Origin of the sequence: Polaromonas sp. YR568, from assembly GCF_943371715.1 — a bacterium.
Taxonomy (GTDB): domain Bacteria; phylum Pseudomonadota; class Gammaproteobacteria; order Burkholderiales; family Burkholderiaceae_C; genus Polaromonas.
In genome coordinates this window covers 1-110,165 of sequence record NZ_CALRVW010000001.1, presented here as the reverse complement: position 1 = coordinate 110,165, position 110,165 = coordinate 1, and the positions used below count along the sequence as shown (strand labels likewise).

Annotated in this window: 108 protein-coding genes and 1 pseudogene (1 of these 109 running past the window's edge); 62 read left to right on the top strand and 47 right to left on the bottom strand. The window is 64.9% G+C overall.

The features are described from left to right. Positions 1-392, bottom strand: the 5' portion of a protein-coding gene (locus AAG813_RS00545) for a TetR/AcrR family transcriptional regulator (RefSeq protein WP_341910704.1). 301 nt of this gene lie to the left of the window's left edge; 392 of the gene's 693 nt are visible here — the first part of the coding sequence; its start codon is at positions 390-392; its stop codon lies beyond the left edge, outside the window. 112 nt (positions 393-504) lie between these two features. Further along, positions 505-1,275 carry a YdcF family protein gene (locus AAG813_RS00540; protein ID WP_341910701.1) on the bottom strand — a complete coding sequence of 257 codons (771 nt, stop codon included), beginning with the start codon at positions 1,273-1,275 and terminating at the stop codon, positions 505-507. Between the two features lie 218 nt (positions 1,276-1,493). Between AAG813_RS00540 and msrA the strand changes: the two genes are divergently transcribed. The 17 genes from msrA to AAG813_RS00455 all read left to right on the top strand — a co-directional run bounded on the left by msrA (position 1,494) and on the right by AAG813_RS00455 (position 18,120). Then, positions 1,494-2,054: a peptide-methionine (S)-S-oxide reductase MsrA gene (gene msrA, locus AAG813_RS00535; RefSeq protein WP_341910698.1), complete on the top strand. Its 561-nt coding sequence runs from the start codon at positions 1,494-1,496 to the stop codon at positions 2,052-2,054. Positions 2,055-2,270: 216 nt separating this feature from the next. Then, positions 2,271-3,068, top strand: coding sequence for a GntR family transcriptional regulator (locus AAG813_RS00530; protein WP_341910696.1), 798 nt, complete (start codon positions 2,271-2,273; stop codon positions 3,066-3,068). Positions 3,069-3,087: 19 nt separating this feature from the next. Continuing rightward, positions 3,088-4,290 (top strand): ABC transporter substrate-binding protein, encoded by a 1,203-nt coding sequence (locus AAG813_RS00525; protein ID WP_341910694.1) that lies wholly within the window; start codon positions 3,088-3,090, stop codon positions 4,288-4,290. 91 nt (positions 4,291-4,381) lie between these two features. Continuing rightward, positions 4,382-5,254 carry a branched-chain amino acid ABC transporter permease gene (locus AAG813_RS00520; RefSeq protein ID WP_341910692.1) on the top strand — a complete coding sequence of 291 codons (873 nt, stop codon included), beginning with the start codon at positions 4,382-4,384 and terminating at the stop codon, positions 5,252-5,254. Next, a complete protein-coding gene (locus tag AAG813_RS00515; protein ID WP_341910690.1) occupies positions 5,251-6,243 on the top strand; it encodes a branched-chain amino acid ABC transporter permease in 993 nt (330 codons plus the stop codon). The genes AAG813_RS00520 and AAG813_RS00515 overlap by 4 nt, the downstream gene beginning before the upstream one ends. Then, positions 6,236-7,000 carry an ABC transporter ATP-binding protein gene (locus tag AAG813_RS00510; RefSeq protein WP_341910687.1) on the top strand — a complete coding sequence of 255 codons (765 nt, stop codon included), beginning with the start codon at positions 6,236-6,238 and terminating at the stop codon, positions 6,998-7,000. The genes AAG813_RS00515 and AAG813_RS00510 overlap by 8 nt, the downstream gene beginning before the upstream one ends. Beyond that, complete coding sequence (locus AAG813_RS00505; protein WP_341910686.1) at positions 6,997-7,707, top strand: ABC transporter ATP-binding protein; 711 nt, start codon at positions 6,997-6,999, stop codon at positions 7,705-7,707. Before AAG813_RS00510 ends, AAG813_RS00505 begins: the two co-directional genes overlap by 4 nt. A gap of 35 nt (positions 7,708-7,742) precedes the next feature. Further along, a complete protein-coding gene (locus tag AAG813_RS00500) occupies positions 7,743-8,690 on the top strand; it encodes a tripartite tricarboxylate transporter substrate binding protein (RefSeq protein WP_341910683.1) in 948 nt (315 codons plus the stop codon). Then, entirely contained in the window at positions 8,687-9,973 is a 1,287-nt protein-coding gene (locus AAG813_RS00495; protein ID WP_341910682.1) for a 3-isopropylmalate dehydratase large subunit, read from the top strand. The genes AAG813_RS00500 and AAG813_RS00495 overlap by 4 nt, the downstream gene beginning before the upstream one ends. Further along, entirely contained in the window at positions 9,970-10,479 is a 510-nt protein-coding gene (locus tag AAG813_RS00490; protein ID WP_341910679.1) for a 3-isopropylmalate dehydratase, read from the top strand. Before AAG813_RS00495 ends, AAG813_RS00490 begins: the two co-directional genes overlap by 4 nt. After that, complete coding sequence (locus tag AAG813_RS00485; RefSeq protein ID WP_341910677.1) at positions 10,472-12,190, top strand: hydantoinase B/oxoprolinase family protein; 1,719 nt, start codon at positions 10,472-10,474, stop codon at positions 12,188-12,190. Before AAG813_RS00490 ends, AAG813_RS00485 begins: the two co-directional genes overlap by 8 nt. After that, a complete protein-coding gene (locus AAG813_RS00480) occupies positions 12,187-14,238 on the top strand; it encodes a hydantoinase/oxoprolinase family protein (RefSeq protein ID WP_341910674.1) in 2,052 nt (683 codons plus the stop codon). Before AAG813_RS00485 ends, AAG813_RS00480 begins: the two co-directional genes overlap by 4 nt. Before the next feature lie 4 nt (positions 14,239-14,242). After that, positions 14,243-14,845: an isochorismatase family cysteine hydrolase gene (locus tag AAG813_RS00475; protein ID WP_341910672.1), complete on the top strand. Its 603-nt coding sequence runs from the start codon at positions 14,243-14,245 to the stop codon at positions 14,843-14,845. Then, positions 14,842-16,236, top strand: coding sequence for an FAD-dependent oxidoreductase (locus AAG813_RS00470; RefSeq protein WP_341910670.1), 1,395 nt, complete (start codon positions 14,842-14,844; stop codon positions 16,234-16,236). Before AAG813_RS00475 ends, AAG813_RS00470 begins: the two co-directional genes overlap by 4 nt. Beyond that, positions 16,233-17,099 carry an isocitrate lyase/PEP mutase family protein gene (locus AAG813_RS00465; protein WP_341910668.1) on the top strand — a complete coding sequence of 289 codons (867 nt, stop codon included), beginning with the start codon at positions 16,233-16,235 and terminating at the stop codon, positions 17,097-17,099. The genes AAG813_RS00470 and AAG813_RS00465 overlap by 4 nt, the downstream gene beginning before the upstream one ends. A 31-nt stretch (positions 17,100-17,130) precedes the next feature. Then, the gene (locus AAG813_RS00460) at positions 17,131-17,631 is read left to right on the top strand and encodes a DUF2127 domain-containing protein (protein WP_341910666.1); all 501 of its coding nucleotides are present in this window, start codon (positions 17,131-17,133) and stop codon (positions 17,629-17,631) included. Between the two features lie 69 nt (positions 17,632-17,700). Further along, positions 17,701-18,120, top strand: coding sequence for a DUF2267 domain-containing protein (locus tag AAG813_RS00455; RefSeq protein WP_341910664.1), 420 nt, complete (start codon positions 17,701-17,703; stop codon positions 18,118-18,120). A 290-nt stretch (positions 18,121-18,410) separates the two neighbouring features. Here the strand turns inward: AAG813_RS00455 and AAG813_RS00450 are convergent, their stop codons facing one another. Next, positions 18,411-19,415, bottom strand: a complete 1,005-nt coding sequence (locus tag AAG813_RS00450; RefSeq protein ID WP_341910662.1) for a succinylglutamate desuccinylase/aspartoacylase family protein — start codon at positions 19,413-19,415, stop codon at positions 18,411-18,413. 480 nt (positions 19,416-19,895) lie between these two features. Here AAG813_RS00450 and AAG813_RS00445 point away from each other — a divergent pair, with 480 nt between their 5' ends. The 6 genes from AAG813_RS00445 (at position 19,896) to AAG813_RS00420 (ending at position 25,064) form a co-directional block, all read left to right on the top strand. After that, positions 19,896-21,611, top strand: a complete 1,716-nt coding sequence (locus AAG813_RS00445) for a methyl-accepting chemotaxis protein (RefSeq protein ID WP_341910660.1) — start codon at positions 19,896-19,898, stop codon at positions 21,609-21,611. A gap of 178 nt (positions 21,612-21,789) precedes the next feature. Further along, positions 21,790-22,326 (top strand): Fur family transcriptional regulator, encoded by a 537-nt coding sequence (locus AAG813_RS00440; RefSeq protein ID WP_341910658.1) that lies wholly within the window; start codon positions 21,790-21,792, stop codon positions 22,324-22,326. Continuing rightward, positions 22,323-22,979 (top strand): ATP-binding cassette domain-containing protein, encoded by a 657-nt coding sequence (locus tag AAG813_RS00435; protein WP_341910656.1) that lies wholly within the window; start codon positions 22,323-22,325, stop codon positions 22,977-22,979. The genes AAG813_RS00440 and AAG813_RS00435 overlap by 4 nt, the downstream gene beginning before the upstream one ends. Further along, positions 22,976-24,178: an FtsX-like permease family protein gene (locus AAG813_RS00430; RefSeq protein ID WP_341910653.1), complete on the top strand. Its 1,203-nt coding sequence runs from the start codon at positions 22,976-22,978 to the stop codon at positions 24,176-24,178. The genes AAG813_RS00435 and AAG813_RS00430 overlap by 4 nt, the downstream gene beginning before the upstream one ends. Before the next feature lie 20 nt (positions 24,179-24,198). Beyond that, a complete protein-coding gene (locus tag AAG813_RS00425) occupies positions 24,199-24,447 on the top strand; it encodes a hypothetical protein (protein ID WP_341911081.1) in 249 nt (82 codons plus the stop codon). Positions 24,448-24,479: 32 nt separating this feature from the next. Beyond that, the gene (locus AAG813_RS00420; protein ID WP_341910650.1) at positions 24,480-25,064 is read left to right on the top strand and encodes a DUF3299 domain-containing protein; all 585 of its coding nucleotides are present in this window, start codon (positions 24,480-24,482) and stop codon (positions 25,062-25,064) included. Here AAG813_RS00420 and AAG813_RS00415 read toward each other — a convergent pair. Then, positions 25,031-25,483 carry a hypothetical protein gene (locus tag AAG813_RS00415; RefSeq protein WP_341910648.1) on the bottom strand — a complete coding sequence of 151 codons (453 nt, stop codon included), beginning with the start codon at positions 25,481-25,483 and terminating at the stop codon, positions 25,031-25,033. The genes AAG813_RS00420 and AAG813_RS00415 overlap by 34 nt on opposite strands. A 66-nt stretch (positions 25,484-25,549) precedes the next feature. Between AAG813_RS00415 and AAG813_RS00410 the strand changes: the two genes are divergently transcribed. The 6 genes from AAG813_RS00410 (at position 25,550) to AAG813_RS00385 (ending at position 33,138) form a co-directional block, all read left to right on the top strand. Next, entirely contained in the window at positions 25,550-27,649 is a 2,100-nt protein-coding gene (locus AAG813_RS00410) for a TonB-dependent receptor (RefSeq protein ID WP_341910645.1), read from the top strand. A gap of 632 nt (positions 27,650-28,281) precedes the next feature. Further along, positions 28,282-30,195 carry a DUF294 nucleotidyltransferase-like domain-containing protein gene (locus AAG813_RS00405; RefSeq protein ID WP_341910643.1) on the top strand — a complete coding sequence of 638 codons (1,914 nt, stop codon included), beginning with the start codon at positions 28,282-28,284 and terminating at the stop codon, positions 30,193-30,195. Further along, the gene (locus AAG813_RS00400) at positions 30,192-30,845 is read left to right on the top strand and encodes a 3'-5' exonuclease (RefSeq protein ID WP_341910641.1); all 654 of its coding nucleotides are present in this window, start codon (positions 30,192-30,194) and stop codon (positions 30,843-30,845) included. The genes AAG813_RS00405 and AAG813_RS00400 overlap by 4 nt, the downstream gene beginning before the upstream one ends. Before the next feature lie 77 nt (positions 30,846-30,922). Continuing rightward, on the top strand, positions 30,923-31,285 hold the full coding sequence (locus AAG813_RS00395) for a DMT family protein (RefSeq protein WP_096698060.1): 363 nt from the start codon (positions 30,923-30,925) through the stop codon (positions 31,283-31,285). A gap of 192 nt (positions 31,286-31,477) precedes the next feature. After that, the gene (locus AAG813_RS00390) at positions 31,478-32,125 is read left to right on the top strand and encodes a DUF47 domain-containing protein (RefSeq protein WP_341910638.1); all 648 of its coding nucleotides are present in this window, start codon (positions 31,478-31,480) and stop codon (positions 32,123-32,125) included. Between the two features lie 2 nt (positions 32,126-32,127). After that, positions 32,128-33,138: an inorganic phosphate transporter gene (locus AAG813_RS00385; RefSeq protein ID WP_341910636.1), complete on the top strand. Its 1,011-nt coding sequence runs from the start codon at positions 32,128-32,130 to the stop codon at positions 33,136-33,138. 137 nt (positions 33,139-33,275) lie between these two features. On the opposite strand, the gene AAG813_RS00380 is transcribed toward AAG813_RS00385, so the two are convergent. Next, positions 33,276-33,734: a hypothetical protein gene (locus AAG813_RS00380; protein ID WP_341910634.1), complete on the bottom strand. Its 459-nt coding sequence runs from the start codon at positions 33,732-33,734 to the stop codon at positions 33,276-33,278. Positions 33,735-33,742: 8 nt separating this feature from the next. Continuing rightward, a complete protein-coding gene (locus AAG813_RS00375; RefSeq protein ID WP_341910632.1) occupies positions 33,743-34,306 on the bottom strand; it encodes an N-acetyltransferase family protein in 564 nt (187 codons plus the stop codon). A gap of 182 nt (positions 34,307-34,488) precedes the next feature. Between AAG813_RS00375 and rpsP the strand changes: the two genes are divergently transcribed. The 7 genes from rpsP (at position 34,489) to hisC (ending at position 39,770) form a co-directional block, all read left to right on the top strand. Continuing rightward, complete coding sequence (gene rpsP, locus AAG813_RS00370) at positions 34,489-34,749, top strand: 30S ribosomal protein S16 (RefSeq protein ID WP_096668573.1); 261 nt, start codon at positions 34,489-34,491, stop codon at positions 34,747-34,749. Positions 34,750-34,764: 15 nt separating this feature from the next. Further along, positions 34,765-35,340, top strand: a complete 576-nt coding sequence (gene rimM / locus AAG813_RS00365) for a ribosome maturation factor RimM (RefSeq protein WP_341910629.1) — start codon at positions 34,765-34,767, stop codon at positions 35,338-35,340. A 168-nt stretch (positions 35,341-35,508) separates the two neighbouring features. Next, the gene (trmD, locus tag AAG813_RS00360) at positions 35,509-36,288 is read left to right on the top strand and encodes a tRNA (guanosine(37)-N1)-methyltransferase TrmD (protein ID WP_341910627.1); all 780 of its coding nucleotides are present in this window, start codon (positions 35,509-35,511) and stop codon (positions 36,286-36,288) included. A 131-nt stretch (positions 36,289-36,419) separates the two neighbouring features. Then, positions 36,420-36,785, top strand: a complete 366-nt coding sequence (gene rplS / locus AAG813_RS00355) for a 50S ribosomal protein L19 (protein ID WP_096668567.1) — start codon at positions 36,420-36,422, stop codon at positions 36,783-36,785. A 70-nt stretch (positions 36,786-36,855) separates the two neighbouring features. Then, positions 36,856-37,560: a CoA pyrophosphatase gene (locus tag AAG813_RS00350; protein ID WP_341910624.1), complete on the top strand. Its 705-nt coding sequence runs from the start codon at positions 36,856-36,858 to the stop codon at positions 37,558-37,560. A 102-nt stretch (positions 37,561-37,662) separates the two neighbouring features. Then, the gene (locus AAG813_RS00345) at positions 37,663-38,670 is read left to right on the top strand and encodes a CobD/CbiB family protein (RefSeq protein WP_341910622.1); all 1,008 of its coding nucleotides are present in this window, start codon (positions 37,663-37,665) and stop codon (positions 38,668-38,670) included. A gap of 26 nt (positions 38,671-38,696) precedes the next feature. Next, positions 38,697-39,770 (top strand): histidinol-phosphate transaminase, encoded by a 1,074-nt coding sequence (gene hisC / locus AAG813_RS00340; protein WP_341910620.1) that lies wholly within the window; start codon positions 38,697-38,699, stop codon positions 39,768-39,770. Here hisC and rsgA read toward each other — a convergent pair. The 3 genes from rsgA to AAG813_RS00325 are packed head-to-tail and all read right to left on the bottom strand — an operon-like array spanning position 39,764 to position 42,311. Next, positions 39,764-40,711 carry a ribosome small subunit-dependent GTPase A gene (gene rsgA, locus AAG813_RS00335; RefSeq protein ID WP_341910618.1) on the bottom strand — a complete coding sequence of 316 codons (948 nt, stop codon included), beginning with the start codon at positions 40,709-40,711 and terminating at the stop codon, positions 39,764-39,766. The two genes, hisC and rsgA, sit on opposite strands and share 7 nt — an antisense overlap. Beyond that, on the bottom strand, positions 40,708-41,028 hold the full coding sequence (locus AAG813_RS00330; protein ID WP_293592532.1) for a 4a-hydroxytetrahydrobiopterin dehydratase: 321 nt from the start codon (positions 41,026-41,028) through the stop codon (positions 40,708-40,710). Before AAG813_RS00330 ends, rsgA begins: the two co-directional genes overlap by 4 nt. Beyond that, positions 41,025-42,311, bottom strand: a complete 1,287-nt coding sequence (locus tag AAG813_RS00325; protein ID WP_341910613.1) for a M48 family metallopeptidase — start codon at positions 42,309-42,311, stop codon at positions 41,025-41,027. Before AAG813_RS00325 ends, AAG813_RS00330 begins: the two co-directional genes overlap by 4 nt. A gap of 35 nt (positions 42,312-42,346) precedes the next feature. Between AAG813_RS00325 and orn the strand changes: the two genes are divergently transcribed. Next, entirely contained in the window at positions 42,347-42,910 is a 564-nt protein-coding gene (gene orn, locus AAG813_RS00320; RefSeq protein WP_341910611.1) for an oligoribonuclease, read from the top strand. Between the two features lie 390 nt (positions 42,911-43,300). After that, positions 43,301-45,262 carry a DEAD/DEAH box helicase gene (locus tag AAG813_RS00315; protein WP_341910609.1) on the top strand — a complete coding sequence of 654 codons (1,962 nt, stop codon included), beginning with the start codon at positions 43,301-43,303 and terminating at the stop codon, positions 45,260-45,262. A gap of 66 nt (positions 45,263-45,328) precedes the next feature. Here AAG813_RS00315 and AAG813_RS00310 read toward each other — a convergent pair whose 3' ends face one another. The 4 genes from AAG813_RS00310 to AAG813_RS00295 form a co-directional block, all read right to left on the bottom strand. Next, complete coding sequence (locus AAG813_RS00310; protein WP_341910607.1) at positions 45,329-46,225, bottom strand: NAD(P)-dependent oxidoreductase; 897 nt, start codon at positions 46,223-46,225, stop codon at positions 45,329-45,331. Positions 46,226-46,282: 57 nt separating this feature from the next. Beyond that, positions 46,283-47,641 carry a Gfo/Idh/MocA family oxidoreductase gene (locus tag AAG813_RS00305; RefSeq protein ID WP_341910605.1) on the bottom strand — a complete coding sequence of 453 codons (1,359 nt, stop codon included), beginning with the start codon at positions 47,639-47,641 and terminating at the stop codon, positions 46,283-46,285. 90 nt (positions 47,642-47,731) lie between these two features. Next, a complete protein-coding gene (locus tag AAG813_RS00300; protein WP_341910603.1) occupies positions 47,732-48,613 on the bottom strand; it encodes a phytanoyl-CoA dioxygenase family protein in 882 nt (293 codons plus the stop codon). A gap of 36 nt (positions 48,614-48,649) precedes the next feature. Then, entirely contained in the window at positions 48,650-49,342 is a 693-nt protein-coding gene (locus AAG813_RS00295) for a GntR family transcriptional regulator (RefSeq protein ID WP_341910601.1), read from the bottom strand. A 136-nt stretch (positions 49,343-49,478) separates the two neighbouring features. On the opposite strand from AAG813_RS00295, the gene AAG813_RS00290 reads away from it, so the two are divergent. Continuing rightward, on the top strand, positions 49,479-50,351 hold the full coding sequence (locus tag AAG813_RS00290) for an alpha/beta hydrolase (RefSeq protein WP_341910599.1): 873 nt from the start codon (positions 49,479-49,481) through the stop codon (positions 50,349-50,351). On the opposite strand, the gene AAG813_RS00285 is transcribed toward AAG813_RS00290, so the two are convergent. From AAG813_RS00285 to AAG813_RS00275, 3 genes are all read right to left on the bottom strand, one after another. Beyond that, positions 50,348-50,677 (bottom strand): tautomerase family protein, encoded by a 330-nt coding sequence (locus tag AAG813_RS00285; protein WP_341910597.1) that lies wholly within the window; start codon positions 50,675-50,677, stop codon positions 50,348-50,350. The two genes, AAG813_RS00290 and AAG813_RS00285, sit on opposite strands and share 4 nt — an antisense overlap. Positions 50,678-50,794: 117 nt before the next feature. Beyond that, positions 50,795-51,772, bottom strand: a complete 978-nt coding sequence (locus AAG813_RS00280) for a GMP reductase (RefSeq protein ID WP_341910595.1) — start codon at positions 51,770-51,772, stop codon at positions 50,795-50,797. Positions 51,773-51,986: 214 nt separating this feature from the next. Further along, positions 51,987-52,673, bottom strand: coding sequence for a hypothetical protein (locus AAG813_RS00275; RefSeq protein ID WP_341910593.1), 687 nt, complete (start codon positions 52,671-52,673; stop codon positions 51,987-51,989). A gap of 53 nt (positions 52,674-52,726) precedes the next feature. Here AAG813_RS00275 and AAG813_RS00270 point away from each other — a divergent pair, with 53 nt between their 5' ends. After that, positions 52,727-55,162, top strand: a complete 2,436-nt coding sequence (locus AAG813_RS00270; RefSeq protein ID WP_341910591.1) for a UvrD-helicase domain-containing protein — start codon at positions 52,727-52,729, stop codon at positions 55,160-55,162. Positions 55,163-55,168: 6 nt separating this feature from the next. On the opposite strand, the gene AAG813_RS00265 is transcribed toward AAG813_RS00270, so the two are convergent. Continuing rightward, positions 55,169-56,317: an ABC transporter substrate-binding protein gene (locus AAG813_RS00265; protein ID WP_341910589.1), complete on the bottom strand. Its 1,149-nt coding sequence runs from the start codon at positions 56,315-56,317 to the stop codon at positions 55,169-55,171. 198 nt (positions 56,318-56,515) lie between these two features. Between AAG813_RS00265 and AAG813_RS00260 the strand changes: the two genes are divergently transcribed. Then, on the top strand, positions 56,516-57,352 hold the full coding sequence (locus AAG813_RS00260; protein ID WP_341910586.1) for an IclR family transcriptional regulator: 837 nt from the start codon (positions 56,516-56,518) through the stop codon (positions 57,350-57,352). Positions 57,353-57,376: 24 nt separating this feature from the next. On the opposite strand, the gene AAG813_RS00255 is transcribed toward AAG813_RS00260, so the two are convergent. The 4 genes from AAG813_RS00255 to AAG813_RS00240 form a co-directional block, all read right to left on the bottom strand. Further along, positions 57,377-58,096 carry an iron dicitrate transport regulator FecR gene (locus AAG813_RS00255; RefSeq protein WP_341910584.1) on the bottom strand — a complete coding sequence of 240 codons (720 nt, stop codon included), beginning with the start codon at positions 58,094-58,096 and terminating at the stop codon, positions 57,377-57,379. Further along, positions 58,093-58,881: a BPSS1780 family membrane protein gene (locus AAG813_RS00250; protein WP_341910583.1), complete on the bottom strand. Its 789-nt coding sequence runs from the start codon at positions 58,879-58,881 to the stop codon at positions 58,093-58,095. Before AAG813_RS00250 ends, AAG813_RS00255 begins: the two co-directional genes overlap by 4 nt. A 140-nt stretch (positions 58,882-59,021) precedes the next feature. Beyond that, the gene (locus AAG813_RS00245) at positions 59,022-60,011 is read right to left on the bottom strand and encodes a homoserine kinase (protein WP_341910581.1); all 990 of its coding nucleotides are present in this window, start codon (positions 60,009-60,011) and stop codon (positions 59,022-59,024) included. Positions 60,012-60,038: 27 nt separating this feature from the next. After that, a complete protein-coding gene (locus tag AAG813_RS00240; protein WP_341910579.1) occupies positions 60,039-60,404 on the bottom strand; it encodes a hypothetical protein in 366 nt (121 codons plus the stop codon). 64 nt (positions 60,405-60,468) lie between these two features. Here AAG813_RS00240 and polA point away from each other — a divergent pair, with 64 nt between their 5' ends. From polA to AAG813_RS00215, 5 genes are all read left to right on the top strand, one after another. Then, on the top strand, positions 60,469-63,294 hold the full coding sequence (polA, locus tag AAG813_RS00235; RefSeq protein ID WP_341910577.1) for a DNA polymerase I: 2,826 nt from the start codon (positions 60,469-60,471) through the stop codon (positions 63,292-63,294). Between the two features lie 138 nt (positions 63,295-63,432). Beyond that, on the top strand, positions 63,433-64,332 hold the full coding sequence (locus AAG813_RS00230; protein ID WP_341910575.1) for a dienelactone hydrolase family protein: 900 nt from the start codon (positions 63,433-63,435) through the stop codon (positions 64,330-64,332). Between the two features lie 119 nt (positions 64,333-64,451). Beyond that, a complete protein-coding gene (locus AAG813_RS00225; RefSeq protein WP_341910573.1) occupies positions 64,452-65,333 on the top strand; it encodes a ZIP family metal transporter in 882 nt (293 codons plus the stop codon). A gap of 125 nt (positions 65,334-65,458) precedes the next feature. Continuing rightward, on the top strand, positions 65,459-65,602 hold the full coding sequence (locus AAG813_RS00220) for a hypothetical protein (protein WP_341910571.1): 144 nt from the start codon (positions 65,459-65,461) through the stop codon (positions 65,600-65,602). A 1-nt stretch (position 65,603) separates the two neighbouring features. After that, entirely contained in the window at positions 65,604-65,909 is a 306-nt protein-coding gene (locus AAG813_RS00215; RefSeq protein ID WP_341910569.1) for a hypothetical protein, read from the top strand. Positions 65,910-66,232: 323 nt separating this feature from the next. Here the strand turns inward: AAG813_RS00215 and AAG813_RS00210 are convergent, their stop codons facing one another. The 10 genes and pseudogenes from AAG813_RS00210 to AAG813_RS00165 form a co-directional block, all read right to left on the bottom strand. Continuing rightward, the gene (locus AAG813_RS00210) at positions 66,233-67,216 is read right to left on the bottom strand and encodes a D-glycerate dehydrogenase (protein WP_341910567.1); all 984 of its coding nucleotides are present in this window, start codon (positions 67,214-67,216) and stop codon (positions 66,233-66,235) included. Positions 67,217-67,230: 14 nt separating this feature from the next. Continuing rightward, positions 67,231-68,199 (bottom strand): sugar kinase, encoded by a 969-nt coding sequence (locus tag AAG813_RS00205; protein ID WP_341910566.1) that lies wholly within the window; start codon positions 68,197-68,199, stop codon positions 67,231-67,233. Further along, positions 68,189-68,980, bottom strand: a complete 792-nt coding sequence (locus AAG813_RS00200; RefSeq protein ID WP_341910564.1) for an amino acid ABC transporter ATP-binding protein — start codon at positions 68,978-68,980, stop codon at positions 68,189-68,191. Before AAG813_RS00200 ends, AAG813_RS00205 begins: the two co-directional genes overlap by 11 nt. A gap of 19 nt (positions 68,981-68,999) precedes the next feature. Then, positions 69,000-69,806 (bottom strand): transporter substrate-binding domain-containing protein, encoded by an 807-nt coding sequence (locus AAG813_RS00195; RefSeq protein ID WP_341910562.1) that lies wholly within the window; start codon positions 69,804-69,806, stop codon positions 69,000-69,002. 59 nt (positions 69,807-69,865) lie between these two features. Next, positions 69,866-70,519: an amino acid ABC transporter permease gene (locus AAG813_RS00190; RefSeq protein WP_341910560.1), complete on the bottom strand. Its 654-nt coding sequence runs from the start codon at positions 70,517-70,519 to the stop codon at positions 69,866-69,868. Further along, complete coding sequence (locus AAG813_RS00185; protein WP_341910557.1) at positions 70,519-71,190, bottom strand: amino acid ABC transporter permease; 672 nt, start codon at positions 71,188-71,190, stop codon at positions 70,519-70,521. The genes AAG813_RS00190 and AAG813_RS00185 overlap by 1 nt, the downstream gene beginning before the upstream one ends. 164 nt (positions 71,191-71,354) lie before the next feature. Next, positions 71,355-72,452 (bottom strand): LacI family DNA-binding transcriptional regulator, encoded by a 1,098-nt coding sequence (locus AAG813_RS00180; protein ID WP_341910555.1) that lies wholly within the window; start codon positions 72,450-72,452, stop codon positions 71,355-71,357. A gap of 53 nt (positions 72,453-72,505) precedes the next feature. Further along, positions 72,506-72,682, bottom strand: a pseudogene (locus tag AAG813_RS00175) (sugar kinase); the annotation flags it as partial. Between the two features lie 131 nt (positions 72,683-72,813). Beyond that, complete coding sequence (locus AAG813_RS00170) at positions 72,814-73,809, bottom strand: SDR family oxidoreductase (RefSeq protein ID WP_341910553.1); 996 nt, start codon at positions 73,807-73,809, stop codon at positions 72,814-72,816. After that, positions 73,806-73,994 (bottom strand): hypothetical protein, encoded by a 189-nt coding sequence (locus AAG813_RS00165; protein WP_341910551.1) that lies wholly within the window; start codon positions 73,992-73,994, stop codon positions 73,806-73,808. The genes AAG813_RS00170 and AAG813_RS00165 overlap by 4 nt, the downstream gene beginning before the upstream one ends. A 261-nt stretch (positions 73,995-74,255) precedes the next feature. On the opposite strand from AAG813_RS00165, the gene AAG813_RS00160 reads away from it, so the two are divergent. Beyond that, positions 74,256-74,738 (top strand): hemerythrin domain-containing protein, encoded by a 483-nt coding sequence (locus AAG813_RS00160; RefSeq protein WP_341910549.1) that lies wholly within the window; start codon positions 74,256-74,258, stop codon positions 74,736-74,738. A gap of 56 nt (positions 74,739-74,794) precedes the next feature. Here the strand turns inward: AAG813_RS00160 and AAG813_RS00155 are convergent, their stop codons facing one another. The 4 genes from AAG813_RS00155 to AAG813_RS00140 form a co-directional block, all read right to left on the bottom strand. Next, positions 74,795-77,371 carry a PAS domain S-box protein gene (locus AAG813_RS00155; protein ID WP_341910547.1) on the bottom strand — a complete coding sequence of 859 codons (2,577 nt, stop codon included), beginning with the start codon at positions 77,369-77,371 and terminating at the stop codon, positions 74,795-74,797. Between the two features lie 51 nt (positions 77,372-77,422). Next, the gene (locus AAG813_RS00150; RefSeq protein WP_341910546.1) at positions 77,423-78,340 is read right to left on the bottom strand and encodes a sulfurtransferase; all 918 of its coding nucleotides are present in this window, start codon (positions 78,338-78,340) and stop codon (positions 77,423-77,425) included. Between the two features lie 37 nt (positions 78,341-78,377). Next, positions 78,378-79,421, bottom strand: a complete 1,044-nt coding sequence (locus AAG813_RS00145) for an EamA/RhaT family transporter (RefSeq protein ID WP_341910544.1) — start codon at positions 79,419-79,421, stop codon at positions 78,378-78,380. Positions 79,422-79,522: 101 nt separating this feature from the next. Then, a complete protein-coding gene (locus AAG813_RS00140) occupies positions 79,523-80,641 on the bottom strand; it encodes an aromatic ring-hydroxylating dioxygenase subunit alpha (protein ID WP_341910542.1) in 1,119 nt (372 codons plus the stop codon). 240 nt (positions 80,642-80,881) lie between these two features. Between AAG813_RS00140 and AAG813_RS00135 the strand changes: the two genes are divergently transcribed. From AAG813_RS00135 to AAG813_RS00110, 6 genes are all read left to right on the top strand, one after another. Then, positions 80,882-81,121, top strand: a complete 240-nt coding sequence (locus tag AAG813_RS00135; protein WP_096668483.1) for an exodeoxyribonuclease VII small subunit — start codon at positions 80,882-80,884, stop codon at positions 81,119-81,121. Positions 81,122-81,126: 5 nt separating this feature from the next. Then, complete coding sequence (locus AAG813_RS00130; RefSeq protein ID WP_341910538.1) at positions 81,127-82,038, top strand: polyprenyl synthetase family protein; 912 nt, start codon at positions 81,127-81,129, stop codon at positions 82,036-82,038. A gap of 67 nt (positions 82,039-82,105) precedes the next feature. Further along, positions 82,106-84,001 carry a 1-deoxy-D-xylulose-5-phosphate synthase gene (dxs, locus tag AAG813_RS00125; RefSeq protein WP_341910536.1) on the top strand — a complete coding sequence of 632 codons (1,896 nt, stop codon included), beginning with the start codon at positions 82,106-82,108 and terminating at the stop codon, positions 83,999-84,001. Continuing rightward, the gene (gene folE2, locus AAG813_RS00120) at positions 83,998-84,816 is read left to right on the top strand and encodes a GTP cyclohydrolase FolE2 (RefSeq protein WP_341910534.1); all 819 of its coding nucleotides are present in this window, start codon (positions 83,998-84,000) and stop codon (positions 84,814-84,816) included. The genes dxs and folE2 overlap by 4 nt, the downstream gene beginning before the upstream one ends. Positions 84,817-85,015: 199 nt before the next feature. Continuing rightward, positions 85,016-86,095 (top strand): TRAP transporter substrate-binding protein, encoded by a 1,080-nt coding sequence (locus AAG813_RS00115; RefSeq protein ID WP_341910532.1) that lies wholly within the window; start codon positions 85,016-85,018, stop codon positions 86,093-86,095. 180 nt (positions 86,096-86,275) lie between these two features. Further along, a complete protein-coding gene (locus tag AAG813_RS00110; protein WP_341910530.1) occupies positions 86,276-87,358 on the top strand; it encodes a TRAP transporter substrate-binding protein in 1,083 nt (360 codons plus the stop codon). A gap of 295 nt (positions 87,359-87,653) precedes the next feature. Here AAG813_RS00110 and AAG813_RS00105 read toward each other — a convergent pair whose 3' ends face one another. The 5 genes from AAG813_RS00105 to AAG813_RS00085 form a co-directional block, all read right to left on the bottom strand. Further along, the gene (locus AAG813_RS00105) at positions 87,654-89,414 is read right to left on the bottom strand and encodes a TRAP transporter large permease subunit (protein WP_341910528.1); all 1,761 of its coding nucleotides are present in this window, start codon (positions 89,412-89,414) and stop codon (positions 87,654-87,656) included. A gap of 14 nt (positions 89,415-89,428) precedes the next feature. After that, positions 89,429-90,025 carry a TRAP transporter small permease subunit gene (locus AAG813_RS00100; protein WP_341910526.1) on the bottom strand — a complete coding sequence of 199 codons (597 nt, stop codon included), beginning with the start codon at positions 90,023-90,025 and terminating at the stop codon, positions 89,429-89,431. Between the two features lie 215 nt (positions 90,026-90,240). After that, positions 90,241-91,314, bottom strand: coding sequence for a selenide, water dikinase SelD (gene selD / locus AAG813_RS00095; RefSeq protein ID WP_341910523.1), 1,074 nt, complete (start codon positions 91,312-91,314; stop codon positions 90,241-90,243). Next, a complete protein-coding gene (gene senB, locus AAG813_RS00090) occupies positions 91,311-92,333 on the bottom strand; it encodes a selenoneine biosynthesis selenosugar synthase SenB (RefSeq protein ID WP_341910521.1) in 1,023 nt (340 codons plus the stop codon). Before senB ends, selD begins: the two co-directional genes overlap by 4 nt. 60 nt (positions 92,334-92,393) lie before the next feature. Continuing rightward, positions 92,394-94,178, bottom strand: a complete 1,785-nt coding sequence (locus tag AAG813_RS00085; protein ID WP_341910519.1) for a hypothetical protein — start codon at positions 94,176-94,178, stop codon at positions 92,394-92,396. Positions 94,179-94,574: 396 nt separating this feature from the next. Here AAG813_RS00085 and senA point away from each other — a divergent pair, with 396 nt between their 5' ends. Continuing rightward, positions 94,575-95,795: a selenoneine synthase SenA gene (gene senA / locus AAG813_RS00080; RefSeq protein WP_341910517.1), complete on the top strand. Its 1,221-nt coding sequence runs from the start codon at positions 94,575-94,577 to the stop codon at positions 95,793-95,795. A gap of 642 nt (positions 95,796-96,437) precedes the next feature. On the opposite strand, the gene AAG813_RS00075 is transcribed toward senA, so the two are convergent. Next, positions 96,438-97,547: a substrate-binding domain-containing protein gene (locus AAG813_RS00075; protein ID WP_341910515.1), complete on the bottom strand. Its 1,110-nt coding sequence runs from the start codon at positions 97,545-97,547 to the stop codon at positions 96,438-96,440. 137 nt (positions 97,548-97,684) lie between these two features. Between AAG813_RS00075 and AAG813_RS00070 the strand changes: the two genes are divergently transcribed. From AAG813_RS00070 to AAG813_RS00060, 3 genes are read left to right on the top strand one after another with little or no spacing between them, the layout of a single operon-like run. Beyond that, the gene (locus tag AAG813_RS00070; protein ID WP_341910512.1) at positions 97,685-98,443 is read left to right on the top strand and encodes an ABC transporter permease; all 759 of its coding nucleotides are present in this window, start codon (positions 97,685-97,687) and stop codon (positions 98,441-98,443) included. Continuing rightward, a complete protein-coding gene (locus AAG813_RS00065; RefSeq protein WP_341910509.1) occupies positions 98,440-99,129 on the top strand; it encodes a phosphate ABC transporter ATP-binding protein in 690 nt (229 codons plus the stop codon). Before AAG813_RS00070 ends, AAG813_RS00065 begins: the two co-directional genes overlap by 4 nt. A gap of 23 nt (positions 99,130-99,152) precedes the next feature. Beyond that, positions 99,153-99,965: a substrate-binding domain-containing protein gene (locus tag AAG813_RS00060; protein WP_341911079.1), complete on the top strand. Its 813-nt coding sequence runs from the start codon at positions 99,153-99,155 to the stop codon at positions 99,963-99,965. Between the two features lie 108 nt (positions 99,966-100,073). On the opposite strand, the gene AAG813_RS00055 is transcribed toward AAG813_RS00060, so the two are convergent. After that, positions 100,074-100,979, bottom strand: coding sequence for an AEC family transporter (locus AAG813_RS00055; protein WP_341910507.1), 906 nt, complete (start codon positions 100,977-100,979; stop codon positions 100,074-100,076). Between the two features lie 127 nt (positions 100,980-101,106). On the opposite strand from AAG813_RS00055, the gene AAG813_RS00050 reads away from it, so the two are divergent. The 3 genes from AAG813_RS00050 to AAG813_RS00040 all read left to right on the top strand — a co-directional run bounded on the left by AAG813_RS00050 (position 101,107) and on the right by AAG813_RS00040 (position 104,161). Then, the gene (locus AAG813_RS00050) at positions 101,107-102,081 is read left to right on the top strand and encodes a tripartite tricarboxylate transporter substrate binding protein BugE (protein WP_341910505.1); all 975 of its coding nucleotides are present in this window, start codon (positions 101,107-101,109) and stop codon (positions 102,079-102,081) included. Between the two features lie 119 nt (positions 102,082-102,200). Next, positions 102,201-103,103: a site-specific tyrosine recombinase XerD gene (gene xerD / locus AAG813_RS00045; protein WP_341910503.1), complete on the top strand. Its 903-nt coding sequence runs from the start codon at positions 102,201-102,203 to the stop codon at positions 103,101-103,103. A gap of 131 nt (positions 103,104-103,234) precedes the next feature. After that, complete coding sequence (locus AAG813_RS00040; RefSeq protein ID WP_341911077.1) at positions 103,235-104,161, top strand: tripartite tricarboxylate transporter substrate binding protein; 927 nt, start codon at positions 103,235-103,237, stop codon at positions 104,159-104,161. 99 nt (positions 104,162-104,260) lie between these two features. On the opposite strand, the gene AAG813_RS00035 is transcribed toward AAG813_RS00040, so the two are convergent. Together AAG813_RS00035 and AAG813_RS00030 are read right to left on the bottom strand one after the other, a co-directional pair. Continuing rightward, complete coding sequence (locus AAG813_RS00035; protein ID WP_341910501.1) at positions 104,261-105,556, bottom strand: class I SAM-dependent methyltransferase; 1,296 nt, start codon at positions 105,554-105,556, stop codon at positions 104,261-104,263. Between the two features lie 219 nt (positions 105,557-105,775). Next, on the bottom strand, positions 105,776-106,591 hold the full coding sequence (locus AAG813_RS00030) for a ferritin-like domain-containing protein (protein WP_341910499.1): 816 nt from the start codon (positions 106,589-106,591) through the stop codon (positions 105,776-105,778). A 127-nt stretch (positions 106,592-106,718) separates the two neighbouring features. On the opposite strand from AAG813_RS00030, the gene AAG813_RS00025 reads away from it, so the two are divergent. Both AAG813_RS00025 and AAG813_RS00020 read left to right on the top strand, forming a co-directional pair. Further along, positions 106,719-107,243, top strand: coding sequence for a gamma carbonic anhydrase family protein (locus tag AAG813_RS00025; protein WP_341910497.1), 525 nt, complete (start codon positions 106,719-106,721; stop codon positions 107,241-107,243). A 99-nt stretch (positions 107,244-107,342) separates the two neighbouring features. Next, the gene (locus AAG813_RS00020; RefSeq protein ID WP_341910495.1) at positions 107,343-108,305 is read left to right on the top strand and encodes an Hsp33 family molecular chaperone HslO; all 963 of its coding nucleotides are present in this window, start codon (positions 107,343-107,345) and stop codon (positions 108,303-108,305) included. A 27-nt stretch (positions 108,306-108,332) separates the two neighbouring features. On the opposite strand, the gene AAG813_RS00015 is transcribed toward AAG813_RS00020, so the two are convergent. The 3 genes from AAG813_RS00015 to eno form a co-directional block, all read right to left on the bottom strand. Next, positions 108,333-108,854, bottom strand: coding sequence for a hypothetical protein (locus AAG813_RS00015; RefSeq protein WP_341910493.1), 522 nt, complete (start codon positions 108,852-108,854; stop codon positions 108,333-108,335). A gap of 79 nt (positions 108,855-108,933) precedes the next feature. Continuing rightward, complete coding sequence (locus AAG813_RS00010) at positions 108,934-109,209, bottom strand: septum formation initiator family protein (RefSeq protein WP_341910491.1); 276 nt, start codon at positions 109,207-109,209, stop codon at positions 108,934-108,936. 15 nt (positions 109,210-109,224) lie between these two features. Further along, on the bottom strand, positions 109,225-110,165 hold a 941-nt coding region (gene eno / locus AAG813_RS00005; RefSeq protein WP_341910489.1), incomplete at its 5' end, for a phosphopyruvate hydratase.

Here is a 110,165-nt window from a genome sequence, read left to right as displayed (position 1 = left end):
TTGCCGGCTTCGCTCATCATCAGTTTGGTGATGCCCGAGGCCCGGGTGGCGCCCACGCGCTCCCACCACACCGTCATGCAGTAGGCCAGCATCTCGGCAGCCGTGCCTTCAAAACGCTCGAACTCGTCGTTCCACTCCTTGAAGCGCCCCGAGATGTTTTCGCGCACCACGGCCTTGAGTAGTTCTTCCTTGCTCTGGAAGTAAAGAAACAGCGTGCCCTTGGACACGCCGGCGCGAGCCGCCACTTCCTCGGCGCGGGTCGCGGCAAAACCTTTTTCGACAAACAGGTCGAGCGCAGCGTCCAGCAGTTCGCCGGGACGCGCTTCCTTGCGCCGCTCGCGTTTGGCCGAGAGTGTGGCGGTGGTATCGCTGAGGAATTTGGAGATGGACATTAGTTACTGACTGACTGGTTAGTAATGTAGTGCCTTGCTCCCGGTCCGTCAAGGGACCCATCCACTTTATCCGGGCTCAGCCAAGTGAAGGTGGGGTAAAGCTTGCGGCAGATCAAGGCCGGGCAATGCGCAGGGCCAGCCATTCCTTGAGTACCAGCCGCGAAGCATCCAGGCCATCGCCGGACGGCAGCCATTCCAGCACACCGTTGCGGCGGGGCAGCATGAAACCCATGGGCGCGGCGGTCACGGTGAAACCGGCGCGCTCGAACGCCATCACCGAACGCGGCATGTGCCAGGCGTGGGTGACCAGCGCGATCCGCTGCACGCCGTCCTTTTGCAGCAACGGCCTGAGCAGGCTGGCGTTTTCCGCCGTGTCGCGCGAGCGGTCGTCGATCCAGCGCAGCTTCATGCCGTAGTCCCGCTCGGCCATGCGGCGGGCGACTTCGCCTTCCGACAGGAGTTGTGCGTCGGCCGCGCCCCAGCCCATGCCGCCGGCAAACGCCACCGGCAGGCCGGTCTGGCGTGCCAGCCAGGCGCCGTAACGCAGGCGCATGGCCGCGGCGGGGGAGGACTGCGCCTCGCCGTACTCGGGTGCGACGGGGTGAACGCCGCCGCCCAGCACCACGATGGCCTGCACACCACCGCTTTTCAGCGCGGCGGCCGTCACCGGCGTGTACTGCGGCACGAGTGTGTGCGCCAGCCACACGGCGACCGCATGGCAACTCAGGAACCAGAGCAGGGCAAGGCCGGCAAAGGCCAGCAGCAGGCCAGGCGTCTTTTTTCGGGTAGCCAGCAGCAGGCCCAGCAGGGCGAGCAGCAGGGGCGCCGCGGGCGGCAACACCAGCGTGGCGAGAATCGGCTTGAGTTCACCCAGGGACATCATTCAAAATGCTCTCAAATAGATAGCTGCTTGCGCAAGTGCGGAAAGGGCTGGAGGCCAATTTGATCCTTGAACTTCAGAAACAGGTTGCCGGATGGGCGGCAGGACGGTCAAAGGGTTTTCCGGTTTGCCGGATGATCGATGCCTGAATTCAATACCATTCGGCCTGGCCCGCAAAAACAAGCCGGAACCGACCGATCGTAACCAAACAAGGATCACCCATGACACAAGACCCATCGAACGGCACCAGCCTGCAGACCATCACGCTGGGCGGCGGCTGCTTCTGGTGCACCGAAGCGGTGTTTGTGCAGGTGCGCGGCATCGTGGACGTCGAGTCGGGCTACAGCAACGGCCATGTCAACAACCCGACCTACGAGCAGGTGTGTACCGGCACCACCGGGCACAACGAGGTCGTCAAGCTGGTCTATGACCCGGCACAGATCAGCCTGCGCGCGATTCTTGAAATTTTCTTTGTGATTCACGACCCGACCACGCTGAACCGACAGGGCAACGACAGCGGCACGCAATACCGCAGCGGCATTTATTACTCGACACCGGAGCAGAAGCAGGTGGCCGAAGACATGGTCCATGGGTTGAACGCGCAAAAGCTGTTTGGCAAGCCGGTGGTCACCGAGGTAGTGCCGGTCAGTAATTACTCGCCGGCCGAGGAATACCACCAGGACTTCTTCGAGAAAAACCCGAACCAGGGCTACTGCATGGCGGTGGCAGGGCCCAAGGTCGCCAAGTTCCGCAAGACGTTTTCGGAATACGCCAAAAGCTGAAGGGGGGCCGTCGGTGCGGCCCGCGGTCGTCGCACGCTTGACACGGGCGCAAGGCACCAGGTGTTGCACCAAGCAGGCTGGTTCCTTGCTGTTTCTGGTGCACACAGCCCTTGTCTGGTGCAAATTCATGTTGCTTGACGCGGGGAAACCCTCGGTTTGGTTGATGAGTCAAATGTCCTATTGACAGAACAATAGGACTGTTTCTACCATCGGCGCATGTCACCCGCATTGCCCATGACGAAGTACCACCAGATTTATCTGGTGCTCCGCGAGCAGTTGCATGAAGGCCGATTCTCCGACGGGTTTCCCGGCGAGCTGGCGCTGATGCAGCAGTTCGGCGTGGCGCGCGTCACGGTGCGTCGTGCGCTGGAGCAACTGGCGTCCGAGGGCTTGATCGCGCGCGAGCCGGGTCGTGGCACGCGGGCGCTGGACGTCGGTGCTTCTCCGGCCGCAGCGCGCGGCCAGGCGGGGCAGCAGCGGGCCCAGCTCACCGGCCTGCTGGAAAACCTGGTCAGCATGGGGCTGAAAACCTCGGTCAACGTGCTCGAGGTGGAACTGGTGACCGCGTCTGCCAGTGTTGCCAGTGCCCTGCAACTCAAGCCGGGCAACCCGGTGCAGAAAGCGATCCGGGTGCGCAGTACACGGGAAGGCCCGGTCTCCCACATCACGACGTATGTTCCGGCAGACATCGCCCGCAAGTTCGGGCGGCGCGAGCTGGCCAGAAAACCGATTCTCGTGCTGCTCGAAGAGTCCGGAGTCAAGGTCGGCCGTGCCCACCAGACCATTTCCGCGCGACTGGCGGATGTCATGGTGGCCAGACATCTGGACGTCGCTGTCGGCTCGGCCTTGCTGGCCGTACGCCGTCTGGTCTACGACGACCAGGACCGCCCGATTCAATGGCTGCATGGCTTGTACCGCCCGGACAGGTATGAGTATGAAATGCAGTTGTCGCGCGTTGGCAGCATCGATGCCAAGGTGTGGGTCAGCAAAGAGTTGTCCGCCAAGTTTCATTAACCCACTTTAGGAAAATGCCATGAGTACACGTCGCCATTTCATGTCCCAATCTGCTGCGGCCGCTTCGGCTCTGGCATTTCCCCTGGTCGGGGGCGCGCAGCCCAAGTCCATCAAGGTCGGTGTGCTGCATCCCGTCACCGGGGCGCTGGCCTATTCGGGCCAGCAGTGCCGCCTGGGCGCGCTCATGGCCATCGAGGACATCAACAAGGCCGGAGGCATCAAATCCATGGGCGGCGCCAAGCTCGAGGCGCTGCTCGGTGACGCGCAGTCCCAGCCGCAGGCCGGTGTTGCCGAGGTTGAAAAGATGAATGAAGCGGGCGTGTCCGCCGTCGTCGGCGCCTTCGCCTCGGCGATCTGCCTGGCCACCACCCAGGCGGCCGCCAAATACAACCTGCCGCACGTGGTCGATGTCGGCGTGGCCGACCAGATCGTCGAGCGTGGCCTGAAGAACACCTTCCGCTTCGGCCCCGGCTACCGCAAATGCGCCGAGACCGCCGTGGCCAACCTGCATGTGCTCAACACCGCTGCCGGCAAGCCTGCGAAAACCGTGATGATTGTTCACGAAGAGTCGCTGTTCGGCACCGGCACGGCCAACCTGCTGGCGCGCGAGCTGCCCGGCTACGGCTACGAAGTCAAGGAAGTGATCAAACACGCGAACCCGACGCGCGACTTCAACAACATCGTGCTGCGCATGAAGGCGGTCAATCCCGACATCGTGATCCCGGCCAACTACTACAACGAGTACGCGCTGCTGGTGCGCACCATGCAGCAGCAGAAGGTCACCCCCAAGGCGATTTATTCGGTACTGGGTGGTGCGGCTTCGAGCTACAAGTTCGTCAAGGAGTTTCCGGACGCGGCCAACGGCATCATCGACTGCAACCACTGGTTCAACCCCAAGGACAAGCGCTCGGCCGAACTCAAGAAGCGGGTCGAGGCCCAGGGCCTGTTCTTCAGCTACGAGGTGTTCATGACCTACACCTCGATGCGTCTGCTGGCCGATGCCATCGACAAGGCCAAGTCAGCCGACCGTGCGGCCATCATCAACGCGCTGCAGAACAGCACCTTCTCCGATCACATCATGCCCTACGGTGCGACCAAATTCGTCAACGGACAGAACACGGGTGCCCAGCCGTTGATGACGCAGGTTCTCAAGAACGACATCAAGGTCATCATCCCGCGCGACTACCGCGAAGCCGATCCCCTGTTCCCGCTGCGGGCCTGAAAAAGCACCGTTCGCACCGTGCCTGCGCCAGCGCCTTCATGCGCCTGGCCGGGCCCGGCGCCAGCGGCTGTGCCACTTTCCTGTGTGACCCATGTTTGACCTCAGCATCCTCTTTCCCTCCCTGCTCAATGGCGTGACCACGGGCGCGGTCTATGCGCTGATCGCGCTGGGCCTGACCCTGATCTACGGCGTGCTGCACATCATCAACTTTGCCCATGGGGCGGCCCTGATGATCGCGCTGTATGCCGTCTACATGCTCAAGCAGCACCTGGGCATCGACCCCTACCTGGCGCTGCCGCTGGTCGTGCCCGGCATGTTTGTGCTTGGTTATGCGCTGCAGCGCCTGATCATCAACCGTGCCAGCCATGGCAAGGACGAAAACATCCTGCTCGTGACGCTGGGCCTGTCCATCATCCTGGAGAACGCGGCCCTGCTGTTCTTCAAGTCCGACACCCGCACCATCGACACGGCCTACACGCTGACCACCGTGGCCATCGGCCCGGCCATGATTGCGCTGCCCAAGCTGGTGGCCTTCGCCGGTGCGCTGGCGGTGTCCGGCCTGCTGCTGTGGGTGGTGGGCAGGACCGACCTGGGCCGTGCGATCCGCGCGGTCGCCAAGGAAAAACACGGCGCCAAGCTGATGGGCATTGATGTTGATCATGTCTATGCCATGAGTTTTGGCATCGGCCTGGCCTGCCTGGGCGCTGCCGCCTGCTTCCTCTTGCCGGCCTATTACGTGAACCCGCAGGTCGGCAGCGGCTTTGTGCTGGTGTCCTTCACCATCGTGGTGCTGGGCGGCATGGGCAGCTTTGGCGGCGCCTTGCTGGGCGGCCTGCTGATCGGCGTGGTCGAGTCGCTCGGCGGTTTGTACCTCGGTGAGTCGCTCGGACAGATCGGCATTTTTGCCATCTTCATTGCGGTGCTGCTGTTTCGCCCGCAGGGCCTGTTTGGAGCCAAGGCATGAGCAGCAGCATGAAAGATTTGACCGGCATTGTGCTGTTTGTGGCGCTGGTCGCCAGCATTCCGCTGGTGACCGATTCCGGCGTGATCCTGAACTTCGTGATGATGGCGCTGTACGCGGCCCTGCTGGCCCAGGCCTGGAACATTCTGGGCGGCTTTGGCGGGCAGTTCTCGTTTGGCCACGCGCTGTTCTTCGGCACCGGCGCCTACATCCAGGCCATCGCCCAGCTGCAGGGCGGGCTCAACGCCTGGCTGGCGCTGGTCCTGGCGGTGGCCGGCAGCGCCGGGGTTGGTGTTTTTGTCGGCGCGCTGTCGTTTCGCTACGGCCTCAAGGGTTCGTATTTCGCGCTGGTGACGCTGGCCTTTGCCGAGGTGTTCCGCATCCTGGCCCTGTCCGTGCCCTTCACTGGCGCCGGCGTGGGTCTGATGCTGCCGCTGCAGGAGTCCTTTGCCAACATGCAGTTCGGTTCGCGCAAGGGCTACATCTACGTCGTGCTCGGCTTTGTTGCGGCCGCACTGCTGGTGAGCTGGTGGCTCAAGAACTCGCGCTTTGGCGCCTACCTGCAGGCGGTGCGCGACAACGAGGACGCGGCGCGCGCGATTGGCGTCAGCCCGTTTGGCATCAAGCTCGGCGCGATTGCGCTGTCGGGTGGCTTCATGGGGGCGGGCGGCGCTTTTTATCTGCAGGTGTTCCAGTACATCGACCCCGGCATTGCCTACGGCGCCCACACCTCGGTCGAGGCGCTGGTCGCCGCCATTGTCGGTGGCCTGGGCACGCTCTGGGGTCCGGTGCTGGGCGCGCTGGTGCTGCATGTGCTGGCCGACATCACGCGCAACCTGTTCGGCGAATTGCCCGGCATCAACATGGTAATTTATGGCGTGGTGCTGGTGGCGATCGTGATGTTCATGCCGCGCGGCATCGGCGGACTCGGCGCGACGGCCCGATCGCTGTGGCGCGGGCGTGCACGCCAGAAAGGAGGCCGCGGTGGCTGATTCCCTGCTCTCCATCCAGGGCCTGTCTCGATCCTTTGGCGGCCTGCAGGCCGTGCAGAACGTGAGCCTGGACGTTCCGCGAGGCAGCCTGACCGCCCTGATCGGCCCCAACGGCGCAGGCAAGACCACGCTGTTTGCGCTGATGTCCGGCTTCCTGAAGCCCGACAGCGGCAGCGTGGTGTTCGACGGCCAGGACATCACCGGCCGTGCGCCGCACCTCAATGCGCGCCAGGGCATGACGCGCACTTTCCAGATCGTGCAGCCGTTTGCCACGCAGACCGTGCGCGAGAACATCGCCGTCGGTGCGCACCTGCATCTCAAGGACAGACGCAGCGCCCTGAGCCAGGCCGAGGAGGTCGCCGCCCGCGTCGGCTTGACGGCCCTGCTCGACAAGCCCGCGTCCGATCTCACCGTGGCCGGCCGCAAGCGGCTCGAGCTCGCACGGGCGCTCGCGACGCGGCCGCGCCTGCTCTTGCTCGACGAGGTGCTGGCTGGCCTGAACCCGCAGGAAATCGCCGAGATGATCCCGGTGGTGCGCGGCATCGCGCAGAGCGGCGTGACCGTGCTCATGATCGAACATGTGATGCAGGCCGTGATGAACCTGGCAGAACATGTCTGGGTGCTGGCCCAGGGCCAGCTGATTGCGCAGGGCACGCCGGCCGTTGTCACCGCCGACGAGAAAGTGGTCGAGGCCTATCTCGGCCATGGCACGGCAGCGCGCCTGCGTGCGGCCGCATTGGCAGGAGCCGGGACATGAGCGCTTTATTGGAAATCCGGGGCCTGCGCGGTGGTTACGGTCAGGTGGAAGTGCTGCGCGGCGTGGACCTGGGGGTGCAACCCGGCGAAATGGTCGCGCTGCTGGGCAGCAACGGCGCCGGCAAGTCCACGCTGAACAACGTGATCTGCGGTATCTACCCGGCTTGGGCCGGCAGCGTGGTTTTCGACGGTCAGGACCTGAGCCGCGCGCACTACCGCGATGTGGTGAAGGCCGGCCTGATCCAGGTGCCGGAAGGGCGCAAGGTGTTTCCCAACCTCACGGTGCTGGAAAACCTCGAACTCGGCTCCTTCACGCGTGCGCGTGAACGCCGTGCCATCAACCTCGAGAAGGTCTTCGGCATTTTCCCCCGCCTCAAGGAGCGCCTGCCGCAATTGGCCGGCACCATGAGCGGCGGCGAGCAGCAGATGCTGGCGATCGGCCGCGGCCTGATGGCCGAACCGCGCCTCTTGATCCTCGACGAACCGTCGCTGGGTTTGTCGCCGCTGCTGGTCGACGAGATGTTCGGCCTGATCCGCAAGCTGCGGGACGGCGGCTTGGCCATATTGCTGGTCGAGCAGAACGTCGGCCAGTCGCTGGAGATCGCCGACCGGGCCTATGTCATGGAAAACGGCGGCATCCGGTTTTCGGGCAAGCCGGCGGAGCTGCTCGGCAGCGACGAGTTGCGCCGCGCCTACCTGGGCCTTTGATTTCTGATGCCGGATGCCGCTTCTGGAGACTGAACATGAAACGTCGTGATATTTTGCTTTCGTCCGCCGCGCTGCTGGCGGCAGGGGCCCATGCGCAAGCCGCGCCCACACGCATCCTGGTCGGTGCGCCGGCGGGCGGTTCCACCGACACGCTGGCGCGAACGCTGGCCACCGAACTGGGGCGCCTGCTCGGAAAAACCGTGATTGTTGAAAACCGGCCCGGTGCCGGCGGCAATATTGCGGCTGAAGCGGTGGCCAAGGCCGCGCCCGATGGCAACACCTTGTTGATGAGTTTCACCAGCCACGCCATCAATGCCTCGCTGTACCCCTCACTGCCGTTTGACCCGATCCGCGACTTCACGCCGCTGACCTGCGTGGCGACCTCGCCCTCGGTGCTGGTGGCCCACCCCTCGGTGCCGGCGAAAGACGTGCGCGAGCTGATTGCCCTGGCCAAGGCCAAACCGGGGCAGCTCAACTTCGCCATCGGTGCGGTGGGCTCTTCGCTGCATCTGGCGGGTGATCTTTTCAAGATGCAGTCGGGTGCCTTCATCGTGAACATTCCCTACCGCGGTACCGCGCCGGCGATTCAGGACGTGATCGCCGGTCAGGTCGAGCTGATGTTTGCCGCGATCGGTAACGCCCAGGCGCAGGTGAAGGCCGGCAAACTCAAGGCGCTGGGCGTGACCAGCGCCAGGCGCCTGCCAGCCTTCCCGGACGTGCCCGCGATTGCCGAGGTTCTGCCTGGCTACGAGTCGAGCGCCTGGTTCGGCCTGTTCGGCCCCGCGCGCATGGCCCCCGAGCTGTCCAAACGCATCAGCGATGCTGCGCGCCAAGCGATCGCCGCGCCGGAGGTGCGCCGCCGGCTCGATGCAGAAGGGGCCGTGCCTGTCGGCAATTCGCCGGAGGAATTTTCGAAGTTCGTGCAGGGAGAAATCCAGCGCTGGGCCAGGGTGGTGAAGTTTTCGGGAGCCAAGCCGGAATGACCACGCCAGCACCTGCGCCGCAGACCCTCGCCCAAAAGCTGATTGCCCGGGCGGCCGGACGTCCATCGGTCTCGCCCGGCGACATCGTGACCTGCAAGGTGGATCTGGCCATGTTCCACGACTCGTCCGGCCCGCGCCGGCTCAAGCCCATGCTGGACGAACTCGGCGCGCAGATCTGGGACAAGTCGCGTGTGGTGCTGGTGATGGACCACTACGTGCCGGAGCGTGACGACGAGTCGCGCCGGATCGTGCGCATTGCGCGCGACTGGGCGCGTGAACAGGACCTGCCCCATGTCTACGACAGCCAGGGCATCTGCCATGTGGTGGTGGCCCAGCACGGCCATATCCGGCCCGGCATGTTCTGTGTGGGTGGTGACTCGCATTCGCCCACCGGCGGAGCGTTCGGCGCCTACATGTTCGGCATCGGCAGCACCGAGATGCTGGGCGTGGTGGTCACCGGCGAGATCTGGCTGCGCGTGCCGCAGACCCTGCAGATGCACTGGAGCGGCCGCCTGCAAAAAGGCGTGACCGCCAAGGACATGATGCTGCACATGATCGGCCGCTTCGGCATGAACGGCGGGCAGTACCAGGCGGTGGAGTTTGCCGGCCCCGCCGTCAAGGCGCTGACCATGCAGGAGCGCATGACGCTGTCCAACATGAGCGCCGAACTCGGTGCGCAGGTCGGCCTGATTGCGCCCGACGAGGTCACCGCAGCGTGGCTGCAGGCCGCCGGCGCGCCGCCCAGCGAGCTGGCCGACTTGGACCGCTGGCAGAGCGACGCAGGCGCCGCCCTGACGCGCCATGAGTTCGATGCCGGGACGCTGGCGCCGTTTGTGGCCGCGCCGCACAGCCCGGCCAATGCCGATGTGGTGGGCCGCTACAGCGGCACGCCGGTGGACGTGGCCTACATCGGCGCCTGCACCGGCGCCAAGCTCGACGACTTGCGCGCAGCCGCCGAGGTGCTGCGCGGCCAGCGCGTGGCATCCGGCGTGCGACTGATGGTGGCGCCGGCCAGCCAGAAGGACCAGAATGCCGCGCGTGAAGAGGGCGTGCTGCAGGTTCTGCTCGATGCCGGCGCCGAGCTGTTTCCCACGGCCTGCGGCGCCTGCGCCGGTTATGGCGAGACCATGGGCGACAACACCACGGTGATCTCCAGCACGGCGCGCAACTTCAAGGGTCGCATGGGCTCGGCCACGGCTCAGGTCTACCTGGCATCGCCTTACACCGTTGCCGCCTCGGCCTTGCGCGGCGTGATCACCGATCCGCGTGAGGTGCTGGCATGACGCAGGCGGCGGCCACCCACCGTGTCTGGAAGCTCGGTGCCGATGTTGACACCGATGTGCTGGCGCCCGGCCATGCCATGAAACACGGCATCGACAAGATCGCCACCTACTGCCTCGAATCCGTGCGTCCCGAATTCGCCAGCCAGGTGCGGCCGGGCGATGTGATCGTGGCCGGCCCCAACTTCGGCATCGGTTCGTCGCGCGAGCAGGCCGCCGCCGTGCTGGTCAAGCTCGGTGTGGCGGCGGTGATTGCCCCTTCGTTCAGCGGTCTGTATTTCCGCAACGCCTTCAATGTCGGCCTGCTGCTGCTGACCTGCCCCGATGCTGAGCGTTTGCAGGAAGCCGAGCAGGTCGTACTCGATACCAAACATCTCGCGGTGATTTCAGGTGCTGGCGAGCGCCTGGCCTGCGAGCCCATCCCCGACTTCCTGCTGGACATGGCACGCAGCGGCGGATTGATGAACCAACTACGAATCCGATTTGGCAAGGAGCCTGAACATGTCTGAGATTTCCCCGGGGCCGGCGATGGACCCTGTCACCCTGGCCGTCCTGCGGGGCCGCCTCGAGCAGGTCGCCGACGAGATGGACGCCACGCTGTACCGAAGCGCCTTCAACCCCATCATTGCCGAGGCGCACGACGCCTGCCACGGCCTGTACGACGCCGTCTCCGGTGACACGCTGGTGCAGGGCAAGTCAGGCCTGCCGGTGTTTGTAGGCGCGATGGCCTTTGCGGTGCGCGCGGCGGCCAGGGTTGCGCGCGAACGCAGCGCACCCAGCGATCCGGCCGCCGGCATGGCCGACGGCGACACCTGGCTGTTCAACGACCCTTACGAGGGCGGCACCCATGCCAACGACTTCAAGCTGGTGCGGCCCTTCTTCCGCGGCGGCAAGCTGTTCTGCTACCTGGCCTCGGCCGCGCACTGGCATGACGTGGGCGGCGCGGTGCCCGGCAACTACAACCCGGCGGCCACCGAGTGCTGGCAGGAAGCGGTGCAGATTCCGCCGGTGCGCATCGTGCGCGCCGGTGACCTTGACGCCGATGTGCTGGCCATCCTGCAGGCCAACACCCGTTTGCCCGACAGTCTCTGGGGTGACCTCAACGGCCAGCTGGCCGCGCTCGAGTTGGGCGTGCGCCGCCTGCATGGCTTGCTCGACGAGTATGGCGACGCGCTGGTGCTGCAGGCCATGGGCGAGCTGCGCGCACGCGCCGTCCGGCTGATGCGCTCGCATATTACCTCGCTGCCTGATGGCCGTTATTCCTTCAGCGACATCCTGGACAACGACGGCGTTAAGGACGAGCCGCTGACGATTGCGCTGGACATGACGGTGCAGGGCGAACGTTTGACGCTGGATTTTTCACGTACCTCGGCGCAATGCGCCGGCCCGGTCAACATCTCGCGCGCCACCGCGATTGCCGCCTGTTATGTGGCGCTCAAGCACCTGTTCCCGGACGTGCCGGCCAATGCCGGTGTGCTCGATGCGGTCGACTTCGTGCTGCCCGACGGCCTGGTCATCAGCGCGGCGCGGCCGCGGCCCGTGGGCGGCTACACCGAAACCATCCTGCGCATGATCGATGTGATCTTCAGCGCGGCCGCGCAGGCCGACCCGACACGCGCCGTGGCCCAGGCCTACGGCACCATCAATGCGCTGTCGATCGCCGGTCACCGCACCGACGCTGCCCGCAAGGGCCAGCGCTGGGTGATGTTCAGCTTCTTCGGCGGCGGCCACGGCGGCCATTCGGGCGGTGACGGCCTGAGTCACGGCAACGCGCCTATCTCCACCGCCACGATTCCACCGCTGGAGATTCTGGAAGCCGCCTACCCGGTGCGTTTCACCGAGTGGTCGCTGCGCGCCGACTCCGGCGGCGACGGCCAGTTCCGCGGCGGCCTGGGTGCGAACTACGAGATCGAACTGCTGGAGCAGGACGCCGAGGTCTTCATCTTCGGCGAACGCGGCAAGTCCGCGCCCAAGGGCATTGCGGGCGGCGGCGAGGCCGCGGTCAATGTCTTCAGCTACGAAAACAACAATGAATGGAAAACACCGCCTATGGTCTCCAAGATGGTTGGCATCAAACTGAAAAAAGGCGAACGCGTGCGCTTGCAGACGCCGGGCGGCGGCGGTTACGGCGCGCCTGCGGATCGTTTGCAGAGTTCGCGTGAACGCGATCTGGCGCTGGGCTACGTGACGGCAGGCGCCGCGAAGAAGGAGGGCGCATGAGCACCGCCGGGCAATTGGTCGTCGGCGTTGATGTCGGCGGCACCTTCACCGATTTGTTCGTGCTGGACGAAGCCAGCGGCAGCGCGCGCATCGTCAAGGTGCCTTCCACACGCGGTGAGGAAGCGCGCGGCTTCATGAATGGTGTGGCGCGCGTCGCCGACTCGGCGGCCGGCATTGCCACCATCGTGCACGGCACGACGGTGGGCACCAATGCGCTGCTCGAGCGCAAGGTGGCGCGCACCGGCATCATCACCACACGCGGCTTTCGTGACGTGCTGGAGATGCGCCGGCGCGACCGGCCGCAAACCTGGGGGCTGCGCGGCAGCTTCGAGCCCATCGTGCCGCGCGACCTGCGGCTCGAGGTCGATGAACGCGTGCTGGCCGACGGCAGCATCCACACCGCCGTGGACCTGGACCAGGTTCGCGCCCAGGCGAGCGCCCTGCTGGCCGCGGGCTGCGAGGCGGTCTGCGTCTTCTTCATCAACACCTATGCGAACCCGGCCAATGAACGCGCCGCCGTTGCCGCCGTGCGCGAGCTCTGGCCCAATGCCCATGTGACCGCCGCCGGCGAAGTGCTGCCGGAAATCCGCGAGTTCGAACGCTGCTCCACCGCCACGCTGAATGCGGCGCTGCAGCCGGTGGTCGGCAGCTACCTCACGCGTCTGGAGTCAGACCTGCGCGGCCAGGGTTTTGCCGGCGAGCTGCTGATTGTGCAGAGCAATGGCGGCGTGATGTCACGGCAGACGGCCTGCGACGTGCCGGTGCGCACCGCGCTGTCGGGCCCGGCGGCCGGCGTAATCGCCTGTGCGGCGATTGCCCGCTCGGCCGGTTTCCCCAACGCCATCACCGGTGACATGGGCGGCACCTCGTTCGACGTGTCGCTGGTCGCGAAGGGCGAAGCGGCGCTGTCGGCGCAGACCTCGATCGAATTCGGCATGGTGGTGCGCTCACCCATGATCCAAATCGAGACCATAGGCGCCGGTGGCGGCTCCATCGCCTCGGTCGATGCCAGCGGCATGCTGCAGATCGGCCCCGAGTCGGCTGGCAGCAACCCGGGCCCGGCCTGTTACGGCCGCGGCAACACGCGCCCGACGGTGACCGATGCCAACGTGCTGCTGGGCCGGATCGCCGCCGACCGCCCGCTGGGTGGCGGTCTGCTCGCGGCCATGGACGCCGGCAAGGCGCGCGCCGCCATCGAGCAACATGTGGCGCAGCCCCTGGGGCTGGACGTGATGGCGGCGGCCGAAGCGATTTTGACGGTGGCCAACGCCAAGATGGCCGGCGCGATCCGCGTGGTGTCCATCGAACGCGGGCACGATCCGCGCAACTTTGCCTACATGCCGTTTGGCGGCGGCGGCGCGCTGCATGTGTGCGCCATGATGCGCGAAGTCGGCGTGACCACCGGCATCGTCCCGCGTTACCCCGGCGTCACTTCGGCTCTGGGCTGCGTGATGGCAGACATGCGGCACGACGCGGTGCAGACCCTGAACAAGGGCCTGGCCGAGCTGGACATCGCCGACCTGCGCCAGCGCATCACCACCGTCGCGGCGGCCTGCCAGCAACGGCTGGACTCGGCCGGCGTGCGTTTCTCCGAGGTGCAGGAAGTCATTGCGCTGGACATGCTGTATGCGGGCCAGACCCACACGGTGCAGGTTCCCTTGCCTGTGACCCAGGTCGAGCTGATCACGCCGGCTGTGATTCAAGGCGCTTTTGAGGCGGCCTACCTGGCGGCCTTTGGCCGCGTGCTGGGCGGCATCGCGATCCGCGTCATGAACCTGCGCTACGCCCGCATCGGCGTGCGGCCCAAGTTCGACCTCGCGGTGCTGGCCCCGACAGGCGCCGGCTCCACGGCGTCCAGCGGCGAACAGCAGGTGTTCCACGCCGGGCGCTGGTGGGCGGCGGTGCGTTACCCGCGCCTCGACCTGCCGGTGGGTGCGCGCATAGATGGCCCGGCGATTCTCGAGCAGCCCGACACCACGGTCTGGCTGGAGCCCGGCTTTCATGCCACGGTCGACAGCTTCGGCAACCTGCTGGTCCAACCCTCCTGACACCATGAACGCCTCACCGAAAAAAATCGCACTGATCATTGTTGATCTGCAAAACGATTTCCTCGCTCCCGAGGGCGCGTATGCGCGCGGTGGCGCGGCCAGCGCGGCCGCGCGTGAACTGCCCGGCCGCGTGGCCGGCGTGGCGCGTGCGCTCAAGGCGGGCGGCGGCCTGGTGGCGGCGAGCCAGTTCACGCTCTGGCCCGATGCCCAGGACGAGCCCATGATCTCGCCGCACCTCAAAGCCCTGCGCCCCTTCCTGCGCCGGGGCGACTTCGCACCGGGCAGCACGGGCCAGGCCAATGTGGCCGAGCTGCAGCCGCTGATCGACGTCTCGGTCTGCAAGGTTGCCTACTCGGCGTTTTTCAACACCCAGCTCGACTGGGTGCTGCGCCATGCGGGCATAGACACCGTGGCCGTCTGCGGCATTGTCACCAACGGCGGCGTCGCCAGTACCGTGCGTGATGCCCATATGCGCGAGTACCACACCATCGTTCTGAGCGACGGCTGCGCGGCCTTCAAACCCGACGTCCATGCGACGGCGCTGACCGACATGGGCACGATTGCGCAGGTCATGCGCTGTGAAGAATTCATCCAGTCCTTGTCATGACATTGCCCGTGATCCGCCGCGCCGAGCGCATGGACGCACCCATCCATGTGCCGGTGGCGATTGTGGGCGCCGGCGCCTGCGGCCTGACCGCGGCGCTGATGCTGCGCGATGCCGGCATCGAGTGTGTGGTGCTCGAGCGCGACGCCGTGCCCAGCGGCTCGACCGCACTGTCCTCGGGTTTTGTGCCCGCGCCGGGCACGCGCGTGCAGAAGTCCAAAAACATTGAAGACAGCCCGCAGCGCTTCGCGGCCGACATCCAGGCCAAGGCCCATGGCACGGCGGCCCCGCAGCTGGCCACGGCTTACGCCGAGGCGATCGGCCCGGCGATCGACGCCTTGCAGGCGCGCCACGGGCTGGACTTTGTGCTGCTCGATGATTTCCTTTACCCCGGCCACAGCCGGCACCGCATGCACGCCGTGCCCGAAAAAACCGGCGCCGCCCTGATGGCGCGCCTGCAGCAGGCTGCCGAAACGGCCGACGTGCCCATCGTGACCCGCGCGCTGGTGCGCGAGCTCTGGCTCAATGCCCGCGATGAAGTTCTGGGCGTCGCCTACGAGCGGCCCGACGGCACGCTGGAGCAGCTGTCCTGCGACGCGCTGATCCTGGCCTGCAACGGCTTTGGCGGCAACGCGGACATGGTGCAGCAGCTCTTGCCCGAGATGAAGGACGCCACATTTGCCGGCCACACCGGCAACGACGGCAGCGCCATCGCCTGGGGCCGCGCGCTGGGCGCACGCCTGGCCGACCTCGGCGGCTACCAGGGCCACGGCTCCTGGGCCGTGCCGCAGGGCGCGCTGGTGTCCTGGGCGCTGATGATGGAGGGCGCGGTGCAGATCAATGCCCTGGGCCGGCGTTTCCACGACGAAACCGGCGGTTATTCGGAAGCCGCCGTGCAGGTGCTGGCCCAGCCCGGCAGCGTGGCCTGGAATGTGTTCGACGAGGCCTTGCTCACGTTCGCGCGCAGCTTTCCCGATTTTCGCGAGGCCGAGGCCGCCGGCGCCCTCAAGCGTTGCGATAACGAGGCGTCGCTGGCCGCGCTGATTGGCTGCGATGTTGGCGCCTTACACGCCACGCTGGCGGCTGTGGCCCCTGGCGCCGCGGCGCCAGACGGCCGCGTCTTCAAACGCGCATTGCAAGCACCTTTCTACGCCGTCAAGGTGACAGGCGCACTGTTCCACACCCAGGGCGGGCTCGACATCGACGCCCAGTGCCATGTGCTGCACGAAGACGCCAGCCCTTTCACCAACCTGCTGGCCGCCGGCGGCGCCGCGCGCGGTGTCTCGGGCAACGCGGTCTGGGGTTACCTCTCGGGCAACGGCCTGCTCAGCGCGATTGCGGGCGGCTACATCGCGGCGCGCAGCGCGGCCACGTTACTGGAAACCAAGCCATGAACCCCACGCTTTCATTGAAGCAGCGCCTGGCGCAAGCCCGGCCCGTGCTGACCCCCGGTGTCTACGACGCGCTCAGCGCGCTAGTGGCCGAGCAGGCCGGCTTCGAGGCGCTTTACCTGTCGGGCGCATCGATTGCCTACACGCGGCTTGGCCGCTCTGACGTGGGCTTGACGACCTTCACCGAAGTGGCCGACACGCTGGCGCGCATCACCGAGCGCGTGCGCCTGCCGGTCATCGTCGACGCCGACACCGGCTTTGGCAATGCGCTCAATGTCATGCGCACGGTCCGGGGTTTCGAGCGCGCCGGTGCGGCCATGATCCAGCTCGAAGACCAGACCTTTCCCAAACGCTGCGGCCACCTCGACGGCAAGGCCGTGGTGCCGGTGCAGGAGATGGTCGGCAAGCTCAAGGCCGCGCTCGACGCCCGCACCAGCGCCGAGACGCTGATCCTGGCGCGTACCGATGCCATCGCCGTCGAGGGCCTGGACGCGGCGCTGGAGCGCGCCGAGCGGTATTTTGAATGCGGCGTGGACGCCCTGTTCATCGAGGCCCTGCGCACACCCGGGCAGATGGACACGGCCTGTGGCCGTTTTGCTCAGCGCATTCCGATGCTGGCCAACATGGTTGAAGGCGGCAAGACGCCGGTGCAAAGCGCCACCGAACTCGGCGCGCGCGGTTTCCGCATCGTCATCTTTCCGGGCGGCACGGTGCGTGCCGTGACGCACACGCTGCAGGGTTATTACGCGAGCCTGCACCAGCACCAGACCACCGCGCCGTGGCAAAAGCAGATGCTGGACTTTGACGGGCTCAATCAGGTCATCGGCACGGACGAGCTGATGGCCGCGGGCAAACGCTACGAGTAGGCCGCTCAGGCGCTGCACAGGCTGAAGCACCATGGACGCTCCCGAACTAGCCCCGCCAGCTTCCGCCCGGGCCCGTTCTGCGGCGATCAGGACGGTTGCGCTGTTCGAGGCCTTCAAGGGTGCGGTCGTGCTGTTGGCCGGCAGCGGCCTGCTGCTGCTGATCCACACCGACGCGCACGCTGCGGCGGCCAGGCTCATTGAACATTGGCACCTGAACCCTGCCTCGCGTTACCCACAGATTTTTCTCGAGGCCGCGCCCAACCTGCACGACAGCCGGCTGATGCTGCTGGCCGCTGGTGCGGCGCTGTATGCGCTGGTGCGTTTCGTCGAAGCCTGGGGTCTGTACGGCGAGAAGGCCTGGGCCGAAGTTCTGGCGGCGGTCAGCGGTGGCATCTACGTGCCGTTTGAAGTGGTCGAGCTGCTGCGCCGGTCGAGCTGGCATGGCGCCTTGCTGCTCATGGTCAACCTGGTCATTGTGGCGCTCATGGTCGGGGCGTTGCTGCAACGCCGCAAGCGAGCCAGATCGCCATAATGGCGAGAGACCGCAAGCCCCGGCACTGCACCCCCTGTGCCGCCCGGTCTTCACCAGGAGTCCGCACACATGACCATCCCCGCCGAATACCAGCGCGCCTCCGTCGAGTTCGAGAGGTTCATGGTTGACGCGCGTGACCTTTCCGGGCTGGCCACGACCAACATGGCTTACAACATGGTGGTCGGCGTGCTGCATGTGTTTCGCCGCCGGCTCAGCGTGCAGGAGGCGCTTCGGTTTGCAGGTGTTCTTCCGGCAGTGCTGCGCGCCATTTTTGTGTCCGACTGGGACACCGAACAGCCCCAGCTGGCCTTCGGCGATCGCGCGTCCATGACCGGGGAAGTCAAGCAACTGCGTAAGGCGCACAACTTCTCGCCCGACACGGCCATCCACGACGTGGCCCTGGCCCTGCGCCGCCATGTGGACCCGCAGGAACTGGAGCATGTGCTTGCATCGCTCCCGCCGCAAGCGCAGGCGTATTGGCGTGTTTAGTGCAGTGTTTCACGCTATTCGGAACATAAAAGCGCGTCTTTTGCGCCATGGCTGCGTTGCAAATCCGCGCGATACCCTTGGTATCGCTGTGGTTTGCGCCTTGCCCTGACCCAAAATCCATCGCTTTTATTTGTTCCATCAAGCATGAATCGCTGCACCAGCGCCGTGGTACACCGCGACCCGCCGGCCTGACGAAGAGCCGGTACTGCGCTTGACAGCGTGCTGATGCTCCTGATCTGATAGCTGTTGGCGCCCGTATTTATTGGGCTGGGGGCATTTTTTGCTTGGAATCAGCCTCGGCGCCGCGCCATGTAAAACCACTCCTGCCCCGGCTCGGCGCGCGGGTTGGGAAACACCACAAAACCGTCGTGCGGCGCCTTCACCTCGGCGCCGCTGTGGCGCACGCCGATCAGTTCGCCGGCCTGCACCGCGTCAAAACTGCGCCACTCGCGCGTGAAGCTGTCGCCTGCGTGTTCGCGGTCCGTCACATTGACCAGACGCAAAATCTCGCGCTCGGCAGGCGAGGGTTCCAGCGGCAGGGATGCCATGCCCAGCAGCGCCAGTGTCTGCAAAATTGCTTGGCGCGCCACCTGCACGCCCTGCGGGTCGTCGTGCTGGCCGCATTCCAGCGTCACGCCGTAGCCGCCGCGGGACCGCATGTACTCGGTGGTGCCCACACCGTAGTTCGGGTTGGTCACCAGCGTCTGGGCGCGGGCCGAACCTGCAGGTATCGGCGCTGCCGCACGGCGCTGAACGCCGCGCGCATAGGTGTCCAGCCAGCCTTCGACAATGCGCGGCGCGCCGGTGCACAGGGCGAGCTGCATTTCCGCTTCGGCCTGGCTGAAAGGCTCCAGCGTGCCCGTGTTGTTCTGCGGGCCGATCATCACAAACGGAGCGCCGCCGGTGTGGAAGGAATGCAGGTCCAACAGCACCTCGTGCGCGTCCAGCAGTGGGCACAGCACATTGGCAATCCGGTCCTCGAAGTCCTGCGGAATCGCACTCGGCGCCATGTTGCGGTTCAGGTTGCGGTCGCCGGTGCGCTGTTTGAGCTGATAGGCCAGCGGGTTGGTGACAGGTACCAAGGTCACCGTGCCGCGTTCGATGGCGAGCTGGCCGTTGTCGATTTCATGCAGCAGTTGTGTGATGGCTTTGGCGCCGCAGACTTCATTGCCGTGGACGGCGCCCAGTACCAGCAGCTTCGGGCCGGGGGCCAGGCCGTGGAAGGTGTGCGTGTGCAGGTGGGTCGGGCGGGGTTTGGAGGGGGAGGGGGCGTTGCTCTGGAGCTTGTCGGTCATGGTGACTTGTTTATACAGTGATTGACGTGCTTCGGGCTGGCCATTGCGCCTTGTGCATCTGGTGGATGCCATCCGCTCCTTCTCGGAAGCTGCGAGAGGAATACTTGCAGCATCGCACTGGCCACACGGTCCGTCGTGGAACTGGCCATGGTCATGAACCACCGCCAACCCCCTCGCAGATGCACATTTTTCCAGGTAAAGATCAGGGTTTCCCCTAAAGTTTTGGCTCCTTTGGTCGTTAAGCCTGATAAGTACGGACGTGATCACCCTGTTCGGAGATGTTCAAACCTGCGCCGGAGATGGTCCTGTTCTGGACGCCGAGCATTTGAACGGGGTGGGACACGCTCGATGACCGCCTGCTGATCCCGCGCGAGACCTGGAAAAGCGCATGACCAGCGACGACACGGGCTTGGTGGAAAAAAGCAGCGGCATCACTGTTCTCTGTGCAAGCTGAAATTAACTGAATGAACGAGCAAGACAATGAATATCGCAAATCTGAAAATCGGCACCCGGCTGGGCGCGGGCTTCGCACTGGTGCTGGTGTTGATGGTGTCCCTGATTGCAGTCGCGCTCCTGAGCTTGGCCCACGTTGGTCAGGCCAGTAGCCAGATGATAGAGAAGGACCTGATCAAGATGGAGGCGGCGAACACGATCAATGCAACCATCCGCGCCAATGCGCGCCGCACCATGGAGCTGTTCCTGGCAAAGGATGCAGCCCAGATGAACACGATTAACCAGCGAATCGAGGCCAACAAAAAACTCATCGGCGACGCTCTTGGCGTGCTCGACACCTTGGTATACACAGAGCAGGGGAAGGCCATGCTCGCCAAGTTGAAGGAAAAACGTGGCCAATATGTCGCGATCATGGGAAAAATCGGAAAACTGGTTGCAGAAGGCAAGCGGGAGGAAGCAAGCCAGATGCTGACGGGTGAGATGCTGCCGGCGCTTGATGTGCTGCAAGACGCCGCCATGGAGATTGTGGCCTTGCAGAAAAAACTCACCGAAGCCAGCGGTGCCCAGGTGCAAGGGGAAATCGTATCGACGCGCATGCTGATGATCGGCCTGGGCCTGTTCGCCGTGTTGCTGGGGAGCACTTTCGCATACTGGATCACGCGATCGATCACACGACCCTTGAATCAGGCGGTGACCGTGGCTCAGACTGTCGCAGCGGGCGACTTGAGCAGCCATATTGATGTGACGACAACCGACGAGACCGGACAGCTGCTGCAGGCCTTGAAAGACATGAACGGCAACCTGCAGAACATCGTCGGCCGGGTTCGCCAGGGGACCGATACCATCGCCACGGCCTCAGGCCAGATTGCAGCGGGCAACCAGGATCTGTCATCCCGCACCGAAGAGCAAGCCAGCTCCCTGGAAGAAACTGCAGCTTCGATGGAAGAGCTGACGTCCACCGTCAAACAAAACGCCGACAACGCCCGCCAAGCCAACCAGCTGGCCGTCTCGGCTTCCAGCGTCGCTGTTCGCGGTGGCAGCTCGGTCGCCGAAGTCATGGGCACCATGAGCGCCATCAACGACTCGTCCCGCAAGATCGTCGACATCATCGGGGTGATCGACGGCATCGCCTTCCAGACCAACATCCTGGCCCTGAACGCCGCCGTCGAAGCGGCCCGAGCCGGGGAACAGGGCCGCGGTTTTGCCGTGGTGGCCGCCGAGGTGCGCAACCTGGCCCAGCGCAGTGCGACCGCTGCCAAGGAGATCAAGGGCTTGATTGACGACTCCGTGGGCAAGGTCGAACAAGGCAGCAAGCAGGTGGCCGAGGCCGGCAAGACCATGGACGAGATCGTGGACAGCGTCAAACGCGTGACCGACATCATGGCCGAGATCACGGCGGCCAGCCAGGAGCAGACCGCCGGTATCGAGCAGATCAACCAGGCGATCACGCAGATGGACCAGGTGACGCAGCAAAACGCCGCGCTGGTGGAAGAGGCCGCAGCCGCTGCGTCCTCGCTGCAGGAGCAGGCCAGCGGGCTCAGTCAGGTGGTCAGTGTGTTCAGGCTGGACAACCAGCAGGTTCACTACGTGGCGCCACCGCAGCGTACGGCACCGGCCCATCAACACAGGTCTGCGCAGCCGCCACCGGTCAAACGCGCCATTGCAGCGCCACAGCGCAAACCGGCGCAGCATCCCGGGCCGCTTGCCGTGGCTGGTGCTGGGGACCATTGGGAAGAGTTTTAAGCGGGCATGCCAGCTACGGCCGCCTGATCGCCAGAGCGGAAGCGGGGTTGTCGGTTCAGCAGCAGACCGGGTCATTTAAAAAAGGTGACGGGGTCAAGCGTGCTTCGGGTTTGAGTAATAATGCAACCAAATTGCGTTATGGTGCGGGACCTTCGGTCATGCCCCAAGCTCCAAGCACATGTCCTCCACTCTTCCTCACGACGAACTCAACGCCGACCCCATCGATGCTCTGCTGTCGGCCCACGGCCTGCGCCGCACGATTGCTGCGCGCCGGGTGCTGGGCTGGCTACTGGCGCATCCGGACACGAGTTACACGCATGCGCAGTTGCAGGTGGCGCTGGCGGGTGGGGGCGACGCGGCCGACAGCGCAGCCTTGGACCGCGTCACGCTCTACCGCCTGATCGACCGCCTCACACAAGTCGGCCTGTTGCTGTGCCGCGTGGACGCCAGCCGGGTGCGGCGTTACCAGGCGATGCCGGCGGGTGTACACGCGATGCCGCACTTTGAATGCCAGAGCTGCCACCGCGACAGCCCGCTGGAAAACGCGCTGCAAGCCAGCGCCGGCGATCTCGATCGTGCGGCGCAATCGGCGCTCGAAGCCTTGAAGGCGCTGGGCTACCAGGGTATGAGCCTGGATTTTGCGGTGCGTGGTGTGTGCTCCGATTGCGCCACGGGCAGTGCCGGCGGTCATCGCCAACGGGGTGCGGCTGCGTGATCCGTACGCGGCAACTGGCCTACCAGTACCCCGGCGGGCCGGCGCTTCGCTTTGACGACGTCGATGTTCCGCAGGGCGGGGTGTTGCTGCTGCGCGGCACATCGGGTTCCGGCAAGTCCACCTGGCTGGCGCTGGCGGCGGGGCTGCTGACGCCGACTGCGGGCGACATCACGGTGGCAGGGCAGTCGCTGAGCGCGCTGGGCAAGGTGGCGAGTGATGCCTGGCGTGCGCGGACGATTGGTTTTCTGCCGCAGAAACTGCATTTGAGCAGCGCGCTGACGGTGCACGCCAACCTGGCGATGGCGCAGTGGGCGGCCGGTCAGGCGCAGGACGATGTGCGTATCCGCGAAGCGCTGACGGCCCTCGGCGTGGATGAGCTCGCTGCGCGCAAACCGGCGCAGCTCTCGGGCGGGCAGGCGCAGCGTGTGGCGCTGGCGCGGGCGGTGCTGCTGCAGCCCAAAGTCATCCTGGCGGACGAACCGACGGCCAGCCTGGACGACGAGGCGGCGGCGCAGGCAGTGCAATTGCTGCAGGCGACGGCGAAGCGCTACGGCGCGACGCTGGTGATTGCCACACACGATACCCGGGTTGCGACGGCTCTTGATGGTCAAATCGGCTTCCAGCCCTTGTTACTGTTGCGCCAGAAGCTATGAAAACCATAGCATTCGCCTGGCGTTTTCTCTGGTCCCGGCCGCTCGCCGCCGGGCTCAATGTGCTGCTGCTGAGCCTCGGGCTGGCGTCGCTGAGCTTTGTACTGCTGGTCAGCCATCAGATCGACCAGGCGTTTGAGCGCGACCTGGCCGGCATCGACGTGGTGGTGGGCGCCAAGGGCAGCCCGATGCAGCTGATTCTCTCGGGCGTGTTCCACATCGACGCGCCGACCGGCAATGTGCCGCTGGCGGCGGTGAAAGAACTCGAGAAACACCCGCAGGTGGCCAAGCTGATCCCGCTGAGCCTGGGCGACAGCTTGCGCGGCTTTCGCATCGTCGGCAGCACGCCGGACTACATCACGCACTACAACGCTGAGTTCGCGCAGGGCGGCGTCTGGGCGGCGCCCATGCAGGCGGTGCTTGGTGCGCAGGTGGCAGAACAAACCGGCCTGAAAGTCGGCGACCGCTTCGCCGGCAGCCATGGCCTGGCCGGCGGCGGTGACAGCCATGCCCAGACGCCTTATGTGGTCAGCGGCGTGCTGGCGCCCGGCGGCTCGGTGCTGGACCGGCTGGTGCTGACGGCGCTGGATTCCGTCTGGCAGGTCCATGAAGACCACACGGCACTCGATGCCGAAGACCGCCAACTGCTGGAAGAAGAGCGCGAAGTCACACTGGCGCTGATCCAGTACCGCACGCCGCTGGCGGCGGTGACCTTTCCGCGCTTTGTGAATAGCAGCACCGAGATGCAGGCGGCTGCGCCGGCGCTGGAAATCACGCGGCTGCTGGGCATGATTGGTGTCGGCACCGACGTCATGCGCGCGCTGGCCGGTGTGCTGCTGCTGACGGCGGGCCTCAGTGTGTTCATCGCGCTGTGGAGCGCGGTGCGTGAGCGCCGCGCCGACCTGGCGCTGCTGCGTTTGCTGGGCGCGCCGCCGCGCAAGGTGGCGGCCCTGCTGTTGTGCGAGGCTCTGTGGCTGGCGCTGCTGGCGACCATGATCGGTGTGCTGGCGGGGCAGGGGCTGATGGCGCTGCTCGCCTGGCTGCTGCAGCTGGATAAATCGGTTCTGGTCGGTGCGCTGTCGTGGCCGGTCGGGTTGCTGAGTGTGCCGGTGCTGGCCGCGGGGGTGGCGCTGCTGTCAGCGCTGCTGCCCGCGTACGAGGCCTACCGGGTCCCCGTGTTTGAACTTTTACAGTCGAGGTGAACCCCATGATCAAGACATATATGAAAAAAATGCTTCCTGACCTTGCCACACTTGCGCTTACAGCTACGTTTTCGATAGCACATGCGCAACACAAGGACGCTGAAACGAAGGAAGACATCCAGCGCCACCGCGCCATGGCCGCTGCGCACGAGGCCGCGGCCAAATGCCTGGAGTCGGGCAAGAAGGAAGACGTCTGCATGAAAGACCTGCAGGCTTCCTGCAAGGGGCTGGCGGTGGGAAAATACTGCGGCATGAAACACGCGCATTGATACGCGGCCACCGCAATGTTTCTGGAGAACCCATGAGCCCCTCTGCTTCCACCGCTTTGAAGACTGCGCCGCTGCTGCTGGCCCTGCTGCTCGCCACGGGCGCTGCACACGCGCAGTTGAGTTCACCCCTGCCTGCCGGCAGCGCCAAGCCCGCGGCGGCCAAGACGGCGCCTGCAGCACCGGACGGCCTGGCGCTACCGGCCGGGCAGGGCGCGGGGGTACACGGGGCGAACAGCCCGTTTGCGCCGCTGGCCCCGCGCGGTGACGTGGTGCCCTGGTCGGTGCTGACCGATGTGAAAACCAAAAACGAGAAGAACCGCATCCTGCCGGTGTTCAACGAAGGCCAGCTCGGCATGAACGGCAAGACCCAGCGCATCCAGGGCTTCATGATGCCGCTGGAGCCGGGTGAAAAGCAGCGCCACTTTCTGCTGTCGTCGGTGCCGCTGACCTGCTCCTTCTGCCTGCCGGGTGGGCCGGAAAGCATGGTCGAGGTCAAGACCAAAACCCCGGTGAAATACAGCATGGAAGCGGTGGTGGTGGAAGGCCGCCTGCAGGTGTTGCACGACGACCCCTACGGCCTGTATTACCGCATCAACGATGCGGTGACGGTGAAGTAGCCACCATGGTGTTGCGGCGCATGGTCTGGCGGGCGACCTGGGGCTATCTGTCCCTGGTGCTCCTGCTTGCGCCCCTGCTCGGACAGATGCACGGCCTGGTTCACGGCGCTGGTGGCGACCGTCCGGCTGCGCAACAACTCCTCGAGGTCGATGCTCATGCGCTCGACCACGCGCACGCGCATGCGCATGAACGTGCGGACGGAAGTGGCTGGCTCGCGGATCTTTTCTCCGTCCATCTTGACGATTCGGATTGCCGCGTTTTCGATCAGCTGTGCCACAGCGATGGGCTGCCGGCCGCGCCGCCCTTGGCGCTGCCCATGGCGCTTTCTTCGTTTGTTTTTCAGTTTCTGGAAGGCGAAGTACTCGCCCGCCGGGCCGCACTTTTCGAAGCGCGCGGCCCACCCCGGGCTCCTTGACATCCTCAAAGTTCTCCAGGCACGGCCAAGCCTTGCCTGGGGTTTCCTTTCCCGATTCAACGAGCCCTCATGAAAAAACCATTCCCTCGCCCTGCCATCGGCACGGCCACCTTGTCCCTGCTCGCGCTCGGCTGTTCGCTGGCCCACGCCCAGACAACGGCGCCCACGCTGAAAGAAATCACCGTCACCGGCAACCCGCTGGGTGCGACGGACCTGATCGCTCCCGCCACGCAGTATTCGGGCGCCGGCCTGCTGCTGCGCTCCAAAACCACGCTGGGTGAAACGCTGGACGGCACGCCCGGCGTCAGCAGCACCTATTTCGGCCCCAACGCGAGCCGGCCCGTGATTCGCGGGCTGGACGGCGACCGCATCCGCATCCTGGCCAACGGCGGCGGCTCGCTCGATGCGTCCAGCCTGAGTTATGACCATGCGGTCACGGCCGACCCCATCAGCATCGAACGCATCGAGGTGCTACGCGGCCCCGGCGCCCTGCTGTACGGCGGCAGCGCCGTCGGCGGTGTGGTCAACGTGATCGACAACCGCATTCCGCGCGAGCCGCAGTTCGACGAAAAAGGCGGCATCAGCGGCAAGGCCGACCTGAGCCTGGCCAGCGGCAACTCGGAGCGCGGCAAGGGCATGTTGCTCGAGGCCGGCAACAACCGCTACAGCCTGCACGTCGATGCCTTCGACCGCGCGACCAGCGACGTGCGCGCACCGCGTGAGCTGAACTGCACCAAGGCCGGAGTGACCACCACCTCGCGCCGCATTTGCAACTCGGCCAGTGATGTCCACGGCGGCGCCGTCGGCGGTTCGGTGTTTTTTGACAACGGCTACCTGGGCGCGTCGGTCAGCAATTACCGCAACACCTACGGCACGGTAGCCGAAGACGAAGTCACCATTGGCATGAAGTCGGACCGTTATGCGATCGAAGGCGAAGTGCGCAACCTGGGCGGGCCCTTCCAGAGCATCAAGGGCCAGTACAGCCAGACGGACTACGGCCACACCGAGTTTGAGGGCGCGACCGCAGGCACCGTGTTCAAGAACAAGGGCAGCGACTTCCGGCTGGAAGCGCGTCACGCGAAACTCGGCAAACTCGACGGCGTGCTGGGTTTTCAGACCGAGTCCAACCGTTTTTCCGCGGACGGCACGGAAGCCTTTGCGCCGTACAGCAAGACGGCGCAGTCGGCGGTGTTTGCCTATGAAGAGCTGGGCACGGACTGGGGCAAGCTGAGCCTGGGCGGTCGGCTGGAGTCTGTCAAGGTCGAGTCCTTTGGCAACCCGCTGGTGACGCGCTTCACGCCGGCAACGCGGGACTTCAAGCCCGGCAGTTATGCCCTGGGCGCGCTGTGGAATGCCGCACCGGGCTGGCAGCTGACCAGCAACATCGCCTACACCGAACGTGCACCCAAGGACTACGAGATGTTCGCCGACGGCCCGCACATTGCCACGGCCGCCTATGAGGTGGGCAATGCCAACCTGACAAAAGAACAGTCGGGCAACCTCGACGTGGGTGCGGCCTGGAAGTCGGGTGGCCACAGCTTCAAGGTCAACAGCTATGTCAGCCGCTTCAGGAACTACATCGCGTTGAGCCAGACGGCGGGGGTCAGACGCAATGCGGAAGACGGTACGGTCAATCCGGTGGAAGACGCCGGCAACCCGGGCTTCACCGCCACGGGTGCCGAGTTCAAGCCGCTGGCCGAATTCCGCTACGAGCAGGTGCGGGCCCGTTTCACCGGCATCGAGGCCAGCGGCAACATCCGCCTGCTGGAAGGCGCGTCGCAGGTGGACCTGGCGCTGCGCGGCGACATGGTGCGCGCCACCAACCTCAGCAACGGCCAGCCACTCCCGCGCATTGCACCTTGGCGCGTGGGCGCCTCGCTGCTGTGGGCCAGCGGGCCCTGGGGCACCAGCTTGGGCTTTGACCACAACGCTGCCCAGAAGCGCGTGCCCGCACCGCCGGTTGGCGCCACGGGCGCCTACACGCTGTGGAACGCCGCCGCGTCGTATCGCGTCAAGGCCGGCGCCGCGACGCTGCTCTGGTATGCACGGCTGGACAACCTCACCGACAGGCTGGCTTACAGCGCGAGTTCGGTGCTGACGAGCACGGCGTTTCCGAAAGCACCGCTGCCAGGGCGTAGTTTGAAGGTGGGGTTGCAGGCGAGTTTCTAAGGTCAGTTTTTTCTATCAAGCTTCACGCTGCGTCTACGGTTCGCCCTGGACAGTAGGACGGACTCCCCACTCCCTCCCCCCGCCCCTCCCTCGCCCCGCTGGGCGATGGCGGGGAGCTTCATTTGGCCGCGTGTGCTGCAAGCGCGTGCAAACATGACGGCCGCGTGCCCCGACATGACGCGCTTTGCGCGTCATGTCTCTCCGCACCCGCACCCGAATTTATTTCCCCACCCGTCGGGCTGGGCCGAGGAGCACAGCCGAAAGCGGATCAGGACGAGCGATTGTCTGAGCGAAGCGAGTTCGAGCTCGGCCCCGCTTTCGGTGAGCACCGCAGGTTGCCCGCAGCGAAGCGGAGGGACCCAGACCATCGGGTCGCCTTTTCTTTTGCTTACTTTTCTTTTGGCGACGCAAAAGAAAAGTGAGTTGCCGCCGGGCAACCCCCGGCTTGTTGGAAGCGCCAACACTGTTCAAGCTTGCACAGGCTTCGCCCTTCGACAAGTTCAGGACAAGCCAGACTCAGCCCGAACGGGCGGGGGTGGGATTGGGTGCACACCGGTAACCCTGTTTGCGCTGAATCAGCACAACAGCAAGTCCTTCCCGGATAATGGTTTTGAAAATATCAGGAGACGCCCGTGACGGATGCCGAACAGCCTCTTTCCCTGCTCAACGCCGACTTGAGTCCGTCCAGCAGCCTGCTGGCCAACTTGCGCCAGGAGCTGATGCGGCATCCGCCGTTTGCGCAGATGCAGGCCGGCGACGTGGACTTCTTCCTGAAGCATGCCCGGCAAAACTACTTTGCACCCGAAGAAATTTTGATCGAACCCGAGAGCGGCCCGGTCACGGAGCTGTTCTTCATCCGCCAGGGCGCGGTGATCGGCGAGCGCGGTCTGGCCGAGCTGTCGGGCGGCGCTTTCCACTACGAACCGGGCGAGCTGTTTCCCGTCAGTGCGGCGCTGGCGCAGCGCGCGGTGACCGCGACTTACCGCGCCGTGGCCGACACCTTTGTGCTGGCCCTGCCGCTGGCTTCCATGCATGCGCTGGCCGTGATGAGTCCGCCGTTTGCTGACTTCCTAAACCGGCGCATCCTCAAGTTCCTCGACCTCTCGCGGCGTGCCCTGCAGGTGGCCTATGCCTCGCAGGCGCTGGCCGAACAGTCGCTGGAGACACCGCTGGGTGATGTCGCGCGCCAGGCGCCGGTGACCTGTCCGCCCGACACCCCGCTGCGCGAGGCGCTGGGCCGCATGTACCAGCAACGCATCGGCTCCATGCTGGTGACCGACGAAGCCGGCCGGCCGCTGGGCATTCTCACGCGGTATGACATCCTGGGCCGGGTCACGCTGGCAGCGCTGCCGCTTGACACGCCGATCGCGCAGGCCATGGTGCAGCCAGTGCTGACCCTGAGCCACGAACACACGGCGCTGGACGCGGCCCTCCTGATGAGCAAACACGGCATTCGCCATGTGCCGGTCACGCGCGACGGGGTCGCCGTGGGCGTGGTGTCGGAGCGTGACCTGTTTGCCATGCAGCGCCTGAGCCTCAAGCAGGTCAGCACCTCGATCCGTTCTGCCGCCGATGTGGAGATGCTCAAGATCGTGGCGCAGGACATCCGGCGTTTTGCGCACAGCCTGCTGGGCCAGGGGGTGCATGCGCGCCAGCTCACCGCGCTGATCAGCCACCTCAACGACGTGCTCACCTTGCGCCTGCTGGAGATTCAGGCCCAGGCGCACGGTATCGACCTGAGCCGCCTGTGCTGGCTGGCGCTGGGCTCGGAAGGGCGCAGCGAGCAGACCATTGCGACCGACCAGGACAACGCGCTGATCTTGCCCGACGACACGACGCCGGCCCAGCGCGAGGCCGCGCTGCGTTTTGCCCGTGATGTCAACGTGGCGCTCGACGCCTGCGGCTACCCGCTGTGCCGCGGCGGCATCATGGCCAGCGAGCCGGCCTGCTGCCTGACCCTGCACCAGTGGCGCGAGCGTTTTGCGCACTGGATAGAACACGGGGCGCCTGCGGATTTGCTCAATGCGAGTATTTACTTCGACTTCCGGCCGCTGGCCGGTGATGCACGCCTGGCAGACAGCCTGCGCCAGGAGGTCAGCGAGTCGGCGCGGCGCGCGCCGCGTTTCATCAAGCAGCTGGCGGCCAACGCGCTGATTCACAGCCCGCCGCTGAACTGGACCGGCTCCATTGCGGTGGACGACGGCGGCATGATCGACCTCAAGCTGCAGGGCGCCGCGATTTTTGTCGATGTCGCCCGCATTTATTCGCTCAGCCGCGGCGTGACGGCCACCAACACCCGGGAGCGGCTGGACGCCGTCGGGCCGCTGCTGGGGCTGGCCCCGTCCGAGTACCAGGCCTGGGTCAGCGGCTTCGAGTTCCTGCAGACCCTGCGGCTGCGCGTGCAGCTCGAAGGCACGGCCTCGCCGCAGCAGCCGAACCACCTGAAAGTGGATCGTCTGAACGATATCGACAGGCGCATTCTGCGCGAGTCATTTCGCGTGGCGCGCTCACTGCAGCAGCGCCTGCAGCTGGACTACGAACGATGAGCTGGGCGGACTGGCTGAAAAGGCCCTTCGCCGCGCTGGCCCGTGCGGACGAGGCGCGCTGGGTGGTGCTGGATGTGGAGACCAGCGGGCTGGATCCGCAGCGGGACCAGTTGCTGGCGATCGCCGCCATTGCCGTGCAGGTGAACTGGGCGGCCAAACGCCTGAGCATTCTGCCGGGGGACAGCTTTGAGGTGGTGCTGCGCCAGTCGTCGGTCGCCTCAGCGAAAGACAACATCCTGCTGCACGGCATCGGGCTGCAGCGCCAGAGTGAAGGGGTGCCGCCCGAGCAGGCCCTGCGCGCCTTCGCGGAATTTATCGGCGACTCGCCGCTGCTGGCCTTTCACGCCCCGTTCGACCAGGCCATGATTGGCCGGCATGTCCTGCAGCACCTGGGCGCGGGGCTGCCGAACCGCTGGGTGGACATTGAGCAGTTGTGCGCCGTGACCCATGAGAAGGTCAAGGCGCGTGCACTGGACGAATGGCTGGCCCATTTCGGCATCATCTGCGCGCCCCGGCATCAGGCGGCGGCCGATACGCTGGCCGAGTGCGAACTGCTGCTGCGCATCTGGCCGCGCATGGCCGGGCAGTGCCAGTCCTGGCGCGATGTGGAGAAACTCGCTGCCCACCAGCGCTGGATTGCCCGAGCTTGAGTCCGCGCCGGGGCGGCGCGTGGCGGCTAAGATCGTCGGTTGAATTCGCTGGTTTGCTCCCCCGAGCACGGAGTTTTATGCAATTTCTACAATCCCTCCCGGTTTCGGCGCAAGCCATTGGGCTGCTGCTGCTGTCCAACGTCTTCATGACTTTTGCCTGGTACGGCCACCTGAAGAACCTGGCGACCTCGCCCTGGTACATCGCGGCGCTGGCCAGCTGGGGCATTGCGCTGTTCGAATACCTGCTGCAGGTGCCGGGCAACCGGATCGGCTTCACGATGTACAACATCGGTCAGCTCAAGATCATGCAGGAGGTCATCACCCTGACCGTGTTTGTGCCTTTCGCGGTGTTTTACCTCAACGAACCGCTCAAGCTCGACTACCTGTGGGCGGCGCTGTGCATGGTGGGCGCGGTGTATTTCATCTTCCGTTCGGCCTGACCCGGGCCTTGCGATTGCCATGAGCCGCTTTCAGGCAGGCAGGGGCCGCGGAACCGGCTCCGCCGGGCCGCAGGCGCAGCGGCCCCCACGGGAGGCAGGAAGCGACACCCAGTGCGCAACCGTGGGGGCGTTAAACTCCCGGAAGTCATGAATTTGTCATATATCTGACATGTACCGCTTTAGGAGTTGAAGATGCTGTTTGGCAAGCTGTTGCCGCGTGAAGGCAATTTTTTCGAGTTGTTCAACCAGCATGCGGACCGCATCGTGGAGGCCGCCCACGCGTTCTCCAACCTGGTGGCCAACTACAGCGATGTGCAGAAGCGCGAGGCCTACAACCGGGAAGTCGACACCGCCGAGCGCGCGGCCGACCGGATCACGCAGGAGGTCAACCGCATGCTGCACAAGACCTTCATCACGCCCATCGACCGTGAGCAGATCCATTCGCTGATCAACACCATGGACGATGTCTGCGACCTGATCCAGGATTCCGCCGAAACCATGGCGCTGTATGACGTGCACCACATGACCGAGGAGATCGTTCGCCTGACGGACCTCAGCGTCAAATGCTGCGAGCGCCTGAAAGACGCGGTCGCCCTGATCGACAAGCTCAGCGACGCCGCCACGGCCGAAGCCGCCCTGAAGACCTGCGAGGAAATCGACAAGCTCGAGTCCGATGCCGACCGCGTCATGCGCTCGGCCATGAGCAAGCTGTTTCGCGAAGAGCCTGACGTGCGCGAAGTCATCAAGCTCAAGGCGATTTACGAGCTGCTGGAAACCATCACGGACAAATGCGAGGACGTGGCCAATTTGATCGAGGGCATCGTCCTCGAAAACTCCTGAACATGGAGACCGTACAGACGGCCCTGTGGGTGGTGGTCATGCTGGTTATTCTGGCCGTGGCCTTTGACTTCATGAATGGTTTTCATGATGCAGCCAACTCGATTGCCACCGTGGTCTCGACCGGTGTGCTCAGACCCGGGCAGGCGGTGCTGTTTGCCGCGACCTTCAATTTTGTCGCCATCTTTGTTTTTCACCTCAGCGTGGCCGCCACGGTGGGCAAGGGCATTGTGCAACCTGGGATCGTCGATACCCACGTGGTATTTGGCGCGCTGATAGGCGCCATCAGCTGGAACCTGGTGACCTGGTACTACGGCATTCCGAGCAGTTCTTCCCATGCTCTGATTGGCGGCATCGTCGGCGCGGTGATGGCCAAGTCGGGCGCCGGGGCGCTGATAGGCGGCGGCATCCTGAAAACCGTGGCCTTCATTTTTGTCTCGCCGCTGCTGGGCTTTCTGCTCGGTTCGCTGATGATGGTGCTGGTGGCCTGGGTCTGCCGGCGCGCCACACCGTCGCGCGTGGACCGCTGGTTCCGGCGCCTGCAGCTGGTCTCGGCCGGTGCCTACAGCCTGGGCCATGGCGGCAACGATGCGCAGAAAACCATCGGCATCATCTGGATGCTGCTGATTGCCACCGGCTACACCTCGGCCAGCGACAGCGCCCCGCCCACGTGGGCGATTGTCAGCTGTTACGTCGCGATTGCCGCGGGCACCATGTTCGGTGGCTGGCGCATCGTGAAAACCATGGGCCAGAAAATCACCAAGCTCAAGCCTGTGGGCGGCTTCTGCGCGGAAACCGGCGGTGCCATCACGCTGTTCCTGGCCACCGGCCTGGGCATTCCGGTGTCGACCACCCACACCATCACCGGCGCCATCGTCGGCGTGGGCTCCACCCAGCGTGCCTCGGCCGTGCGCTGGGGCGTGGCCGGCAACATTGTCTGGGCCTGGGTTTTCACGATCCCGGCCTCGGCCTTTGTGGCCGCCATTGCTTACTGGGTCAGCCTGTTCCTGTTCTGACCGCCGGACTTCGGTAGGAGCAGGTGGGGACTCTCTCTCTTTCAAGCAGGGGCCGCGGGACTGGCTTTGCCAGACCGCAGGCGCGGCGGCGCCCTCGGGGGGCAGGGCGCTACACGCAGTGAGCAACCGTGGGGGCTCTACCTCTGTTGGCTGATCTTGCGCGCTTCTTCGACCTGGTATTCAAAGTAGCGCTGGAAGCTGAACACGATGCTGGACATCAGCGCAATCGTTCCGAACAGCAGGGCCAGGATCACGGCCGCCATGGTGATCCAGTTGGTTTTTCCGGAAGCACTGTCTGGCGCGGCCGCCGGGTTGTGATTGGCATTCCATTTTTCGGGTGCCATCAGGCCGTAATAAATCGCCGTCAGCGCTGTGGCCGCCAGGGTAAAACCCAGCAGAGGCACCAGCACCCACGCCAGCTGGTCGTCCTGGCCATACTGCCGCACGCGCTGAACGCCCCACCAGCCCACGGCGGCGGCCAGGGGGTGCAGCCAGGCCAGCAGGTCGCGCCAGCCGTACAGGTAGAGGCGATGGATGCCCAACTGGCCCCCGGCAAAAGCCAGCCAGGCGGCCAGGGTCTTGTTCTTGTTTTTCATGAATGCGTTCAGAGGTGGGAGGGGGAGGAAGAGGAAGAGGGAGGTGCGGCGTCGAGGGGCGGCGTGGTGTCGCCGGCGCCCAGTGTTTTTTGCATGATGACAATATCACGCCAGGCACCCATCTTCCAGCCACAGGACTCGACGACGCCTACCAGCGTGAAGCCGAGCGCGCGGTGCAGGCCGACCGACCCCGCATTGGCCGAGTCGCCGATGATGGCCATGATTTTGCGGATGCCGACGGCCTCGCAGCGCGCCAGCAGTTCGCTCAGCAGGGCGCGGCCCAGGCCTTTGCCTTGCTGGCCGGGTGCCAGGTAAATCGAATCCTCCACCGAGTAGCGGTAGGCCGGCCGTGGCTTGAACCAGTTGCCATAGGCAAAACCGACCACCTCGCCGCCGTCTTCAGCGACCAGGTAGGGCAGACCCTTGGACAACACGTCGGCACGGCGCGTGGCCATGTCCGTCACGCTGGGCGGTTCGGTCTCAAAGGTGCCGGTGCCATGGAGCACATGGTGGGCGTAAATGGCGGTGATGGCCGGCAAATCGGTATCAAGGCTGGCTCTCAGGAGGGTCATGGCGTGCCAAAAATGGGTTGAAAGGGTGTTGGAGGAGCGCAGCGGGTGGGACGGTGGCATGCCGCGGGTTATAATCTGCGGCTTTGCAGCATTTCGCTGGCCGGGTGCCATGTCGTGTGTCTCAAGCGCTGCAGGAACATTTTGGGGTGATTTTTTTCACCTCACCACCCGAAGGATAAATCATGGTCGTCATCCGACTCTCGCGCGGCGGTTCTAAACACCGTCCATTTTTCAATATTGTTGTGGCTGACAAACGCGTCCGCCGCGATGGCCGTTTCATCGAACGCATCGGTTTTTACAACCCGATTGCCAAAGGTGGCGAAGAAGGCCTGCGCATCGAGCAGGACCGCCTGACTCACTGGCTCGGCGTGGGCGCACAAGCGTCCCCCACCGTGCTGCGCCTGGTCAAGCAGGGCGCTGCTGCAGCTCCCAAGGCTGCCTGATTGTCGGGTTCCTGAATGTTGCCCGGCCTTGAGCCGTCTGGCCTGCCAGACGATGCGGTTGAAGTCGGGCGCATTCTTGACGCCTGGGGCGTCAAGGGCTGGGTGAAAATCCTGGCTCACAGCGCCTCCTCCGAGGCGCTTTTTTCATCCGGCCGCTGGTTTCTGCAGCCGCCGGATACCAAACACCGTCCCGGTTTTGACGCTTTCTCCGGCACAGTGGTGCTGACGGTCAGTGAATCCAAAACCCATTCCGACTCCGTGGTGGCCAAGTTCGAGGGCATCGACGACCGCACGCCGGCCGAGGCCCTGCGAGGCGCGCGCATTTTTGTGCCGCGCAGCAGCTTCCCCAAAGCCGGCAAGGACGAGTATTACTGGGTCGACCTGCTGGGCCTGAACGTCGTCAATCGCGAAGGCGTGGCCCTGGGCAAGGTGCGCGACCTGATGGCCACCGGCCCGCATTCGGTGCTGTGTGTCGAATACGCCGAGGGCGAGCAGACCCTGGAACGCATGATTCCCTTTGTGGCGGCTTATGTGGACGCCGTCGACCTGCCGGGCAAGACCATCACGGTGGACTGGCAGCCGGATTACTAGAGCCCCCACGCTCCCCACTTCGTGTGGTTCGCTGCCCCCCGAGGGGGCGCTGCGCCTGCGGTCTGGCAAAGCCAGGCCCGCGGCCCCTGCTTGAAAGGGGAAAGCCCGGATGGCGCGCGAATTCTGTTGGTTGAGGCTCGTCTATTGGGCCATGCAAAATACATAGCCATGCGTTTTGACGTCATCACACTTTTTCCCGAGCTGTTTGCGCCGTTTCTGACCAGCGGCGTGACGCGCCGCGCCTATGAATCCGGTCTGGTCGAGGTGAAGTTGTGGAACCCGCGCGATTTTGCCGAAGGCAACTACCGACGGGTGGATGACCGCTCCTTCGGCGGCGGCCCCGGCATGGTGATGCTGGCCGAGCCGCTGGCGCGCTGTCTTGAAAAAATCCGCGAGGAGCGCGCCGAGCCGGCCGGCCAGCAGGCGCCGGTGGTCCTGTTTTCGCCGATTGGCCGCCCGCTGGACCACACGGGCGTGCAGGCCTGGTCGGCCGGCTCCGGGGCGGTGCTGGTCTGCGGCCGCTACGAGGGCCTGGACCAGCGTTTTATCGATACCTATGTGGACCAGCAGATCAGTCTGGGCGACTTTGTGCTGTCCGGCGGTGAAATTGCCGCGATGGCCCTGCTGGACGCGGTGGCGCGCCTGCAGCCGGGCGTGCTCCATGACGAGGGCAGCCACCAGTTCGACAGTTTCAACCCGGCGCTGGACGGCCTGCTCGACTGCCCGCATTACACCCGGCCCGAGACCTGGCGCGGCCAGACGGCCCCCGAGACGCTGTTGTCGGGCAACCACGGCCACATCGAACGCTGGCGCCGCGAGCAGCGGCTGGCCTTGACCCGGCAGCACCGCCCCGAACTGCTGGACAAGGCCCGTGCAGCCGGCAGCCTGACGGCCGCCGACGAGGCATTTCTGGGCGATCTGCCGTCCCAAAAGGCCTCAAAGCCATAAATGGCTATAATCAAAGGCTTTTCAGTCCTCTGGCGGCCACTGCAACCATCTTGACCATCCCTGATGTGTCCATGGATTTGCGGTCTTTAGCGTAGCGCGTGTATGAACGAAAAAGTTAGATGGAATAAATCATGAATCTGATCCAGACCCTAGAGCAGGAAGAAATTGCCCGCCTGAACAAGACCATCCCCGTGTATGCCCCCGGCGACACCGTGATTGTCAGCGTCAATGTGGTTGAAGGTACCCGCAAGCGTATGCAGGCTTTTGAAGGCGTTGTGATTGCCAAGCGCAACCGCGGCCTGAACTCCAGCTTCATCGTGCGCAAGATCTCCAATGGTGAAGGCGTCGAGCGGACCTTCCAGGTCTACAGCCCGCTGATCGCCAAGATCGAAGTCAAGCGTCGTGGTGACGTGCGTCGTGCCAAGCTGTACTACCTGCGCAGCCGCAGCGGCAAGTCGGCGCGTATCAAGGAAAAGCTGGGCGCCAAAGCTGCCTAAAAACAGCCGGCCCGCAAAAAAGCCGCTCTCCGGAGCGGCTTTTTTTATGCCCTGTTAATCTTGCGTTCTCATGACGACGCCCCGGTTCACCACCCCTTTGCCCACCTTCGATCCCCGCAGCATACCGGTGATCGGGGTGGACACGCACCTGTCGGGCGTGCCGGCGCAGGAACTGACGCCGCAGGCCCTGCGCCAGCGCTTCCGGCACCCACCGGTCTGGACGCCCGAGCACAGCGTCGAGAAAAGATTTTCCAACCGCGAGCCGGCACTGGCGGCCGTGCTGCTGCCGCTGGTCATGCGCGATGAACTGACGCTGCTGCTGACGGAGCGGGCGGGCAACATGTCCACCCATTCCGGCCAGATTGCGCTGCCCGGTGGCAAGACCGACGACACCGACCACGATGCAGTGGACACGGCGCTGCGCGAGGCGCACGAAGAAATCGGCCTGACGCGCGAGCATGTGGAGGTGCTGGGCATCCTGCCCACCTATGTCACCGGCACGGCCTTCATCATCACGCCGGTCGTCGCGCTGGTGCGGCCGGGTTTTGCGCTGCAGCCCAGCCCGTCCGAGGTGGCCGATATTTTTGAAGTGCCACTGCGTTACCTGATGGACCCGTCCAACCACCAGCGCCACGAGTTTGAGTTCGACGGTGTACTCCGCCAGTGGCTCTCCATGCCCTACACGGGGGATGAGGGCATGGACGCGAAAGAGCGTTACATCTGGGGCGCGACGGCCGGAATGCTGCGCAACCTCTACCGCTTTCTGAGCGCATAGATAAGCCACCTCCGTCCGGGCTCACTTCGTGTAGCCCGTTCCCCCCTCGGGGGGGCAGAGATCGACACGCAGTGCGCGAACGTGGGGGCGGTATCATCCAGCATGAGTTTTTTTGCTGTTTTGTTTGCACTCATCATCGAACAGGCGCGGCCGCTGGCGCGCGGCAACCCGATTCATGCCGGTTTGCGCCGCTGGGCGCGCTGGGCCAGCCGCAGCCTGGACGCCGGCAAGCCGCAACACGGCTGGATCGCCTGGGCCACGGCGGTGCTGGGGCCCGCCCTGCTGACCCTGGCCGTGCACTGGCTGCTGTGGAGCGTCAACGGTGTGCTGGCTTTTGCCTGGAACGTGGCCGTGCTTTACGTGACGCTCGGTTTTCGCCAGTTCAGCCACTATTTCACCGACATACGCGATGCGCTGGATGACGGCGACGAAGCGACCGCGCGCGAGCTGCTGGCACAGTGGCGTCAGGTCGATGCCAGCGAGTTGCCGCGCAGCGAAATCGTGCGGCATGTGATCGAGTTTTCGGTGCTCGCCGCGCACCGCCACGTGTTTGGTGTGCTGGCCTGGTTCTCGGTGCTGGCGGCGCTGGGCCTGGGGCCGGCCGGCGCCGTGTTGTACCGCATGGCCGAGTTTGTCTCGCGTTACTGGGCCTACAAGTCCAAATCCACCGGCGAGGGCGCAAGCCCGGCCCTGCAGCAGGCGGCAGCGCGGGCCTGGGGCTTGGTCGACTATGTGCCGGCGCGCCTGACCTCGCTGGGGTTCGCGGTCGTCGGCAGTTTCGAGGACGCGATCGACGGCTGGCGCAACTACATGCAGCGTGCGCCCGCGGGCCCGGAAAACCGCAACGACGGCGTAATCCTGGCCGCGACCTCGGGAGCGGTCAACGTGCGCCTGGGCGGCGAAGCGCTGAAAGCCACGTTTTCCCCCGACGCCACCCAGGGCTTCCAGGCCGACGGCATCGATGCGGGCGACCTGCAGGCCACCGAGAGCACGCCGGGGCGCGAGCCGGAGGTCGGGCACCTGCGCAGCATCGTGGGCCTGGTCTGGCGCTCGGTGGTGCTCTGGATGATGCTGCTGGCGCTGCTGACGCTGGCGCGCCTGCTGGGCTGACCGTTTGCCACTGACGTTGCCTGCGCATGTCTGACGCGACATCGTTCTGGAGTCCGGCGCTTCGGGGGCTGGTGCCCTACATCCCGGGCGAGCAGCCCCTGATCGAGGGGCTGGTCAAACTCAACACCAATGAAAATCCCTACCCGCCCTCGCCGCGGGTGGTTGCTGCCATCCGTGCTGCAGCGCAGGAGGGGCTGCAGCTTTACCCCGACCCGCAGGCGGCCGGGCTGCGCCAGGCGATCGCGGACTTCCACGGCATCGCTGCCGGCCAGGTGTTCGCTGGCAACGGCTCGGACGAAGTGCTGGCGCATGCCTTTTTCGCCTTCTTCCGCCAGGGCAAGCCGGTGCTGATGCCGGACATCAGCTACAGCTTCTACAAAGTGTATTGCGGGCTGTACGGCATCGACGCCGGGATCGTTCCATTGGACGCCGCCCTGCGTATCGACGTGGCGCAGTACCGGGCGCCCTGCGGCGGCGTGGTCATCGCCAACCCGAATGCGCCGACCGGCACCGGCCTGCCGCTGGCAGACATCGAGCAGTTGCTGCAGCAGCACAGCCGGTCGGTGGTGCTGGTCGATGAGGCCTATGTGGACTTCGGCGGCGAAAGCGCCATCGGCCTGGTCAACCGTTACCCGAACCTGCTGGTGGTGCAGACCCTGTCCAAGTCGCGTTCGCTGGCGGGCTTGCGTGTGGGTTTTGCCGCCGGCCAGCGGCACCTGATCGAAGCGCTCGAAGTGGTGAAAGACAGCTTCAACTCCTACCCGCTGGACCGCCTGGCGCTGGCCGGCGCCACCGCGGCCTACGAAGACCGCGCCTACTTCGAGCGCACCCGCGCGGCCGTGATGCAAAGCCGCGAGGGCTTGCGCTGCGACCTGCAGGAGCTGGGCTTCGAGGTGTTGCCCTCGCAGGCGAACTTCCTGATGGTTCGCCACCCCGCACATGACGCCGCGGCCCTGGCCGCGGGCTTGCGTGAGCAGCGCATCCTGGTGCGCCATTTCAGGCTGCCGCGTATCGAGCAGTACCTGCGCATCAGTGTGGGAACGCCCGCGCAGTGCGCGGCGCTGGTGGCTGCCTGCCGCGCGCTGGTGAGCGATCAGTAACGCGGGGGCTGCGACAGCTCGGCGAACAGTTCGCTATACAAACGATAGCGGTTGGCGCTTATTCCACTTGGGCCAGAGGCCGATTTGACCTCTGAAATCACGCCGCAGCCGGGTTCATGCAGATGCGTGCAGTTGTAGAACTTGCAGTCCTGCGCATGGGCCTTGAGGTCGGGCATGTAGTTGGCCAGCTGCATCGGCCCGATGTGGTGCAGGCCGAATTCCTGAAAGCCCGGCGAATCGATCAGCGCGCTGGTTCTCGCGTCGTCGAGCCAGTACAGCGTGGTGCTGGTGGTTGTGTGTTTGCCTGAATTGAGTGCCTGCGATATTTCCGCGGTCAGCACCTGCGCGCCCGGAATCAGCAGGTTGGTCAGGCTGCTTTTGCCGGCGCCGGAAGGTCCCAGCACCAGCGTTTTTTTGCCGCGCAGCAGCTCGCGCAGCTGGGCGGTTTGCGCGTCGTTGGCAACGGGCGTGTCGGTTTTGGGCTTGACCGCCAGCGGCACCACCTGGTAACCCATGGCGCGGTAGGGCGCCAGCTTGGCCCAGGCGCGGGCAAAGGGTTCGGCCAGGTCGCTTTTGTTCAGCGCGATGATGGGCGTGATACGTTCGGCCTCGGCCGCGATCAGCGCGCGGGTCAGCTGGCTCTCCGAAAACTCGGGTTCGGCCGCGATCAGGATCAGCACCTGGTCGAGGTTGGCCGCGAACGACTTGGTGCGCATGTCGTCCTGCCGGTAGAACAGGTTGCTGCGTTTTTCCACCTTCTCTATCGTGCCTTCGTCCTGCGAGGGCAGCCACAACACGCGGTCGCCGACGACGGCCTGGCTTTTCTTGCCGCGCGGGTGGCAGATCAGGCGCTGGCCGTCGGGCGTTTCCACCAGGCAATGCCGGCCGAAACCGGCCACCACCAGGCCGGGCAGGGTCCCGGCGGACGAAACAGTGGTCAAGCCAGCAGCGCGTCGACCTTCGACGCGCAGAAAAAGTCGCTGACCGAAATGCCGTTCACGTCGTGCGTGTTGAAACGCACCGTGCATTTGCCGTAACTCAGGGCCAGGTCCGGGTGGTGGTCCTCGGCGTTGGCGATGAAGGCCACGGCATTGGCAAAGCCCATGGTTTCGTGGAAGTTCCTGAAGCTGAAGGTCTTCTCCAGCGAACCGTCGATCAGACGCCAGCCTTGCGGCTGCTCGCCGTTGAGCTGGCTCAGCTGCGTGACGATCTCGGTGGCGCTCAGCGCGCGGCGGTTCTGGTGGATGGGGTTGCTCATGCGGGTGTTCCGGTGGGTGCACCCATGCGGGACAGCCGTTCAGAGGCCGGCGGGTGCGAATAATAAAACTTCACATACACCGGGTCGGGTGTCAGCGTGCTGGCGTTGTCCTGGTAGAGCTTGAGCAGGGCGCTTTGCAGATCCCGGCCGTCGGTCTGCGCGATGGCGTAGGCGTCGGCTTCAAATTCGTGCTTGCGCGAGAGCAGGGCAAACAGTGGCGAGATGAAAAAACTGAACAGCGGCACCACCAGCAAAAACAGCAGCAGGGCCAGCGCGTCGTTGCTGCCGGTCATGTTCGGCCGCACGCCCAGGCCGGTGTAAAACCAGACCTGGGTGGACAGCCAGCCCAGCAGCGCAAAGCCGGCCAGGCTCATGGCAAACATGGCGGCGATGCGTTTGATGATGTGTTTGTGCTTGAAGTGGCCGAGTTCGTGGGCCAGCACCGCGTCGACCTCGGCGGGGCTCAGCTGTTTGAGCAGGGTGTCGAAAAACACCACGCGTTTGGACGCGCCAAAACCGGTGAAGTAGGCGTTGGCATGGGCCGAACGTTTGCTGCCGTCCATGACGAACAGGCCCTTGGCGGCAAAGCCGCAGCGCTGCATCAGGGCGGTGACGCGCGCCTTCAGGCTTTCATCTTCGAGCGGCTGGAACTTGTTGAACAGCGGCGCGATGACGGTCGGGTAGAGCACCAGCACCAGCAGGTTGAACCCCATCCACACGCCCCAGGCCCAGAGCCACCACCAGGCACCGGTGCTGCCCATGATCCAGAGGATCAGCGCGACGATCGGCAGGCCGATCACCAGGCCGACCAGCAGGGATTTCACGAGGTCGCCCAGCCACAGCCTGAATGTCGTCTTGTTGAAGCCGAAACGCTCCTCGATGCGGAAGGTGCTGTAAAGCGTGAAGGGAAGGTCCAGCAGTCCGTTGACCAAGGCAAAGGCGGCCAGTAGCGCCAGTTGCGGCGCCAGGGGGCCGTAGGCGGGCAGGCCCGAGTTCACCAGGGCCTGGTTCAGCTGGTCGATGCCGCCGAGCAGCGTCCAGCCGACCAGCACCGCGGTGCCAAAAGCCAGTTCGAGCAGGCCGAAGCGCGCCTTGGTGATGGTGTAGTCAGCCGCTTTCTGGTGCGAGGCCAGCGAAATCGTGGCGGCGAAGGCGGCCGGTACCTGGTCGCGGTGCCGCGCCACATGGCGGATCTGGCGCGAGGCGAGGTAGAACTTCGTGAGCAGCACCAGCACCAGCGCGGCAGAGAACAGCAGGGTGAAGGCGTAGGAATAGTCAGGCATGAAGGCAAGTTTAGGCGATCAGCGAGAATCGCAAGATGGCTGAAAACGAAACCCTGCTGAAAAAATCCGATCTCAACCTGGTCTGGATCGACTGTGAAATGACCGGGCTCGACCCGGAAAAGGAGCGGCTGATCGAAATCGCCGTGGTGGTCACCGGCCCGCAACTGACGCCGCGCATCGAGGGTCCGGTGCTGGTGATCAAGCAGTCCGACGAACTGCTCGGACAGATGGACAACTGGAACAAGGGCACCCACGGCCGCAGCGGCCTGATCGACAAGGTCAAGGCCAGCACCGTGACGGAAGCCGATGCCGAAAAACAGCTGCTGGCCTTTCTGGCGCAGTACCTGCCCAAGGGCACCTCGCCGATGTGCGGCAACACCATCAGCCAGGACCGGCGCTTCCTGGTCAAGTACATGCCCAAACTCGAGGCGTTTTTCCACTACCGCAATGTCGATGTCAGCACCTTCAAGGAGCTGGCCAAACGCTGGCGGCCCGAGGTCTACAGCGCGTTCAAGAAGCAGCAAAGCCACACGGCGCTGGCCGATGTGCATGAATCGATCGACGAGCTGGAGCATTACCGGACCCACTTCCTGAAGTGATGCAGGCTTCCAGCCCTTTCTGGACTTGCGCTGTTTGCTATTTAAAAGAGAGCAAATAGCCGGCCTCCCCGTCGGTTGCTGGCAGGTTTGAAGGTCTTTCGGCGACGGGGGACTGGTGTAAACCCGTAAACCATGCCATAATCAACGGCTTGACGGATGCACAGGGGTGCGCCGCATTTGTACATCTACCTCACACCTTTGGGCTCTACCAACAGAGCCATCGCTTCAGGCACCGGTTTACCGGAAGTCGCCCGAACCGAAATATTCGTTTGATGGTTGATGTTTTATTAACCACAAACGAAGCCTTCCGCAACGCGGCAGGTGGTCGTTTCTTGTTCGCCTGCTCAAACCACAAGTGGAGCAGCGCGCAAGTGATTTGTGAGAAAAAACATGACTGATTCTTTTGAAGCTCGCGGCGACTTTCTGGCCGAAGCAAACACCGATACCGATATCCACGTGATTCCGGATTTTTCTGACGCGCCTGTCGCAGCAGAAACGTCGCTGGACGCCGTTGTTGCGGAGCCGAACGGCTTCGTGAAGCTGGGCCTGGCCAAGGAACTGCTGCAGGCCGTGGCCGACATGGGTTTCACCCAGCCGACCGCCGTGCAGATGGCCACCATCCCGAAAGCCATGCAGGCACTGGATGCTGACGTCAAGGCAGACCCGAAGGCCAAATTCACCGACCTGCTGGTCTCCAGCCAGACCGGCAGCGGCAAGACCGCCGCTTTCCTGCTGCCCGTGCTGCACACCCTGCTCAAGCAGCAGGAAGAGGCCGAGCGCAACGAACGCGCCGAATTTGAGCGCCTGAGCGCCGAAGCGGTCGCCCGCGGCGAAGCCCCGCTGAAAAAGCCCAAGCGCAAGGACCCGACCAACATGCGCAATTTCAAGGCCGCCACCCCCGGCGCCCTGATCCTGTGCCCGACGCGCGAGCTGGCCCAGCAGGTCTGCGCCGACGCGATCGACCTGGTGCGCCATTGCCGCGGCCTGCGTATTGCCAACGTGGTGGGCGGCATTCCTTACCAGCTGCAGATTGCCAAGCTGCAAAACGCCGACCTCGTGGTGGCCACGCCCGGCCGCCTGCTGGACCTGCAGCGCAGCATGCAGATCAAGCTGGACCAGGTGCAGTTCCTCGTCGTCGACGAAGCCGACCGCATGCTGGACCTCGGCTTTGCCGACGACCTGACCGAAGTCAACCAGCTCACCATCGAGCGCAAGCAGACCATGATGTTCAGCGCCACGTTTGCGCCGCGCATCATGCAGCTGGCCACGCGTGTGATGCGCCAGCCGCAGCGTGTCGAGATCGACTCGCCGCACGAAAAACATGCGTCCATCACGCAGTCGCTGCTGTGGGCCGACAACATGACCCACAAGCGCAAGCTGCTGGATCACTGGCTGCGCGACACCACCATCAACCAGGCCATCGTGTTTGCCTGCACGCAGGTCGAGTGTGACGGTCTGGCCAACGATCTGGTGCAAGAGGGCTTCAGCGCCGTGGCGCTGCATGGCGCCCTGGGCCAGGGCCTGCGCAACCGCCGCCTGATGGCGTTCCGTGACGGCCGCGTGCAGATCCTGGTCGCGACCGACGTCGCTGCCCGTGGTCTGGATGTTCCGACCATCACCCACGTGATCAACTACGGCCTGCCGATGAAAGCCGAAGATTATGTGCACCGCATTGGCCGTACCGGCCGTGCCGGCCGCGAAGGCCAGGCAATCACGATTGCCGAGTTCCGCGACCGCCGCAAGATCCAGGACATCGAGCATTACACCCAGCAGAACCTCAAGCCCAGCGTGATCGCCGGTCTGGAGCCACAGCAGCGTTTTGCACCCACCTCCGATCGCCCGCGCGGCAATTTCGGTGGTGACCGCAATGACCGCGGTGGTCCGCGCAGTTTCGGCGGTGGCGGTGGCGGCCGTTTCGGCAACGACCGTGCACCTTCAGGCGGTTTCGGTGGCGGCGCTGGCGGCGGTTATGCCGGCAAGAAGCCTGCGTTCGGCGCCGATCGTGGTGGTTTCGGCGGCAACCGTGATGACCGTGGCGGCGACCGCGGCGGTTTCTCCAACAACCGCAATGACCGTGCGCCTTTCCAGGCACCGGCTGGTGGCGGCGCGTTCAACGACCGTGACAACCGCGGCCCGCGTCGTGATGACCGCGGCTTCGGCAACAGCAACAACGGCGGTTTTGCCCAGCGCGACGAGCGTGGCGGCGAGCGCAGCTTCGGTGGCCGTCCGGAAGGTTTCGCATCGGCCCCGCGCGGTGATTTCTCGGACCGCAAACCGGCGTTTGCCAAACCTGCCGGCAAGGTGTTTGTTCCGCGTGACGCCCACAAGCGTCCGGCACGCCCTGCACGTTGATTTTTGCGCTGACAACAAAAAAGGCCCGCTCTGCGGGCCTTTTTTTATGGGCGTCCGCTTGAGGCTTCAGCTCATGCCGTTGCGGCTCGCCAGCTCGACAAACAGGCCCGAATGGTCCAGCTCGCCCAGGCCGTGGCTGATGCCGTCGGCGTAGAGTTGCTCGAACAGCGTGGTGACTGGCGCCTCGAAGCCGATTTCCTCGGCGGTGGCCAGCGCATTGCGCATGTCCTTGAGCTGGATGGCGAGGCGGGCGCGGGAGGTGAAGTCGCGCTCGACCATACGCTGGCCGTGCACCTGCAGGATGCGGCTGTCGGCAAAACCGCCGGTGATGGCTTCCTTGACCTTGGCCATGTCGGCGCCTCCCTTGGTGGCAAACAGCAGCGCCTCCGCCACGGCGCCTATCGTGATGCCGACAATCATCTGGTTGGCCAGCTTGGTCAACTGGCCCGCACCATGGGAACCGACGTGGGTGGCGCGCCCGAAGACCTGGAGCAGCGGCAGGGCGCGCTCAAAATCCGCCGCCTTGCCGCCCACCATGATCACCAGCGTGCCGCTTTCGGCGCCACCCGTGCCGCCGGAGACCGGCGCATCGAGGTGGGCCACACCGAGCGCGCCCAGGCGTGCGGCATGGTCGCGTGCCTCGCGCGGCTTGATCGAGGCCATGTCGATGAACAAGGCGCCCGGCTTCATCGCTGCAGCGACGCCCTGCGCGAACAGGACATCTTCCACCACGGCGCCGTTTTCCAGCATGCCGACGACGATGTCGGCCCCTGAAACCGCTGCGCTGGCCTGTGCATGAACGGTCGCACTCAGCGCTGTCAGGGCGGCGGCCTTGGCCGGCGTGCGGTTCCACACCTGCAGGGCGTGGCCGGCTTCACACAGGCGCCTGGCCATGGGCAGGCCCATGCTGCCGGTGCCCAGAAAGGCGATGCGGGGGATGACTGTGTTGCTGCTGGTACTCATGAATGTCCGGAAAATGGTGTTGCCACCATCATGCGGTACACGGCAGAAAAAAGGCTGTCAGGCAGCTTTCTTCATCGCCGGTGAGAACATGGTTTCCATCTCGCTCCGCACCTTGTACGCCGGGGTGGAAGTGTCCATGGCCACATCGGCCCAGCTCAGGCTTTGGCCTTTCCTGACGGCGCGCACGACCTTGACGTTGTGCGCCAGGCCCAACGGTAGGCCACCCATCTTTACCGAGGTGTCGGCCGGCAGCAGCTTGCCCCAGACGGTGTAGCCGCCTTCGCCGTCCAGCATGTCGCCGGGCCTCAAGTCGCGTTTGGCGGTGGCCACCACGTCGGCGTTCCAGCAGGTGGCCACACCGGTGGGTTCGCCGCGCAGCGCGACGCTGGCCACCGACACGCCGACTTCCAGGCCGATTAGGTGCCAGCGTTTGTACAGCGTGAAATAACGTCCGCTCGGGTCGGTGTGCGCGTTGTACTCTTCAAAGCAGTTCTTGATGTAGTCGGTCTCGGCTTCGACCGTGACCCACACACCCATGCGGATGTCGTAGGGGATCTTGCGGCCGTTGGCTTCCAGCGAGGAGATCACCTCCACCATGCCTTTGCGCTCGAGTACGCCGCCTTCGGAAATCGGCCGCGTGACAAAGGGAATGTCCTCGACGCTGGCCGGCGGATAGAGCAGGCCGTTGCTCGGCACCGTCAGGCCGGTGGCATTGGCCACGGCGGTGGATTCGATCGAGGGCTTGGAGCCATCGAGGAAGCTGTTGAACATCTTGGGGTTGAGGCCGCCGCGTGTCGCCTGCTCAGGCGTGAGGCCGTAGTTGCCCCAGACGGTGTCGGGTGTCGATTCGGAAAAATGCGGCAACCACTTGTGGCCGCGGCCGGCCGCCACCACAGGGAAACCGCAGGTGCGCGCCCAGTCCACCAGGTCACAGATCAGCGCTGGCTGGTCGCCGAATGCCAGCGAATACACGACGCCGGCTTGCGCCGCCTTGCGCGCCAGCAGCGGTCCGCAGAAGGCGTCGGCTTCCACCGTGACGTTGACCACATGTTTGCCGTGCGCAAACGCCTGCAGGCAATGTTCGACCGCGGCCACCGGGTTGCCGGTGCATTCCACAATGATGTCGATCTGCGGGTGCGTGACCACCGCGTTCCAGTCGTCCGTGATCCAGGTTGCTCCTGTTTTGATAGCTTCCTGCGCAGAAGACGCCTGGGTCAGGGCCGGATTCCATCCTACACGTGCAAGGTTGGTGCGGGCGGCGTCGGGTGACAGGTCGGCAATCGCGACCAGGTGCACGCCCGGCGTTTTGGGGATCTGCGCGAGGTACATGGAGCCGAACTTGCCGGCGCCTATGAGGCCGATGCGGATCGGTTGGTTTTTGGCCGCGCGCTGCTGGAGTTTGGAGTACAGGTTCATTGAAAGTATCCGTTCGGGCTGAGCTTGTCGAAGCCAGTCCATGGGTTGAGAAAGCCCTTCGACAGGCTCAGGGCGAACCGGGACGCGGTTTCAGGCCGCCTTGCGCTCCGGCACGATCTCTTCCATCGAGGTCTGCAGCGCGGTCGCCGGCACGCCGTCTTTCCACGGCAGGTCCACCGGGTAGTCCTTCAGCAGGCAGTCGTCCGGCAGGCATTCGATGGGCGTGAAGTCGCGGTGCGCGATGTATTCGGGGCGCTTGTGGCGGCGGATATGGTTGCTGACCGCGCACAGGCTCAGGTAGACGCTGACCCGGTTGAAGGGCGACAGGTTGCTGCCGGAGGCGTGGACCAGGCAGGAGTGGAACAGGATCATGGAACCGGCCGGGCCCTTGGGACTGACAATGCCGCCCTGTTTGCCGCCGGCGCGCTGCACCAGCTGGCGGATCAGGTCGTTGTCCACCGTCCACAGCGGGTAGCTGGTGGTGGTCAGGTCGTGTTTGGCATCGACCACGCCTTTTTTGTGGCTGCCGGGGATGAACATCAGCGGGCCGTTGTGCTCGGTCACGTCGTCGAGAAAAATCGCCACGTTCATCGCGCGCTCGGTCGGCATCATGTCGTCGTTGAGCCAGGTGCCGTAATCCTGGTGCCACTGCCAGACGTCGCCTTCAAAGGCCATCTTGCCGTTGATCTTGAACTGGTGCATGTAGAGTTTTTCGCCGAGCAGGTCTTCCACCGGCCCGATCATGCGCGGGTGTCGGCCGAGTTTGGCAAAAGGCTCGCTGTACATGTGGGCGGCGAAGTTGGTGCGCACCGCGTCCTTGCCTTTTTCGCGCACGTTGTAGTCCTCGCGCCGGCTGTAGAGCTCGGGCACGGCGTCGTTGAGGGTTTGCGTTTCCTCCGGCGTGAACAGGCCGGGAAAAAACAGGTAGCCGTCGCGGTCGAATTGGGCGAGTTGTTCAGCAGTCAGATTCATGGGTGTCTCCGTGGGTGGTTTTCGGGGCGGTGGTTTTCAGGCGGGCAGGGCGGTGGACGGTGGCGTCGGATGCAGGGCACTGGACAGCAGGCTGGAGAGGTTGTGGCTGGCGTCTTCACCATGCTGGCGGATCAGGTTTTCGGCGGTGGCCTCATCGCCAGCGCCTATGGCCTGGGCGATGGCCTCGTGTTCGTCCCAGATCGATTCGCGCATGGTGGACACCTGCAGCACGGCGCCCATGGCGCGGCGGATGTGGTGCCAGTGCAGTTGCGCGCTCTGGGCGATCAACGGGTTGCCGGAGGCCGCATAGATCGCGCCGTGAAATTCGGCGTCGGCGGCCATCATGGCCTTGACATCGTGGCTGCGTGCGGCGGCGCGTCCCTGGCGGATCAGTGCCGGAGCGATCTGGAAGCGGGCGCGGGCGGCCAGCCGGGCGGCCAGCGCATCGAGCGCGCTGCGCACCTGGTACACCTGCATGAGCCAGCCCACGTCCAGCGGCGCGACCAGCACGCCGCGGCCGGGGGCGTCGAGCACAAAGCCGTCTTTTTTCAGCAGCCGCAAGGCCTGCAGCACCGGCTGGCGCGACACCGCCAGCTGCTCGGCGATGTCCTCCTGCGTGATGCGGGCGCCCGGCGCCAGCGAGCCCTCGCTGATCACGTCGAGCAGGCTTCGGTAGACCTGGTCCACCAGATCCGGGCTGGATTCGATTTTGATGAGTTGGGGTGTCATGGTTTAACTCTGTATACAGAATACGGTGATCAGCGATCCAGCTGAAGCGGGTTTACCCGAAGGCCTGGCGGGTGCGTCCGACTGTGCCAAGATGACGGGCGTTTGAGCACAATCTACCGACTCTTCAGGAGCCCCCATGACCCGACCCGATCCCGCCTGGCTGGACCGCATGTATAACAACCGCGCCCTGGTGCCCGAACACGCAGCGCATTTCGCCCGCTGGGCTCAGACGTCCGCGCAGGCGCGCAGCAGCTTGCCCTGTACGCTGGATCTCGCTTACGGCGCGAGCCCCGGCGAAAAGCTTGACGTGTTTCCGGCAGCAAAACCTCAGGCTGGCGGCGCGCCGGTTCTGGTGTTCATTCATGGGGGTTACTGGCGTTCGCTCGACAAGGGCGAACACTCGTTCGTGGCGCCCGCATTCACCGCAGCCGGAGCTTGCGTGGTCATTCCCAACTACGACCTGTGCCCGGCGGTGACGATTCCCGAGATCACGCTGCAGATGGTGAAGGCCCTGGCCTGGGTTTACCGCAATGCAGAGCGTTTTGGCGGTGACCCGAAGCGCATCACCGTGATTGGCCATTCGGTCGGTGGCCATCTTGCGGCCATGCTGCTGGCCTGCCTGTGGCCTGCTTACGCGAAGGATTTGCCGAAAAACCTCGTCAAAAACGCGCTGTCGATCTCGGGCCTGTACGAACTCGAATCCGTCATGCGCACGCCTTTTCTGAAGGACTCCCTGCAGCTCACACCCGCGCAGGTTGCGCAGGCCAGCCCGGCCTGGCTGCCGCCGCCCCAACAGGGCGTGCTCTACACCGTGGCCGGCGCCGACGAAAGCGAGGAGTTCCTGCGCCACAACGCGCTGATCGAGAAGGCCTGGGGGCCTCGCGTGGTGCCGGTGCGCGAAGCCCTGCTGGGGCTGAACCACTTCAGTGTGCTGGAGGCGCTGGTGGACACGGACCACCGACTGCACCATCTGGCGCTGGAGTTGCTGGCGGCAACGGCCAGGCCCTAAATTTCGACGTCGTATTCCAGTTCCACTTCCGAGGCCGGCAGGCCGCCACGGATGGCCCAGTTCTCGCGCGGGGCTTCCCGCAGCAGCACCTTCAGGTGGTCAGCGGGAATGCCGCACATGCCGAGGTTCTGCACGATGGCCTGGTACAGCGCCCGCTTGGTTTCGCGGGAGCGGCCGACAAAACAGTCCATCGTTACCAGGGTATAGCGGTCGCCCTTGTCGGGCGGCCCGCTGAAGCGGTGCGGCTCATGGACAAAAAGCCGGATGGATGTCGTCCAGTGCGGAACCTTCAGCGTGGCCGTCATCGCGGTCTGTATGGCTGCCATCAAGGCGGCTTCTTCTTCGGGCGAATATTTTCGGCGTATTTCAATGGCTGCGGTGGGCACGGATTTTCGTTTTCAGGATGGAGCGCTGACTGTACTCTCCGCCGCTGCGACAGCTTGTTACATCAGAAGATGCTCGCCGGCGTTGTCGCCGCCCAGGATGACGTAGTTGACCTTGCGGATGTCCATCAAGCGGGTACCTCCCGAATAGCTGATGGCGCTCTGCACGTCTTCTTCCATCTCGCGCAGCGTGTCCTTCAGGCTGCCCTTGACCGGCTCGAGGATGCGTTTGCCCTCGACGTGTTTGTACTCGCCCTTGTTGAAGTCCGAGGCGCTACCGTAGTACTCCTTGAAGAGCCGGCCATCGACCTCCACGGTTTTGCCCGGGCTTTCTTCCAGGCCCGCCAGCATGGAGCCGATCATGACCATGGTCGCGCCGAAACGGATGGACTTGGCGATGTCGCCGTGTTCGCGGATGCCGCCGTCGGCAATGATGGGTTTGGTCGCCACGCGCGCGCACCACTTGAGCGCCGACAGCTGCCAGCCGCCGGTGCCAAAGCCGGTTTTCATCTTGGTGATGCAGACCTTGCCGGGGCCGATGCCGACCTTGGTGGCGTCCGCGCCCCAGTTCTCCAGGTCAATCACCGCTTCGGGCGTGGCCACGTTGCCGGCAATCACAAACGACGCGGGCAGTTTCTCTTTCAGATACGCCACCATGCGCTGCACCGTGTCGGCATGGCCATGGGCGATGTCGATGGTGATGTAGTCGGGCACCAGGCCTTCGGCCACCAGCTGGTCCACCGTGTCGTAATCGGCCTGCTTGACGCCCAGCGAGATCGATGCGTAGAGCCCGCGGGCCGCCATGCTTCGGACAAACGCGAGGTTGTCGAGGTCGAAGCGGTGCATCACGTAGAAATAGCCGTTTTGCGCCATCCACACGCTGATCGATTCGTCGATCACCGTCTTCATGTTGGCCGGCACCACCGGGATGCGGAAGCGCCGGTTGCCCAGCGTGACGCCGGCGTCGCATTCGGAGCGGCTTTCCACGCGGCATTTGCGCGGCAGCAGCAGGATATTGTCGTAGTCGAAGATTTCCATGGATTCCAAGCCTTTAAAAACTGTAGATAACAGAAGGCACTTGGATTGGACCGGCTTGCCCGCAGGGTCTGCGGAAACAAAAAACCGGGCGCAATTGCTTGGGCCCGGTGATTGATTCTAGGCGCTTGTGCGGGGGGCGGGCAGATGCAGCGGCGTATGGCCCCTATACGCGCAGGCAGATGGCGCGTCAGGCGGTGAGGGCCCTGCGAGGGACTTATTTCCCGGTGCAGCGCGATTGCGCCGCCGCCACGATGCGCCCGCTGGCGTCCTGCATCCAGCCGATGACCCGCAACCGGTCGGTGTTCGTGCCCGCCGGGATATCCAGCGGACGCGATTCGATGAAGCGCATCTGCTCCTGTTTTGGTAGCTGGTCGCGCCCATCCCATGGGACATGGAGCAGGTTTCGTACCAGATTGCGCGGAACCGGCGACGCCTCGGTGCCGGCTGGCAGGGCTTCCACCAGCGCCAGCCAGGCGGTCCAGGGCGGGCTGTTGCTCACACCCGCCGACCCCTTGAACGCGATCGAAGCGCCGATGTAGCCGGAAACCGGCAGGCCGTGCGCCACCCGCAACGCGCCTGCGCGGCCTGTTACGGGCGTGCGCAGGGTCAGGCTGGCCGCCGGCGGCGCCGTGCCGAGCGCGGCCAGCCGCTTGAGTCCATCACGCGTGGCCACCGCCGACAGCGGGGCGTCCTCGCCTTGGCCGCCGGGTAGCACCCAGTCCAGCGCCACGGCGCCGCGGGTGGCGGGCGGGGTGGCCGGGTCGGTCCAGCAGGTGGCGCAGTCGGCATTGATGAAACGCTCCACCAGGGCCAGCGGGCGCTTCTGGCCATCGCTGGCGCAGGAAGACTGGGCCAAGGCCGGCTGGGCCAGGCCGGCGGCCAGCAGAAGGGCCGATAACACGGGTACTCGGGCGGCAAGGGGATGGGGCATCGGAGGCTTTCTACAATGGGGAGATGTTCTCAGAAGTCGTCCCAAGCTCCCCACTCTTACAGAATCTTAATCCGGAGCAACTCGCGGCCGTGACGCTGCCCAACACGCATGCGCTGATCCTGGCCGGCGCCGGTTCCGGCAAGACCCGCGTGCTGACCACCCGCATCGCCTGGCTGCTGCAGACCGGGCAGGTGTCGCCCGGCGGCATCCTGGCTGTAACCTTCACCAACAAGGCGGCCAAGGAGATGATGCATCGCCTGTCGGACATGCTGCCGGTCAACGTGCGCGGCATGTGGATAGGCACCTTCCACGGCCTGTGCAACCGCTTCCTGCGTGCGCATTACAAGCTGGCGAATCTGCCGTCCACCTTCCAGATCCTGGACACCCAGGACCAGCTCTCGGCGATCAAGCGCCTGTGCAAGCAGTTCAACATCGACGACGAACGTTTCCCACCCAAGCAACTGATGTGGTTCATCGCCGGCTGCAAGGAAGACGGGCTGCGCGCCAAGGACGTGGTGGTGCGCGACGAGGAGACGCGCAAGAAGGCCGAGATCTACGCGCTGTACGAAGAGCAGTGCCAGCGCGAAGGCGTGGTCGATTTCGGCGAGCTGATGCTGCGCAGCTACGAGCTGCTGCGTGACAACGCGTCGGTGCGCGAGCATTACCAGCGGCGCTTCCGCCACATCCTGATCGACGAGTTCCAGGACACCAACAAGCTGCAGTACGCCTGGATCAAGATGCTGGCCGGCCAGGGCGACGACGCTGCGCCCGGTGGCATGCCGGGCGGGTCGGTGATCGCGGTCGGCGACGACGACCAGAGCATTTACGCCTTTCGCGGCGCACGTGTCGGCAACATGGCCGACTTCGTGCGCGAGTTCCATGTGTTGCACCAGATCAAGCTGGAGCGCAATTACCGCAGTTTCGGCAACATCCTGGACTCGGCCAACGAGCTGATCAGCCACAACAGCAAGCGTCTCGGTAAAAACCTGCGCACCGAAGCCGGCCCCGGCGAGCCGGTGCGCGTCTTCGAGGCCACCTCCGACTTTGCCGAAGCGCAGTGGTTTGTCGACGAGGTGCGCGAGCTGGTGCGCGGCGGCATGGCGCGCAAGGAAATTGCGCTGCTCTACCGCAGCAATGCGCAAAGCCGGGTCATGGAAACCGCGCTGTTCAACAACGGCATTCCCTACCGCGTCTATGGCGGGCTGCGCTTTTTCGAGCGCGCCGAGATCAAACACGCGCTGGCCTATCTGCGCCTGATCGAGAACCCGAACGACGACACCAGCTTCATGCGCGTGGTCAACTTTCCGCCGCGTGGCATCGGCGCGCGCAGCATCGAGCAGCTGCAGGACATCGCGCGCATTTCGGGCTGCTCGCTGCACGACGCGGTCAGCGCCGTGCCCGGCAAGGCCGGCGCCAACCTCGGTGCCTTTGTCGCCAAGCTCGATGTGCTGCGCGAGCAGACCCCGGGCCTGAGCCTGCGCGAGATCATCGAACTGGTGCTGCAGCACAGCGGGCTCGAGGAACACTACAAGCTCGAGAAAGAAGGCCAGGACCGGCTGGAAAATCTGGGCGAACTCGTCAACGCCGCAGAGTCCTTTGTCAGCATGGAAGGTTTCGGCCGCGATGCGGTGGCGCTGCCGGTCGATGAACTCGGCACGCCGCTGTCGCAGTCGCCAGCCAGCCAGGGGCTGGACCCGTCTGCGCCGCTGGCCAACGAGCCCCTGCCGGAACTGCTGGCGCCGAACCAGGAAACCGGCGAGACGCTGTCGCCGCTGGCCGCCTTCCTGACCCATGCCGCGCTCGAATCGGGCGACAACCAGGCCCAGGCCGGCCAGGACGCGGTGCAACTCATGACGGTGCATTCATCCAAGGGCCTGGAGTTCGATTGCGTCTTCATCACCGGCCTGGAAGACGGCGTCTTTCCGCATGAAAACTCGCTCAGCGACGCCGGCGGCATCGAGGAAGAGCGCCGGCTGATGTATGTGGCCATCACACGCGCGCGCCAGCGCCTGTACCTGAGCCACTCGCAGACGCGCATGCTGCACGGCCAGACGCGCTACAACCTGAAAAGCCGCTTTTTCGACGAGTTGCCGGAGGCGGCGCTCAAATGGATCACGCCGAAAAACCAGGGCTTTTCGTCGGCCTACGGGGGCGGCAGCGGTGCCTGGGGTGCTACGAATTCAGGAGCTGGTGGTGCCCGTGGGGATTGGGCCAAGGCCGCTTTTGCTTCAAAGAATTTGGGCGGGGAGCGGTTTCCCAACCCGGCGGTGCCGGTGCAGCGCGAGGCGCCGGCGCACGGGCTGAAAAGCGGCATGAACGTGTTTCACAACAAGTTCGGGGAAGGCAAGGTCATGATGCTCGAAGGCAGCGGCGACGACGCCCGGGCGCAGATCAACTTCACGCGGCATGGCGTGAAGTGGCTGGCCCTGAGCGTTGCCAAGCTGACCCCGGTGGTCTGACCCGGTTCAGCGCAGCAGTTTGCCGTCGCGGCCGATCACGGTCACTTCGACAAACTTCGAGCCGACGCGGTTGTCCGGCGAGAAGCTGACCTTGAAACCGCCGGCGTCGTAGCTGTTCATTTTTTCGAGCTGGCCCATGATTTTGGCGCGGGTCGGGTCGGCGCCGCTGCGGCGAATCGCTTCGACCAGGATCTTGGCCGCGATGAAGGACTCCATGCTGGCGTAAGACACCACCTTGCCGGGCTGGTACTTGGCCATCAGCGTCTGGAACTCGCGCGCCACCGGTGCCAGTGTGGAGTAGGGGTAGGGCATGACCTGGGAGATGCCGATGCCGCGCGCGTTGTCCTCGCCGGCGTTTTTCAGCAGTTCCTTGAAGTTCACCACCGAAATGCTGAACAGCCGGGCCTTGCTGCCCTGGGCGCGCATCTTCTTGATGAAGGCGGCCGAAGCGCGGTTGACCGAGACCATGATGATGGCGTCGGGGTTGGCCGGTGCAATGGCGGCCACGGCGGCATCGACTTCCTCGGGTTTGGTGCGGTCGTAACCACCCTTGGCCACCGCCTGCAGGCCGAGCTTCTGCAGTGCTGTTTCCGCACCGGCCAGTCCGCTTTTGCCGAACGGGTCGTCCTGGTACATCACGGCAAAGCGGCGCAGGCCGATGGTGTGCAGGTGTTCCACCATGCGCGCGGTTTCGTCGGTGTAGCTGGCGCGGATGTGGAAGATGTGCGGGTTCATCGGCTCGCGCAGGTCCTGCGCGCCGGTGTAGGGCGCCAGCAGCGCGATGCCGGCGTCTTCGAGCACCTTGTTCTTGTTCAGCGCCAGCACGTTGCCGGTGCCGACAAAACCGAACAGGGCCAGCGGCTTGTCCTCGGCCAGCAGTTGGCGCGTCAGGGCCAGGGTCTGGTCCGGCTTGTAGCTGTCGTCCTTGAGCGAGACGCGGATCTTGCGGCCGTAGATGCCGCCGTTGTCGTTGACCCAGGCGAAGTAGGCGGCACCGCCGGCCACGTATTCGTTGCCGGTTCCGGCGATGGTGCCGGTCAGCGGCGCCACCTGACCGATCACCAGGTCCTCCCGGCCGGGTGCGGCCTGCGCAGGAAGCAGGGTGGCGGCTAGGCTCAGGGCCAGCGCCAGGACGCGAATTTTCTTGCTCGACATCTGAAGTTCTCCTCGTTGTTGTATTGTTTTCTTTATTCTGCATTGCAGAATTGACAGATTGCAATGCTGAGGGATTGTGCGGCCACCCCATTCGACTCTTGTCATGGAATTCCCTCGGTTCATTGGGGAATTCATGGGAAACAGTCACTCGAGCGACATGAACTGGTACGATTGCAATATTCCGCACTGCAGAACAATATGAAAAAAGTACTCACCTCGGAGCCGACTGTTTCGGCCAGGCATCTCGCCGGCAACGCGAAGGAAGACCGGCATTTCGTGACCGCGCTGGCTCGTGGCCTGGACGTGCTTGGTGCCTTCCGTTCGCGTGACCGCACCCTCGGCAACCAGGAACTGGCGCGCCGCTGCGGCCTGCCCAAGTCCACGATTTCACGCCTGACCTACACGCTGACCAAGCAGGGTTACCTCGAACACGCGCAGGACAGCAGCGGCAATCCGGGCTACCGCCTCGGCAGCGCGGTGCTGGCGCTGGGCAGCGCCATGCTGGCCCGCATGGACATGCGCCAGCTGGCGCGGCCGATGATGCAGGAGCTGGCCGACAGTTCGCAGGCCATGGTCTCGTTGGGCATACGTGACCGCCTGAGCATGATTTATGTCGAGAACTGCCGCAGCGAATCGGCCCTCACGTTGAGCCTGGACGTCGGTTCACGCATACCGCTGGCCAGCACGGCGATGGGGCGTGCCTACCTGGCCGGCTGCAGCGACAGCGAACGCAGTGCGCTGATGGAGCGCATCCGGGCCCAGGACGAAAAAGCCTGGCCGCAGACCCGGGATGCGCTGGAACTGGCCTTGGCGCACTACCGCGAGCACGGCTGTTGCGCCTCGTTTGGCGAGTGGCAGAAAGACGTGAATGCCATCGCCGCGGCTTTCCGTCCGGGAAGCGGGCGTTCGGTGATGGTGGTCAATTGCGGCGGACCCGGTTTCAAGCTCTCGCCGCAATTCCTGATGACCGAAGTACGGCCACAACTGGTGGCGCTGGTGCGCCGGCTGCAAAATGCTTCCGGCGATGCCTGGTGAGGCCGGTGGCCCAGGGATTCGGGCTCAGTAGCCCATCTGGCCGCGGCCGTCCTTGATGCCTTTTCGGCCGGCGATCTGCCAGGCCGTGCGCTGGTTCACCAGGCGGGCCAGAAATTCCAGCTCTTCGTCGGTGTGGTTCAGCGCCTGGGCGGGCGACAGGTAGCGCCCGTTGCGGGGTTCGGCGTCGGCCCAGAACGACTGGTGGTATTGCGCCTGCGACACCTGCTTGTCGCTGCCCGCGCCCAGGTCCACCGTGCCATAACAGTTGCAGAAATAGTTGCGGTTGCCCTGGTCGGCAAAAATCTCGGCATACACGCCGGTGCCACGTATGCCGGCGGTCAGGGTCGGCATGACGATGGCGCGGTTCACACCCTTGCCCCAGACGCTGGCCACCGCGCCGGTCAGCAGGCGCAGCAGGCTGACCGCATGGAGCGTGGTGCCGCGTTCCACCGACAGGCGAGAGTTCTGGCGCACCTGGAAAGCCGAGTTGCCGATGGCAAACACGAGGTTGGCGCCTGGTCCGGTCTGGATCACGTCGCCGGTCTGGATCGTGTGCTCCGGACTCAGGCGGTTGCCGTTGAGGGTGGCGTCGCCGGTGAGTTGCACGATGTTGCTGCGCTGCTGCGCCATTGCGGCCGGCAGGCCCCCCATGGCGACCCAGGCCGCGGCGGCCTTGAGCGCGTCACGCCTCTGGAACCACAGGATTTCCTTTTCTTGCCGGCCTTGCAGCAGGTGCTGTGTCATGGCGTGTCTCCGGGAGTGGGGTTGTTGTCGTTGTTGACGGGGCTGTCGGGCGGGGTGGCATCAAAACTGTCGCGGAAGGTGAAATACAGCGAGCTGGAAAACATCGCGGCCATCAGCAGGGCGGCCGGCATGACCAGCGCGGCCGCCGCCTCGGGGCTGGCCAGCAGGCCGGCCAGCAGGCTCACCGCCAGGCCGATGAGCATCAGCACCACCATCCAGGTCAGGCCGAACAGCGCGTAGGCGCCGGCGTTGCGAAAACACACGACGGCGCTGAAAAACAGGCTCTTGACCGGCGTCACGCCATGCCAGTGCACCAGCGCAGGTGCATGCCAGAACAGGATGGACACCGGCAGGTAAAGCGCCATGATGGTCAGCATCACCCCCTGCATTTCGGGCGCCAGGGCGCTTTCGCGGCTGACCGGCACATCGAAAAACAGCGGCACCACGGACACGATCAGCAGGCAGGCGGCCGCATACAGAAAACCCAGCACCATCATGGCGCGGGCACGCTGCCGGCCGGCGCGGAAGGCGCTGACCAGAATGGCAGGCATCGGAAAACGGCCCTTGGTGGCTTCCAGCGTCGCGGCCATCAGGCCCAGGGTGGCCGCCGGCACGATGGCCAGCGCCAGTACCACACCAACGAACGGAATCAGCGATGCCAGCGTGGCCGCCGCCATGTACATGAAAAACAGGCCGGCCAGCGCCAGCGGCTGCTTGAAGAAGGTTTGTATGCCGAGTTTGACCCATGTGATGCCAGTACGCGCGGGAACGATGTTTAGTTTCATTGCTTGGGTTGCAGGTTGAGGGGGCGGGTCGGTCGAGGTTCAATCGAAGGCGATAAAGGGGCCAAAAGAGCTAAAAGGACGGACGCGATGAACAATGTAACGCCGGCTGCCTCCAGCCCGGGCGCTGCGCAACAACAGGGTCAGGCCGACAGGCTGCACGGATGGGCCACGCGCTGGCGCAGCACCCGTTCAAAATGGCCGGGGTCGTGCGCCTGCAACAGCGCGGCTTCGCGCGGCAGGTAAAAGTCCCACAGCCGCGAGATCCAGAAACGCAGGGCGCCGGCGCGCTCCATGGCCGGCAGCAGGCTGCGTTCCTGGGCGTTCAGGGGGCGCACGGCCTGGTAGGCCGCCAGGAAGGCCGAGGTGCGCGCTGTGTCGCGTTCACCGGTGGCGAGGTCCACACACCAGTCGTTGAGGCTGACGCCGATGTCGAACAGCAGGGCGTCCCAGCCGGCGAAGTAAAAATCAAAAAAGCCGGTCAGGCGCAGGCTGCCGCCTTCGCCGTCGAACATCACGTTGTCGCGAAACAGGTCGGCATGAACCGGACCGCGTGGCAACGCCTGCCAGGCTGAGGAGGCGGCGACATGGTTCTGGTAGGCCAGTTCGGAGCGGATCAGGCTGCCTTGTTCGGGGCTGAGGTAGGGCAGGACCACCGGCACGGTCTCATTCCACCAGGCCAGGCCGCGCAGGTTGCCCTGCTGGCGGTCGAAGTCCTGTCCCGCCAGGTGCATGCGCGCCAGCATGTCGCCCACCGCCGCGCAGTGCGCAGGTGTGGGCGCCAGTTCGCTGCGGCCGCGCAGGCGGTCCACCACCGCGGCGGGTTTGCCCTTGAGTTTGTGCAGGATGTCGCCGGGCCAGCTGCCGGCGCCGGCGGTCAGCGCGGCATGCGGTTCAGGCACCGGAATGCCGCGCTGCGCCAGATGCTGCATCAGGTACAGGTAAAACGGCAACTGCTCGAAACCGAGGCGTTCGAACAGCGTCAGGACGTAACGGCCCTGGTCGGTGTCGGCGAAATAGTTGGTGTTCTCGATGCCGCCCGAGCAGGGGTCCAGGCTCTTCAACTGCCCCAGACCGAGCGAATGCAAAAGGGGAGCGGCCTCGTCAAACGAGACTTCGGTGTAAACGGCCATGCCTGAAACGGAAACTAAGGGGGAAAACTAGAACTTGAGCACGTTCCAGACACGTTTGCCGGTGCTGCCGGCGCCCGAGGTGGACGGTCCGGTGCCGCCGCCCTTGGTGGTGTCGGAAGGCAGGACTTCGTAGGCCGGCACATTGGTTTTGGGCTGCACGGTGATGCTTTGTGTCTCGCCACCCACGCGCACTTCGTCGATGCGCGAACCGGCGTCTTCCGTGCGGATGCGCTGGATGGCCGGCTCGGGCCGGCTGCTGACGGGGTTGGTGCCGGGCGGCAGTGCTTGCGCAGGTGCCGCTGCCGGGGCAGGCGCCGCCGTCTGGGCCAGCACGGGGGCACAGGCCAGGGCAGCCGTGGCGGCGAACAGAAGGGAGCAAAGAGGGTGTTGCATGCCTGCATTGTAGGGGGCCGGCACCCCCGTGGATAGGGCTGGCAAAACGGTGACAATCGGGGCCATGAGCACCGACAAAAAAACACTGCTGCTGGTGGATGGCTCCAGCTATCTCTACCGCGCTTTCCATGCGATGCCCGATCTGCGCGCCGACCCCGGCAACCCGCAAAGCCCCGCCACCGGCGCCATCCGCGGCATGATCAACATGATGCAGAAGCTGCGCAAGGACGTGCGCGCCGACTATGCCGCCTGTGTCTTCGACGCCAAGGGCCCGACCTTTCGTGATGCGCTGTACCCCGAGTACAAGGCCCAGCGCTCGGCCATGCCCGACGACCTGCGCAGCCAGGTCGAACCCATCCACGAAGTCGTGCGCCTGCTCGGCTGGAAGGTGCTGGACGTGCCCGGCGTGGAAGCTGACGACGTGATCGGCACGCTGGCCTGCATGGCGTCGCAGCAGGGCATTGAGGTCATCATCTCCAGCGGCGACAAGGACCTGAGCCAGCTGGTTGATGAAAACATCACCGTCATCGACACCATGAACGACCGCCGGCGCGACCTGGTCGGCGTCGAGTCCGAGTTCGGTGTGCCGCCGCGCCTGATGGTGGACTACCAGACCCTGGTCGGCGATGCGGTGGACAACGTGCCCGGCGTGCCCAAGGTCGGCCCCAAGACGGCGGTGAAATGGCTGCTCGAATACGGCTCGCTCGACGCGCTGGTGGCGCGTGCCGGCGAGATCAAGGGCGTGGTTGGCGACAACCTGCGCAGCTCCCTGGATTGGCTGCCCAGGGGCCGCGAGCTGCTGACCATCAAGAAAGACTGCGAACTGCAGGATTACATCGAAGGTCTTCCTGCGATGGAATCCATAGCTGTCGGCGGGCAGCAGACGGAGGCTTTGAAGGATTTTTACGAAAAATACGGGTTCAAGAGTCTGGTCCGCAGCATAGACGCCCAGAATGCGCCGGCCGAGTTGCCGGCCGGACCCGACACCCATCGCCAGGGCCGCGCCGCGCCCGCGGCCTCGTCCGACGAGCCGGGGCTGTTTGACGAGCCGGCCTTTCTGGCCACGCCGCTGGCCGAACGCGCCACCAACCTGCGTTACGACACCGTGCTGGACTGGGCGATGTTCGAGGCCTGGCTGGCCAAGATCGAAACCGCCGAGCTGGTGGCGCTGGACACCGAAACCACCTCGCTCGACGAAATGCTGGCCCAGATCGTCGGCCTGAGTTTCAGCGTGACGCCCGGCGAGGCCGCCTACATTCCGCTGACGCACGACTACCCCGACGCGCCGGCGCAACTGCCGCGCGACGAGGTGCTGGCGCGACTGAAACCCTGGCTGGAAAACCCGGCCAAGGCCAAGCTCGGCCAGCACGTCAAGTACGACCGCCATGTGTTTGCCAACCACGGCATCGAGGTGCAGGGCTACGCCCACGACACCATGCTGCAGAGTTATGTGCTCGAAGTCCACAAGCCGCACGGCCTGGCCAGCCTGGCCGAGCGCCATGTGGGCCGCAGCGGCATCAACTACGAAGACCTGTGCGGCAAGGGCGCGCACCAGATCAAGTTCAACCAGGTCGACATCGCCAAGGCCGCCGAGTACTCGTGCGAAGACTCGGACCAGACGCTGGACGTGCACCGCGTGCTCTGGCCGCGGCTGCAGGCCGACGACAAGCTGCGTTTCATCTACGAGCTGGAAATGCGCAGCAGCGAAGCCCTGTACCGCATCGAACGCAACGGCGTGCTGATCGACGCGCCGACGCTGGCCAAGCAGAGCGGCGAGCTCGGCACGCGCATCCTGCAGCTCGAAGCCGAGGCCTACGAGATCGCCGGCCAGCCCTTTAACCTGGGCAGCCCCAAGCAGCTCGGCGAGATTTTCTTTGACAAGCTGGGCATGCCGGTCATCAAGAAGACCGCCACCGGCGCGCGCAGCACCGACGAGGAGGTGCTGGAAAAACTCGCCGAGGATTACCCGCTGCCGGCCAAGCTGCTGGAGCACCGCTCGCTCTCCAAGCTCAAGGGCACCTACACCGACAAGCTGGCCCAGCTCGCGCACCCGCGAACCGGGCGGGTGCACACGCATTACGCACAGGCGGTGGCCGTGACTGGCCGCCTGTCGAGCAACGACCCCAACCTGCAGAACATTCCGGTGAAAACCGCCGAGGGCCGGCGCGTGCGCGAGGCCTTTGTGGCGCCGCCCGGTTGCCTGATTGCCAGCGCCGACTACTCGCAGATCGAGCTGCGCATCATGGCCCACCTGAGCGGCGACGAAGCGCTGCTGCGCGCCTTCACCGACGGCCTGGACGTGCACCGCGCAACCGCCGCCGAGGTGTTCGGCGTCGCGCTGGACCAGGTCAGCAGCGAGCAGCGCCGTTACGCCAAGGTCATCAACTTCGGCCTGATCTACGGCATGAGCAGCTTCGGGCTGGCGCGCAACCTGGGCATCGAGACCAAGGCCGCGGCCGCTTACATCGACAAGTATTTTCAGCGTTACCCCGGCGTGAAGAACTACATGGAGCAGACCGTGGTGTTTGCCCAGAAGAACCATTTCGTCGAGACCGTGTTTGGCCGGCGGCTTTACCTGCCCGAGATCAACGGCGGCAATGGCCCGCGCAAAAAAGCGGCGGAGCGGCAGGCCATCAACGCGCCCATGCAGGGCACGGCGGCCGACCTGATCAAGCTCAGCATGGTCAAGGTGCAGGACGTGCTCGATGCCGAAAAACGCGCCACCAAAATGATCATGCAGGTGCACGACGAACTGGTGTTCGAGGTGCCCGAGGCCGAGGTCGAATGGGTGCGCCATGAAATTCCGCGCCTGATGGCCGGGGTGGCGGACCTCAAGGTGCCGCTGCTGGCCGAGATCGGCATCGGTCCGAACTGGGAAAAGGCGCACTGACGTCGCAGGACAGCGGTGGCGGGTAATACTTTTCGGTATTTCCCTGAACCAGCAGGAATTTTTCTGACCATCTAGACTAGCCCGGCTTTCTTTGCCGCCCCTTTCAGCCCCTTCAACCCAGATATTGAGGAAACCGCCATGCTCAACAGCGACCAGAAATCCGAGTTTGACTCCCTGCTCCCCGGCCACAGCACCGAAGCCGGCGCGACCCGCCGCACGGCGCTGAAGGCGGCGCTCGGTGTCGGTTATGCCGCCACCGCCCTGCCCATCATGGCGCAGACCGCGATCAAGACGTCGGCCGAGGGCCTGAAGGCCGGCGAAACCTCGTTTGAAGTCAACGGATTCAAGGTGCCGGCCTATTACGCCGCGCCCGCCGGCAAGACCGGCCTGCCGGTGATCCTGGTGATCCAGGAAATTTTCGGCGTGCATGAATACATCGCCGACACCGTCCGCCGCTTTGCCAAGGCCGGTTACCTGGCGATTGCGCCCGAGCTGTATGCGCGCCAGGGCGACCCCACGCAGTACGGCGAGATGGCCAAGCTGATGGCCGAGGTCGTCTCCAAGGTGCCTGATGCCCAGGTCATGGGCGACCTGGACGGTGCCGTGAAGTGGGCGGGCGCCAACGGCGGCGACACCGCCAAGGTGGGCATCACCGGCTTTTGCTGGGGCGGCCGCATCACCTGGCTGTACAGCGCGCACAACCCCGGCGTCAAGGCCGGCGTGGCCTGGTACGGCCGCCTGGTCGGTGCCAGCACGCCGCTCACGCCGAAACACCCGGTCGATATCGCCCCCATCCTGAACGGCCCGGTACTCGGCCTGTATGGCGGGCAGGACAGCGGCATTCCCCTTGACACGGTTGATAAGATGAAAGCGGCTTTGGCAGTCGGCAGTGCCGCGGCGAAGGCCTCGCAGTTTGTGGTGTACCCTGATGCCCCGCACGCTTTCCATGCCGACTACCGCCCGAGCTTCCGCAAGGAGCCGGCGGAAGACGGCTGGAAACGCGCTCTGGCGTGGTTCAAGGCCAACGGCGTCGCTTAAACTCAAGCCCGCCCGGCATGGAGCCGCCCCACAGCAATGTGCGGCGGCTTTTTTGCGCTTAGTGCGAGTTTTTACAACCTTTTCGGGCTTCAGCCCATATAGATCGGGCGTGAGCAGCTATGACATTGATAGCAATTTTGACCGGCACCCTGGCCGCCGGCATCGGCAGCGTGTGGCTGGCGGCGCTGCTCAGCTTTGGCGTGCTGGCCCGTTACACCAACCACATGCTCAGCCTGGCCGCCGGCGCACTGCTGGCGACCGCCTTCATGCACCTGCTGCCGGAGGCTTTCGAGAGCCAGGCCGGCGCGCAGGAACTGTTTGCCACTTTGCTGGTCGGGCTGGTGTTTTTCTTCCTGCTCGACAAGGCCGAGCTGTATCACCACGGCCATGAGCACCACGACCCGCAGGGCGGGGAAGACGGCCTGGGCCACGTGCTGGCGCCGGTGCGCACCGCCAACTCTGTGCGCGCCGAGCGCGTCCACACCGCCCCCAGCCCGCTGGAGTCCGGCCATGGGCACGACCACCCCCACCACAGCCATCCGGTCAGGTCCGGCAGCTGGGCCGTGCTGACCGGCGACAGCGTGCACGCCTTCGGCGACGGCATCCTGATTGCCTCCGCCTTCGTCGCCGACATGCGCCTGGGCGTGATCACCGCGCTGGCCGTGCTGGCGCATGAAGTGCCGCACCACATGGGCGACCTGGTGGTGCTGCGCCACACCTCCAGCAACCGCAGCGCGGCCCTGATCAAGGTGTCGCTGGCCGGCGCCGTGACGGCCCTGGGCGGCCTGGTCGGTTACGCCCTGGTGGACATGCTGCACGACTGGTTGCCCTTTTTCCTGGTGGTGGCGTCGAGCAGTTTTGTCTATGTGGCGCTGGCCGACCTGATTCCGCAGCTGCAAAAACGGCTGACGGCCCGCGAAACGCTCGCGCAGATTGCCTGGCTGGGTGTGGGCATCGCGCTGGTCACGCTGGTCAGCGGGCTGGCGCATTCCTCGCATTGAGGGGCTGGCGGCCGGTCAGCCGTGTCAGCCGTGTCAGCCGGACACTGACAGGCAGAAGGCATAGCAGCCTATAGGCGCGGCGACCGGGTCCGGCCATCATGGAGACATTCTTTCAGGATACCGCCATGAAACCGCAAACGCCCACAGCTTTCCAACCCCGCCGCATCGCCGTGGCCTCCATCGCCTACCTTACCAGCGTCTGCGCCAGCATGGCGGCGGCTGCGGCCGTGGTGACCGAGACCGTTCCGCTGACGCTGGGAGGGTTCTGAGATGCACGCCGAACCGAATATCCCTCCCGAGGAAGACGAACCGGCGGTGACGCCGGGCGACGACAGCAACGACGACCCCACGCCGCCGCTGCCGGTGGACCCGAGCGGCACGCCGCAGCGCAACCCGGCGGTGGATCAGGCGGCCAATGACACCCGGCTGGCGCTGCCAGCGGAAGAGGACGAGCCCGAGATCGGCAACGAGCGCGACATTCCGTCCGATGGTCGCGACCTGGAAGGCGAGGGCATGATCCGCGATCTCGACAAGCCGGTGGAACCATCTCCCGCCGTCAAACCGGAAAGGGAGTAAGAACTTGTCCGCTCGAAACCCAGCCATGGCGACCGACCCCAACGTGCCGCCGCCCGAACCGGTGCAGCCCATCGCCAGCCCGCCCAATCCGGGCCAGGTGCAGCCCACGCCACAGCCGATGTAACTCGGGTTGCAAGGCGCAGGCGTCCCGGGTCCGCCTTGTTCTGACGTGTCAGTGCAGGGGCGGCGGGGTGGGCGATGCATGCGGCCTGCAACTGCTGGTCCTGACTGAGGACAAACCCGGCTGAATCACTCCTGTTTCTATAGCTGCCTGCGACCGCAGCTCAAGGACTGGCGACTGATTCGGCTATGAGGCGATCAAGCTAGGAAGTTGTGGTGTCGAACACCGCAGCGGGGCGTTCGCCGGCCAGGGCCTGCAACAAGCTGGTGGTGGCCAGCTCGGCCATCGCGTGCCGGGTTTCGAAAGTTGCCGAACCGATGTGCGGCAGGGCCGTGACTTTGGGATGGCGGCGCAGCGGCGAATCCATCGGCAGTGGTTCGGTGGCAAAAACATCCAGCCCGGCAGCGCGCAGCGTGCCGTGGTCCAGCGCCTGCAGCAAGGCTTCCTCCTGCACGGTGGCGCCGCGCCCGCCGTTGACAAAAATCGCGCCGGCTTTCATCAGCGCGAACTCCCGCGCTCCCATCAGGCCGCGTGTGGCGCCGGACAGGGGGAGCATGGCCACCACGATGTCGGCGCGCGCCAGCAACTCATCCAGCGGCGTGTGCACCGCACGGCCGTGCAGCTCGGGCGCCTGCACCGCGAGGTCGACCGGCCGGCGCGCGTGGTAAAGCACCGGCATGCCGAAGCCCAGCGCCGCCCGTCGTGCAATCGCCTGGCCGATGCGGCCAAAGCCGAGCAGGCCCAGCGTCTTGCCATGCACGTCAAATCCGAACAGGTCCTCGCCGATGTTGCGGGTCCAGTGGCCGTCGCGGACCAGGTTCGCCAGTTCGACGATGCGCCGGTTGGTCGCCATCAGCAGGGCGAACACGGTGTCGGCCACCGTCTCGTCGAGCACGCCCGGCGTGTGGCACAGCAGGATGCCGCGTGCCGCCAGGGCGGGCAACGCGTAGTTGTCCACGCCGACGGAGACGCTGGAGATGACCCTCAGCTGCGGCGCGGCGGCGAGCAGGGCGTCGTCCACCGGGTAACTCGCGCCTATCATGCCTTCGGCCGTGGCCAGCGCGGCGCGAAACGCCGGCAACTGGGCGGGGATGCGCGGGTTGGCCACGGTCACGTCGTGCAGCGCCTGCAGGCGCGCCAGCTGGTCCGGGGGCAGTTCGCGAAAGACCAGGATGTGTTTGCGCATGGGGAGAACCTTGTTCAGAGTTGGGCGGCGTTGAGTTCGGCGCGGGTCGGCAGGCCTTCGCTGTCGCCCAGAACCTGCACGGCGCGCGCGCCTATCCAGGCGCCGCGTCGGACCGCCTGCGGCACGCTTTGTCCGTCGAGCAGGCCGCTGATCACACCAACGGCAAAACCGTCGCCGGCGCCGACGGTGTCTACCACCTCGGTCACCGCAAAGCCGGGCACATGGCCGCTACCGCTGTCGCCGTCGAAATACGCGCCCTCGCTGCCGAGTTTGACGACCACGAGCTGGGCGCCGCGCTGGCGGTAAAAGCGGGCAATGCCTTCGGCGCTGGTTTCGCCGGTCAGAAAGCGGCCTTCCTCGAGCCCGGGCAGCACCCAGTGGGCGCGCGCCGCCAGGTCGTTGATGGCGTCGCGCATCACCGCGGGGCTGGCCCAGAGCGTGGGTCGCAGGTTGGGGTCGAAGGACACGCTGCGGCCGGCGGCGCGCATCAGGTCCATGGTGCGGCGCGCGGCGGGCAGGGTGCTGGCCGACACCGCGGCAAACACGCCGGTCGCGTGCAGATGCCGCGCCGACAGCAGCCAGGCCTCGTCGATGTCTTGCACCCCCATGTGGCTGGCGGCCGAGCCCTGGCGGTGGTATTCCACTGGCGGGTCGCTGCCGTCGAGCACGCGGCCCTTGAACTGGAAACCGGTTTTCTGCGTGGGATCGCAGACCACGTGCGAGCAGTCGATGCCTTCGCCCGCCATCGCCTTGATCAGGTAGCGGCCCATCATGTCGGTGCCCAGGCGGCTGGCCCAGCCGACCTTCAGGCCCAGGCGCGCCAGGCCGATCGCCACATTGGTTTCGGCGCCGGCCGTGCGTTTGTGGAAGGCCCCGGCGTCCTCGAGCGGGCCGGGCCGGTCGGCGACCAGCAGCAGCATGGCTTCGCCGAAGGTGACAACGTCGAGCGCGCTGTCCCTTGCGCCCGTGCCGTCAGTGCGCATGCTGGTGCGAACTCAGGATCTGGCCGAGGAAGTTGCGGGTGGTCTCGTGCTGCGGGTTGCTGAAGAACTGCTGCGGCGGCGCCTGCTCGATGATCTTGCCGTCGGCCATGAAGATCACGCGGTCGGCCACGCTGCGGGCAAAGCCCATCTCGTGCGTGACACACAGCATGGTCATGCCTTCGTCGGCCAGGCTGATCATGGTGTCCAGCACCTCCTTGACCATTTCCGGGTCCAGCGCCGAGGTCGGCTCGTCAAACAGCATGATCTTGGGCGTCATGCACAGCGCCCGCGCGATCGCCACACGCTGCTGCTGGCCGCCCGAGAGCTGGCTCGGGTATTTCTGCGCCTGCTCGGGAATGCGCACACGCGTGAGGTATTTCATCGCGATGGCTTCGGCTTCCGGCTTGCTCAGGCCGCGCGAGCGCATCGGCGCCAGCATGCAGTTCTGCAGGATGGTCAGGTGCGGAAACAGGTTGAACTGCTGGAACACCATGCCGACTTCCTGGCGCACCGAATCGACATTCCTGCCGCCGGCGGTGAGGTCGATGCCGTCCACCACGATGCGGCCCTTCTGCACGGTCTCCAGGCGGTTGATGCAGCGGATCAGCGTGGACTTGCCCGAGCCGGACGGCCCGCAGACCACAATGCGTTCCCCGGCCGCCACGCTCAGGTTGATGTCGGTCAGTACCTGGAACTTGCCGAACCATTTGTCCACCGCTTCGATACGGATGATGGGTTCGGCTCCCGCGACCGGGGTCCGGGAAGGCATTGTGTCTGTCATGAAAGCACCGTCCAGGGGTTTATTGCATTTTCGGCAGGTCGGTTTCCAGCCACTTGCGGTACAGCTTGTTGAGTTCGCCGTTGGCTGTGTTGCGGGCAACAAAGTCGTCCACGGTTTTGAGCAGCTCGGCCTGGCCGGGGCGCATGGCGACCGCCATCACCTGCTGGCGCAGCAGGAACTTGTTTTCGTAGGTGTTGGCCGGCGCACGCTTGTCGATCTGCGCGGCGACCGTGGTCGAGCAGCCGATCGCATCGACCTGGCCGGACATCAGCGCCTGCATGGCCGAGGCGTCGTCGTCGAAGCGGCGGATTTCGGTACCTTCAGGCGCGACGGCCGTCAGCGCCACGTCCTGGGTGCTGGCCCGGGCCACGCCGACACGTTTGCCCTTGAGGTCGGCGGCGCTCTTGATGCCGGCCTTCTTGTCGCCGTAGACGACGATGCTGGCGGCGGCATAGGGCTTGGAGAACTGCACCTGCTTGGCGCGCTCGGGCGTGACGGCCAGCGAAGCGACCAGCAGGTCGACCTTGTTGGTCAGCAGGAAGGGAATGCGGTTGGGGCCGGTCACCGGCACCAGGTTGAGCTTGACGCCCAGGTCCTTGGCCATCAGGCGCGCCACATCGGCGTCGTAGCCGTCAGGCTGGTTGGCGCTGTTGGTCGTGCCATAGGGCGGAAAGTCCACCAGCATGCCGACGGTGAGTTCGCCTTTTTTCTTGATGTCGGCCACGCTTTGCGCGCTGGCCGCGGGGGCCCAGGCCGACAGCGTGGCCGCCATGGCGAGGGCGAGGGCGGTGCCGGTGAACACGCGGCGTTGCAGGGATTTGATCATGGGGAAGTCTCCGTTGATTGAGGGGAAGAAACGAAAGCTGCGAAGCGGCTGCCTTGCGGTCAGCGTGAGAGCGCTGCGGCGTGCCGGCGCTCCATCCGTGCGGCCAGCAGCGACAGTGGCCAGCACAGCACGAAATAAATGGCCGCGACCACGCTGAAGACGATGAGCGGCTGGAAGGTGGCGTTGTTGATGATCTGGCCGGCGCGGGTGACTTCGGCGAAACCGATGATGGCGGCCAGCGAGGTGCCCTTGATGATCTGCACCATGTAGCCCACGGTGGGCGCCAGCGCGATCTTGAAGGCCTGCGGCAGGACCACGTCGCGCAGGCGCGCGCTGTAGGACAGGTTCAGCGCATGGGCCGCTTCGGTCTGTCCCGCCGGCACCGCCTGGATGCAGCCGCGCCAGATTTCACCGAGGAAGGCGCTGCTGTTGAGAACCAGTGCGACGCCGGCGGCGAGCCAGGGGTTGATGTCGAACCCGAGCACCGGCGCGCCGAAAAACACCAGGAACAGCTGCAGCAGCAGCGGTGTACCCTGGAAAATCTGGATGAAGCCGCCGGACAGCAGCTGCGCCGTGCGGTTGCCGGAGGTGCGCGCCAGTGCAATCACCAGCCCGCCGATGGCGCCACCGGCAAAGGCGATCAGCGACAGCGCAATCGTCCACTGCGCCGCCTGCAGGATGAACAGGAATTCGGGAAGGCCGAAGGTACGCATCAGCGGCGGTCCGGGTAGTTGAGGCTGGTCCGGTAGATCAGGCGGAACAGCGCGGAAAAGGCCAGCGCCAGCAGCAGGTAGATGCCGGCGACCACGATGTAGATCTCGAAGCTGCGAAATGTCTGCGACTGCAGGTTGGCCGCGACCGAGGTCAGGTCGTCGGCGGAAATCGCCGAGACCACCGCCGAACTTAGCATCAGCAGGATGAACTGGCTGGTCAGCGCCGGGTAGATCGCCTTGAGTGCCGGCTTGAGGATGACAAAACGGAAAATCTCGTGGCGCTTGAGGTTGAGCGCCAGCCCCGCTTCGATCTGGCCCTTGGGGATGGATTCGATGCCGGCGCGGATGATCTCCGTCGCATAGGCCCCGAGGTTGATGACCATGGCCGTCAGCGCCGCGGTGTAGGCCGACCAGCGCAGGCCCAGCACCGGCAGCGCAAAAAAGAAGAAGAACAGCTGCACCAGGAAAGGCGTGTTGCGGATCAGCTCGATGTAGGCATTGATCACAAAACGCAGGGGTCGGGGCCCGGCGGTTTTGCCCCAGGCGCAGGCGATGGCCAGGAGCAGCCCGAACAGCATCGCCAGCAGCGACAGCTCGATGGTGTTCCAGGTGCCCTTGAGCAACAGGGGCCAGGCTGCAAAGACATCACCGAATTGAAATGTGTAGTTCATGGACGGGCGGTGGCACTGGGGTGGCGCAAGCGCCGCAATCAGGGGGAACGCGGAAATTCCTGGAACAAGGGAACTGGACACGCAACCGGCTTTGAGAAGGTCTCTGAAACCGGTTTCAGTGAATTATAAAAGAATCCCTATCCCCGCCGTAAGCATGGATAACCCTAGGCGTGGCCCAAGGTCGGGTTGGGCGAGTTCGGGTGCGGCGAGGACGAACCTCGCACGATGAGCTGGCCGGGCAGCAGGATCTGCCGCGCCGGCAGCGCCACGCCGCGCAGGCGTTCGAGCAGGCAGCCGGCGGCCATGCGGCCGATATCGTCGGTCGGCTGCGCGATGGTGGTCAGGCCGGGGCCGACGTAGGGCGACCATTCGGTTTCATCAAAACCGACCAGCCCGACCTGCTCCCCGAAACGCCAGCCGAGTCTGGCCATGGCCGCGACCACCCGCAGGGTGACCACCGCGTTGCTCGACACGATGCCCGGCAGGCGCTGACCGGCCCGCTGGCGCAGCGCCCGCAAGGCCTGGTCCAGCGCGTCGGCATTGTCGGCGCTGCTCTCGAAGGTACGGCCCGTCACCGCCGGTTTGTCTGTGCCCTCGGCGAGGAAGGCAAGAAAGGCGGCTTCGCGTTCCACGCGTGAACTGACGTCGCGGACCGGTTCCGACACAAACAGCAGCTCGCGGTAGCCGCGCTCGACCAGGTGGCCGGCCGCCAGACGCACCGAGCCGGTATTGTCCAGCGAGACAAAGTCGGCCTGCATGCCCTGGTGGCGACGGTCCACCAGCACCACCGGTTTGCCGTGGCGTGCCGCCGCGGCCGCGGCGCCGGCATCCCGGCCCAGGGTATTGAGGATGAAACCATCGACCTGGTAAGCCGTCAGGGCTTCAATGGCTTCGCGTTCGCGCGTGCCATTGTTGCCGAGATTGAACAGCATCAGCAGGTAGCCGGCCTCCTGGCAGGCTTTTTCGGCCCCGCGCAGCACGGCCACGGAAAACGGGTTGGTCACATCGGCTACGACCAGGCCGATCAGGCGCGAGCGGCCGCGCTTGAGGGCTTGCGCCATGGGGCTGGGCACGTAGGCCAGGGCGGCGACGGCGACCTCGACACGGCGTGCGATGTCCGGGCTGAGGAGCTTGTCCCGGTGGTTCAGAAAGCGCGACACGGTGGCTTTGGATACACCGGCGGCACGCGCCACATCGGCAATGGTGGCACGCGGCGTGGGTGGCGCGGGGGTGGTGGCAGTCAGGAGTGCAGGGGTGGGCATGGCAGGGCATGGGCCGGCGTGAAACCAGTTTCAGTGAATGGTAGCACCCTGTCCAAGCGGCTGGCCCAGCCGACCTTCAGGCCCAGGCGCGCCAGGCCGATTGCCATACTGGTTTCCGTGCCTGCCGTATGTTTGAAAAAAGAGGTGGCGTCTTCGAGCGGACCCGGCCGGTCGGCTACCAGCAGCAGCATGGCTTCGCCAAAAGTTGCGACATCCAGCGCGCTTGTCATGGGTGTTGACCGGGAAAGTGCAGGGTGCGCGAATCGTAGCACCTCCCGCTTGCTATATTATTGATAGCTGCCAGCGCTTGTGGAGCAATGGCTGAAGGGCGATTTAATGAAGAAAGTCGCTGGCGGGCGGGTCAGGCGCCGATGCTGCCGGTGATGGGCAGCACGATGCCGGTGATGTAGCCCGAACACACGGGTGCGGCCAGGAACACATAGGCAGGGGAAATTTCCTCCGGCTGGGCCGGGCGTTTCATGTCGGTTTTTTCGCCGAAGCGCCTGATGTCTTTGGCCGACTTGTCGGCCGGGTTCAACGGCGTCCACACCGGTCCGGGCGCCACCGCGTTGACGCGTATGCCCTTGTCGATCAGGTTGCTGGCCAGCGACTTGGTGAAGGCGTGAATCGCGCCCTTGGTCGCCGAGTAGTCCAGCAGCTGCGCGCTGCCTTCGAGCCCCGTCACGGAGCCGGTGTTGATGATGCAGGCGCCGCGGCGCAAATGTGGCACGGCGGCCTTCGCCATGTGAAAGTAACCGAAGATGTTGGTGCGGAAGGTTTCCTCGAACCGTTTCTCGTCGAGTTCCTCCAGGCCCCGAGCATGTTCCTGGAAGGCCGCATTGTTGACGAGGATGTCGAGCCGGCCGAACGCCTTGAGCGTTTTGGCGACGGCCTTGCGCGCAAAGGCGGGGTTCTTGACATCGCCCGGAATCAGCACGCAGGCCTGGCCCTCGGCCTCGATGCAGTGTTGGGTCTCGCGTGCGTCTTCATGCTCGTTGAGGTAGGCCAGCGCCACATCGGCGCCCTCGCGGGCGAACAGCACGCCTACCGCGCGCCCTATGCCGGAGTCCCCGCCGGTGATCAGCGCCACCATGCCGCGCAGCTTGTTGCTGCCTTCATACGCAGGCGCCAGAAAGTTCGGTGGCAGCGCCATATCGGCCTCCCGGCCGGGCTTGCGCAAGTGCTGGCCAGGCAACGGCGTGGCGGGCTGCACCCTTGCGCCGGCCTGCACCGCTTTTTTGGCAGGCGGCTTGCGCGGCCGACGGGCGTCGCTGTCATCCTGCTCCGTCTGGATGGCGCGCTGTTTGCGAGCTGTGGCCGTGACGCGGGCGGCGTTTTTTCGCACCGCCGCGCTCATGTCGTGCTGCTTTTCTTCTTGCCGGCGCCGGATTTTTTGCCGCCACCATCGGTCTTGTTGACCGTCGCCCAGGCGCGGGTTTCGGCCTCGCCCTCGGACACGCCTTGTTTCCGGTAGCCCTCCTCGATGTGCCGGGCCTGGCGTTTCTGTTTGTCGGTGTAGGCGGATTTGTCTCCTTGCGGCATGTTGCTCTCCTTGAACAAAGATGAAGTCATCAACGCAGGCCATCCGGTGACTGTGTGTCAACGCCTTCAGTTTCCGGCTGTAGGACAAACCGCAACAGCATGTCACTTTCGTGCTGTCCTACAAAAACATCAACGGCGTCTGACACAGGCGCCTGGGGGCGCTGCCTAGAGTCGTTTCTGTGTCTGGCCCTCCGCCATGCATGCAGCACCACCGGTGCTGTGAACGACCAACCAACCCAACCATCACCAGGAAGCCCCACCATGAGCAAAGCACCCCCCAAGATGAATGATGCCGTCGACCTGCTCGATGCCGACCATATTGCCGTCAAGAAGCTGTTCACCCAGTTCAAGAAACTCAGCGAAGCCAAGGCGCCCGCTGACGAGCGCAAGGCGCTGGCCGACAGGATCTGCAAGGAGCTGACCGTGCATGCGGACATCGAAGAACAGATCTTTTACCCCGCGGCACGCGAGGCCATTGATGACGACGCGCTGCTCAACGAAGCCGAGGTCGAGCATGCCAGCGCCAAGGACCTGATTGCGCAGATTTCGGACATGGATGCGGACGAAGAACTGTTCGACGCCAAGGTAATCGTGCTCGGCGAATACATCGACCACCACGTGGAAGAAGAGCGTGAGGAGATGTTCCCCAAAGCCCGCAAGAGCGACATGGACCTCAAGGGCATGGTTGCCGACCTGAAGGCGCTCAAGGAAGAGCTGCTGGCGAAGGAAGAAGTGTCCGCCTGAAGAGGCGCCAGGACGACCCCGCCTCGGGGGTCTGTCCGAGGGCCAGCCCGCGGCGCTCAGGCCGTGGCGGCGCTGACCCGGGGGTCAAAGGAGAAATAGAAACACGCGCCTTGCCCCTCGGATGACTCGCCGCGTATCAGGCCACCGTGCCGCTCCAGAATGCGGTGCACGGTGGCCAGTCCGATGCCGCTGCCTTCGAACTCGGTGTCGTGGTGGAGCCGGTGGAAGGGCTTGAACAGGCTGTCGGCATAGTCCATGTTGAAGCCGGCACCGTTGTCACGCACGAACAGTATCTTGCGCCCGCCTTCCCGCGCCGGCATCAGGCCGAACTCAATGGTGGCCTGGGATTGCTGGCGCGAGTATTTCCAGGCGTTGCCGATCAGGTTTTCCAGAATGATGCGGGCGAGTTTGCTGTCGCAGCGGCCATGGATGCCCGACTGGATGGTGACCTGCACCGGACGCTTGGGATCGCGCTGCCTTTCCTGCAGGACCACCTGCTGCGCCATGACGCTGAGGTCCACATCCTCCAGCACCAGTTTTCCCTTGCTGACGCGGGCCAGCGCCAGCAGGTCGTTGATCAGTTCGTGCATGCGCACGACGTTGACGCGGACCCGGTCGAACAGGCGTTGCTCCTCGTCGCTGAGTCGGCCCTTGAGGCGGCGCGCCAGCAGCACGCTGAATCCCTCGATGCTGCGCAGCGGGGACTGCAGGTCATGCGAGACCGAGTAACCGAAAGACTCCAGCTCGGCATTGGTCGCCATGAGCTGCTCGGTGCGCTCGGTGACACGCTGTTCCAGCGTTTCGTTGAAGCGCGAAATCTCACGGTCGCGCCGCAGCCGCACCAGCTCGGCGGTGATGCGGCTGGCAAAAATCTGCATCAACGCATCCCGGTCGGTGGAGCGGGCCTGGGGCTTTCGCCACAAGGCATTGACGACCCCGATGGGGGTGCCGTCGGCATCACACAGGGCCGCGCCGATGTAGGCGTGGAAGTTGCCCTCCGTCAGGATCCGGTCATGCGGAAACAGCTCTTGCACGCCTTCGTTGTAGACACACAGGTCGGACTGGCTGAGGACCTTGTCGCAGGGGGTGCCGGCCAGGGGGTAGCGGATATTGGGCTGCAGCTCGCCGTCCTGAACCATGGCCAGTGAGGCGATGCTTTGGTCGGCCATGGTTTCACCCACGATCACCAGATCCGCGCCAATGGCCAGGGCCAGATGCTGGACCACGTAACGGAAGAAGGCTTCGCCGGTGCCGCTCGACAGGGCCTTGGCGACGTCGATCAACTGGGCCTCACGGCGCTTTTGCTCACTGATGTTGATGGACGAGTTAAGTACGCAGGGCTCGCCGGCGATATTGATGATCGCGGACCAAACCCGGCAGTCAACCATGCTGCCGTTTTTGTGGGGGATCTGCATTTCGCGGACCAGCACCCGCCCGGCGGCCTGCACATCCCGGACAAATTGCCTGCGTGCGGCTTCGCTGGGCCAAATCCCCATCTCGACCGAGGTGCGCCCCAACAGATCTTCCGGTGCAAAGCCGTGAAAGCGGTCTTCCGCGGCATTGGCGGCCAGGAAGGTGCCGTCGGAAATCCGCGAAATGGTCATGCTGATCGGGCTGAAATCAAACGCCTTGGAGAACAGTTCAGCCGACTGGCGCGCCGCCAGCCTGGCCTGAGTTTCGGCGGTGGCATCGGTGATGGTGGAGACCACGATGCGGCCCTTGCTCACGCCCTCGACCTCGGACGACAGCAGGATGTTGATGAGCCTGCCGTCCTTGGTGCGGCCCTCCACCGGAAGATTGATGGTCCGGGTCGCCACACGCATCTGGCGCTGGAAATCCTTGCGGGCCTCGGGTTTGTCCCACAACATCGCATCGTTGCCGCCCAGTGACTCGTCGCGGGTGTAGCCGTAGAGGCGTTCGAACGCCGGGTTGACATCGAGCACCGTCATGGTGTCGACGTCCTGCACGATGATGGCCGCCGGGCTGTTGCGAAAAATGCGGCTGAAGCGGTCTTCGCTCAGGCGCAACTCGTCTTCGGCCTTCTCGCGCCGGCGCAGTTCGGCATGCTGCTCGCGCAGTGCCCGCAGCACCACCTGGCGGCTGGTGTACACGCTGCCGGCAATGCCGGTGAGCAGCAGGACATTGACCACCCAGAACCGCAGGTCCACCGCGAAATTCGCCTTGCCCAGCAGGCCGGCCTGTTCGGCCCAGCTCAGCAGGCCCAGCACCAGGGCGCTCATCATGACCGCCGCGATCAGGGACTTTTTTCCCTGCATCATGCCGGCGGCAATCACCGCGCCGACAAAACCCAGCAGCAGCGCACTGCGGACCGACCCGTAGGCCACCATGCCCGTCGCCGACAGGCCGATCAGGGAATAGACCAGCAGATAACTGGTCCATTGGTAGTGCCCTCGGTGCAGCAGCCAGTAGCCGAACGCGGTCAGCGCCAGCGCGACGCTGATCACGACGATTTGCACGTCGCCGATTTCCTGGGCAAGTGACAGGCCCAGCACCAGCGGCAGGCTGGCCAGCAGCATCAGCAACAGGGCGCGCAGCCCGCGCGAATAGCGGTGTTCTATCAGCGCCGCAGCCAGCTGGCGGGTGGGTTCGTGAGAAGAGGAGGTGTCTGGCATGGCGGGGTGCAGGGTTGACGAATACTAAAGCACTCCATCGCATGCCGGCGATTATTTGCTGGTGGCCTCCACCCCTTTGGCCACCGGATGCGTGGGGTCGCTGCACCAGTCGCTCCAGCTGCCGGCGTAAAGGCCGGTGCGGCCCAGACCGGCAATTTCCATGGCCAGGAGGTTGGGCACGGCACTGACGCCACTGCCACAGTGGTGCACCACGCTGGCCGGATCACGGCCGCCCAGCAGGGTTTCAAACTCGGCCCGCAGCTGGTCGGCGGGCTTGAACCTGCCGTCGGGACCGAGGTTGTCGCTGAAAGGGCGGTTCAGCGCGCCGGGAATGTGGCCGGCCACCGGGTCCAGGGGTTCAACCTCGCCGCGAAAACGTGCGGGAGCGCGGGCATCCACCAGGGTCTGTCCGGGCTGGCCGAGGTGGTCGGCCACCGTTTTTCCGTCCACCAGCCGCGCCTTTTCCGGACCGGGGAAAAAGATGGACTGGAAATGCGAGGGCTCTTCGCCGCGGTTGACCGCGCCGCCTGCGGCCTGCCAGGCCTGCAGCCCGCCGTCGAGCACGGCCACCGCTTCGTGGCCGGCCCACTTGAGCATCCACCACAGGCGGCCGCAGTAGTTGGCGCCGTTGCGGTCGTACACCACCGCCTGCATGTCATTGCTGAAACCCACGCTGGACAGCCAGGTGGCAAATTTTTCGCGGTTCGGCAGCGGGTGGCGCCCGCCGGAAGCGGGCTGGTCCGCGCCGCTGTGCACGGTCAGCACGCCGTGAGCGCCGGGCACGCCGTGTTTGGCGCTCAGGTCGGTGTCGAGGTGGGCATACACCGCCCCCGGAATGTGGCCCTCCAGGTACAGCTGCCGGCCGGCTTGGGGCTGCATCAGGTCGAAGCTGCAGTCAAACACGCGGTAGGGCTGGCCGCTGCGCGCCAGGGCCTGCAGCTGTTCCGCAGAAATCAGGGTGGTGTACATGGCGGCTCCCGTTGAAAAATAAGCCTGTGAAATCGATTCAATGTTCCTCGGCAGGCGCGCCCGGCGCGGCCCGGGCGCGCAGCACGGTGGCGGCGATGCCGCTGGCCACAATGAGCGCCATGCCGGCCCAGCCCAGCAGGGGAATCTGGTCGCCGAACAGCGCCAGGCTGTAGATCGCGCCAAACACAATGCCGGAGTATTGCAAGTTTGCCACCACCAGCGTGGCACTGCGGGTTTTCGCCATGCTGTAGGCCCGCGTCATGCACAGCTGGCCCAGCGAGGCCAGCACGCCCAGGGGGATCAGCCACAGCGCCGGCTTCCAGTGCCACTCGGAGACGCCGGCCACCAGCATGCCCAGGCCGCCGGCGACGGCCGAACCGACCGCGAAATAAAACACCGTGCGGGTTTCGGGCTCACCCACCCGTGCCAGCGCCATGACCTGCATGTAGGCAAAGGCGGACAGCAAACCGGACATCAGGCCGATCAAACCGGCGAAGGCCTGGTTTTGCTCTATCGTCGGTCGCAGCATCATCACCACCCCGATGAAGCCGGTGATGACGGTCAACACCAGCGGTCCCTGGCTGAAACCAGCCCCCACGCTTGTCGCTTCGCGTACTGCGCTGCCCCTCGGGGGGGCGCTGCGCCTGCGGCCCGGCAAAGCCGGTTCCGCGGCCCCGGCTGGTGCAGAAGGAATTCCTACGCTTGTTGCTTCACGTACCGCGCGGCCGCCGCGCGCCGGCAGCAGCCCCATCAGCAGCGCGCCGCCGACCAGAAAGGTGGCGATCCAGACGCTGCTCATGTAGTTCAGCGTCATGGCGGTGGCCAGGGGCAGGTGGGCGATGGCGTAAAACCAGGCGCCCAGCGAGATCACGCCGACCAGGCTGCGCCACATGTGCATGCCGGGATACCGGGTGGCCAGCGTCACGCCACGGGTGCGGGCCAGCGCCCACATGAAAAACATGCCGAGCAGGCCGCGGTAGAACACCAGTTCCGCGCTGTTGAAATACACCGAGGCGAACTTGACGCAGACCGCCATGGTGGCAAAGAAGAAGGCGGCGGCCAACATCCAGAGGGCTTGCATGGCGGAACTCGTTGTTAGAAGTGAAAAGTGGGTTTAACCCAGGCGGTTCCTGCGACGGTAGCTATCGAATTAATAGCAATGACGGCAGCCAGGAGGCCGCGTCAGAGCATCTGCGTGGTCTTGCTGGCGCCCATCTCGCGGCGGTACCACTCGTGAAAGTGCTGCATGCCGTCTTCCATCGGGCTCTGGTAGGGTCCGAACTCGTTGTCGCCGCGCTGCATCAGGGCCTTGCGGCCGGCGTCCATGCTCAGTGCAATCTCGTCGTCTTCGACACAGGTCTCCATGTAGGCGGCCTGCTGCGCATCCATGAACTCGCGCTCGAAGGCGCAGATTTCCTCGGGGTAGAAAAACTCCACCACGTTCAGCGTCTTGTCCGGTCCCTGCGGGTGCAGGGTGCTGACCACCAGGGCGTGCGGGTACCACTCGACCATCACATTGGGGTAGTAGGTCAGCCAGATCGCGCCGTACTTGGGCGGCACGCCCTTGCGGTACTGCAGCACCACGTCGTGCCATTTCTTGTAGACGTCGGTGCCCGGCTTGCCTAGCTTGTCGGACACACCGACGGTTTGCACCGAGTAATGCGGCGTCAGCTCCCAGCGCAGGTCGTCGGTGGTCACGAAGGCGCCCAGTCCAGGGTGGTAAGGGCCGACGTGGTAGTCCTCGAGGTAGACCTCGATGAAGGTCTTCCAGTTGTAGTTGCACTCGTGCAGGGTGATCCGGTCGAGCTGGTAACCCGAAAAATCGAGGTCGGGCATGGCGCCCAGCGGCGCCATCTCGGCGGCGATGTCGCGGCCGTTGTCTTCAAACACCAGGCCGTTCCAGCTGCTGGTCTGGTAGCGGTTCAGATTCAGGCAGGGGTCAACCTCGAAATGCGGCGCCCCGATCAGCTCGCCGTTGGTGTTGTAGGTCCAGCGGTGCAGCGGGCAGACGATGTTGCTGCCGGTATTGCCGCGGCCCTGCAGCATGGTGGACTGGCGGTGCCGGCAGACGTTGGAGATCAGCTCCACGCCGGTGGCATTGCGCACCAGGGCCCGCCCGCCGAGTTCCTGGGGCAGGGCGTAGTAGTCGCCCAGATTCGGCACGGAGAGCTCGTGCCCCACGTAACGCGGGCCGCGGGCAAACAGCTTTTGCTGCTCCCGCTGGTACAGGCCGGCGTCAAAGTAGCTGGAAACGGGGAGCTGGCTGGTGGCCTGCAGGAGACGGAGGCTTAGATCAGACATGCAATTTCCGAAACAGGCAGTTTCGGGGGTGGATGAAGGGGCAGACAACCCTGTCAGGCAGGCGGGGCGTCAAGGCGTGAAGCCGCTCGATTGTACCGTGCGGGTCCCGCTTTGTGCCGCTGCAGACCTGGCGTGAAAGTCCGTTGCACCCCATAAACAGGCGGCCCGGTACAGGGACAATGGCGGCAGGGCGGAAAATGGCGCACAACGGCCTAAAATCAGTCCTCCAACCAAATACCCATGGCCAAAACTTCCTCTTCCCCCGTCCCCGCCACACCCGCCAGTTACGAAGCTGCGCTGGAAGAACTCGAAACCCTGGTGGCCCGCCTCGAGTCCGGCCAGTTGCCGCTGGACCAGTTGCTGACCGGCTACCAGCGTGGTGCTGAACTGCTCAAGTTCTGCCGCAGCAAACTCGAGGCCGTGGAAAACCAGATCAAGGTGCTGGAAGGCAACGAAATCAAGCCCTGGAACCAAGAGTAAGCCCATTGACTGAACAGACACCTTTTGCGCTGGGCGCCTGGAGCACCCGCCAACTCGCCGCCGTTGAACAAGCCCTGAGCCGCTGGGTAGCCCCGCCCGAACCGAGGCCCGCGCCGGCCGGCCTGGGTGACGCCATGCGTTACGCGGTGCTCGATGGCGGCAAACGGCTGCGTCCCCTGCTCGTCATGGCGGCCTGCGAGGCGGTGGACGGCAGTCCCGATGCGGCGCTGCGTGTGGCCTGCGCGGTGGAGCTGATTCACGCCTATTCGCTGGTGCACGACGACATGCCCTGCATGGACAACGACATCCTGCGGCGCGGCAAGCCGACGGTGCATGTCAAATTCGGCCAGGCACAGGCCCTGCTGGCCGGCGATGCGCTGCAGGCGCTGGCCTTTGAACTGCTGACGCCGGAAGACGGCTCCATCGAGCCCGCCACGCAGGCGACCCTGTGCCGCATGCTGGCCCAGGCGGCCGGCTACCAGGGCATGGCAGGCGGGCAGGCCATCGACCTGGCCAGTGTCGGCAAGGCGCTGACCTCGGCTGAGCTGCATGACATGCACCGGCTCAAGACCGGTGCCCTGCTGCAGGCCAGCGTGATGATGGGCGCCGCCTGCGGTGCCGCCACCGCCGTGGCGCAAAATGCGCTGAGCGATTACGGTGCCGCCGTGGGCCTGGCTTTCCAGGTGGTCGACGACATCCTGGACGTCACGGCCGATTCGGCCACGCTGGGCAAGACCGCGGGCAAGGATGCCGCCCAGGACAAGCCCACCTTTGTGTCGCTGATGGGGTTGCCGGCCTCGCGCAATTACGCGCAGGAGCTGCTCTCCCAGGCGCACCACAGCCTGAAGGCCAGCGAACTCGGGCACACCGCCGCACTCAGCGCGCTGGCCGACATGCTGGTCAACCGAACGACTTGAGCACAGACTTGAAAAAAGAAGCGACCGGCATCTCCAGGAAACGAGACATCAGAAACAAGACACCACGATGTACCCACTGCTAGAAACCATCAACAGCCCCGCAGACCTGCGCCTGCTGCCACGTCCCCAGCTCAGGACGCTGGCCGACGAGTTGCGCGCCTATGTTCTGCACAGCGTGTCGCAGACCGGCGGACACCTGAGCTCCAACCTGGGCACGGTCGAACTCACGGTGGCGCTGCACTATGTGTTCAACACGCCCGAGGACCGGCTGGTCTGGGACGTGGGCCACCAGACCTACCCGCACAAGATCCTGACCGGCCGGCGCGACCGCATGGCCAGTCTGCGCCAGTTCGGCGGCCTCAGCGGCTTTCCGCGGCGCGATGAAAGCGAATACGACACCTTTGGCACCGCGCATTCATCGACCTCGATCTCTGCCGCTTTGGGCATGGCGATGGCGGCCAAACAAAAGGGTGAAGACCGCCATGCGGTGGCCATCATCGGCGACGGCGCCATGAGCGCGGGCATGGCCTTCGAGGCGCTCAACAATGCCGGTGTCTGCGACTGCAATCTGCTGGTGATCCTCAACGACAACGACATGAGCATCAGCCCGCCGGTCGGCGCCCTCAACCGCTACCTGGCGCAGCTCATGAGCGGGCAGTTTTATGCCTCGGCCAAAAGTGTCGGCAAGCAGGTGCTCAAGGTTGCGCCGCCGCTGTTCGAGCTGGCCAAGCGTCTCGAGACCCATGCCAAGGGCATGGTGGTGCCGGCCACGCTGTTCGAGAATTTCGGCTTCAACTACATCGGCCCCATCGATGGCCACGACCTCGACTCGCTGATCCCGACGCTGGAAAACATCAAGCACCTGCAAGGCCCGCAGTTCCTCCATGTGGTGACCAAAAAAGGCCAGGGCTACAAGTTGGCCGAGGCCGACCCGGTGGCCTACCACGGCCCCGGCAAGTTCGATCCGGCCATGGGGCTGCAGAAGTCCACCGCGCCGGCGAAACAGACTTTCACCCAGGTGTTCGGCCACTGGCTGTGCGACATGGCCGAAAAGGACAGCCGGCTGGTCGGTATCACGCCGGCCATGCGCGAAGGCTCGGGCATGGTGGAGTTCCACCAGCGTTTCCCCGACCGTTATTACGACGTCGGCATTGCCGAGCAGCACGCGGTCACGTTTGCCGCGGGCATGGCCTGCGAAGGCCTCAAGCCGGTGGTGGCAATTTATTCCACCTTTTTGCAGCGCGGTTATGACCAGCTGATCCACGATGTGGCGCTGCAGAACCTGCCGGTGGTGTTTGCACTCGACCGCGCCGGGCTGGTGGGAGCTGACGGCGCCACCCATGCGGGCGCCTACGACATCGCCTACCTGCGCTGCATCCCCAACATGAGTGTGGCTTGCCCGGCCGACGAGAACGAGTGCCGCATGCTGCTGAGCAGCGCGTATGAACAGAACCATCCGGTGGCCGTGCGTTATCCGCGCGGCGCCGGTGCCGGTGTGGCGACGCAGGCCCACCTGGACGCCTTGCCCTTTGGCAAGGGCGAGCTGCGCCGCCAGGGCGCGGGGGTGGCGATTCTGGCCTTTGGCACCTTGTTGCATCCGGCCCTCGAAGCGGCCGAAAAACTCGGCGCCACGGTGGTCAACATGCGCTGGGCCAAGCCACTGGACACTGAATTGCTGCTGCAGGTGGCGGCCAGCCACGAGGCCCTGGTCACGGTGGAAGAAGGTTCGATCATGGGTGGCGCCGGCAGTGCGGTGGCGGAAGCCCTGGCTGCTGCGGGCGTCGTCAAGCCCTTGCTGCACCTGGGCCTGCGCGATGAATTCACCGAGCATGGCGATCCCGCCCGGCTGCTGGCCCTGCAGGGGCTGGACGCGGCAGGCATCGAGCAAGCCATCGTCGCGCGTTTTGGCGTCCTGCCCGCACCGGCCCAGCCGGCCAAACGCACGCTCAAATCCGTGGCATGACGGCGTCCCTGAAAAGCGGGGCAGGCCCTTCGGCCATGCCCGATGTGCAGGGCCGGGCCGACCTGCGCCGCCTGCCCATCCAGCGTGTCGGCATCACCTCGCTGCGTTATCCGCTGAACGTGGTGGTGGCGGGCAAGGTACAGCCGACGGTAGGCACCTGGACACTCGATGTGGGCCTGCGTGCCGACCAGAAGGGCGCCCACATGTCGCGCCTGATCGCCTGGCTGGATGCGTTGACGCTGCGCGGCGAGGCGCTGACCGCAGACTCGCTGCGCTCCGAAATCGAGAGCATGCTCCGCTTGCTGGAAGCCGACAGCGGCCACATTGAAGTCACGTTTCCGTTTTTCATCCGGAAGTCGGCACCGGTCAGCGGACAGCAAAGCCTGATGGAGTACGACGGCGCCTGGCTGGCCCGGCGCCAGGACGGCGCGACCCGCATCAGCATGCAGGCCACGGTGCCCGTCAAGTCGCTGTGTCCCTGTTCCAAGGAGGTCAGCGATGACGGCGCGCACAACCAGCGTTCGCACATCAAGCTGCTCGCCCGGCTCACCGGGGCGATGGACTGGAGCGAGCTGGTGCGTTTTGCCGAGGACAACGCGTCCTGCGAGCTCTGGGGTCTGCTCAAGCGCCCCGACGAAAAATGGGTGACCGAGCGGGCCTATGCCAACCCCAAGTTCGTCGAGGACCTGATCCGCGACGTGGCCCTGGCGCTCGATGCGGACGACCGCGTTGCCGGCTACCGGGTAGCGGTCACCAACTTCGAATCGATTCATGCCCACGATGCCTATGCGGTGATCGAGCGCGGCATCGACTGAACGCCTGCACGACCGGTTACCCTGCCATTTTCATTCCTGACAGTAGCCTGAAGACCTGCGATGTGAGAGCTGTTTTGACGGGATAACCCCCGATGGTCAGGCTTTCCCGCTTTCTACAATAAGCATACTTACAGTCAAGGCCGCATGGCGTGGCGCTGTACAAGAACCAACCGTTTTATCAACTCCCGGAGTCTCTTCAATGGATCGTCGTTCCCTCATCAAACATGCCGGTATCGCCGGTGTGCTTGCCGCTGGTGTTGCACCGGCCGTACACGCCCAGGCCGCCATCCGCTGGCGCCTCGCCTCGAGCTTCCCCAAGTCGCTGGACACGGTGTTCGGCGGCGCAGAGACCTTTGCCAAAAAGGTCAACGAAATGAGCGGCGGGAAATTTGTCATTTCCACGCATGCGGCCGGCGAGTTGATGCCTGCTTTCGGCGTGGTCGATGGTGTGCAGAACGGCACGGTCGAAATGGCCCACACCGCTGCCTACTATTTCTTCGGCAAGGACGACGCTTTCACGCTGAGCTGCTCGATTCCCTTTGGCCTGAACAGCCGCCAGATGACCGCCTGGATGTACGAGGGCAATGGCCTGAAGCTGACACGCGAGTTCTACGCCAAGTACAACATCATGAACTTCCCGGGCGGCAACACCGGCGCGCAGATGGGCGGCTGGTACCGCAAGGAGATCAAGTCGGTCGCCGACATGAAGGGCCTGAAATTCCGCGTCGGCGGTTTTGCCGGCAAGGTGCTCGAGCGCATGGGCGTGGTGCCACAGAACATTCCGGCCGGCGAGATCTACCAGGCGCTCGAAAAAGGCACGCTGGACGCTGCCGAGTGGATTGGGCCCTATGACGACCAGAAGCTGGGTTTCAACAAGGTGGCGCCTTATTACTACTACCCCGCCTGGTGGGAAGGTGGTCCGCAGCTGGAGTTCTTCATCAACACCAAGGCTTACGAAGCCCTGTCGCCGGAAAACAAGGCGATTGTGACCGCGGCTTCCGCCTACGCCCACACGGAACTGCAGGCCAAGTACGACGCCAAGAATCCGACCGCCCTGAAGCAGCTGGTGGCTTCGAAAACCAAGGTCCTGCCTTTCCCCAAGGACATCATGGATCGTGCCTACAAGGAGTCCATGGCCCTGTATGCGGAAATCAGCGCCAAGAATCCGGCCTGGAAAAAAATCTACGATGATTTCTCCAGCTTCCGGCGCGACCAGAATCTGTGGTTCCGCTTCACCGAAGCGCGTTTCGACAGCTTCATGCAGTCGCAGAAACTGTAAGCAGCCCCTACCGGCCAGACAGGGCGTCACTCCCCCAGGCGGGGGGGTGGCGCCCTGTTGCGTTTCTCCATCAGGTGAAGCCCTGAGGGGGTAACTCCCAATAGTTATAGATGGATCGACTCCTAGACTCGCGGGGTGTCAGTAATCCTTTTAATCTATCTATAACTGAGGAGTTTGCTCATGGATCGTCGTTCTCTCATCAAAAATGCCGGTATTGCCGGTGTCCTGGCTGCTGGTGTTGCACCAGCCGTTCAGGCCCAGGGTGCCACCATCCGCTGGCGCCTGGCATCGAGCTTCCCGAAATCGCTGGACACCATTTTTGGCGGTGCCGAGACCTTTGCCAAAAAGGTCAGCGAAATGAGCGGTGGCAAATTCACCATCTCGACCCATGCTGCGGGCGAGTTGATGCCTGCGTTCGGCGTGGTTGATGGCGTGCAGAACGGCACCGTCGAAGTTGCGCATACCGCGCCGTATTACTTTTTCGGCAAGGACGAGACCTTTGCGCTCGGTTGCGCCATTCCCTTCGGCCTGAACAGCCGCCAGATGACGGCCTGGATGTACGAGGGCAACGGCATGAAGCTGATGCGCGAGTTCTATGCCAAGTACAACATCGTGAACTTCCCGGCCGGCAACACGGGTTGCCAGATGGGCGGCTGGTACCGCAAGGAGATCAAGTCGGTCAAGGACATGAAGGGCCTGAAGATGCGCATTGGCGGCTTCGGTGGCAAGATTCTTGAGCGCATGGGCTCGGTGCCGCAGAACATTCCTGGTGGCGAAATTTACCAGGCGCTGGAAAAAGGCACGATCGATGCAGCCGAATGGGTCGGTCCTTACGACGACCAGAAGCTGGGCTTCAACAAGGTCGCTCCGTTCTATTACTACCCCGGCTGGTGGGAGGGTGGTCCCCAGCTCGACGTGTTCATCAATAACAAGGCCTATGACGGCCTGTCTGCAGAGAACAAGGCGATTGTTGAAGCGGCTGCCGCCTACGCCCACGTCGAGATGCAGGCCAAGTACGACGCCAAGAACCCGACCGCGCTGAAACAGCTGGTGGGCAGCAAGACCAAGGTCCTGCCTTTCCCCAAGGATGTGCTGGATCTGGCCTTCAAGGAGTCCATGGCCCTGTATGCCGAGATCAGCGCCCGGAATCCCGCCTGGAAAAAAGTCTACGACGACTACGCCAACTTCCGTCGCGACCAGAACCTGTGGTTCCGCTTCACCGAAGCGCGCTTCGACAACTTCATGCAATCCCAGAAGCTGTAAACCGTCTCACGGTTTTCTGGCTAAAGCCCCGCTCTGCGGGGCTTTTTTTTTGCCTGCCTGAGGCCGCCCCGTTTGCCCGCCGGCGTTCGGTGCCTGCCCGAGGGCAGCTGCTGCTCCGTCAGGCGCAGCACGGCTCCGCATCAACGCCTGGAAGGCGGTGCAAAGCCGGTCGGGCTGCCCGGCAAGCGTCGCGGCCATCATGGCTGCCTGCCGGGGGCGCGGCAAAAAAAAGCCCCGGCATGCCGGGGCTTGTTGGGTGACGCACCCTTCAAAGGGTCGCGCCTGGCCCTGCGGCCTATTTTTTCTTGTCCTTGTCCATGGAGTCCTGCATGGCTTTCATCGGGTCGTCGTCAGCGAGCTTCTGTTCGGCGGCAGCTTCCGCGGCGCTGCCCGGGACAGGCACGGCTTCCGCCGGCTCTTCCTGAACCTGCAGGATGACCTTGTCGAGATCGATCTTTTCGACCTTGTCGAGACCGCTGGAGACAATGCCCGGGAAGGCAATGATCAGGCCGACCATGACGACCTGGATCACCACGAAGGGCACGGCACCCCAGTAGATCTGCATGGTGGTGACCGGCTGGATCAGCTTCTTGGTGACCTTGTCGGTGTATTCCTTGATGGGCGCGACGCTGCGCAGGTAGAACAGCGCAAAACCGAAGGGCGGGTGCATGAAGGAGGTCTGCATGTTCACGGCCAGCAGCACGCCGAACCAGATCAGGTCGATGCCCAGCTTCTCGGCCACCGGTGCCAGCAGCGGCACCACGATGAAGGACAACTCGAAGAAGTCCAGGAAGAAGGCCAGGAAGAAGATCAGCACGTTGACCACGATCAGGAAGCCGGTCTGGCCGCCGGGCAGGCCGCTGAGCAGGTGCTCCACCCATTTCGGTCCGTCCACGCCCTGGAACACCAGGCTGAAAATGGTCGAGCCGATCAGGATGAAAACCACAAAACACGACAGCTTGGTGGTGGTGTTGAGCGCCTGCTTGAGCAGCGAGAAGCTAAGGCGGCGGCGCGCAAATGCCATGATCAACGCGCCCATCGCACCCATGGCGCCGCCTTCGGTCGGCGTTGCGATGCCGAGGAAAATCGTGCCCAGCACCAGGAAAATCAGCAGCAGCGGCGGGATCAGCACAAAGGTCACACGCTCGGCCATGCGCGACAGCAGGCCCAGGCGGGTGACCTTGTTGACCACGGCGATCGCGAACGCCAGGATCACACCCAGGCACATGGACACCACGATGGTTTCATCGAGTGCCACCGAGGTGACGGTTTCACCTTTCCACCAGGTTTGCACCTGGGCGTAGTGTTTGGCGAAGTAGACGGCACTGCCGGAAGAGACAATCGTCAGCAGCAGCAGCGACAACAGGCCGGCCTTGCCGTTGTCCTCGCGGATGGTGCGCGCTTCGGCCGGCAGGGCGGGGACCCACTGCGGCTTGATGAAGGCCAGCACAAACACGTAGCCGACATACATGCCGGTCAGGATGAAGCCGGGCACAAAAGCGCCCTTGTACATGTCACCGACGCTGCGGCCCAGCTGGTCAGCCAGGATGATCAGCACCAGCGAAGGCGGGATGATTTGCGCCAGGGTGCCGGAAGCGGCAATCACGCCCGAAGCCAAGCGCCGGTCGTAACCGTAGCGCAGCATGATGGGCAGCGAAATCAGGCCCATGGAAATCACCGAGGCCGCGACCACGCCGGTGGTGGCCGCCAGCAGGGCGCCGACCAGGATCACCGCGATGGCCAGGCCGCCGCGTAGCGGGCCGAAGAGCTGGCCAATGGTGTCCAGCAGGTCCTCGGCCATGCCGCTGCGCTCAAGCACCAGGCCCATCAGCGTGAAAAACGGGATGGCCAGCAAGGTGTCGTTCTGCATGATGCCGAACAGCCGCAGCGGCAGGGCCTGCATCAAGGCTTCTGGCAAGACACCGAGTTCAACACCGATGAATCCGAAAAACAGTCCGCAGGCGCCGAGGCTGAAGGCCACCGGAAAGCCCATCAGCAGGAAGACGATCAGCCCCATGAACATGATGGGGGCGAGGTTGGCGATAAAAAATTCCATGATGGTGTTCCCGGTCAGCCGACGGTTTTGGACTCGGCGAGGCGGCGTATCGCCTCGGCCAGCTCTTCTTCGGCGGTCTTCTCGACCTTCTTGGCGGTCGGGTCGTCGATCAGGCCCTTCAGGAAGGCGATGCGCTTGATCAGCTCGGACCAGCCCTGCAGCATCAGCAGGCCGAAACCCAGCGGAATCATGGCGTACACCGGCCAGCGGATCAGCCCGCCCGCGTTACCCGAAACTTCCCCGGAGCGGTAGCCCTGCAGGAAAAACGGAATGCCGTAGTACAGGATGGTCAGGCACACAGGCGTCAGGAAAACGGAAAAACCGATGATGTCGACCCAGATCTGCCCGCGCTTGGACAGCTTGCTGGAGACCACGTCGATCTTGACGTGTTCACCGTGCAGCAGGGTGTAGCCCGCGGCGAGCAGGAAGGCGGCTGCAAACAGGTACCACTGCACCTCGAGGTAGGCGTTCGAACTCATGTTGAACACCTTGCGGATCACGGCATTGACTGCGCTGATGATGGTGGAGGCCAGGATCAGCCAGATCACGTATTTGCCGATCTGGGCATTGACCCAGTCCACGGCATTGGAAAACTTCAGTAAGGCGCGCATTTTGTCTCCAGGAAAAAAGAACCCACGCATAAAAATCATCCGGCAGGCCTTCGGGTGGAAGGCGTGCCGGATACTGGTTGGCGCGGATGGGATTCTATAGAGGACTATAGAAGCCAAGCTGACAGCTTCGTGACGGTGTTATCCCGTAGCGACGGGGTTTGGCGGGCCCGGATTTGCCCCCAAAAAGGTGCGCTGTGCGGTGGGCAGGCCGGGGTTCAGAGCACCTGTACGCCGCTGCCTTCCAGCATGCGGCCGATGGCGCGGGCCTCCGCAAAGCCCTGGCTGTGGAAGCAGGCCAGAACCTCGTCGGCAATCTCCGGCGCGCAGGACACCAGCAGACCGCCGCTGGTTTGCGGGTCGGACAGCAGGGCCTGCTGCGCCGCACCCAGGCCCGCCGGCAACAGCACTTCATGCCCATAGGCGGCCCAGTTGCGGCCGGAGGCGCCCGTGACCATGCCACGCCCTGCCAGGTCCAGCACGCCGGGCAGCAGCGGAATGCTGTCCATCTGCAACTCCATCTTCAGGTTCGCGCCGCGCGCCAGCTCCAGCCCGTGGCCGAGCAGTCCGAAGCCGGTGATGTCGGTCAGGGCATGGACTCCCTCCATTGCCGCCAGGGCGATGCCCGGTTTGTTGAGCTGGGTGGTGACGGCAATCATGCGGGCATACCCCTGGGCATCGAGTGCTTCCTTCTTGAGTGCAGCCGACAGGATGCCCACGCCCAGCGGTTTGCCCAGGATCAGCACATCGCCCGCGCGGGCCCCCGAATTTTTCTTGACCCGCGAGGGATGGACCAGGCCCATCACCACCAGGCCGTAAATCGGCTCGACCGAATCAATCGTGTGGCCGCCGGCAATCGGAATGCCGGCATCGCGGCAGACATCCTGGCCGCCGCGCAGGATGGCGCCTATGGTTTCCAGCGGCAGCACGTTGATCGGCATGCCCACCAGCCCCAGCGCCATGATGGGGGTTCCGCCCATGGCATAAACGTCGCTGATGGCGTTGGTCGCGGCGATGCGGCCAAAGTCGTAGGGATCGTCAACGATGGGCATGAAAAAGTCGGTGGTCGCAATCAGCGCCTGCTCGTCGTTGAGCTGGTAGACCGCGGCATCGTCCGCGGTCTCGATGCCGACCAGCAGTTGCGGCGGGATGTTCAGGCCAGGCATGTTGCTGGAGTTCTTGAGGATTTCACTGAGCACGCCCGGGGCAATTTTGCAGCCGCAGCCGCCGCCATGGGACAGGCTGGTCAGGCGGGGAGGGGCAGCGGGTGTGATGGGGTCGGGTGCGTTCATGGGGCGGGTTTCCTGGGCGGTGCGGCAGACAATGCGCTGAGCACCAAGTTTAAGACAAGGCGCTTCTCCGCTTCGGGGTCGAACAGGTGGGCGCGCTCGCTGCATTGTTTTTCGAGCCGGGCCAGAAAACGTGCATCGGTGGCGCAGCGCAGCAGGAGCGCCGCCAGCGCAGCGTCGTCACCCACGGGAAAATAGCCCGCGTAGCCAGCGCCCAGCATGCCGATGTTGCCGCTGATCCGTGAGGCCAGCACCGGTGTGCCGGACCGGACGGCCTGCAGGATGACCTGGGCGCCGCCTTCCATGCGCGAGCTGTTGACCAGCACATGGGCGCGCTTGATGTGCTGGCGGGTCTGGGCCTGGGGCAGACCGCCCAGCCAGTGGTAGCCGGGCACGCAGGCTTGCGCCTTCCGCGCGGCCAGCGCGAGATCCGGTGTGAGGGCGTCCCCGATATGGTCAAACAGCAGGTGCACTGACGGGCTGGCGGTCTCCGGGGCCAGCCGCGCGGCCGCGCGCATCCAGGTCAAGGGGTCTTTTTCCTCCCGCAGGTGGCCGACCATCAGGGCGCGAAAGTGCCGCACCGGCTTGACGGCAGGCTTCAGGGCGCGGGCCGACTGGTAAATCACACGGGCCTTGTGGCGCATGGCGGCGGGCAGCGCCTGCAGGCCGTCCTCCTGCAACACCACCAGATGCGTGGCCAGTGCCAGCGATTGCTGCGCGCTGGCGTCCGCAAGGATGTCGCGGTACAGGTCGGTGCCCGTCAGAATGAGAATCAGCGGCTTGCCGGGCCACTGCCGCGCCCAGGCTGCGATGGAAGGCGCCGAGCGGCGTGCATGCAGTGCGATCAGGACATCGGCCGGGGCCGAAGGGGGCGATTCCGGCCACTGCGCCCGCAGGAGGGTGACACAGTGGCCCGCCAGGCATTGCGCCCAGCGCCGGGCAGTGTGCCAGTTGCCATTGTTGGCATCGGCCAAGGCCGGGCTGACCAGCACCACGGTTTTTGTTTCGGACACGTTGCCCATGGACCACCTTGTTTCGCGAGCCGGAGCGCTCCGTGGAGCAAGGTTAACAGCTACCAGGCCTCAGGCCGGCCCGCCTTCGGCATCCCTGTCCGCCGTGAGTTCGCCCTTCCTGGCATCGAAGACAAATTGTTTCCTGGCCAGCGCAGGCTGGTAGTTGAGCATGTCGATCAGGAAGCTCAGGGCGCCGAGGTTGTTGCCGAGGCGGTCAAACGTTCCGGCCGCGAGATGCTGCTGTCCGTCGACATCGGGCTGCAGCATCTGGTCGACGAGTTCGCGCATGTGCACCACTGCCAGCGCGGCCTGGTCCAGCCCCAGCAGGGCCAACACGCCGCGCATCTGTCCCAGCTGCCCGGGCACCGCGCTCAACACCGTCTTGTCTTGGGGCGAACGGGAAAAATTGTCCAGCGATTTTTCCAGATCACCGAGCGTCACCCGCAGTTCAGCCACCAGGGTCGCCATGGTTTGTTTGTCGCTGACCTGCCGGTACAGCTCCTCCATCCAGGGCTCCAGCGGCTGGGACGGCCCGCCGGCCTGGGCCGCGTCCAGCCGTTCGGCGAGCCGGGCGGTGCGGGCGGTCAGCTGGGGGTCGCTCGGGTCGAGATCGTCGAACGCGGCCTCGAGGTACAACACGGCCGTCGCCACTTCCAGCGCCAGTTCGCGGCTGGGCACCTGGCCTGAACGTGCGGTCGTTTCGATCACACGCGTCAGCACGCGGGCCAGCGGCTCGCTGGGTGGGTGCATCTTGACCAGGGAGTCTGTGACCAGGCTGAACTGGTCGTTCATGGTCTTGAAGCGGGTGAGGTCGCCCGCGGTCACCCATGACCAGGTGTCCTTGGCCGAACTGATGCGCTTGCGTGCCTGGGCGATCAGCGCCGGGGCGAAGCGTCCGAACTGGATGGCCTCGTAGTCGATGGGCTGGAAGCGGTCCAGGCCATAACTGGCACGCACCGCCGACAGAATCGGCGCATCCGTTGTGTGCCGGGGTACCGCCTGGGTACAGAGAAACAGCAAATCCTGTGCGAGCCTGTCCGAAGCGCGGGCGTTGCCCCGTGCCAGCGCCGCATACTGCAGCAGGATGCGCAAAATCGCCCTTTTGGCATAGACATCGACTTTCAGCAGCCCCTGTGCCAGGGCTTCAAAAAAGCCGGCAGCCAGTTTCCAGAAGGCCCTGGGCTCACTGTCCGTTTCCGCCTGCGCGAAACCCAGGCACATGTCGCAGAGCTGTCGGGCCGCCTCGGGATGGCTGTTTCGCACGAGTTTCAGGGTCCACCGGTCCAGCAGCTCCCGGCTGGCGTCGCCATAGGGCAGGGGGTCGGCGCCGGACGCCAGTTCCGGCTCGATCCAGTGCCACTCAAAGGCCCAGAGGTCGGCCGGATGGACGCGGTCCGCGCCGACCAGGCCCTGCACATCCCGGTACTGGGGGAACAGGGAGACAGCCGAGGCGGGTTTGCCTGCCAGCACGTCTTCGAGGTAAGCGGTCAGGGCAAAACCGGCCAGTTCGACCTTGTTGGCAGCCTCCGGGGTGCATTGGCGGGGCGTCTGGACAAACTTCTGCACCGCGGCCTCCATCGCCCGCAGCACCAAGGCCGGCGCACTCAGGCCGACCATTTCCAGCGCGCCCACCGCCTGATGCAACTGCTGGCGGGCGATGCGCAACTGGCTCGCGTCCAGCGCGGCCAGTTCAGCGTCCTGCGTCACCTCAGCTTCCCGCACAAAACGTTTCAGCGCCTTGCTCGAACTGTCCAGTGATTTTGCAAGCTCATCGAGGACCCAGGCCAGCGGACTCATGTCCATGATGCTCAGGTCAAGATCTTCTGGGGAGGCATTCAGCTCGTTGGATGGCATAAATGGCGGACCGGTTGAGGGATCTGATTCACACGCGAAAGCAAAGGCGGCACCCGGCAAGCGGCTTTGCCTTGATAGAAAAACTATCGAAGTCTATCCCGACTGTGCCGAACCGGTGAGGGGCCGGCTGACGACCGGTCGGAAAAAGCGCTTGACTGGTGGTTGCCAGGTCCTCTCGCGCCGGATTTTCCCCGGCGGCGCAGGCGGCTCGCCATTGTCGCGGTCAGTCGCGGGTCTGCTATTCTGGGTTTCCCCATGCGCGCGGTGCGCCGTTTGCCAGGGTTGGCATGCGGTAGCCGGCTTACCAGGACGACGGTTTTGGCTTCAGACCCGCTACCCCCTTCATCACCCCATTCATCTGCCGCCCATGAGGCCGGCCTGATTGATTCGCCCCTGATGCGCGGCGCCGGACGGGATGCCCTGTCGCTGGCGCTGATGGATGCGCGCAACCATACCTTGCACCTGTTTGGCCAGTACCAGCAGGCGCTGGAGTCCGTCAACTTTGCGGTGCCCGAGCTGACGGTCCTCAATCCGCCGCTCTGGGAACTCGGGCATGTCGGCTGGTTTCAGGAATGGTGGATCGGGCGCAACATGCAGCGTGCCCGGGGTGTCCGCTGCGAGCCGGGTCATGCGCGGCTGGCCTCCATCGAACCGGGCGCCGACCGCTGGTGGGACTCGGGCAACGTGCCGCACCACCAGCGCTGGACGCTGGATCTTCCCCCGGTCGCGGCTTGCCGTGCCTATTTGCTCGACACGCTGGAAAGCACGCTGGAGCTGCTGGAAAAAACTGAAGAGGACGATGATGCGCTCTATTTTTTCCGCCTCTGCCTGTTCCACGAGGACATGCATGCCGAAGCCCTGAGCTACACCGCACAGACCCTGGGCCTGAGCCTGGACAAGGCGCTGCTGCAGGCCTTCACGCCGCCCACCTTGACCCTGCGCGAGCCGTTGCTGGTGCCTGCCACCGTCTGGAAACTCGGCAGCGCCGCGGCGCCGGGATTCGTGTTCGACAACGAACTGGCCCAACACGAGGTCAGCGTGCCCGAGTTCGAGATCGACGCCCAGCCGGTGAGCTGGGCGCAGTTCGTCGAATTTGTCGACGACGGCGGTTATGACCAGCCCGAGTTCTGGCAGAGCGAAGGCTGGGACTGGCTGCAGGCCACCGCAAGCAGTGAAGGACGACGCGGCCCGCGTTATGTCGAGCAGATCGGCGTGGCCAGCGGCGCGGTGATGCAGACCCGTTTCGGCAAGCCGATGCGCATGCTGGCCAATCAGCCGGCCATGCACATGAGCTGGTGGGAAGCCGACGCCTGGTGCCGCTGGGCCGGGCGCCGCCTGCCGGCCGAGGTCGAGTGGGAGGTGGCGGCGCACACGGCGGCGCGGCGTGGTTTTCGCTGGGGCGACGTCTGGGAGTGGACGGGCAGCACCTTCCGGGCCTATCCGGGTTTCGAACCGCACCCGTATGCTGATTATTCGCAGCCCTGGTTCGGCACGCACAAGGTGCTGCGCGGCGGTTCTTTTGCGACCCGCGCCCGCATGAAATCTCCGAAGTACCGCAACTTCTACCTGCCCGATCGGGACGATATCTTCTGCGGGTTTCGTTCCTGCGCTCTGTAGTGCTATTTTTTTGATAGCTGGTGGCGCTTGCTGTGTAAGGGCTGGAGGTGTATTTCATGCCAAGTCCGGCATCACGCTGCCTCTGTGGTCCTTTCTGGACAGTAGGCGCGACTCCCCACTCCCACCCCTAACCCCTCCCTCGCCCCGCTGGGCGATGGAGGGGGACTTCATTTGGCCGTGTGTGCTGCGATCGCGTGCAAACACCACTGCAGCTTGACTCCGACCTGACGCGCTTTGCGCGTCAGGTCTCCCCGCATCCGCACCCGTACCCGTACCCGTACCCGTACCCGTACCCGTACCCGTACCCGTACCCGAATTTGTTCCATCACCCGTCGGGCTGGGCCGAGGAGCGCAGGCAAAAGCGGATCAGGGCTCGCGATTGTCTGAGCCGCAGGCGAGTTCGAGCGAGACCCCGCTTTTGTCGAGCACCACAGGTTGCCCGTAGCGAAGCGAAGGGACCCAGACCATCGGGTCGCCTTTCTTTTCCTTAGGTTTCTTTGGCGAAGCAAAGAAAAGTAAGTCGCCCGCCGGGGCGAGACCTGGCTTGCTGGCGTACCTCCACGCTGGAAGTTCTTCAGTGGTTGCTATGAATCAAATAGCTACCAGCGCAGGTACACCAAGGGCTGGAGCAAGAAATCAACCTCAAGAGCGGGAAGTCTTGGCTTTCCGGTAATTCCACCAAGGCAACATCGCCCGCAGCGACAGCACTTTGCCGCTCTGCGCGTGCTCGCCACTGTAGCCGGGCAGTCTGGCCAGCGTCGTCTGCCAGTCGCTGCTCTGCAACTCCTTGAGCAGGGCCTGCACCTGGGGTTGCGGCAGTTCGGACTTCAGGCAGACCAGGTGGTAACGCTCCTGGACCAGCGGCACAAATCCGAGGTCTTTGTCATGCGCTGCGGCCTCGATGCCCAGGCCAGCATCGGCGGCGCCGCTGGCGATGGCCTGCGCGACCGCGCTGTGGGAGGGCTCCTGCGTGTTGTAGCCTTCGATGCCGTCCGCGTTCAGGCCGGCCTGCGCCAGTAGCTCGTCGAGCAGTACCCGCGTGCCGGTGCCCGCAGCGCGGTTGACGTAGCGGATGCCTGGCCGCTTCAGGTCAGCGATGCTGGTGATCGCCAGCGGGTTGTTCTTCGCCACCATCAGGCCCTGCTGGCGATGCGCGAAACCGATCAGCTTGTGCTGGCCGGGCTTGAGCAGGCTGCGGTACGTCAGCGCCGCCACCGACTTGTTACCCGGCTGCTCCAGGGTGTGAAAGCCCGCCATCATGCAGCGCCCGGCGTTGAGCGCCGCAATCGCGTCCACGCTGCCCATGAAGCGGATGTCCAGGTGCAGGCCATGCACGCCGGCTTGCTCGCGCAGTGCGCTCAGCGCGCTGTCGTGACTGGCATACAGCGTGAGCACGTGCGCCTCATCGTCAAAGGCGGTGGAGAAGGCGCGCTCGATGTCGCCGCGTAGCGCTTCGATCTGCGGCGCCAGCCTGGCCTGCGCCTGGCGCTCGGCCCACAGCAGCTTTTCGCCAAACTCGGTGAGCTGGGCGCGTTGGCCCTTGTCCCAGACGATCAGCGGCCGCTCCAGGGTCAGCTCCCACTTTTTCAGCGCCCCCCAGACATGGCGGTAGGACAGGTCGAGCGCGCGCGCCGCCTTCGAAATGGAGCCCTGTTCACGCACGGCATGCAGCAGGTCCATCAGCGGATTGCGGATCAGCGTGTCCTTGCTGCGCTCGGGCGTCAGCAGGTAGGAGAGTTCGACTTTGTGCATGGGGAGGCAGAAGGGTGTGCTGATTATGGTCGCAAGGCCGGGCGGGTCTTTGTTATGCAACCGGCTTCATAGCTCGCCATTCCCGATGGTGACCCACGGCCTTCGCTTCTACGATAAGGTCACAACTTTTCTTTTGCATGAACACTTTCTCGGACAGCGTCGGCACGGCGTTCTCGCTCATCGTTTCCTTCGATCCCCTGTTGGCGAGCATCGTGTTCCGGTCGCTGGCGGTCAGCGCCTGTGCCTGTGCCATTGCCTGCAGCGCCGGTCTGCTGCTCGGCGCCTGGCTGGGCGTGGCGCGTTTTCGCGGCCGCGGCGTCCTGCTGACCGTGCTCAACACGCTGCTGGCCCTGCCTTCGGTGGTGGTCGGGCTGGTGGTTTATTTGCTGCTGTCGCGCTCCGGCCCGCTGGGTTTTCTTGGCTGGCTGTTTTCTTTCCAGGCCATGGTGCTGGCGCAGGCCGTGCTCGTGCTGCCGGTGGTGACGGCGCTGGTGCGCCAGACGATTGAAGACGCCGACCGCCTGCACGGCGAACAGTTCCAGTCGCTGGGCGCGGGCAAGGGCATGCGCAGTCTGCTGCTGTTGTGGGACGAACGTTATGCGCTGCTGACCGTGCTGATCGCCGCCTTCGGCCGCGCGATCTCCGAGGTCGGCGCGGTGATGGTGGTGGGCGGCAACATCGACGGCTTCACGCGTGTCATGACCACGGCGATTGCGCTGGAAACCAGCAAGGGCGACCTGCCGCTGGCCCTGGCGCTGGGCCTGCTGCTGCTGGCTGTGGTGTTGCTGCTCAATGTGCTGATCGCGCTGGTGCGGCGCTGGCGCGAGCGGCTTGATGACGGCCTGCCCGAAACGGCCCAGCTGCTGGTTCCCGAGGCTGGAACGGGCAAGCCATGAGCGCGCTCTTCGAACTCAAAGCGGTCGATGTGCACTTCGGTCAGACCCGCGCGCTGGCTGGGTGTGCGTTGAGCATCCACGCCGGTGAACGGGTGGCCCTGGTGGGGGCCAATGGCAGCGGCAAAAGCACGCTGCTCAGAACATTGCACGGGCTGGTTCCGCCGACGCGCGGCACGGTGTTTTCAGATACATCGGCGCGCCAGGCCATGTTGTTCCAGCGGCCCTACATGCTGCGCGCCAGTGCCCTGAACAACGTGGCGCTGGGCTTGTGGCTCAGGGGCGTGCCCTGGAAAGACGCCAAAGCGCAGGCCCTGCCGGCGCTGGCGCGTGTCGGGCTGGCGGGTGTTGCCCACCGCAATGCCAAGGCCCTGTCAGGCGGACAGCAACAGCGGCTGGCGCTGGCGCGCGCCTGGGCCCTGCAGCCCCAGGTCCTGCTGCTCGACGAACCCACCGCCAGCCTGGACCCCGGTGCCAAGCGCGACGTGGAAGCGCTGATGACCGAGTTTGCCGACGCCGGCATGACGCTGGTATTCAGCAGCCACAACCTGGGCCAGGTCAAACGCCTGGCCAGCCGCGTGATCTACCTCGAGCACGGCCGGCTGCTGGCCGACCTGCCGGTTCATGACTTTTTCAACGGCCCGCTGCCGCTGGAAGCCGCGATGTTTGTCAAAGGAGAACTTGTATGAAACCCACTCCCGCCCTGTCCCGGATGTTCAGGTGTTTTCGGGCTGCAGCTCTTTTACCGATTGCGCTGGCATCTACTGTTTCGATAGCGCAGACAAACACCATCGTGATGGCCTCGACGACCTCGACCGAGCAGTCGGGCCTGTTCGGCACGTTGCTGCCGGCGTTCAAACAGGCCAGCGGGATCGATATCAAGGTGGTGGCCCTGGGCACCGGCCAGGCCATCGACATGGGCCGCCGCGGCGATGCCGACGTGCTGTTTGTGCACGACCAGGTGGCCGAGGAAAAAGTCATCGCCGAAGGTTTCGCGATCAAACGCTACCCGGTGATGTACAACGACTTCGTGCTGATCGGCCCGGCGGCCGATCCGGCGAAGACCAGAGGCAAGGACATTGTGGAAGCCTTGAGAAAAATCAGTGCAACGAACGCCCCGTTTGTCTCGCGCGGCGACAAGAGCGGCACCCATGCCGCCGAGCTGCGTTACTGGAAAAATGCCGGCGTCGACAACCCGCAATTTGCCGGCTACAAGGCCTGCGGCTGCGGCATGGGCCCGGCGCTGAACATTGCCGCCAGCTCGGGCGCCTACGTGATGGCCGACCGAGGCACCTGGCTGGCGTTCAAGAACCGCGCGGATCTGGCGGTGCTGGTGGAAGGTGATACACGCCTGTTCAACCAGTACGGCGTGATGGTGGTCAACCCCGCCAAACACCCGAAAGTCAAAGTGGCCGAGGCGCAGAAATTCGTGGACTGGGTGATCTCGCCGGCCGGCCAGGCAGCGATTGCCAGCTACAAGATTGGCGGCGAGCAGCTGTTCTTTCCAAACGCCCCGCGCCAGTGAGCAGACTTCCCTTCAAGCAGGGGCCGCGGATCCGGCTTTGCCGGCCCGCAGGCGCAGCGCCCCCTCGGGGGGCAGCGCAGTACACGAAGTGACAAGCGTGGGGGCTCGTTATCTCAACATACCCAGCGCAAACGGCAGGCTGAACATGCCGAGCAGGGTGGACAAGGTGACCAGGCCGGCCACATAGGCGCCGTCGTAACCCATGCGGGCTGCCAGCACGTAACAGCTCGACGCGGTAGGCAGCGCCGAAAACGCCAGCAGCACGGTGGTCTGCACCGGCGACAGGCGAAACACCCAGGACAGGCCCAAGGCGATCAGCGGAATGAAGAAGTGGCGGATGGCCAGCAGCGCCACCGCCAGGGTTTTGGCCCTGGCCAGTTGACCGAACTGCATGCCGGCGCCGGCGGCCATCAGGCCCAGCGCCAGTGAGGCCGCACCGATGCGGGTCACGGTGGGCTCCAGCCAGACCGGGATCTGGAAACCCGCGAGGTTGGCGGCCAGGCCGGTGGCGGTGGCGATGATCAGCGGGTTGCGCAGCAGCGCACCGAGGAAGCCGCTGTTGGCGTGGCGCGCCATCGGCCAGACCGCGCCGACATTGAACAGCGGCACGCAGACGCCGATCAGCACGGCAATCAGCAGCAGGCCTTCGGCACCGGCCAGCCGTTCGGCCAGCGCCAGCCCGATGAAGGAGTTGAAGCGGAAAGCCACCTGCGCGCTGGCCGCGTGCTCCCGCCTGTCAATATGCCTCCCGAGCCAGGGCAGGTGCGGCAGCGAATACGCCAGCGCAATGCCGAGCACGCCCATGCTCAGCCCGGCCGCGATCAGGCTGGAAGCCGCGCCCAGGTCCAGCGGACTTTTGACGATGGACTGGAACAGCAGGACCGGAAACAGGAAGTAATAGACCAGGCTTTCCACCTGCTGCCACACCGTGCGGTTGAGGGCGGTGTAACGGCACACCAGGTAGCCGCAGAGAATCAGGGAGAAATCCGGGAAGAGAAGTTGGGCGTAATTCACCCCGGCAAGAATAACCGCAATGGGTTTAACTCCTAGGGATTGCCCTTATGCGTAATCCACAACAAGGTGGCACGGTGCTTGCGCTTACGATAGAGCTTGTCCACTTTCTATCGCAAGGAAAATCGTTATGCAACGTCGTTATCTGCTCACCCTTTCTGCACTGACGCTGGCCACGGCCGCGGCAGGTTCTGCCCTGGCCCAGTCCTACCCGAACAAGGTCGTCAAGCTGCAGGTGCCTTTTGCACCGGGCGGTACCACCGACATCGTTGCGCGCGTGGTCGCCGAGCCGCTGGGCAAGGCCCTCGGTCAAAACGTGATCGTCGAGAACAAGGCCGGCGGCGGCGGCGTGGTCGGCGCGCTGGAAACCGTGCGTTCCACACCGGACGGTTATTCGCTGGGCATGGCCACGGTCTCCACCACGGCGGCCAACCCGGCCATCAACACCAAGATCCCGTACAACCCGCTGACGGACTTCACGCCCATCATCAACATTGCGGCCACGCCCAACATCATCGCGGTGCACCCGAGCTTTCCGGCGCGCAACTACAAGGAGTTCATCGCCGAGATCAAGAAGAACCCCGGCAAGTACTCTTACGCCTCGTCGGGCACCGGCGGCATCGGCCACCTGCAGACCGAGCTGTTCAAAAACCTGAGCGGCGCCTTCATCACGCACATTCCCTACCGCGGCGCAGGCCCGGCCCTGAACGACACGGTGGCCGGCCAGGTGCAGATCATTTTTGACAACATTCCCTCGGCCCTGCCTTTCATCCAGCAAAAGCGCCTGATCCCGATCGTGGTGGCCGCGCCGCAGCGTCTGGCAGTTCTGCCGGACGTGCCGACTTTCAAGGAAGTCGGCCTCGAGCCGGTCAACCGCATGGCGTATTACGGCATTCTCGGCCCCAAGGGTCTGCCGAAAGAGGTGGTCGACAAGGTCAGCGCGGCCACGCTCAAGGCCCTGCAGGACCCGGCGGTGCGCAAGCGCATCGAGGACACCGGCTCCATCATCGTCGGCAACACGCCCGAGCAGTTCACCGCCCAGATCAAGGCCGAGTACGAGGTCTACAAAAAAGTGGTGACCACCTCCAAGCTGTCACTCGACTGAGTGCCGACCCGGCGGTGTGACCGCCTTGTCTGCGTTTTTCGTCAGCCCCGCCGGCCCCGCGCTTGCGGGGTTTTTCTTTTGCAGTGGATCTGTGGGTCCAGTTTGTTATCGTTGCGCCCATGAATCCCCATAGCCAGTCCAGCATTGATGCCTTTGTCGACGCCATGTGGCTGGAAGATGGCTTGTCCAAAAACACGCTGGCCGCCTACCGGCGCGACCTGTCCCTGTATGCGCTGTGGCTGGGTGCGAAAGAGCAGGGCGGGCGCAAGCTCGACGACAGTTCCGAGCGCGACCTGAACGCCTATTTTTCGGCCCGGCACGCCAGCACCCGGGCGACCTCCGCGAACCGGCGCCTGACGGTGTTCAAGCGTTACTTCCGCTGGGCCCTGCGCGAGCGCCTGATCCACGCCGATCCCACCCTCAAACTGCAGTCGGCGAAACAGGCCCTGCGTGTGCCCAAGCTGATGTCGGAAGCCCAGGTCGAGCTGCTGCTGGCCGCGCCCGATGTCGACACGCCGTTGGGCCTGCGCGACCGCGCCATGCTGGAGCTGATGTACGCCAGCGGCCTGCGCGTGAGCGAGCTGGTGGGACTCAAGACCTTCCATGTCGGCATGAACGAGGGGGTGCTGCGCGTCATGGGCAAGGGCAGCAAGGAGCGCCTGGTGCCCTTCGGCCAGGTGGCGCGGCAGGCGATCGAGCACTACCTTGCCGAAGCGCGCCCGGCCATCCTGGGCGGCCAGCAGACCGACGACCTGTTTGTCACGGGCCGCGGCAGCGGCATGAGCCGCGTGATGTTCTGGATGCTGGTCAAGAAACATGCGCTGCGGGCAGGCATCACCTCGCCGCTGTCGCCGCACACCCTGCGCCATGCCTTCGCCACCCACCTGCTCAACCACGGCGCCGACCTGCGCGCGGTGCAGATGCTGCTGGGCCACGCCGACATCTCGACCACCACCATCTACACCCATGTGGCGCGCGAACGCCTGAAGGCGCTGCACGCGCACCATCACCCCAGAGGGTGAATCCGCAGGAAGGAATGGGGGCAGGGCAAAATGGTGTTTCCCTTTTACTTCCGGACTTCCCTCTCATGTCACGCCTGAATCGCCGTCATGGCCTGTTTGCCCTGTCCCTGCTTGCCCTGAGCACCAGCTGGATGCCCCTGTCCGCCGCCGCCCAAGGCGCCTGGCCGTCACGCCCCCTCCGTATCGTGGTGGCCTACCCGCCGGGTGGCCTGAGCGACAACATCGCGCGGGCGCTGGCGGACAAGCTGGCCGCGCAGCTGGGCACGCCGGTGCTGGTGGAAAACCGGGCGGGTGCGGGCGGCAGCATCGGCATGGACGCCGTGGCCAAGGCCGCGCCGGACGGCTACACCATCGGCTTTTCCTCGATCAGCCCGCTGGCGCTGAACCCGCACCTGGGCAAGCTGCCCTATGACCCGGCCAGGGACATTGCCCCGGTGGCCAGTGTGATGTATTCGCCGGTGGTGCTGCTGGCCACCTCTGCTTTTGAAGGCAAGGACTTCAAGGACCTGCTGGCGGCAGCGAAAGCCAAGCCGGGCAGCATCCGCTGGTCCACCTCGGGGCTGGCCACGGTCGGTCACATCGTGCTCGAACAGGTCCAGCTGGGCGCGAAGGCCGGTTTCACCCACATTCCCTACAAGGGCGGCGGCCAGCAACTGACCGATGCGTTGAGCGGGCAGTTTGAAGTGATCACCACCAACCTCAGCGGTGCGGTGATGCCGCACATCCAGTCCGGCAAGCTGCGTCCGCTGGCCGTCGGTGCTCCGGCGCGGGTGGAGGCCCTGCCGCAGGTGCCGACCTTTGCCGAGCTCGGTTTTGCGCCGGCCAACCTGAGCTCGCTGTTCGGCGTGTTTGCGCCTGCAAAAACACCCGAGGCCATCCTCACGCGCCTGAACACCGAAATCAACGTGGCCCTGAAGACGCCCGAGTTGCGCAAGCGCCTGCTGGGCGCTGACAACGTGCCGACGGGTGGCAGCGCCGCCGAGTTCGGGCGACAGATTGCGCAGGAGTCGGACAACAACGCCCGCATCATCAAGGCGGCGCAAATCAAGGGTGACTGAACCCGGCGACGCCGAATGCTATCTATTTGATAGCTGCTTTCGCCCGTTGAATAAGGGTCGGATGCTGATTCTATTGTCAGATTCCGGGAGGCGGCCGGCTCAGCCCGGCGTCCTGCCCGCGCCGGCTGGCGCTGCATACATGTAGTCGCGCCGGAAGGGGAAGCGGCTTTGCGCGCCCTTGATGGCTTCGTCCGCCATGGATTCAGCCGGGCGGGTGGCCAGCATCTGGTGCAGCGAGAGCCAGCCCTGCTCGAAGCCCATGGCACTGCCGGCCAGGTAGAGGCGGTAGGCGCGCAGGGTTTTCTCGCCGCGTTCGCTGCCGCTGCGGTCGGCCAGCACCTGCTGCGCCGCGTCCAGCCGGGCCTCCAGCGCATCGGACCAGTCCCATAGCGTGCGCGCATAGTGGGGGCGCAGGTTTTCCGTGTCGACCATTTCCAGCCCGCCGCGCGCCATGTGGTTGAGCACGTCGCTGACATGCAGCAATTGCCCGCCGGGGAAAATGTATTTTTCGATGAAGTCGCCCATGCCCGCGCCGAGCTGGTCGTTGTCCGGCCCGCCGGCGGTGATGCCGTGGTTCATCACCAGCCCGCCCGGTGCCAGCAGGCGCCGGATCTTGCCGAAGTACGCCGTCATGTTGGCGCGGCCCACATGTTCGAACATGCCCACCGACGAAATCTTGTCGAAGGGCTGGCTTTCATCGAGCTCGCGGTAGTCGCGCAGCTCCATCCGCACCCGGCCCTGCAGGCCCTTGTCGGCGATCAGGCGCTGCACATGCGCATGCTGGTTCTTCGACAGCGTGATGCCAGTGGCGTCAACCCCGTAATGCTCGGCCGCCCACAGCAGCAGGCCGCCCCAGCCCGCGCCAATGTCGAGGAAACGTTCGCCGGGCTGCAGCATGAGCTTGCGGCAGATGTGGTCGAGTTTGGCCTCCTGGGCCTGGGCCAGCGTCATGGCGTCGTCCCGGTAGTAGGCGCAGGAATAAACGCGGCGCGGATCCAGCCAGAGAGCGTAGAAGTCGTCCGAAACATCGTAGTGGAACTGGATCTGCTCGGCGTCTTTTTCCGGCGTATGCGCCCTGAGCGCGCGGATATGACGCTGCAGGGTGGTCCACCAGCCGGCGTCGATGTGGACCGGGTTGGCCGGCAGCAGGCTGACGGCCACGGCCATCACGTCGCGCATGCGGCCTTCCAGGTGCAGCTTGCCCTCGACAAACTCCTCGGCCAGAGCGCCGATCTGGCCGGCGCGCAGCCGGGTCAGGCTGGACCAGTGGGAAAACGACATCTTGACCGGCGCGCCGGGTGGGCCGAGCACCTGGCCCGCGGGCAGCTGCACGGCCACTGGCGACGGCAGGCGCACGATTTTCGACTCAATCTGGGGAACGAGATGCCGGATCATTGCAAACCCTCCTCTGCAAATTCTGCAACTTCTGGGACTTCTGCGATTTGACGGTCTGATGCCGAAATATTACTGAATCCTGCGCCAGCTTGCCGTTGTTCCATGCGCTCACGCCGTGGGAAAACGACCCGATTCAGTGTCAGCCGCCCCGGACGCGGGCGTATTGATGTGTATCAAGCCGGCGGGCCTCTGGGCCGCGCGCGGCCGCTGTGTCGTGCTTCAAGTCCCCAGCCGGGCCAGCTCGGCCTCGTCGAACCCGGCGGCGCGCCGGGCGTCCAGGTTGAACGGGCCGCGCAGCGCGGGCGCCTCGTAGCGGGCGGCCAGCGCGGCGTAGGTCGCCACGGGATCGAGCTGGCGCTGCCCGCACAAGTGGCGGTACCAGTGGTTGCCGATGGCAACATGGCCGATCTCGTCGCGCAGGATGATGTCCAGAATGTCGACCGCGCGCAGGGCCGCGGGGCTGCCGACCCGGCGCAGCTTGGCCTGCATCGCGGGGGTGGCGTCCAGCCCGCGCGCTTCCAGCGTGCGCGGCACCAGCGCCATGCGTGCGAGCACGTCGCCGGCGGTTTTTTCGGTCATGTCCCAGAGGCCGGTGTGGGCCGGAAAGTCGCCGTAGTCATACCCCAAGGTCTGCAGGTGCTCGCGCAGCAGGCTGAAATGCTGGGCCTCTTCCGCGGCGACCCGGAGCCAGTCGAGGTAATAGGCCGGCGGCATGCCGTCAAAGCGCCACGCGGCGTCGAGCGCCAGGTTGATCGCGTTGAATTCGATGTGTGTCACCGCGTGCAGCAGGGCGGCCAAGCCCGGTGCGGTAAAGGGTGAACGTTTGGGTACATCGAGGTGGGAGCGCAGCTCGGGCCGCGCCGGACAGCCGGGCACGCCGGCCGGGGCCTCGAGGCGGTCATGAGATGCTATCGAAAGAGTAGCTGCTTGCGCCCACAGGGATTGGGCCAGCAGCACTTTTTGCTGTGGATCGGGCTGCAGCAGGGCTTCCAGCGCCAGCTGGCGCAGTTCGGGGGGTGCGGGTGTCGCCGTCATGGGTGGATTGTCGGCGATCGCGCGCAGCGCCCGTGCAAGACAGCGGGCAGGCGCCTGCCTACAATTGGGGCTCTTTCCGCCGCGCGCCGCCGCGCCAGCGGCCCCTTTCCCCACTTCACCAAGAACCATGGCCCTCTACCAACTCGACGACCTGACCCCTGCCGTTCATGACTCCGCCTGGGTCGCCGACAGCGCGCAGGTGATGGGTAACGTGACACTGGCCGAAGACAGCAGTGTCTGGTTCGGCGTGGTGATTCGCGGCGACACCGAAACCATCCGCGTCGGCAAGGGCTCCAACATCCAGGACAACAGCGTGCTGCATGCCGACCACGGCATGCCCCTGCACATCGGCGACAACGTCACCGTAGGCCACCAGGTCATGCTGCACGGCTGCACCATCGGCGACGGCTCGCTGATCGGCATCCAGGCGGTGGTGCTCAATGGCGCCCGCATCGGCAAGAACTGCCTGGTGGGCGCCGGCTCGCTGGTGACCGAAGGCAAGGAGTTTCCCGACGGCTCCATGATTCTCGGCAGCCCGGCGAAGGCGGTGCGGCAACTGAGCCCCGAACAGATCGAGGGTTTAAAAATGAGCGCCCGGCACTATGTAGAGAATGCCCGGCGCTACCAGACCGGGCTCAAGAAAATCGCCTGAATGCCATGAATGGTCATTGCGGACCCGATCCGCAATCCATGGATCCCGGATCAGGTCCGGGATGACGGCCCCATTGATCGACGCCAACCCAATTTCATCATGTCCGAACTCCATAAATTCATCTTCGACGGCCTGCCGGTGCGCGGCATGCTGGTGCGCCTGACGGACGCCTGGCAGGAAATCCTGAAACGGCGCGAGGCTGGCGGCGGCTACCCGCCCGAAGTCATGCAGCTGCTCGGCGAAATGACGGCTGCCGGCGCGCTGATGCAGGGCAACATCAAGTTCAACGGCGCGCTGGTGCTGCAGGTTTTTGGGGACGGCCCGGTCAAGCTGGCCGTGGCCGAGGTGCAGCCCGACCTGAGCCTGCGCGCCACCGCGACCGTGACCGGCGAGGTGTTGCCGGGCGACAGCCTGAGCCGGCTCGTCAACGTCACCAACCAGGGCCGCTGCGCGATCACGCTGGACCCGACAGACCGCCTGCCCGGCCAGCAGCCCTACCAGGGCGTGGTGCCGCTGTTTGGCGACCAGCACGAAAAGCTCGAAAACCTCAGCGAGGTGCTGGAGCACTACATGTTGCAAAGCGAGCAGCTCGACACCCGGCTCATCCTCGCGGCCGACGGACAGGTCGCGGCCGGGCTGCTAATCCAGCGTCTGCCGGTGCAGGGCGAGGGCAACCTGCAGGGCAGCCAGCGCGCCGACGAAGACGAGATCGGCCGCAACGAAGACTACAAACGCATCGCGCTGCTGGCCGGCACGCTCAAGCGCGAGGAGCTGCTGGGCCTGGACGCCGACACCATCCTGCACCGCCTGTTCTGGGAAGAAAAAGTCACGCGTTTTGTGCCCAGCACACCAACCTTTGCCTGCAGCTGCTCGCAGGAGCGTGTCAGCGGCATGTTGCGCAGCCTGGGTACGGCCGAGGTGGAAAGCATCATCGCCGAGCAGGGGCGCATCGACGTGGGCTGCGAGTTCTGCGGCGCGCAGTATGGGTTCGATCCGGTTGATGCCGCGCAGATTTTCACGCGCCAGGAAAGCCAGCTGCCGCCCGCGCCCACCGTGCAGTAGCTGTAGTCCCTGTAGTGCCGGCTGCCGTCAGGGCGGTCGGCGCGCCAGCAGGTCGCTGAGCAGGCGGCGTTCGCAGTCCGGGTCGCTGCAGGTGTCGCAGGCCCAGACCCATGGGCGGCGCGCCTGCTCATCGGTCTGGCTGCCGTCCTGCAGCCCCTGCAGCGCGCCCAGTGCCTGGGCCAGGCGCTGAGGCCCCTGGCCGTAAACCACGGTGTAGGGCACCGCTGCCTTTGCAAGCGCGCGGCGCAGTTGCTGGTCGGCCATGTCCTGTGCCGCTGCGAAGCCGGCTGCTGCCGGCAGATCCAGGCCCATGAGCAGGACCGTATCGAAGCCTTGCGGGCCGGGCAGGCCGTCCGCGCTTGCACCCAGCACAGACGCCAGTGGCGGGTTGTCGGCGAGCAGGAATGTCGGGGTTGGGGTGGGGCGGCTGTCCAGCGCCGCCAGGAGTTCGCCAGTCAGCCGGGTCTTGCCGGTACCCGCTGCGCCCAGCAGGGCGATGTGGCGCGGCGCAGGCCCATGGCCAGGCTGGGTTGCCAGATCATGAGTCAAATCAGGCTCCAGCCCAGACAGGTAAAGCGCCGGAAGCTATCAAAAGCAGAGCAAAAAAAGCAGGTCGCGATGGCCGCGGTCAGGGCGCAATCTGCACGAAAATTTCATTGGGCTTGACCATGCCCAGCTCCTGGCGCGCCTTTTCCTCCACCATCTCCAGGCCTTCGCGCAGGTCCTTGACCTCGGCGGCCAGCCGTTCGTTGTCGGCCTGCGCCTGGGCGTTGCTGGCGGTCTGCTCGCTGAGCTTGCGCTGCATCGCATTGACACTGGGAAGGCTGCCCCGGCCAATCCAGAGCTGCGCATGCACGATGACCAGCAGCGCAATCAGGAGGGCGGGGACGACGCGGTTTCCCACGATCAACGCTTGTGTTTAGCGCAGGTTATAGAAGGCAGCGCGGCCGGGGTAGACCGCGATGTCGCCCAGGTCTTCTTCGATGCGCAGCAGCTGGTTGTACTTGGCCATGCGGTCCGAGCGGCTCAGCGAGCCGGTCTTGATCTGGCCGGCGTTGGTGCCAACCGCGATGTCGGCAATCGTGTTGTCTTCGGTCTCGCCGGAGCGGTGCGAAATCACCGCGGTGTAGCCGGCGCGTTTGGCCATTTCGATCGCGGCAAAGGTTTCGGTCAGCGTGCCGATCTGGTTGATCTTGATCAGGATGGAATTGGCAATGTGCTTGTCAATGCCTTCCTGGAGGATCTTGGTGTTGGTGACAAACAGGTCGTCGCCGACCAGCTGTACCTTCTTGCCCAGGCGTTCGGTCAGGATTTTCCAGCCGTCCCAGTCGCCTTCGTGCATGCCATCCTCGATGCTGATGATGGGGTACTTGTCGCACCAGGTGGCCAGCATGTCGGTCCACTGCTGGGCGTTCAGGCTCAGGCCGCCTTCGCCTTCAAGCACGTAGTGGCCGTCCTTGTAGAACTCGCTGGCAGCGCAATCCAGCGCCAGCGCGATCTGGTCGCCGGCGGTGTAGCCGGCCTTGTCGATGGCTTCCAGAATCAGCGCAATCGCTGCTTCATGGTTTTCCACGCTGGGCGCAAAGCCGCCTTCGTCACCCACGGCGGTGCTGATGCCACGGTCGTGCAGGATTTTCTTGAGCGCATGGAACACCTCGGCACCCCAGCGCAGCGCTTCGCGAAAGCTGGGCGCTCCCACCGGCACGATCATGAACTCCTGCAGGTCCAGGCTGTTGTTGGCGTGGGCGCCGCCGTTGATCACGTTCATCATGGGAACGGGCATCTGCATCGCGCCCATGCCGCCGAAGTAACGGTACAGCGGGAGGCCGGCTTCCTCGGCGGCGGCGCGAGCGACGGCCA

What these genes read in the sequence shown, in the direction of transcription:
- AAG813_RS00540 (WP_341910701.1), bottom strand. Translation starts at nt 1,275, where the DNA reads ATGATGTCCCTGGGTGAACTCAAGCCGATTCTCGCCACGCTGGTGTTG.
- msrA (WP_341910698.1), top strand. Translation starts at nt 1,494, where the DNA reads ATGACACAAGACCCATCGAACGGCACCAGCCTGCAGACCATCACGCTG.
- AAG813_RS00530 (WP_341910696.1), top strand. Translation starts at nt 2,271, where the DNA reads ATGTCACCCGCATTGCCCATGACGAAGTACCACCAGATTTATCTGGTG.
- AAG813_RS00525 (WP_341910694.1), top strand. Translation starts at nt 3,088, where the DNA reads ATGAGTACACGTCGCCATTTCATGTCCCAATCTGCTGCGGCCGCTTCG.
- AAG813_RS00520 (WP_341910692.1), top strand. Translation starts at nt 4,382, where the DNA reads ATGTTTGACCTCAGCATCCTCTTTCCCTCCCTGCTCAATGGCGTGACC.
- AAG813_RS00515 (WP_341910690.1), top strand. Translation starts at nt 5,251, where the DNA reads ATGAGCAGCAGCATGAAAGATTTGACCGGCATTGTGCTGTTTGTGGCG.
- AAG813_RS00505 (WP_341910686.1), top strand. Translation starts at nt 6,997, where the DNA reads ATGAGCGCTTTATTGGAAATCCGGGGCCTGCGCGGTGGTTACGGTCAG.
- AAG813_RS00500 (WP_341910683.1), top strand. Translation starts at nt 7,743, where the DNA reads ATGAAACGTCGTGATATTTTGCTTTCGTCCGCCGCGCTGCTGGCGGCA.
- AAG813_RS00495 (WP_341910682.1), top strand. Translation starts at nt 8,687, where the DNA reads ATGACCACGCCAGCACCTGCGCCGCAGACCCTCGCCCAAAAGCTGATT.
- AAG813_RS00490 (WP_341910679.1), top strand. Translation starts at nt 9,970, where the DNA reads ATGACGCAGGCGGCGGCCACCCACCGTGTCTGGAAGCTCGGTGCCGAT.
- AAG813_RS00485 (WP_341910677.1), top strand. Translation starts at nt 10,472, where the DNA reads ATGTCTGAGATTTCCCCGGGGCCGGCGATGGACCCTGTCACCCTGGCC.
- AAG813_RS00480 (WP_341910674.1), top strand. Translation starts at nt 12,187, where the DNA reads ATGAGCACCGCCGGGCAATTGGTCGTCGGCGTTGATGTCGGCGGCACC.
- AAG813_RS00475 (WP_341910672.1), top strand. Translation starts at nt 14,243, where the DNA reads ATGAACGCCTCACCGAAAAAAATCGCACTGATCATTGTTGATCTGCAA.
- AAG813_RS00470 (WP_341910670.1), top strand. Translation starts at nt 14,842, where the DNA reads ATGACATTGCCCGTGATCCGCCGCGCCGAGCGCATGGACGCACCCATC.
- AAG813_RS00465 (WP_341910668.1), top strand. Translation starts at nt 16,233, where the DNA reads ATGAACCCCACGCTTTCATTGAAGCAGCGCCTGGCGCAAGCCCGGCCC.
- AAG813_RS00460 (WP_341910666.1), top strand. Translation starts at nt 17,131, where the DNA reads ATGGACGCTCCCGAACTAGCCCCGCCAGCTTCCGCCCGGGCCCGTTCT.
- AAG813_RS00455 (WP_341910664.1), top strand. Translation starts at nt 17,701, where the DNA reads ATGACCATCCCCGCCGAATACCAGCGCGCCTCCGTCGAGTTCGAGAGG.
- AAG813_RS00450 (WP_341910662.1), bottom strand. Translation starts at nt 19,415, where the DNA reads ATGACCGACAAGCTCCAGAGCAACGCCCCCTCCCCCTCCAAACCCCGC.
- AAG813_RS00445 (WP_341910660.1), top strand. Translation starts at nt 19,896, where the DNA reads ATGAATATCGCAAATCTGAAAATCGGCACCCGGCTGGGCGCGGGCTTC.
- AAG813_RS00440 (WP_341910658.1), top strand. Translation starts at nt 21,790, where the DNA reads ATGTCCTCCACTCTTCCTCACGACGAACTCAACGCCGACCCCATCGAT.
- AAG813_RS00430 (WP_341910653.1), top strand. Translation starts at nt 22,976, where the DNA reads ATGAAAACCATAGCATTCGCCTGGCGTTTTCTCTGGTCCCGGCCGCTC.
- AAG813_RS00425 (WP_341911081.1), top strand. Translation starts at nt 24,199, where the DNA reads ATGAAAAAAATGCTTCCTGACCTTGCCACACTTGCGCTTACAGCTACG.
- AAG813_RS00420 (WP_341910650.1), top strand. Translation starts at nt 24,480, where the DNA reads ATGAGCCCCTCTGCTTCCACCGCTTTGAAGACTGCGCCGCTGCTGCTG.
- AAG813_RS00415 (WP_341910648.1), bottom strand. Translation starts at nt 25,483, where the DNA reads ATGTCAAGGAGCCCGGGGTGGGCCGCGCGCTTCGAAAAGTGCGGCCCG.
- AAG813_RS00410 (WP_341910645.1), top strand. Translation starts at nt 25,550, where the DNA reads ATGAAAAAACCATTCCCTCGCCCTGCCATCGGCACGGCCACCTTGTCC.
- AAG813_RS00400 (WP_341910641.1), top strand. Translation starts at nt 30,192, where the DNA reads ATGAGCTGGGCGGACTGGCTGAAAAGGCCCTTCGCCGCGCTGGCCCGT.
- AAG813_RS00395 (WP_096698060.1), top strand. Translation starts at nt 30,923, where the DNA reads ATGCAATTTCTACAATCCCTCCCGGTTTCGGCGCAAGCCATTGGGCTG.
- AAG813_RS00390 (WP_341910638.1), top strand. Translation starts at nt 31,478, where the DNA reads ATGCTGTTTGGCAAGCTGTTGCCGCGTGAAGGCAATTTTTTCGAGTTG.
- AAG813_RS00385 (WP_341910636.1), top strand. Translation starts at nt 32,128, where the DNA reads ATGGAGACCGTACAGACGGCCCTGTGGGTGGTGGTCATGCTGGTTATT.
- AAG813_RS00380 (WP_341910634.1), bottom strand. Translation starts at nt 33,734, where the DNA reads ATGAAAAACAAGAACAAGACCCTGGCCGCCTGGCTGGCTTTTGCCGGG.
- AAG813_RS00375 (WP_341910632.1), bottom strand. Translation starts at nt 34,306, where the DNA reads ATGACCCTCCTGAGAGCCAGCCTTGATACCGATTTGCCGGCCATCACC.
- rpsP (WP_096668573.1), top strand. Translation starts at nt 34,489, where the DNA reads ATGGTCGTCATCCGACTCTCGCGCGGCGGTTCTAAACACCGTCCATTT.
- rimM (WP_341910629.1), top strand. Translation starts at nt 34,765, where the DNA reads ATGTTGCCCGGCCTTGAGCCGTCTGGCCTGCCAGACGATGCGGTTGAA.
- trmD (WP_341910627.1), top strand. Translation starts at nt 35,509, where the DNA reads ATGCGTTTTGACGTCATCACACTTTTTCCCGAGCTGTTTGCGCCGTTT.
- rplS (WP_096668567.1), top strand. Translation starts at nt 36,420, where the DNA reads ATGAATCTGATCCAGACCCTAGAGCAGGAAGAAATTGCCCGCCTGAAC.
- AAG813_RS00350 (WP_341910624.1), top strand. Translation starts at nt 36,856, where the DNA reads ATGACGACGCCCCGGTTCACCACCCCTTTGCCCACCTTCGATCCCCGC.
- AAG813_RS00345 (WP_341910622.1), top strand. Translation starts at nt 37,663, where the DNA reads ATGAGTTTTTTTGCTGTTTTGTTTGCACTCATCATCGAACAGGCGCGG.
- hisC (WP_341910620.1), top strand. Translation starts at nt 38,697, where the DNA reads ATGTCTGACGCGACATCGTTCTGGAGTCCGGCGCTTCGGGGGCTGGTG.
- AAG813_RS00330 (WP_293592532.1), bottom strand. Translation starts at nt 41,028, where the DNA reads ATGAGCAACCCCATCCACCAGAACCGCCGCGCGCTGAGCGCCACCGAG.
- AAG813_RS00325 (WP_341910613.1), bottom strand. Translation starts at nt 42,311, where the DNA reads ATGCCTGACTATTCCTACGCCTTCACCCTGCTGTTCTCTGCCGCGCTG.
- orn (WP_341910611.1), top strand. Translation starts at nt 42,347, where the DNA reads ATGGCTGAAAACGAAACCCTGCTGAAAAAATCCGATCTCAACCTGGTC.
- AAG813_RS00315 (WP_341910609.1), top strand. Translation starts at nt 43,301, where the DNA reads ATGACTGATTCTTTTGAAGCTCGCGGCGACTTTCTGGCCGAAGCAAAC.
- AAG813_RS00310 (WP_341910607.1), bottom strand. Translation starts at nt 46,225, where the DNA reads ATGAGTACCAGCAGCAACACAGTCATCCCCCGCATCGCCTTTCTGGGC.
- AAG813_RS00305 (WP_341910605.1), bottom strand. Translation starts at nt 47,641, where the DNA reads ATGAACCTGTACTCCAAACTCCAGCAGCGCGCGGCCAAAAACCAACCG.
- AAG813_RS00300 (WP_341910603.1), bottom strand. Translation starts at nt 48,613, where the DNA reads ATGAATCTGACTGCTGAACAACTCGCCCAATTCGACCGCGACGGCTAC.
- AAG813_RS00295 (WP_341910601.1), bottom strand. Translation starts at nt 49,342, where the DNA reads ATGACACCCCAACTCATCAAAATCGAATCCAGCCCGGATCTGGTGGAC.
- AAG813_RS00290 (WP_341910599.1), top strand. Translation starts at nt 49,479, where the DNA reads ATGACCCGACCCGATCCCGCCTGGCTGGACCGCATGTATAACAACCGC.
- AAG813_RS00285 (WP_341910597.1), bottom strand. Translation starts at nt 50,677, where the DNA reads ATGGCAGCCATACAGACCGCGATGACGGCCACGCTGAAGGTTCCGCAC.
- AAG813_RS00280 (WP_341910595.1), bottom strand. Translation starts at nt 51,772, where the DNA reads ATGGAAATCTTCGACTACGACAATATCCTGCTGCTGCCGCGCAAATGC.
- AAG813_RS00270 (WP_341910591.1), top strand. Translation starts at nt 52,727, where the DNA reads ATGTTCTCAGAAGTCGTCCCAAGCTCCCCACTCTTACAGAATCTTAAT.
- AAG813_RS00265 (WP_341910589.1), bottom strand. Translation starts at nt 56,317, where the DNA reads ATGTCGAGCAAGAAAATTCGCGTCCTGGCGCTGGCCCTGAGCCTAGCC.
- AAG813_RS00260 (WP_341910586.1), top strand. Translation starts at nt 56,516, where the DNA reads ATGAAAAAAGTACTCACCTCGGAGCCGACTGTTTCGGCCAGGCATCTC.
- AAG813_RS00255 (WP_341910584.1), bottom strand. Translation starts at nt 58,096, where the DNA reads ATGACACAGCACCTGCTGCAAGGCCGGCAAGAAAAGGAAATCCTGTGG.
- AAG813_RS00250 (WP_341910583.1), bottom strand. Translation starts at nt 58,881, where the DNA reads ATGAAACTAAACATCGTTCCCGCGCGTACTGGCATCACATGGGTCAAA.
- AAG813_RS00245 (WP_341910581.1), bottom strand. Translation starts at nt 60,011, where the DNA reads ATGGCCGTTTACACCGAAGTCTCGTTTGACGAGGCCGCTCCCCTTTTG.
- AAG813_RS00240 (WP_341910579.1), bottom strand. Translation starts at nt 60,404, where the DNA reads ATGCAACACCCTCTTTGCTCCCTTCTGTTCGCCGCCACGGCTGCCCTG.
- polA (WP_341910577.1), top strand. Translation starts at nt 60,469, where the DNA reads ATGAGCACCGACAAAAAAACACTGCTGCTGGTGGATGGCTCCAGCTAT.
- AAG813_RS00230 (WP_341910575.1), top strand. Translation starts at nt 63,433, where the DNA reads ATGCTCAACAGCGACCAGAAATCCGAGTTTGACTCCCTGCTCCCCGGC.
- AAG813_RS00225 (WP_341910573.1), top strand. Translation starts at nt 64,452, where the DNA reads ATGACATTGATAGCAATTTTGACCGGCACCCTGGCCGCCGGCATCGGC.
- AAG813_RS00220 (WP_341910571.1), top strand. Translation starts at nt 65,459, where the DNA reads ATGAAACCGCAAACGCCCACAGCTTTCCAACCCCGCCGCATCGCCGTG.
- AAG813_RS00215 (WP_341910569.1), top strand. Translation starts at nt 65,604, where the DNA reads ATGCACGCCGAACCGAATATCCCTCCCGAGGAAGACGAACCGGCGGTG.
- AAG813_RS00210 (WP_341910567.1), bottom strand. Translation starts at nt 67,216, where the DNA reads ATGCGCAAACACATCCTGGTCTTTCGCGAACTGCCCCCGGACCAGCTG.
- AAG813_RS00205 (WP_341910566.1), bottom strand. Translation starts at nt 68,199, where the DNA reads ATGCGCACTGACGGCACGGGCGCAAGGGACAGCGCGCTCGACGTTGTC.
- AAG813_RS00200 (WP_341910564.1), bottom strand. Translation starts at nt 68,980, where the DNA reads ATGACAGACACAATGCCTTCCCGGACCCCGGTCGCGGGAGCCGAACCC.
- AAG813_RS00195 (WP_341910562.1), bottom strand. Translation starts at nt 69,806, where the DNA reads ATGATCAAATCCCTGCAACGCCGCGTGTTCACCGGCACCGCCCTCGCC.
- AAG813_RS00190 (WP_341910560.1), bottom strand. Translation starts at nt 70,519, where the DNA reads ATGCGTACCTTCGGCCTTCCCGAATTCCTGTTCATCCTGCAGGCGGCG.
- AAG813_RS00185 (WP_341910557.1), bottom strand. Translation starts at nt 71,190, where the DNA reads ATGAACTACACATTTCAATTCGGTGATGTCTTTGCAGCCTGGCCCCTG.
- AAG813_RS00180 (WP_341910555.1), bottom strand. Translation starts at nt 72,452, where the DNA reads ATGCCCACCCCTGCACTCCTGACTGCCACCACCCCCGCGCCACCCACG.
- AAG813_RS00170 (WP_341910553.1), bottom strand. Translation starts at nt 73,809, where the DNA reads ATGAGCGCGGCGGTGCGAAAAAACGCCGCCCGCGTCACGGCCACAGCT.
- AAG813_RS00165 (WP_341910551.1), bottom strand. Translation starts at nt 73,994, where the DNA reads ATGCCGCAAGGAGACAAATCCGCCTACACCGACAAACAGAAACGCCAG.
- AAG813_RS00160 (WP_341910549.1), top strand. Translation starts at nt 74,256, where the DNA reads ATGAGCAAAGCACCCCCCAAGATGAATGATGCCGTCGACCTGCTCGAT.
- AAG813_RS00155 (WP_341910547.1), bottom strand. Translation starts at nt 77,371, where the DNA reads ATGCCAGACACCTCCTCTTCTCACGAACCCACCCGCCAGCTGGCTGCG.
- AAG813_RS00150 (WP_341910546.1), bottom strand. Translation starts at nt 78,340, where the DNA reads ATGTACACCACCCTGATTTCTGCGGAACAGCTGCAGGCCCTGGCGCGC.
- AAG813_RS00145 (WP_341910544.1), bottom strand. Translation starts at nt 79,421, where the DNA reads ATGCAAGCCCTCTGGATGTTGGCCGCCGCCTTCTTCTTTGCCACCATG.
- AAG813_RS00140 (WP_341910542.1), bottom strand. Translation starts at nt 80,641, where the DNA reads ATGTCTGATCTAAGCCTCCGTCTCCTGCAGGCCACCAGCCAGCTCCCC.
- AAG813_RS00135 (WP_096668483.1), top strand. Translation starts at nt 80,882, where the DNA reads ATGGCCAAAACTTCCTCTTCCCCCGTCCCCGCCACACCCGCCAGTTAC.
- dxs (WP_341910536.1), top strand. Translation starts at nt 82,106, where the DNA reads ATGTACCCACTGCTAGAAACCATCAACAGCCCCGCAGACCTGCGCCTG.
- folE2 (WP_341910534.1), top strand. Translation starts at nt 83,998, where the DNA reads ATGACGGCGTCCCTGAAAAGCGGGGCAGGCCCTTCGGCCATGCCCGAT.
- AAG813_RS00115 (WP_341910532.1), top strand. Translation starts at nt 85,016, where the DNA reads ATGGATCGTCGTTCCCTCATCAAACATGCCGGTATCGCCGGTGTGCTT.
- AAG813_RS00110 (WP_341910530.1), top strand. Translation starts at nt 86,276, where the DNA reads ATGGATCGTCGTTCTCTCATCAAAAATGCCGGTATTGCCGGTGTCCTG.
- AAG813_RS00105 (WP_341910528.1), bottom strand. Translation starts at nt 89,414, where the DNA reads ATGGAATTTTTTATCGCCAACCTCGCCCCCATCATGTTCATGGGGCTG.
- AAG813_RS00100 (WP_341910526.1), bottom strand. Translation starts at nt 90,025, where the DNA reads ATGCGCGCCTTACTGAAGTTTTCCAATGCCGTGGACTGGGTCAATGCC.
- selD (WP_341910523.1), bottom strand. Translation starts at nt 91,314, where the DNA reads ATGAACGCACCCGACCCCATCACACCCGCTGCCCCTCCCCGCCTGACC.
- senB (WP_341910521.1), bottom strand. Translation starts at nt 92,333, where the DNA reads ATGGGCAACGTGTCCGAAACAAAAACCGTGGTGCTGGTCAGCCCGGCC.
- AAG813_RS00085 (WP_341910519.1), bottom strand. Translation starts at nt 94,178, where the DNA reads ATGCCATCCAACGAGCTGAATGCCTCCCCAGAAGATCTTGACCTGAGC.
- senA (WP_341910517.1), top strand. Translation starts at nt 94,575, where the DNA reads ATGCGCGGCGCCGGACGGGATGCCCTGTCGCTGGCGCTGATGGATGCG.
- AAG813_RS00075 (WP_341910515.1), bottom strand. Translation starts at nt 97,547, where the DNA reads ATGCACAAAGTCGAACTCTCCTACCTGCTGACGCCCGAGCGCAGCAAG.
- AAG813_RS00070 (WP_341910512.1), top strand. Translation starts at nt 97,685, where the DNA reads ATGAACACTTTCTCGGACAGCGTCGGCACGGCGTTCTCGCTCATCGTT.
- AAG813_RS00065 (WP_341910509.1), top strand. Translation starts at nt 98,440, where the DNA reads ATGAGCGCGCTCTTCGAACTCAAAGCGGTCGATGTGCACTTCGGTCAG.
- AAG813_RS00060 (WP_341911079.1), top strand. Translation starts at nt 99,153, where the DNA reads ATGTTCAGGTGTTTTCGGGCTGCAGCTCTTTTACCGATTGCGCTGGCA.
- AAG813_RS00050 (WP_341910505.1), top strand. Translation starts at nt 101,107, where the DNA reads ATGCAACGTCGTTATCTGCTCACCCTTTCTGCACTGACGCTGGCCACG.
- xerD (WP_341910503.1), top strand. Translation starts at nt 102,201, where the DNA reads ATGAATCCCCATAGCCAGTCCAGCATTGATGCCTTTGTCGACGCCATG.
- AAG813_RS00040 (WP_341911077.1), top strand. Translation starts at nt 103,235, where the DNA reads ATGCCCCTGTCCGCCGCCGCCCAAGGCGCCTGGCCGTCACGCCCCCTC.
- AAG813_RS00035 (WP_341910501.1), bottom strand. Translation starts at nt 105,556, where the DNA reads ATGATCCGGCATCTCGTTCCCCAGATTGAGTCGAAAATCGTGCGCCTG.
- AAG813_RS00030 (WP_341910499.1), bottom strand. Translation starts at nt 106,591, where the DNA reads ATGACGGCGACACCCGCACCCCCCGAACTGCGCCAGCTGGCGCTGGAA.
- AAG813_RS00025 (WP_341910497.1), top strand. Translation starts at nt 106,719, where the DNA reads ATGGCCCTCTACCAACTCGACGACCTGACCCCTGCCGTTCATGACTCC.
- AAG813_RS00020 (WP_341910495.1), top strand. Translation starts at nt 107,343, where the DNA reads ATGTCCGAACTCCATAAATTCATCTTCGACGGCCTGCCGGTGCGCGGC.